The sequence below is a fragment of the Agrobacterium sp. 33MFTa1.1 genome (assembly GCF_004328495.1).
GTDB classification, from domain to species: domain Bacteria; phylum Pseudomonadota; class Alphaproteobacteria; order Rhizobiales; family Rhizobiaceae; genus Agrobacterium; species Agrobacterium pusense.
Window position 1 is genome coordinate 57,672 of record NZ_CP036360.1, and the last position, 113,721, is coordinate 171,392.

Sequence of the window (113,721 nt, forward strand, 5' to 3'; positions counted from 1 at the left end):
TGCGGACGGTACGACGCGGGAGGCCTACTGCCCGGCGGTTCCTGGCAGCGCCGGCAATCCGCTGGACGATGCGGCGCTTGCAGCCAAATTCGTTGCCTGCTCCGAGCCATGGCTTGGGCGAACACAGGCCGTCGCGCTGTTTGAAACCCTGCTCGCGACGCCGCGAGTGCCGGACTTTTCCGTCCTTGCGGATTCGTTCGTTCCGGTCAGGCGAAACGCGCTTCCTTTTGCCAAACAAAGGTAATCTCATGAAAAATGCCGTCAGTTCACGCCTTTCCGAACGTACAGCCGAAGAAGTGGCCAATGCCATTTACCGGCCGGGCATGGCGACCTTCGACGATGGTGCACTGGAAGCCATGTGCCAGCTCAACGAAGCCCATGCGGTCATGCTTGTCGAACAGAAGCTCATCGCGCCGGACATCGCCCGGTCGCTTCTGCACGCCATCGGCCGGATCCGCAGCGAGGGCGTGGCTGCCATCGACCTCGATCCGCAGTTCGAGGACGGCTATTTCGCCTTTGAAAACCGGCTTTCCGGAATTGCCGGCGCGCATGATACCGGCTTCATTCACACCGGCCGCAGTCGCAACGACATCGGCGCCACCCTCGACCGTATGAATGCGCGGGCGCTTTGCCTCGACATGCTGGAGGGGGTGAACCGTGCCCGCGCCGCCTGCGAGGCGGCCGCGGAACGACACGCCGAAACCATCATGCCCGGCTATACGCATCTCCAGCCCGCTCAGCCGATGACATTCGGTTACTTCCTGACGAATGTCGCTTCGGCCCTGTCGCGGGAATATGACAAGATCGCCGCCGTCTATGAGCGTATCAACCGCTCCAGCCTTGGGGCTGCGGCTTTTGCCGGCACGACTTTTGCCATCGACCGCAACCGCACGGCATCGCTTCTCGGTTTCGACGGTATCGTCGAACCGTGCCTCGAAGCCGTGGGCTCGCGTGATTTCGTCACCGAACTGCTGTGGACCGCGACCAGCATGCTTTCGATGCTGAGCCGAGTCGCGCAGGACATGTATGTGTTCTGCACGCACGAATTTTCCGCTCTCACGTTTCCGGATCGCGTGGCCGGCACGTCGAGCATCATGCCGCAGAAGAAGAACATGCTGGCGCTGGAATATTTCCGCGCCGCCGCAGGCCGCAGCATCGGAGCGCTGACCGGTTCGCTGGCCAGCGTCAAGGGCTCCAATTATTCCATCGGTCTAGACTCTGTTCGCGAGGGCATCGCCGATGCCTGGCCGTCGCTTTCGCTGTTCATCGACGGCATGGAACTGCTGCGTCTGGTGTTCGAGACGGCGACCCCGGATGCGGAGCGCCTGAAGAAGCGGTGCTACGAAAACTTCTCGACGGCCACCGATCTGGCCGACGGGCTAGTGCGCGAGCACGGCCTTTCCTTCCGTGAGGCGCACCATGTCGTCGGTGGCGCGGTGCAGCGCGCATTGAATGCCGGTCTCGATGCGCAGGGCATGACGGTCGAGATCATCAATGCATCGGCGGTGGACGAACTCGGTCGGCCGCTCGCCCTCACACCGGATTTCGTGCGCGATTGCCTCGACCCGGTCAAGTCCGTCGCGGCACGGACGACGCCCGGCGGAACCGCGCCGGTCGAAGTGCGCCGTATGCTGGCGGCTCTCGCCGTCAAGCGCGGCCATGATGCCGAACTCGTCTCCATGCGCCGCCGGGCGGTGGAAGACGCCGTCGGTCGCCTCAGTGATGCCGTTCAGGCACTTGCTGCCTGAACCCCCAAATTCCCCAACTATGAAAGAGAATGCCATGCTGAACTTTGACGAAGCTCGCTTCCTGCGTATCCAATCCGGTGCTGTTTCGCTTGCCGAACGCATCGACCTTACCATCGCGTCGGCGCTCAATGCCGGCGCAGAAAACCTGTTCTTCCTCGGCACCGGTGGCGTCGCCTATCTCATGCAGCCGGCCTACCAGCTTCTCCAGCACCGCTCGCGCTTCCCGGTGTTCATCGACTACCCGGCGGAACTGATCCTGACCGGTTCGGCCAATCTGACGAGCAAGTCCATTGTCGTCATGCCCTCGCTTTCCGGCACCACCAAGGAAAGCGTCGCCATGCTGGCCAAGCTGAAGGAAATCGGCGCGACGGTGCTGACCTTCGTCGGCCATGAGGAAACCCCCCTCGGCAAGGGTGGCGACCACGTCTTCGTCAACTTCGCCGAAGACGATACGTCCTGCGAATCCTTCTATCTGCAGTCGCTTTTCGTCGCGCTGTCCATCCTGAAAGCCCGCAAGGAAATCGACAATTACGACGCCATCCTTTCCGAACTGAAGCTGCTTCCGGCCCTGCTTCTTGAGGTGAAGCGCAGCTTCGAGCCAAAAGCCGAAGCCTTTGCCGCCCGCATCGCCGCGTCTGATTACCATATCTTCACCGGAGGTGGTAACGTCTGGCCCGCAGCACTTTATTACGGCACCTGCATTCTTGAGGAGATGCAGTGGATTCGCACGCGCCCGGTCCATGCGTCCGATTTCTTCCACGGTACGCTGGAACTGGTCGAAAAGGGTGTCAGCGTCGTGTTGTTCAAGGGCGAGGACGCATATCGTGCGATTTCTGACCGGGTGGAAAACTTCGCGCCGAACTACACCGACAAGCTGACCGTTCTCGACAGCAAGGAGTTTGCCCTGCCGGGAATTTCGGAAGAAGTGCGCGGCCTTGTTTCCCCGATCGTGCTGGCGACGGTCCTGGAGCGCGTGAGCTCGCATCTTGAAGTCATGCGCAATCATCCGCTCGTGACGCGTCGCTACTACAAGCGCGTCGCCTATTAAGTTAAACCCAGACTGTCCGTCGCTATGCCCAGCGGCGGACACGTATCGCAGGAAGTGCTCCCATGTACGGTTTCGAGGTCGCCACGGTTGGCGATAACTGTGTTGACAAGTTCCTGCCGCCCGTCGGTCTGGCCGCGATCGGCGGCAATGCCGTGAACGTCGCCGTTCACCTGCGCAAACAGGGTCTGGCGACGGCCTATTTCGGTGCCGTTGGTACGGATGAGGATGGTCGGCGTATGCTGGAATGCTTCCGCGAAAACGGGCTCGTGGTCGATCATGTCCAGATCCGCGACGGTGTCACGGCCTATACCGATCTAGATGTCGATGCGACCGGCGACCGTATCATTACATTCGAGGAGTTCGGTGTCTGCCGCGGGTATCGTCCGAGCGAGAAGGATGTCGCCCGTCTGCTGGCTATGCGTCACGTCCACATCGGTTGGTTCGACGATGGCGGCGCGCTGAAGGAACGCCTCCTTGCTGGAGGTGTCAGCGTTTCGCAGGATATTACCGTCAATCCCGGAGCGGCCGGCCTGACGATCGCCTTCGCGTCCGCGGGATCCGAGCCGAATGCGGCACAAATTCTAGCCACCCGACTTTTGGCCGAAGGCGCCAAGCTGGCGGTGGTGACCCGCGGCGCATTCGGTAGTATCGCAACGGATGGCAAGGAGGTTGCTGAGACAGGGATCATTCCGGTTGAGGTGTCGGATACGACGGGAGCCGGCGACACGTTCATCGCAGGTTTTATCGCTGCCCGCCTCGCAGGTGAGACTTTGCAGGTGAGCCTTGAGGCGGGCCGCGATGCTGCGGCGGTTACGTGCACCCATTTTGGCGGGTTTCCACAATCACCAATTGTTCTGGAGCGCTAAGGTGGACTCCCGACGGTAGTTGGTGCGTGGCCTTTGGAAGTTCCGATCGTCGCTCAGCGCGTTACCAAAGCGTCAAGCGTTGTTGGTAATACCAGAAAGAACGAGAGACAGTTGGAAGTCTCTGTTCGGAGCTGATTATCGGTGAGGCGGTGGGGTGTCGGGTGGCGACATTAGCCTCCGATTTCGGGAAAATTCGTGGTGCCATATCCCGATTTTGGAGCGGCCATCGTTTTTCGACGGCACGACGTCTGAAGGCCAGTCGGGCAGAAAAAAGAACTGTCCCCAGAGTCGTTCGAAGATCTACAGGTCGCGGGTTCGTACCTGTTCAAGAGCTTAGATCGATCGATTGGCCCTCAAAAAGTCCAGAAAAGCCCGCATCCCCGCTCCGATATGGCGGTGTCTGGGATAGTAAAGGCAGAGGCCAGGATAGGGCGGCGTCCACTCGGCTAACGCCTGCCGGAGTCTCCCGTCCGCAAGTGCTTCCTCGGCCATCCATCGAGTGACATAGGCGAGGCCGCAGTCGGCCAGAGCCGCGGCCAGAAGAAGTCGGGACTGGTCGACCACGAGGTTGCCGGTCGTCGCCACGACGACATCCTCGCCGCGGCGCTGAAACTCCCAGCGATAAATCGACCCGCCCGCCATGCGGAGCTGGATGCACTGGTGAAGCGAGAGATCCGACGGACTTTCGAGAAGCGGCGCATTGTCGAGATAGGTGGGCGATGCCACCACGATGTGCTGCTGGTCTGGACCGATCGGGATTGCGACCATCTCGCCGGGAACGAGTTCCGCCGCGCGGATGCCGCAGTCGAAACCTCCTTCGGCGATATCGACCAGTCGCCCTTCGGACCGGATTTCGAAGCGCATTGCCGGCTGCAGCTTCATGAAGCGCGTCAACAGCGGCATCAGCACTTGCTCGGCGGCGTTGGCGTCGCAGTTGATCCGAACAAGCTCGGACGGCGAGGCGGCCTGTTCGTGCAGTTCCTCAACGGCCCGTCCTATTTCCCCGATCGCGGGCAAAAGCCGCTCGGCAAGCCTTCGGCCCGGTTCAGTCAGCGATACGTTCCGCGTCGAACGGTGGAAGAGCTTTACCTTGAGACGCTTCTCCAGTCCGGCGACTGCGTGACTTAGTGCCGACGGCGTCTGGCCGAGCGTTCGGGATGCAGCACGAAAACCTCCGTGCTCGGCGACGGCAAGGAAGGCCGCTAGCTCGCCAGGAGGGAGCAAGCCCACTGTTCGAATTATCTCATCATTGCGTTTAACGGTGGTCATCTAGTTCATGAATGCCATGCGCTTATCTTTGGGACAAGTCGATTACTGAAGGAGTACACCATGACTTTACCGATACCGTTCGGCTTTTCATCTACGGCCGCCGACGTTCTGGAAGGCGTCGACCTCGCCGGCCGGACCGTCATCGTAACCGGTGGCGCCGCTGGCATCGGGCTGGAGACGAGCCGCGCTCTCGCGGCCGCGGGAGCTGCTGTGACGATTGCAGCCCGCCGCCCGGATGAGGCGGAGAAGGCAGTCGCTGAGCTGAAAAAGAGTATGCCCGAGGCTCAACTGCGCGTTCGGCGCCTCGACCTCGCGGATCTGTCTTCCGTGCAGGAATTCTCGGAGAACTGGAACGAGCCTTTACACGTTCTCGTCAACAATGCGGGCGTCATGGCCATTCCGGAAATCCAGCGGACTGCGGAAGGACGGGAGATGCAGTTCGCGACGAACTATCTGGGGCATTTCGCACTCACGCTAGCGCTGCGACGGCATCTAGCCAAGGCAAATGGTGCCCGTGTCGTTTCCGTCGCCTCGACTGGCAACTTGTTCGCGCCCGTGTTCTGGGACGATCCGGACTTCCGCTTCATTCCATACGATCCGCTGCTTGCTTATGGGCAATCGAAGACAGCCTGCATCCTGCTGTCCGTTGGGATCACCAAGAACTGGGCCAGCGACGGGATAACGTCCAACGCGCTCAATCCCGGAGCGATTGCCACGGGGCTTCAGAAGCACACCGGAGGCCTGCGAACCCCCGAGCATTTGCGCAAGACAATAGAGCAGGGGGCAGCCACGTCGGTGCTGCTGGCGGGTTCGCCGCTCGTCGAAGGCATTTCCGGTAGATATTTCGACGATTGCCAGGAGGCCTCGGTCGTTGACGAGCGGGGACCTGGGCCCTTCAAAGGCGTGGCGAGATACGCCGTTGATGAGGACAACGCGGTCCGCCTCTGGGAGATCGCGACGCGGTTGCTGGGATTGCCTCTGTGAGCGGAACACCCTGTCGACCTGTCCGGACCGGCAGGGTGCTCGTCGAGCGATGACCGGACGCTGATCAGGCCTTGGCCGCCACCGGAAGCCGGAACGGGGCGCCGAGCCGGTTGAAGGCGTTCATCGCGGCGATCGTAATCGTCAGATCGACGAGATCCTTCGGTTCGAAAGCGGCGGCGGCGGCGGCATAAGCCTCGTCGGAGGCATGGGTCTGGCTGACATTCGTGACTTCTTCAGCCCAGGCCAGTGCTGCTCGTTCCTGGTCGCTGAACAGGTGAGGCACCTCGTCCCACACCGGCACAAGCGTGATCTTATCGACGGACATTGTCTTGCGCAGATCGCGACTATGCATGTCGATGCAATGGGCGCAGCCGTTGATCTGCGACACGCGCAGGAAGACGAGATGAACCAGCTCTTCAGGCAGGTTCGTTTTCTTGGTGACGTAGTGATGGACGCCGAATAGCGCCTTTGCGCCGTCGGGGGCGACTTCGGACCAGTTCATGCGGGTCATATCGTTTTCCTTTCTCGTGGACACGGTTCTCCGTTCGCCGGGTACACCGTCGTTGCTTGTGCAGTAGTTGAGGGGTAGGTCTGGTAGGTAGCGCTACGGCTTGCGCGGCGTCGTCAAGGCGTCGTCATCGGTGTCGACGACGAAGACGGCGAGGAGCTTCGCCGGCTCGGTCTTGCTGGCGTTGGCGCTGACGTCGTGGTGGTCGCCCGGCAGCTCGGTAAAGTTCTGACCGGCGAAGAAGGTCTTCGTCTCGCCACCGTTCACGGCGCTCAGGATCGCGCCTTCGAGAACCGTCGCATAGATCAAGGCGGATTTTGCATGCGTATGAGCGGAACTGTAGCCGCCGGGGCCGTACTCGACGAGCACGCCCTTAACGCTCTTGCCTGGAACGTCCGGGAGGGGATGCTCGTAAACCAGCGTCACCTTTGCGTCCTTCGTGTCGTACACAAGTCCAGGCTTGACGACGTCATGAGCGGAAGCTGTGGCCAGAGAGACCGCAAGTGCCGTAACGGCATAGAAGATGGTCTTCATGATTCTTTCCCTCCTATGTTCTGAGCCACTCGGCGATCGTGATCGCGCCCTTGATGTAGTCTCCGCCGGGAACCAGTGAGCCGGCGACAACGGGAGCGCCGAAGTAGTCGACGGCCTCGTCGGCTTTGACCGGACGAGCGTCGCCCCTGGCATCGAGATAAGTCCCGATGAAAGATTCGAACGGTCCCCGTTCAGGTCCGGCAAGGTCGACGGTTCCGTTCTTCGGCTCGCCGAGCGCGGCTTCCACCAGAGCAGCGGCGACGTCGTCGGCCGCGATCGGCTGGAAGTCGATATCCGGCACTTTCACCGCGTCGTCCGCCGCATAAGCGCCGGCCAGGGTCTCGATGAACTCATAGAACTGCGTCGCGCGGACGATGGTGTACTCTTGGCCCGACGCCGCGACGGTCTCCTCCTGCGCCAGCTTGCCGGCCATGTAGGGATTGGCCGCGAGCTGATCGGCGTTGACAATGGAAAGGACGACGTGGTGGCGTACGCCCGCGGCCTTTTCTGCGCTCGTCAGGTTGCTGCTCGACGTTCCAAAGAAGTCGGTTATCACAGTCTTGTCGAACGACATCATGTTGGAAACGTCGATGACGGCGTCTGCGCCCGCAAGGGCTTCGGCCAGTCCTTCGCCTGTGTAGGTGTTGATGCCGTTGCGGGAGCTTGCGGCGACGGCTTCGTGGCCGGCGTCCCGCAGCAGTTTCACTGCCTTCGAGCCGATCAGGCCCGTGCCGCCGATGACGGCGACCTTCTTTAACGTACTCATTTCTGCTTTCTCCTATGACGAGGCGCGATTGCCCGTCTTGCGTTCATGGAGTTCCAGGAAGGCGCATCCGCGGGCGGCGATCCCGCCGTCGTCGTCTGCGCCGAGATCCGCCAGAAGGTCCGCAACGGACACCTTGGCGAGTTCTGCGCGATACGCTTTCTCGGCTTTCAGCATCGCGGCGTTGATCTGGCAGGGTTTTGTGAAATAGCGCTGCGGTAGAGGGTTCGGCCCTCGCTGGCGGATTTCGGCGCACCGGAAGGCGGGCGCCGGCCCCTCGACCGCGAGGACGATATCCAGGAGGCTGATTTCGCGTGGGGCCTTGGCCAGCCTGTAGCCGCCTTTCGGCCCTGGTGTTGTCGCGACGATGCCCGCGCCGGACAGCGCCTGAAGGTGCTTCAGCAGATAGCTTGTCGACACGCCGTGGAGTTCGGCCAGTGCTGCAGCCGACAGCACGCCGTCTTGCGACAGCCCCGCCAGGAATGCCGTGCAGTGGATCGCCTGTTCGACGCCTTCGCTCAGTTTCATGTTGCATCTCCTAATCGTGGATATAAAATGTCTATGATTTTGATCGGAGTCAACCCGTGATCACATCAAGTGCTCGAAATTGCGAATATGAGATCAGAAAACGGAGTTTCGACGGCTGGAAGTCCGCCCATTGTCACGATGCTCGCAAGAGCGGAAACAACAACGAAGGACATCGAATGACCATCAAGCTCGCACTCTCCTCGACGCCGAAAGGCATCGTACCAGCTCTACTCGCTCATCTGAACTCGCTCGACGTCGAGACCATGCTCGGCTTCTACGACCCGGAAGGCTTGATCGTAGACGCCGCAGGGGTCGCTCACGTCGGCAGGGAGGCGATCGGCAGGGAGCTCTCCAAGTACTTCAGCCTCGGCCTTCAGATGTCGATCACGCAGCGTCACCTGTTCGTGGCGGGCGACATCGCGTCCCTCATTCTCGATTGGTCGTATATCGGCACGGCGCGGGACGGCACGAAGATCAACATGGTGGCGACCGCAACGGACATCGCCCGTCGTGGCCCGGACGGCCTGTGGCGTTACCTCATCGACAACCCGTTTGGCTCGATGCAGAGGAGCGCCGGCTGATGACGGATGCCGCGGAAGTTCTGACCGAAGCGACAGCGCTCGCATTCCGCGGCGTCCTCACAACCGGCGTCTACTGCAGGGCGACCTGCATCTCCCGTCCTCCCCGGCCAGAGAACATGCGCTGGTTCGGGTGCGTCTCCGACGCACAAAGAGCAGGCTTTCGCCCGTGCCTGCGATGCCGTCCCAATGATGAGGAATTCGCAAGGAGGAATGCCGATCTGGTCGCCGAGGCGTGCAAGCTGATTGATGCCGGAGACAGCTCGCCGACCGTCGCGGCGCTCGCGCACGCCCTGGGGATCAGTGAAGGGCACTTCCACCGAACGTTCCGTGCACACACGGGAATGACCCCGCGAGCATACATGCTCGAGAGGAGGGCTCAACTCGTCCGGGAAGGACTAAAACCGGGCAGGACCATTACATCGACGTTCTATGACGCAGGATATGGTTCCAGCGGAAGGTTCTACGCGGTATGCAGCCGCGCGCTCGGAATGGCTCCGGCAGACTACAGGGCCGGCGGGCGCAGGGAAACGCTGCACTTTGCAGTCGGCCAGACATCGCTTGGTTCGATCCTGGTTGCATCGAGCGCCAAGGGCGTTGCGGCAATTCTCCTTGGAGATGATCCTGCTGCCCTCCTGACTGATCTTCAGGATCGATTTCCGAACGCGAACTTTGTCGGAGGGGACGAGCGATACGAGGATACCGTCGCCAAGGTTGTTGGAATGGTCGAGCGCCCGGAGGTCGGCCTCGACTTACCGCTCGACCTGCGTGGGACTACCTTCCAGCGTCGCGTCTGGCTGGCGTTGCGCAATATTTCTCCGGGCGAGATCATCAGCTATGAAGATCTCGCAGCTAGGGTTGGATATCCGAAGGCCGGTAAGGCTGTGGCTAGCGCCTGCGCGAGCAATCCACTCGCCATCGCTATTCCCTGTCACCGTGTTGTGAGAAAAGATGGAGCGTCATTCCGCTATACCTGGGGAATCGAGCGGAAGGCTGAGCTACTGCGAAGAGAGGGACGACATTAAATTGAAATCATGTTCTAGCACAACTGCGCCGCGGTGGTTGACCCGATTGTGGAGTGCTCCTGCCGAGCGAAACGGCTAATGGGTTACACCAGACCGTCTTGCTCCACCGGCTCGCCAGATTTAGATACGATCGATGACCCGAAAGGTTCACGTGACAGGATGATGAGCGCGGCCGCCGCGGCAGGTTCGAACCTGCTGCTCAATCGCCCGGCCTACGGATACGATGAGCGAACGGATCTGGTGCAGCGGCCATGGGCGGATGCGTATCTGCCGGCTTGGGACGAAAATCCGGCCAATGCCGGCCGCCGCCCAAGGATCGGCCTGTCGCGCCTGATCTATCCCGCAAAGGACAAGGAAACCGCAAAAGCCCAGCTCCGCGACGGGATTGAGAAGGTGGCGCGGGAAATGGTCGAGGGCGGGCGCTTCCCCGCCGGCCTCTCGCTCGACCAACATCTCGGTCGCTTCCACGCCTTCTACGGCTCCCCGGACGACATCATCGAGCAGCTGCGGAGCACCTCGTAACTACAGTTCCTGCGGTTCACATCTCTTTCAAGAGCGATGGGCTTTGTGTGAAACACAGAGGGTTGGATATCTCGGGCGATCTTCTTTACTAACTTAACGAACTTGACGAGATGACCGCAGCTAGCTATTTTGTTTTCAAAAGGTGGATTGTCATGCCTGTCACGAAAACGTCTACAAGCGAAACTCCCAACATCGCCCTATCGATGAAGCTGCCCCGCAAGGCTGATTTCGAAAAAGCGTTGCTCAATCAATATACCAAGGCGGTCCAACTGAGCCAGAAGGCTGGCCATCAGGTGAGTTTCCGCGTCGTCGTGGATCCGCGCGCCGGAGCGCAGACGATTTCGATCGTCGAGGAAGACCCACTGGTTGGCGACGGTGCATTTCCGGTCGAAGAGGCTGGCGAACCGGATGACGAACTGAGTGCAGCCCTATCCGCCGCACGAGAGCGCGGCCATCGCCGCGTTGCAGAGATCCTCAGCGAGGACGACATGCTGAGCGCCGACGCCTTTTCCGATCTTCTTGGCGTTTCGCGGGTCACGGTCAATACGAAGCGTCAAAACGGCCAGGTGCTCGGCCTGGATGGCGCCAAGCGAGGGTTCCGTTTCCCGGCCTGGCAGCTCGACCGGGACGGACGGCCCTATGCGGCGTTTCCAAAATTGCACGAGATCCTGACGGGTGCCTGGGCCGTTTACCGCTTTCTTGTTTCGCCCCACGGTGCGCTTGACGGTCGCACCGGGCTCGACGCCCTGAAGCGGGGCCAGGACAGCGATGTGATCGCCGCAGCCGAGGGTATTGCCCGCGGTGACTTCCGCTAAATGGCTGGTATCAAACCGCCAGCCGGTTTCGAGCGTCAGCCGCTCGATATCGAAACGATTCCTTCAGGGCGTCGCTTTGGCCGGATCTACGCGAGCGCCTTTCCGGATCCGCTAGGATTTGGAAAGACCGCCAGCCGTTTCAGCGATCCCCGCCGACGTGATGCGACGAAGCGCTTCGGCGTTCTTTATCTCGGCGAAACACTCAAGGTCTGCTTCCTCGAGGCGGTTCTGCGTGATCGCCGCGACGGCCTCATCGGCGATCTTCCGATTGAAGAAAAAGAGATCTATGTGCGGCGCTACGCTGAGGTCGAGACGATCTCAGACCTCAGCCTTGTTGACCTGCGCGACGATCACGCCATCAGGATGGGAGTTCCAACGGACGTGGCGAAATCATCGCGTCAAAGCCTTGCGCGTTCATGGGCACTCGCGTTCCACGAGCATGAGGTGCGTCCTGACGGGATCATCTATCCATCTCGCCTGAACGGCCACACGAATATCGCTGTCTTCGAGCGTGCCGTCTCTAAGCTGGCGACAATCCGGGTCGTGCCGCTGATCGGCGCACCAGGGCTAGCCGCGGTCATAAGTGACCTGCGTGTAAGTCTGGTCGACTTCCCCTGAAACATTGCCAGTTTAAGTGCTGCTCGTTCATTCCGGTTCGGGCGAGGAGCCTGCCCTCGTCCGGCACTGACGGACTCACTTTTGAGCTTGTCTATCGTCGGTGAAAGTCAAATTCAGGGTGCATGAGAGCCCAATTGCCCCGAGGTGGCTTTGGGACCTGCAGCTTGGTACAGAGTTTGCCGATCGCCACGTCCGAAAGGCCAAGTTCCTTGGCGATCTCGCTGGTCGGTTTCTCCCATACGAGAGCAAAGAGTTCTTCTCTGGATAGTTTCCGTCCTGGCATCTTCAAGCATCTTTTACATGCGAGCGCCTTTACCAAGGCGACACCTGTGGTTTGGAGCGGGTCATTTTGGATAGGCCGCCGCGATTCCATTGGCGGCCGAGCCTAACCGTTGGGCTTCGTCCTTACCTTCCCCTTCATGCGCACCGTGACAATCTTCGGGCTGTCGCCACTTCTCTCCACGTCGACGATGCCAGAAGCCTCGGCGAGGTCGGTGAGGCGAGCAAAGCCGTAGTTGCGTGCATCGAAGTCTGGCGATTGTTTCGCCAAATGGGCGCCAACACGTGCCAGATTGGCCCGGCCGTCTTCATCGGCCGACGCCGTCACAGCATTCTCGAGCATCTTCAATGCGGCAACGTCAAGCTTTGGTTTTGCCGGCGTCTTGGCGGGGGATGCCTTGGCCTCCTTCGCTTTCGATACAGCGGCCAGTTGTGGATCGGGGCGCGGCGCCTCCGGCTCGACCGAGTTGGCGTTGAGCACGTCGAAATAGACGAACTTGTCGCAAGCAGTTATGAAAGGGCGCGGGGTTTTGCGTTCGCCGAAGCCGTAGACGGTCACGCCCTGTTCGCGGATACGTGAGGCCAGTCTGGCGAAATCGCTATCGCTGGAAACGATGCAGAATGCAGAAAAGCGGCCAGTATAGAGTAGGTCCATCGCATCGATGATCATTGCGCCGTCCGTGGCATTTTTTCCCGTCGTGTAGGCAAACTGCTGAACCGGTTGGATGGAATGCTCCAGCAGGCACTCTTTCCAGCCGTTGAGGTTGGGCTTGGTCCAGTCCCCATAGATACGCTTGACGCTGGCGGTGCCGTAGGTTGCGATCTCGGCCAGGAGCCCACTGACAATTTTAGGGGAGGCATTGTCGCCGTCGATGAGGAGAGCCAACGTGTCGGATGTGCCGGTCATCTGTCGAGCCTTTTGTTGCAGGGATCCCTTTTTGCCTTAAACGAGCAGGTTTCGCCACCTGCGTCCTGAAGCTGTGCTTTGCACGGGGTAAAGGCTATTTGCGACACGCCGAAGACGACGGCAGTTGATCGTGCGGAACGGCTGCGCCGGTGGCAGTCGGTCCCGCCTTCCGCTTCGCGGCGCTACGCTAAGGCTCCTGCGGCTGCCTCTTTCCGGCGCAACCGTGTCGAGAATTCCCGCTTTCCCGTCCCTTGAGGGACGGCGCGATGCTGAAAGCTCCGATGCTCTTCTTCTTTCCTGGCAGGCGGGTGCGTCGTTGATTGGAATGGATTGTTCGGCCTCCGCCGGGGCGCGCACGCATTCATCAAATTAGGAGTCGAGCGTCATCATCCAGCGCGCTGCCAAGGTGCCTCAACTTCAGGCCGGAGCAGCATCGAGGCCGCGATGGACGCGGCCCGAACAACCGAAAAGGAACTCGACAATGGCAACCATCGGCTCTTTCACCGCCTCCGGCAACGGCTTCTCCGGCACCATCAAGACCCTCAACCTCAACGTCAAGGCAACCATCCGCGCCGTCGAGCGCACTTCCGAAAAGGGCCCAGACTACCGCATCCTCGCAGGAGCTACGGTCGAATTCGGCGCGGCCTGGAAGAAGACCTCGAACGAAGGCCGCGACTACCTCTCGGTCAAGCTCGACGACACGAGCTTCCCGGCCCCGATCTACGCAACACTGATTGAGGTCGAAGGCGAGGAAGGCCTCTCCCTCATCTGGTCCCGGTCGAACCGGGACTGATCCGGATGCCCCGCTGTGAGGCGGGGCTCTCCACGTCAAGGATCACTTGTTCAGTGCATCCTTGAGCGCCTTGGCAGGCGCAAAGGTCAGCTTCTTTGATGCCGCAACCGTCATCTTCTCTCCGGTCGCAGGATTGCGGCCCTCGCGCTCAGGCGATGCCTTCACCTTGAATTTTCCGAAGCCCGGGATCGAGGTTTCAGCATCGGAGCCTGCGGCATCGGCGATTGCCTGGAAGACGGCCTCGACAATGCCCTTGGCCTGAACCTTCGTCAGGCCATTGTCGGCTGCAATCTTGTCGGCAATTTCATTGGTGGTGGTCATGGAATTCCTCGCATCTTGTTGTCAAAGATAAAATCCGTGTCAGCTTATGACCAGCTTGTCATCGGCGACGATGGAGACGAGGATCAGATCCGTGGGATGTCCACAGGTCGTTTTGGCCGATAACCCCGTTTGCGCTTCTCGCGAAGCACGTCGAGGAACAGGTTGATGGCCTGGCTCTCGTTGTCAAACAGATGCACCATCTGCTGTCCGCGCGTTCCAATCCGCCCCCAGGCGCGCACCAACGACACCTCGCCGAACAATGTCGGCTGAACAGCAAGCGTGTAGAACCGCGCCATGTTCTTTTCCGGTGCGATACGCTCGACATAGAGGTGGTAAGGCTGTGTGATCATAAGAGCAGAATCGCGCGTTCGGATTCTGCCGTCCAATGACAGTTTTGAATCGGACGGGCATCATCGATTCACGATAGTGATGCGCCGGCGCCCGGATCATTCACACCAGCTCCGGCGCGATCCTTCCCACTTCCGAGCCAAGCCTTCGGCGACGAGAATATCGCCGACCGATCGTCGCTCCCGATAGACGGTCCTCAGGTTGCGACCGAAACGATCTTCGTCCCTAGCGGTCGTCTTAAACGAGAGCGGACCCGAATTGAGAGTGTCGAACAGCCGCTGTTTCGCCGCAAGACCTCGCTCGCGTTCGCGCTCACATCTCGGCGGCCTGAGCTCCGGCGTGTCGATGTCCGCTATCCGGATCTTCTCGCCTCGAAACCAGAACGTATCACCATCCGCCACGCACGTGATCCGTTGCCCGCTTCTGCAGACAGAGAAGGTTTCGCTCGCGCTACCTGGCGACCTTGAGGCAACAGATACGAGGATGCCAATGGCTAAAGGGGACAAGCTGGCAAATGCCGTACAAAGTCTCAATGTCATGTCTCCACAGTGTCAGTAGTCAGAGCGGCCTTATAGCTCTTCACCCCGTCCGTGATCGGCTTTTGAAAGCGGTTTTCTCCGACGGACGCACTCATATCCTTGCGTCGGAACCATATGGCGCGTCCGCATCGAAGCGGCGGATTGCCCGATGTGAACACGATCTGTTCGTCGGCGCGCATGCGCAGAATCTCGTGTGGAAGGATCAGTGGCCGGCGGCTGAGCTGCTTCGTCCGCGATCTCGACGATCCCTTCATTCCGGATGAGAGACTGGTCTGGTCGATCTCGACCGTGGTGTCGCCACATCGCTTCGAGATGTAGTCGGCAGTGTCGGGATCGTTGATTGCCGAGAACGAAATCCAGGACGCGGATTCGAACCATTTGCTCGTCGCATCACGCCCACCGTAAGCCTCGCGCATCTGACCCAACGACTGGAAGATCATCGTCAGCGTGATGCCGTATTTGCGGCCTGCGTCTCGAGCGGTTTCAAGGATGCGCAGATAGCCGAGACGCGCCACCTCATCGAGCAGGAAAAGGGTGCGGCCCTTCACATCACCGTTGCGGTTGTAGATTGCGTTCAGCAGCGAACCGATAACAACGCGCGCCATCCCAGGATGCGCTTCCAGCACTTTCAGATCGAGCGCGATGAAAATGTCGGTCTCGCCGTTGGCGAGATCGTCCGTCGAGAAACTGTCGCCGGAGACGAGAGCAGCATAGTTGGGGTAGGACAGCCAGTGGGTTTCCTTGACCGCATTGGCGTAGACACCGGAAAATGTCTCCGGCGTCATGTTGACGAAGACGGCGACGTTTTCCTTCACAAAGTCGGACTCCGACCCCTCGTAGATTTTCGTCAGGCGAGCTCGAAGCTGCGGCTCGGGCTCGGACAGATTGGCCCGCACACGACGCAAAGTCTGCTCCTTTTCATCGGTGTGCCCGGACAAACAAACGTCCGCGATCAGCGCCGTCAGAAGCTGCATGGCGGAGGCCCTGAAGAAGTCGTCACGGGCGGACGCGGTGCGCGCATTGTCGGTCATGATCCATGTGGCGACGGCGACGATATCCTCCTCCTTGGTATTGCCGTGACGGCCAATCCAGTCCAGCGCATTGAACCCGGCACCGCCTGCCGTCGGATCGAGCACGATCACCTTGCGGCCAGCCTTACGCCGATGGTCGGAAACCATCGGTGCGACCTCGCTCGACGGATCCAGCACAACAAGTCCGCCACCCCATTTAAGCGCGGTCGGGATCGTCACTGATGTCGTCTTGAAACCACCGGAACCGGCGAAGACGATGCCGTGCGACGAGCCGAAGGCGCCGTCGAAGCAGAGCAGCGGCGATCTGCCGCCGGCACCCCAGCTTTTTTGATCATCAGCACTGAACGGCATGGCGGCAACGCTGTCGCGATCAACGCGATAGCGCTCACCGATAACGATGCCGCCGGGCTCGGGAAACAGCTTTGCCGCCTCCTGGATCTTCATCCAGTCGGCTTCGCCATGCACGGCGCGTTTGCCGCCAATCCGGCGAGGGCCGCCGCTTGCAAAGGCCGCATTGCCCTTGATGGCGACGCGAAGCGCGAAGACGCCACCCAGGAAGGCGAGACCCGCGCCGACCACGGTCGCAGGATCGGCATAGGCGAGAACCGATTGTCCGGCCGGTACGTTCGCGGCGATGCCGGTCAGACGGATCGTTTCCCGCACGATCGCGATGATGGTGGTCACGCCGCTTCCGGCAAGCACGCTCACACCGGCGGTCTTGATATTTGTCGAACCGTTGGCAGCGAATAGCGCGACGACGCCGATCGCGGCGGCCGCGAGATAAGGCAGGGCGAGACCGGCCCTTCCGAGCAGCAGCTTCGCTTGCGCCGATGTTCCGAGCGCCGCCAGCCGATGTTCCATGCCTGACGACAGTATCATGGCGGCGAGCATGATTGCTGCCGGCAGGATTGCCAGAAGCAGCCTATTCGGCGTCATTGCCAAAGGCCTCCGCACCGATTGCCGCCAGTCGAGCCTTCTCCGTCTCGTCGCCCTTGATCCGCTTGCTCGCGTCGATCAGAAGGCCGAGCAACAGAGAACGCTTCTCGTACCGCAGTCCCGCCTTGACGATCAGGCCGCCGAGTTCGATCTTTTCGCGCGTGTCCCTTTTGCGCGCCTCTGTCGTCGTTGATTTCGCCATTCGCTCAAGCCTCAACAGTCCCGCCCGCATCCGCGCCAGACGGCTGTGCCGTGGCCGACCCGCTTGAGGCTCGGCCGTCCCCTGTGTCCTTCTTCCCGGTCGCTCGACCTTTGCCTCCGCGAAACCGCTTGGCGATTTCCTCGAAGGCAGCCTGAAGCTCTGCCTCGTCGATCTCAATCTCCCCAAGACCCGCCTTGAGTGCGATGCGCCCGATGCGTTCAGCTTCACGGGTCTCGGCCTGCTTGAGCTGATCCTGCAATCTGGCGATTTCTTCCCTGATCTTCGATGACGGCTTCTTCATTCCGGTTGCTCCTCTGAACTCTGGGCGTTGCATTTGCGACGCCCAGACTCTCCCGGATGTCCCTAAATTGAAATCTGCAGATCTGCAGATCGCCAAGGGCGATGCTTTTGTGAATGATCCCGCCGTTCCGAAGGAATGGCTCCAAGGGCGCAATTATACGTCGCGATGCGACGCGTTGCTTTTGGCCGTCTCTCCCGACGAACCTGGTTCTAACCGGGAGCGCTTTTCGCCGTGGCCATCGCCCATTTCTCAGCCAGCATCGTCAGCCGCGGCTCGGGCCGTAGCGTCGTGCTGTCTGCGGCCTACCGGCACTGCGCGAAGGTGGAGTACGAGCGCGAGGCCCGCACCATTGACTACACTCGCAAGCAGGGCTTGCTGCACGAGGAGTTTGTATTACCCGCCGGCGCCCCGAAATGGGCTCGCTCCCTGATCGCTGATCGTTCTGTCTCCGGAGCGTCGGAAGCCTTCTGGAACAACGTCGAAGCTTTCGAGAAGCGCGCCGATGCTCAGCTCGCCCGTGACCTGACCATCGCCTTGCCCCTGGAACTGTCCATGGAGCAGAACATCGCCCTGGTCCGGGATTTTGTTGACAAACACATCCTCGCCAAAGGCATGGTGGCCGACTGGGTTTATCACGACAATCCCGGCAATCCGCATATCCACCTGATGACCACGTTGCGGCCGCTGACGGAGGATGGCTTCGGCTCGAAGAAGGTCGCAATCATTAGCGACGACGGCCAGCCGGTCCGTACGAAGTCCGGAAAGATCCTCTACGAACTCTGGGCCGGTTCAACCGATGACTTCAATATGCTGCGAGACGGCTGGTTCGAACGGCTGAACCATCATCTGGCGCTCGGCGGCATCGATCTGAGGGTTGATGGTCGTTCCTACGAAAAGCAGGGTATCGATCTCGAGCCCACCATTCATCTCGGCGTGCGGGCAAAGGCGATCGAGCGCAAGGCCGAGCGACAGGGTGTCCGCCCAGAGTTGGAGCGGATCGAGCTGAACGAGCGGCGACGCACGGAAAACGCACGTCGCATCTTAAAGAATCCTGCCATCGTGCTCGACCTGATCACGCGGGAAAAGAGCGTCTTCAACGAGCGGGACGTGGCCAAGGTTCTGTATCGCTACATCGACGATCCGGCTGTCTTCCAGCAGTTGATGATCAGGATCATCCTGAACCCGGACGTTCTGCGGCTGGAGCGGGACACCATTGATTTCGCCACGGGCGAGAAACTGCCGGCGCGCTACTCCACGCGAGCGATGATCCGGCTGGAAGCGACGATGGCGCGGCAGGCCATGTGGCTGTCGGCTAAGAAGGCGCATGCCGTCTCCGAGGCTGTACTGGATGTGACGTTCCGGCGTCATGAGCGGCTATCCGACGAGCAGAAAGCAGCGATTGAGCGCATTGCAGGACCTGCCCGCATCGCTGCCGTCGTCGGCCGCGCCGGGGCCGGCAAGACCACGATGATGAAGGCGGCTAGTGAAGCCTGGGAACTGGCCGGATATCGCGTCGTTGGCGGCGCGCTTGCAGGCAAGGCAGCTGAGGGCCTGGAGAAGGAAGCCGGGATCCAGAGCCGCACGCTTGCGTCATGGGAGCTGCGCTGGGAACGCGGCCGTGACGTCCTGGACGACAAGACGACCTTCGTCATGGACGAGGCCGGCATGGTTGCCTCGAAACAAATGGCTGGGTTCGTCGATTCCGTCGTAAGGACGGGTGCGAAGATCGTGCTGGTTGGCGATCCCGAACAGCTCCAGCCGATCGAGGCGGGGGCAGCTTTCCGCGTCATTGTCGATCGCATTGGCTACGCCGAACTCGAAACCATCTATCGCCAGCGCGACGACTGGATGCGGAAGGCATCGCTCGATCTTGCGCGCGGCAATGTCGAAAAGGCTCTCGTTGCCTATGAAGGTCAGGGCAGGGTGCTCGGCTCTCGTCTGAAGTTCGAAGCCGTCGAGAGGCTGATCGCCGATTGGAACCGCGACTACGATCAGACGAAGACAACATTGATCCTCGCCCATCTGCGTCGCGACGTGCGCATGCTCAACGTCATGGCCCGCGAGAAGCTGGTCGAACGCGGTATTGTCGGTGGAGGTCATGTCTTCAAAACGGCCGATGGCGAGCGCCGTTTCGATGTCGGCGACCAGATCGTCTTTTTGAAGAACGAGGGGTCGCTCGGCGTTAAGAACGGCATGATCGGTCATGTCGTCGAGGCCCAACCGAACCGCATCGTGGCCTTGGTCGGCGAGAGGGATCATCGGCGCCAGGTGATCGTTGAACAGCGGTTCTACAACAATCTCGATCATGGATACGCGACGACGATCCACAAGTCTCAAGGAGCGACAGTCGACAGGGTCAAGGTGCTCGCCTCGCTGTCTATGGATCGCCATCTGACCTATGTGGCGATGACCCGACATCGCGAGGATCTGCAGCTCTACTACGGGACCAGGTCCTTCTCCTTCAATGGTGGCCTGGCCAAGGTTCTATCCCGAAGACAAGCCAAGGAGACGACGCTCGAGTACGAGCGCGGCCAGCTCTATCGCGAGGCGCTGCGTTTCGCCGAAACGCGCGGCCTGCACATTGTCCAGGTCGCTCGCACGCTGGTCCGCGACCGGCTTGACTGGACTCTGCGCCAGAAGGCCAAACTCGTCGATCTCGGCCAGCGCCTTAGCGCCTTCGCGGCGCGCCTCGGCTTCACCGAAAGCCCTGACACTCAAACGATGAAGGAGGCCGCGCCCATGGTTGCAGGCATCAAGACATTTTCCGGCACTGTTGCCGATACGGTCGGTGACAAGCTTGGCGAGGATCCCGGCCTGAAACGGCAATGGGAGGAAGTCTCGGCGCGTTTCCGTTATGTCTTCGCCGATCCTGAAACAGCCTTCCGGGCTATGAATTTCGATGTCGTGATCGCCGACAAGGACGCTGCCCGTCAAACGCTCGAAACGCTGGAGACGAACGCCGCATCGATCGGTCCGCTCAAGGGCAAGTCTGGTATTCTTGCCAGCAAGGCGGAGCGTGAGGCGCGTAGCGTCGCAGAGGTGAATGTTCCGGCCCTGAAGCGCGACCTCGACAAGTATCTGCGTATGCGCGAGGCGGCGGCGCAACATATAGCGGCTGATGAACAGGCTTTGCGCCACCAGGTCTCGATCGATATTCCGGCGCTGTCGCCGGCGGCGCGCGTGGTGCTGGAGCGGGTGCGTGATGCGATCGATCGCAACGATCTGCCAGCCGCGATGGCCTATGCGCTGAGCAATCGCGAGACCAAGCTCGAAATCGACGGCTTCAACCGGGCGGTGACCGAGCGGTTCGGGGAACGGACGCTGCTGAGCAACGCGGCGCAAGAGCCTTCGGGAGCGCTGTACGAAAAGCTTTCCGAGGGTATGAAGCCGGAGCAAAAGGAACAGTTGAAACAAGCCTGGCCAGTCATGCGGACAGCGCAACAGCTCGCCGCCCACGAGCGCACCGTCCAGTCGCTAAGACAAGCGGAGGAACATCGTCTTATGCAGCGCCAGACGCCGGTGCTGAAGCAATGAGGCGGAGGCGCGTTCTTATGTTTGTGGCGGGCGCCGCCGTCACCATGTCCGCACTGGCGGCGTCTGGGTTCATCGGCCGCTACCGGCTGAACCTGACCCCAAGCGAGCCGCTCGGCCTCTGGCGTATCGAGAAGCTTCAGCGTCCGGTCGCCATCGGCGATCTGGTGTTACTGTGCCCGCCCACGACAGCGATGTTCGCAGAGGCGTGGCGGCGCGGATATCTTCGGCGAGGGCTTTGCCCTGGCGGCGTCGCGCCATTGATCAAGAGGATCGCGGCGTTGCCCGGACAGCGTGTCGACATCACCGATCACGTGCTCATCGACGGCCGTTCGGTTCCCGGATCGTCTGTGTGGCGCACGGACGGCGAGGGCAGGGTGATCAACCCCGATCCAGGCGGTGTCGTGCCGCCGCACCATCTGTTTCTTCACTCACCCTTTGCGAGCTCCTATGACTCCCGATATTTTGGTCCGGTTCCGGATACTGGTCTTCTCGGCCTGGCGTGGCCGGTTTTCACCTTCGAGCCGTGAAAGCGGTGACAATCATCTGACTCTTCGCTGGAAACCCATCCTTCTGATCATCGCGTCCATTGCCTGTGGCTGGATCGGCTGGAGCGGTGAGGTGCTTCTTCTCTCGCTCGCGATGGTCTTTCCTCTCCTCTGGGCGAGAGCGCCGTCACGCACGATCGCGGCACTTTTGGCGGCCGGGTATTTCCTGGCGGCCTCCCGCGGTTTGCCGCAGGGCGTCGCCAACTTCTATGCCGCGGATCTCTGGCCCGGACTGGTGCTATGGGTAATAGCTTCCGCATCTTTCGTCATCATCCACGCAGTGTTCTGGACGAAACTTCGTGGTGGAGACGCTTCCGGGAAGAGAGGGACGGACGCGGCCAGAGCGTTACGCTATCTCGCGGCCATGGCGCTGACGGGACTACCGCCATTCGGCATCACCGGTTGGGCGCATCCGCTGACAGCCGCCGGAGTGCTGTTTCCTGGCTGGAGATGGTGGGGAGTAGGCGCGACCGCCATCCTGTTGGTCGTCATGACCGGTCGAAGATGGCAAATCGCGGTCGCAGTCTTTGGAGGACTGTACGTCTGGTCCGCCACGAACTGGACGCCCCCAAAACTAGCACCCGGATGGATAGCCGTCGATCTGGAACAAGGCCGAAACCTTGGGCGTGATGGCTCGCTTCAGTATCACCGTGACCTGATCGCGAGGGTGCGCAAGGCCACGGAGGCAGGCAAGGATGTTCGTGTCGTGGTACTGCCTGAAAGCGCGCTTGGGTTCTGGACGCCGACTACAGCGCGGGTCTGGCAGGAAGCTCTCCTTGGCCTAGAGCTCACCGTCATCGCGGGTGCTGCCGTCATCGACCCAAGGGGTTATGACACCGTGATGGTGGCGATCTCGGCCGATGCTGCAACGATCCTTTATCGCGAGCGCATGCCGGTTCCCGGCTCGATGTGGCAACCTTGGTTGCAATGGACCGGGCAGGGCGGTGGCGCGGGGGCCGACTTTTTCGCCAATCCGGTGGTCGAGGTTGATGGAATCAAGATCGCGCCGCTGATTTGCTACGAGCAACTCATCCTCTGGCCCGTCCTGCAATCACTGCTGCACTCGCCCCAGGTGATCATTGCGGTGGGGAATGGCTGGTGGACGGACAACACATCGATCGTCGCGATCCAGAAAGCGAGCGTCACAGCCTGGGCGAGGCTCTTCAGCCTGCCCGTCGTCATGGCCTTCAATACATAAGGAGTACCCGGGATGCTCGATGCCGCCCTGATTCAGAAATGCGCCGATCCTTACCTCAAGCCTGCGATCGTTGAGCAGTTCATCACGCAAGCCGGATCGCAGGATCCGCTGGCGGTCACCGTGCGCTCCGGCAGCCGGGTGGTGCTCGTGCCGAAGCCGACAACGCACGAAGAGGCACTCGCTCTGATCCGCGACAATCTCGGTCGCAACAGCGTTCGCGTGGGTATCACCCAGTATCCGGCCGGCATCGGCATCTTTGAGGCCGGGCAGTTGAAGCCGGAGATGGTCGAGCCATGTGAGAACATCCGCATGGGGACCGCGCTATTTGCAAAGGTTTGGCGCATCGTCCTGAAATGGTATGGCAATCCCTCAGCCAAAGACGTCCTGCCACAGGTTACGGAGGACGCGGTCATCGCCTGGCAGACGGGATATTTCGAAGGTGTGGCGGTGTTTCGGGCGGAGGATCCGGGTGAAGCGAAACCCGTGCAGCCACCGCAAGACACCCCCGCTGACGGCAACGAACCCGCCAACTCCGAGAGAAACAGTAGCGAATCCAAGATTTCAGCGGACGCCGCCGTGTCGGATCCGAACAAGGCGAGTATTAGGATTGACTTGACGGGAATAGGAGGAAGACCATGACGTTTCTGCAGATCTGCAAAATCTTTGTCTTTCCATCGCTCTAGCGAAAACAACATGAGCCCTTTATAAGGGCGAACAGGGCAGTACGCGCTGCCCCGAGGTGTGGAAACCTCTATCTGGCGGCTGGTGTCGGCCGAGGCGACACCGAAATCCTCTGGCCATTGGCCGGTGGGCCTGCGACGTATGTCCAGGTGCTCCGGTGCTAAAGGTCGCAGGACTGTCCAGATACAGTTTTCCAACCCCCGGCTTGGGATCAGAGTATGTGTTTGCGGGGGCGCACCGCAAACAGTATCTGAAGGGTTGGATCATCATGGAATTTAATGACGCCACAGTATCCAGGGCTTGCGAGCTTCGCCCGGTGATCGGACTGACGCGTGGGCTGCCAACCGGCGAACTTGAGCTGCTAACAGTGAACGCCATCCGGCTTCACAGGCAGCTCCTCGAGAAGGCGGATCAGCTGTTTCAGGCTCTCCCGCAGGAATATCAGGTCGGCAAGGCCGCGGGTGGCGCACAGCACCTGGAATACATTGAAGCCATGATCGAGATGCACGCACAGATGAGCGCGTTGAACACGCTTGTTGAGCTTCTCGGCTATATTCCGAAGGTGTCGACCAACTGATCTCGGCAGCTAAATCAGGCCGGCGCGGATAGCCAGCGCCACAAGATGCGGCATGGTATGGACTTGAAGCCGCTTGCGGGTTTCCTCAATCTTACTTTTCACTGAATTGTACTTGACCCCCTCTAGATCGGCGGCTTCGTCCATGGTCTTGCCGACAGCGATCCAGTTCAGATAGGCAGCCTCTTTTGGGTCGAGGTAGTCCGGGTATTGATCGGTCGGCGTCAGCGGGAGCAACGACATCCGGGTGTGGAGTTGGCCAACGGCCGCCGCCGCGGCGACCGGATTGATCTCGCGCTCAAGCTGGATTTCGGTCGTGTCTGAAGCCAGCGTGAACATGGAGGTCGAGCCGTTCGCAGCCCTGATGGGAATGGTAATTCCCGAGCGAATGCCGAAATCAGCGGCGCGATCGAAGAATTCGCGCTCTTCCTTTGAAAGGCGCTTTCGCTCCTGTTCTCCGCTCCACACAAAGGCCTGCTTCAGTGACTTGGCACGGTTGACTATCGGATCGACCGCCTCGAACTTCCTTTTGAAATAAAGAGCCCGCCATTCCGGGGGATAATTGGACGCGGCGACCGTGTGACCCGGTCGAATATAAAGATAAGCATAGCCGCCAAACCCCGCCTGCTCGGCGAGGTGGCTTAGGGCGTCCTTCAGGATGGTTTCGTCGCCGCGAAGTGCTGCAAGATCTGTCAGCTTGTCGAGCCAGTGCTGCATTTTCATACTCCGTACCAATGTCAGGTGGGACAGGTCACGCTAAACTCCTTGTAGTCAGAGTGATGTATAAATGCAACTATAAGTTGCATAAAACAACTTATGGAACGTTCAGTCCCCTGTAGCATGAATGGCAACTCCCTAGTTTAGCTGGAGCAGAAAGTAGCGCTCCCCTTGAACAAGAACGGCATAAACGGACCTCCCGAGCGAGATGCTAATCAGGAACCCTCGACTAACTTCGACCCGTTCGGCGAGCCAAGTCTCCACGTAGCCCGATATGAGTCGTGGGGCGCGCAAAGCGGCGCACCACAAACGTCACTTCAGGATGATGTGCCGATTGGAATACGTGCGATTACTTTGATCTCAAATGCGAACCCGGCAAGCCAGTTGACGCCGACAGCGGTCCAGTTCGGATAAGGTGGGCTCGTGAAGAATTCCTGCCGAACCGCCATGACAACCTCGAATTGATTTTCAGGATCAGTGTGGAAGGTCGTCACATCGATAAGATCATCCAGCGTACAGCCGGCTGCGGCGAGCGTCGCTTCGAGATTGCGAAACGCGAGCCTCACCTGCTTTTCAAAATCCGGCTCCGGCGACCCGTCGTCGCGGCTCCCCACCTGTCCGGAAACGAACAGCAAGTCCCCTGAGCTGACGGCAGCCGAGTAGCGGTGAACATCATAGAGGGAATGTCTGTTTTCCGGAAATATGGCTTGGGGCTTTGTCATCTTCATTTCCTTAAGTCGCTGGGCTCCGAGATGTTCTTTCCAAGAGCCTCTCGAGTTGATATACGAAGCGTATGTAATTAGATACGGGACGTATGTCAATATTCGGATACGCATCGTATTTGAAAGGATGGGCTTGATGGCGAAGCGCAGCGAAACCATGCAGCTGAACCGGACGCGCTTAGTCTCGACTGCGCGCAAGCATTTTGCGCGAGATGGCTACTCAGCCTCCTCCATGGACGAAATAACGGCTGATGCTGGCCTTACCAGAGGGGCGCTCTACTCCAATTTCGGCGATAAGCGTGGCCTACTCGCAGCGGTGGTGGATCAAATTGACACCGAAATGGCGGTACGTGCCCGAGAGAGGGCGGCTGAGATTGAGGATGGCTGGCAACGACTGCTCACCGAGGCTTCGGCGTATATCGAGATGGCACTGGAGCCTGAGGTGCAACGCATCGTCCTGCTTGACGGGCCGGCCGTGCTGGGCGATCCCTCGCAATGGCCCAGCCAGAACAGCTGTCTGCAGGTAACGAGGGTTACCATCGAACAACTGCTGAAGCAGCGCAAACTAAAGCCCCTTGATCCAGAAGCGGCTGCCCGGTTGCTGAGTGGTGCCGCGCTCAATGCCGCGCTTTGGGTTGCTGCCAGCAACGAGCCCGCGCAGACCCTTCTCAAGGCTATCGAAGCCTTCCGCGAACTCGCCACCGGACTGCTTTGCAACATGACGCCGTCAGATCCGGCTCGTAAGTAATTTCACGCCAGCCAATCCGTAGAAGGCCGCCATCGTGATTTCGATCCAACGACGGGCAGACAGGTAGGCGTTCAGAGCGTGACGCGTCGAAAAGATCAAGGCGTAGCCACTGAAGATCAGCAGGCTCGAAGAACAACAAATGCCGACGATCAACGCAACCGCCGGCCCAGGCGCGTTCGGGGGAAGCCCGAGTGAGATGATTGCAAGCCATGCGAACACGGCTTTGGGATTGGTAACGTGGATCGCGTAACCGCGAAGCCAGAGTAGCGTGCCGCTGTGTTGCGTGCCAGCTTCGGTTATCGTCAAGTCGCCGGAGCTTTTACGCGCCGCTTTAAGGGCCTTCCATGCGAGGAAGAGAAGATAGAGCCCACCTATGACCTTCACGACTTCGAGCGCGAATGCGTACGTACGAAGAAGGGTCGCCAATCCCAATGCTGCCGCACATGCCCATGTCAACGACCCGCAAAAGACGCCGAGCGCCATCATGAGACCAGCACGCCGTCCTTGAGAAATTGCGGCACCCATTATCGCGAAATTAGCGGGCCCAGGAGTTACAAGAGCTATGAGGTAAGCGATATAAGCCGGCCAAATGTAATTCAGGTAGGTCGGGAGATCGGACATTCGTTCCTCGCATTTGAACCTAAGACAATTGATCATATTTTTCGTCGCTAACCGCCCAACGCGGTCGTCCATCGGATCATCGACTGGCTCGACCGATCCATCAGGCATGCTACGCCGCACTTGCAGCCTCGGGTGTCACACCAGTGCATGAACGGGTGGTGGACAGAAACAGAATCAGCGGTGGTGGAGTAACCGCAGGCATCGATTTCAGGCTCTAAATACTCGCGGAACTCCGCGACGAGCGCACTGCAAAGGCCGCTCAATTGATCATCGAATATGACCCCAACCGCCCTTCTCCGCTGGCACGCCTGACAAAGCCTCCCCGGATGTCATCGCCAGCGCCTTCTTGGTGACACGGATCAGCAAATGATCTCAACTCTTAATTCACGATTTGAGGCAGTTTTCTGTCTGTAGGCAAGTCACATCGTTTACGCCGTCGCGGCCTTAATTCCGGGCGGCTTATTCCGGGAGTTGGCGCAAACCATTTACATAGGAAGCTGGAACGATTTGTGCGGCATTTGCGGGGCCGTTCTTTTTGGCGCAAACGTTCATAACCGCCGTGGCGTGCCGAAATATGAGGCTCATAGCCTGGGGCATGTTTCGTATACGTCAGTATCTCCTTGGTTACTGATCTCAATCAGCCTCTGGCGAAGTCGTGGCGCTGCAAAATCAAGAAAGCGTCGCATCTTGAGCGGCATCTGGCCGCGTCCGGCGTGAACGAGGCTGACCGGCACCGGCTCAATCTCGAATCGCTCGAGGACGATTTGCAGGCCATCAGCCTTAACGGCATCGATTGCCTGATAGTGCAGAAGCCGCGTCACACCGACATGTTGAACGGCCGCACGGACCGCCGCCTCGGTGGTTGTCACCGACAAACGTGCGGTCACTGGAATTTGCATGGACTTCTTCGTTTTCGGATCGACGAAGCCCCATTCGGTCAAGTGACCGGGGCCGTCGTAGGTGACACAAGGAATGTTCTTCAGGTCTTCAGGGGTTTCGGGCGTTCCATGCGTGTTGAGGAAGGTCGGGCTTGCGCAGACAACAATTCGCATGGTTCCGACACTGGTCGAAATCATAGCGCTGTCGGGAAGCTTGCCGATGCGCACGGCCATGTCCACCTGGCCTTCTACCAGCTGCATGTTGCGGTCAAACAGCAACAGCTTGATCGTGATTTCTGGAAAGGCCGCAAGAAAGTCGGTGACAATAGGCAGGATATGAAGCTGGCCAAACTGAACGGGCGCGGTGATGACGAGCTCCCCCTTGGCAATAATGAATTCTCCGGCGACATCACGCTCGATCTCCTCCAACTGATCGAGTATCCGCCGCACCCCAGCAAGGTAGGTCGCCCCAGCGTCTGTCAGGGTGAGTTGACGAGTGGTCCGAATGAGGAGCTCTGCCCCTAGGAGGGATTCAAGCTGTGCGGTTTTGCGCGCGACTGTTGTGACCGGGACACGAAGCTGCCGCGAGGCGGCGGAGAAGCTTCCGCTCTCGACGACAGCTGTCAGGATCTTCATGGCCTCAAATCTATCCATTTATCTTCCCATTTTCCGGAGAGATCATTCTCATATTTACCGAATTATCCCGAAACGAAAAAGGCGGCATATTCGTCGCCAACGAGAAATGTGGAGAGTGAAATGGCATATGGATTTCTTGACATTGCCATAACGCCAACCGTCAAGGCCGTTCAGACCGAGATGGGGGCCGACGCCCTATGGTCCGACTTCAAGGGCCATCGAGAGTTCGATCAGTTCACGGACGCCGAGCAGGCGTTTATTGCGACGCGCGACAGTTTCTACATGGCTTCTGTCTCGGAGACAGGCTGGCCCTATGTGCAGCACCGCGGCGGGCCGCGCGGCTTCCTTAAGGTCCTGGACGAGCGCACTCTGGCTTTTGCCGACTATCGTGGCAACAGGCAGTATATCAGCACGGGCAATTTCGTCGGCAACGACCGGGCATGCCTCATTCTGATGGACTATCCCAGCCGCAGTCGCCTGAAGATCTATGCCCATGTGAAGAAACTCGGACCCGACGAAGATTCCGACTTGGCCAGGATTGTCACCGACAGCATTTACAAGGGAAGGCTTGAGCGGGTCTTTCGATTGGAGCTCGCAAGTTTCGACTGGAACTGCCAGCAGCATATAACGCCCCGCTTTACTGAGGCAGAAATTGTCGCTGCGATCGATCCGTTGCGTAGACGGCTTGCCGAACTCGAAGCGGAAAACGCCGTGTTGAGAAGACGAACGGGCTGACTTCAGTTTTGCGAGTCCACGAACTCCTGCATTCACCAGATTGACCATCAAACTTGAAAACCGAAGAAAGGAACTCAATCATGTTGAAATCAGCTATTGGCCTTACCTTGCTCGCCGCATCCGTCAGCGCCGGCTCGGCATATGGTGCAGAAGGTTCGAAACCGACGATCGTCCTTGTTCACGGCGCATTCGCCGACGCTTCAAGCTGGAGCGGCGTTGTCGCCAGGCTCGAGAAAGACGGCTACCCGGTCGTTGCGGTTGCCAATCCTCTGCGCAGTGTCAAGGGTGACGGCGATTATGTGCGCCGCATCGTCGCCGGGTTGAAGGCCGAGGTTGTTCTTGTTGGCCACTCCTACGGTGGCTCCGTCATCACCGAAGCAGCCAAGGCCGGCGGAAACATAAAGTCTCTAGTCTACGTTGCGGCATTCGTTCCCGATGTCGGTGAGACAGCTTTGGCCCTTACCGCCAAGTTTCCTGGAAGTACACTTCCCCCAACGCTCGCCGTCCCCGTGGAACTGAAGGACGGCGTCAAGGATCTCTATATCCAGCAGGACAAATTCCACGATCAGTTTGCCGCCGACGTATCCGCAGATGAGGCGAAGATCATGGCTGCGACTCAGAGGCCCGTCACGGACTTCGCGCTCGGCGAGCCGACGTCCAATGCAGGTTGGAAGGATATTCCGTCTTGGGCAATCTACGGGGATGCCGACAAGAACATTCCTCCGGAAGCACTCGCCTGGATGGCCAAACGTGCCAATGCCAAGCAGACGACTGTTGTCAAAAGCGCCTCCCATGTTGTGATGGTCTCAAATCCCGACAAGGTGGCCGAGATTATTGAGGACGCTGCAAAGTGATCTTCGACGCAGCTGACGGCAGTGAGCCGTTGGCTGCTCGGCTACCGTCTCAGTAGTACCGGCCGACGTTTAAAAGAACAGGCGGGCGCTCACTGGGCGTGGCGTCGGCTCACGCACGGTCAATGGCTTGCCCCACCTGCATGAGGCACAAAAACAATGATCAGAAAAGACAAGACACCGATTGGCTTTATCGGCCTGGGTACAATGGGCCAACCTATGGCTTTAAACCTTTTGAGGTCCGGACGCCCACTTGTCGTCTGGAACCGTTCGCAAGAAAAGTCGCGAATCCTTGAGCGAAGTGGCGCGCAAGTTGCAGCCAATCCCACCGATGTGTTTGGCCGGGCGAGGACCGTTTTTCTCATGCTCTCGACCGAGAGTGCCATTGATGCGGTTCTCGGGCGCCACACGGCCCGCTTCGCCTCGATGGTCGCCGGCCATGTTGTCGTCAATACGGGAACGCCGTCTTCCGCCTATTCCGAGGAACTCAGCCACGATCTGCGCCTTGCTGGCGCTCGGTATGTCGAGGCGCCGGTCTTGGGCCAACGGGGACCTGCCGAGTCGGGTCAACTTGTGGCTATGCTTGCCGGCGATGATGAGGATCTCGAAGTTGTGAAGCCCTTGCTCAACACGATGTGCTGCGACATCATCTTGTGCGGGGCAGTGCCAAAAGCGGTCGCAACCAAGGCGGCATCCAATGTCTTTGTCGCGACCATGATCGCTGCCCTGGCGGAAGCTGTGAACTACGCCCGGCACGCCGATGTCGATCTCAAAGCCTTTCAACAGTTGATAATGACGGGACCTATGGCGAGTCCGCTAATCCGTATGAAACTACCCAATTTGATCAAACACGATTCTGCGGCTCAGGCTTTGCGGGAAACGGAAATCGCGACTGCTCAGCTGATTAAAGATTCCGCCATGGAGAAAGGTATTGCCGTCCCGCTCCTGGCTCGGTCAGTAGCGCTCCAAGACGAGGTCACATCACTCGGGACACGAGTGATATCGCGACCGAGATACTAGCTTTCGGTGGCCGCCCTATTTGTGGTCCGAAATATCCCACCTATCGCCCTATCACTCTTGCAAAAGGATAATGTTATGAGTGTGACCTACAAGACTCAGCAGGTTGGTAATGTCAGTGTGTTCTACCGCGAGGCGGGAGCAAAGGATGCACCGGTCCTCCTGCTTCTCCATGGCTTTCCGAGCTCCAGCCACATGTTTAGGGACTTGATCCCGCGACTGGCCGACAGATATCGCGTCATTGCACCGGATCTCCCGGGATTCGGATACACGTCGGCTCCGCCGCGGGGTGAGTTCGATTACACGTTCGACAATCTGGCTGATGTCATCGGCGGCTTTGTCGATGCCTTGGACCTCAAGAAATATGCGCTCTACATCTTCGACTACGGCGCCCCTGTTGGCCTGAGACTGGCGGTTGCCCACCCGGATCGAGTGACGGCGCTGATCAGTCAAAACGGCAATGCCTATCTAGACGGGTTCAGCGACGAGTGGGGCTCGTGGCAGGCTTATTGGCGCGATGACACGCCGGAAAATCGAGAGGCTTGTCGCTCATCGTTGTCGGCAGACGTCATCGAGAACTGGCAGTACCGGAAAGGCGCCGATCCACGTCTGCTTGCGCCTGACGGTTACATGCTGGACATCGCCTTGATGGCACGACCGGGAGCCGAGGAAATACAGTTGGACCTGATCCGGGACTATGCCAGCAACGTTGAACGTTACCCGCAATTCCAGGACTATTTCCGCACGCACCAGCCGCCGTTCCTCGCGGTTTGGGGACGGCATGATCCTGCCTTCATACCTGCGGGCGCAGAAGCCTATAAGCGCGACCTCCCCAATGGCCATGTTCACTTCCTAGATGCCGGTCATTTTGCGCTCGAGACGCACTCAACTGAGATTGCGGATTTTATTCGCGCATTCCTCGGACGTCACTTTTGATCTGAGCGCCAGCCAATCTACCAAGGGAATTGACAATGCCATTGCCTCCAACGGTGCCCGGTCTCCAGGCCACCCGAAGGGGCGTTTTGATCGGTAGTGGCGCAGCTATTTCATTGGCTCGTTCAACCTGCCGGCTCCAGCCCAGAGTTTCACCACCAACAAGACAGAGGGAAATTTTGATATGACTAGCAGCTTCGTTACCACCAAGGACGGCGTCGAAATCTTCTATAAGGACTGGGGTCCGAAGGACGCGCAGCCGATTGTCTTCCATCATGGTTGGCCGCTGTCGTCGGATGACTGGGACGCGCAGATGCTGTTTTTCCTGTCCAAGGGCTACCGTGTTGTCGCGCATGACCGTCGTGGTCATGGCCGATCCACCCAGGTCGCAGACGGTCATGACATGGACCACTACGCCTCCGATGCTTTTGCTGTCATCGAAGCGCTAGATCTCAAGAATGCCGTCCATATCGGCCATTCCACCGGTGGCGGGGAAGTCGCCCGCTATGTCGCCAAGCATGGCCAGCCGGCAGGTCGCGTAGCTAAAGCCGTTCTCGTTTCCGCCGTCCCGCCTCTGATGGTTAAGACGGACACAAATCCGGAGGGCTTGCCGCTGGACGTGTTCGACGGCTTCCGTTCCGCTCTTGCTGCTAACCGCGCGCAGTTCTTCCGCGATGTTCCTTCCGGCCCGTTCTATGGCTTCAACCGTGACGGTGCCACCGTCCATGAAGGTGTGATCCAGAACTGGTGGCGTCAGGGCATGATGGGTGGCGCAAAGGCCCATTACGATGGTATCAAGGCCTTCTCGGAAACGGACCAGACGGAAGACCTGAAGGCGATTACCGTGCAGACGCTGGTTCTGCATGGTGAAGACGACCAGATCGTTCCGATCGCCGATGCCGCGTTGAAGTCGATCAAGCTGCTGAAAACCGGCAAGCTCAAGACTTACCCAGGGTTCTCGCATGGCATGCTGACAATTAATGCTGAAACCTTGAACGAAGATATGCTGGCGTTCATCAGGAGCTAACCCGCATTACGCTCCAGTAGAGTTTCACGAAGCGCAGAGGATTGTCAGTAGCTCGGCCACTGTGCTCTGATCAACTCACATATCTCAGCCCGCGCCTTTTTTAAAACAAAACGGCGCGGCTTCTTATCCGCTACGGCGTGTCGGACGACGGCCAGCTCTTGGGCAAGAGTGACCGCGACACCGAACCCATCACATTGAGCTGACCCGATTAAGCATCGGGTCGACGCAAGCTCGCACCCTTTATCCACGATGGCAGCAGACCTCTCGGCTCTTGCGACCACTTCTTAGCAGAAAGCAAGGATTGCCTGCGCTCCGAGGGTTTCGGAGCTCCGTAAAAGATAGCGCTCGGGCGGTAAGGGTCTCGGGCATTCAATATTGTCTCATCATGCCTCAATGACGATGTCGCGATCGCAATCGCGAACGCTCCTTTTGGCTGAGTTTTTGGAGGTCGCTATTGCCAGCTTCAACTCTTGGGTTGCACGAACCAGGTTCAGCGAAGATCGACGTCGATAGTGCAGCTACTGCGACGGGGGAGGACAACGTGTCCGCGTTCAGGATGCAGATCAGATGCGGAGCCCAAGTGAAGGGCTACAGTAAGCAGAACCTGATTATGCTGAACAGACATAATGCGGTGCCTGTTGACTGCCGCGTCGGTCGCGAAACGCTTAATCACATTGCACATTGTGGGAATATAACTGTCATTCCCGAAGGAGTTGAATTCAACGGAAGCTTCGGGGGCCCCGCTCACCTGCTTGTCGTCTCTATCCCAACTCAGCGCTTGGCTGTTTCAGCGGCTTCGAGCGGTCTTTCCTTTAGATCGTTCGGGCCGCAACTCAGCGGATTCGATGCAGGGATTGGCATTGCCGTTGAAGATTTCTCGACTTGGCTGAATTCGGGCCTCACAGAGGGTGACGGCGAACTGATCGCGGATGACCTCGTAGAACTTGTCGCGAGCTCATACTGTGGTTCTATAGAGAAGCCAGTACCACGTGGGCAGATGCCCAACGAGGTGATGGAAGAAATCAACAGGTACGTGAACGAAAACATCGGCAGCACTTTTTTGATTAACGATCTGGCAGACTTGGCGAAGCAAAATCGCTTCAACTTCCCGCGACTGTTCCGGCGCACCGTTGGGATCAGTCCGCATCAGTATGTCCTACGAATGAGGCTAAGACACGCTCGGGCGCTCATCCTTGCGGAATGCTCACTCGCAGAGGCGGCTATTGCTGCGGGATTTGTTGATCAAAGCCACATGTCGAGCTGGATGCGCCGGATCTACGGAATAACGCCCGGTATGTTATCCAAGGTTCCGCGTAAGTTATGACGATTGACGCATCTTCGCGCAGAGTAAAGCCTCACGGGCTTAGCTTATGCAGGCGCAAGAACTACGGCTTGGGCACTTCGATAACATCTTGCTCAAAAATCAGAGGCAGTGCATCCGACGGCCGATGGCTAGACAACTTTCTCATAATGAAACTCGGATGTAAGCGGCAAGGAGACCCCATCTGGCGGGTCTGATGCTGAGTAAGGTATTTCGGGCATACGAGTTCTTTGAATGTGAGGATCTATGTCTAGACCTGCGGCTAGCCTTGGGTTGATGCGAATGATCGAGGCGGTGCCCGATCGCCTCGACGGGTCGCCGCGACAGTTGCGGCGGTTCTGGTCCGACGAATTCAAGGCCACAGCGGTTGAGCAGGCCTGTCAGCCCGGTGTGAACATGTCGGCAGTGGCGCGGCAGATCGGTATCTTGCCGTCTCAACTCTACCGCTGGCGTAGAGAGCTGTTGGGCAGTGATGAGTCTGGACTAGCAGCACCAGTTGATCCGCAGAGCGTCGCACCTGACCCCGACCCCGTCGTCGAAATCGACATTGACGGTATCGTCGTGCGGGTCGGCCGGCATGTTGAAGAAGCGCATCTGCAGCGTGTCATCCGAGCGGTTCGCTCAGCATGATCCCCGCAGGTGTAAAGGTCTTCCTGGCCAGCCATCCCATCGACTTCCGCAAAGGGCCGGACAGCCTGCTGTCGCTGGTGCGGGATGCTGGCAATGATCCGTTCAACGGCTCGCTTTATGTCTTCCGAGCCAAACGGGCCGACCGGATCAAGATCGTCTGGTGGGATGGATCCGGGGTTTGCCTTTACGCCAAGCGGCTGGAGAAGGCGCAGTTTTGCTGGCCGCGGGTCGGCCACAACCGAGTGCAGCTCAACCATGCCCAGCTCATGGCGCTCGTTGACGGCATGGACTGGAAACGGGTCCGCTCGGTGGCGGTGAGGCCGCCAGAGATTGTTGGGTAAATGCCTGCGGCGAAGTGAATCAACCCCCTGAAAGGGCAGGAAAACCGGAGCAAAATATGCTCAGGTCAGCCTTATGACGCCGCCCGATCTGCAGCTCCCGGATGATGTAGAGACCCTGAAAGCTATGGTCCTTGCCATGGCCGAGAAGGCAGCGCGCACCGATGCTCTTGAGAGCGAGGTCGCAGACCTGAAAGCCAGAAACGCCGATGCTGATGAACGCATCGAACGACTGACCCAGATCCTGAAAGCCTTTGATCGTGCCCGCTTTGGCCGGCGATCAGAAAAGCTCGGCTCTGCAGGCATCGATGATGAGCAGGAGGCCTTTGTCTTCGAGGAAATCGAGACCGGCATCGCTGCGATCCGAGCCCAGGTCAACAAGGGCGCAACCCATCCCGACAGCAAACGTCCGCCGCGGCCGCGCAAAGGCTTCGCACCGCATCTGGAACGGGTCGAAGTGGTGATCGAGCCGGATGAACTGCCCGAACACGTCGGCAAACAGAAGGTGCTGATCGGAGAAGACGTCTCGGAGCGACTTGACGTCGTGCCAGCGAAGTTCCGCGTCATCGTCACACGCCGACCGAAGTATGCCTTCAAAAATGAAGACGGCGTCATTCAGGCCGCCGCACCCGCGCACATTATCGAGGCGGGCATTCCGACGGAAGGGCTTCTTGCCCAAATCGCCGTCTCGAAGTATGCCGATGGCCTTCCGCTCTATCGCCAGGAGGCAATCTATGCCCGCGACAAGGTCGAGCTTGACCGGAAGCTGATGGCTCAATGGATGGGTAAGCTCGGCTTTGAACTTGATATCCTCGCCGACTACATTCTCGCCGAGATCAAGAAGGCTGAGCGTATCTTCGCTGACGAGACGACGTTGCCCACACTCGCGCCCGGATCCGGATCAGCCAAGACGGCCTGGCTTTGGGCTTATGCCCGCGATGACAGACCGTTCGGTGGCAGTAGCCCGCCGATGGTCGCCTATCGCTTCGAAGATAGCCGTGCTGGCGATCGGGTCGCCCGGCATCTGAGTGGCTATCGCGGTATTCTGCAGGTTGACGGACATGGTGCCTATAACAAGCTTGCCAGATCTGACGGAGGCAATGACGGCGTGATGCTGGCCTACTGCTGGTCCCATAGAAGGCGCAAGTTCTACGAACTCCACGCCTCAGACAGCTCCAGGATCGCCACCGAGACGGTGGAACTGATGGCGAAGCTCTGGCAGGTGGAAGAAACGGCTCGCGGGCAAAGCCCTGACGCCCGTGTCGCCGCGCGCCAGGCGACATCTGCGGCGGTTGTCACGGAGCTCTTCGCCCTCTGGCAGAAGACCCTATCGCGGATCTCTGGCAAGTCGAAGCTGGCGGAGGCGATCCGCTATGCCACCTCGCGTTGCTCCATCTTCGAGCGCTTTCTAACCGACGGCCGCATCGAGCTCGATAACAACATAGTCGAGCGTGCAATCCGGCCCCAGACAATTACCAGAAAGAATAGCCTCTTCGCCGGCAGCGATGGCGGTGGAGGGACTTGGGCAACAATCGCCACGCTCCTTCAAACAGCGAAAATGAACAATGTCGATCCGCAGGCCTGGCTCACCCAGACACTCGAGCGCATAGCCAATGATTGGCCCAGCAGCGATCTCGATGCACTCATGCCGTGGAACTACACGCGCTGAACGGTCTCAGCTTGCCGCTTACACTCGGATCGTGAAGCTTTCCAGCAAGAAAGACTATCATTGACGCGCTCGAGCGGCCAGCGGCATCTCGCTCTTGGATTAGGCCGCAAATGCGTTCCATTTCGAAAGCCGGGGAGGCAGCTCTTGCGACAGTCGGGATGCCTCGATTGCGTCAAATGAATTATCATCCGCAATCTGCGCTAAGTCTGGTTGCCGATGACTACTGCCCAACCGGTCGCTGCATTGCTGCACGCCTTCTACTGTTCCCGGTTATCTCGATCTCGCTATCGAACACTTCGCTTTCTTGGAAGATGCATATCTAGAGCGGATATGTCGGAGCTTCGGCCTTTACGGTAACCCATTGCCATTGAGTAAACTCCTCCCAGTTTGCCGGACCGCCGATGCTGGTGCCGTTGCCTGAAGCGCCGATGCCGCCGAATGGGTTGATCACCTCGTCGTTCACGGTTGAGTCATTCACGTGTAGGATGCCAACGTTAAGCTTCTCAGCCAATGCCATCGCTCTTCCGACCGATCGCGAGATTATTGCTGCTGAGAGTCCATAGTTCGTATCGTTGGCAAGATTGACTACGTCGTCGTCGGTTACAAACGTGGTCACGACAGCGACGGGTGCAAAAATCTCCTTCTTGAACGCAGGATTATCCGGATCAACACTTCTCAAGACTGTAGGTTCGAAAAACAGCCCGCTGGAGCCTCCGCCGATTGCGACCTGAGCTCCCTCGGCCACAGCTTCGTTGACGACCGCGAAGGCGTGAGCAACTTGTGCTTCGCTGATCAGGGGCCCAAGAGCAACTTGATCAGTCCTTGGATCACCTACAGTCAGTCTCGACGCATGTTCACAAAGCTTTCTTGTGAACTCATCAGCAATAGCGGCTTGCACCAATATACGACCCGCTGACATGCAGATTTGCCCCTGATGTAAGAAGGTACTCCATACGGCGTTATTCACCGCGAGTTCAACATCCGCGTCGTCAAGGACGATGAAAGCGTTCTTACCACCCAACTCAAGTGATACCTTTTTGAGGTTGCGGCCTGCACGCTCTCCCACCTTGCGGCCAGCTGATGTCGAGCCGGTGAACTGGATCATCCCCACTTCAGGCGCGTCGCATAATGCTTCGCCGCTCGCTGCATCCCCGGGGAGTACGCTTAGAATCCCAGGTGGCAGGCCCGCCTCTTCGAAAATGCGGGCCAGTAGAAGACCGCCGCTGATCGAGGTTCGAAGGTCTGGTTTTAGCAGGACTGAATTGCCAACAGCCAATGCAGGAGCAAGTGCTCTCATAGCGAGATAAAGCGGAAAATTGAATGGCGATATCACGCCGACCAAGCCAATCGGGCGACGCCGAGCGATATTCAGTCGACCAGGCTGAGTTGGAAGAACCTGTCCCAAAGCCTGAGATGGCATGGCCGATGCCTCATGTAGAGCTTTGAGTGAGAGCGCCACTTCAACCTCGGCCTTCGGCCGCGTGGACGCGGATTCTTTCACCAGCCACCCGACAATTTCATTTTTGTTCGATTCAAGAACATTAGCTGCAGATCTAAATACTTCGGCGCGCTTCTCATAATGCGCGCTAGCCCAATCCGCCTGTGCAGCTTTCGCAGCCTTCGAGGCGTGATCGATATCGCTCGGTGATGCGAGGCCGATAAAGCCCAATTTTTCTCCATTTGCTGGCTCAAAGATTTGTTTGCGTTGCTCGGCCTTCTTCCACGTACCATCAAAGAAAGATCCTTCCAGATGTACCGTATCGAGAAGCGTTTTAGTCGCTGTAAAAGTCATCGTGTCCTCATAAGGTCAGTAATAAAAAAACACAGGCGATGTCCTCAGTCTCCGCTGCTCCGAGGCTGGTTCCCACCTCCAATAAGAGCGTGTCCGTCTCCTGTTAGCTTGGGCCACAAAAAGACTCTTGGATATTTGTGCACTTTTGGAACCGACGGGTTCGCAGGCGATCGGCCCACACGCGCCTCGCTCTTAAGCTACCAGTGGTCCTGGATGCCGACTGCGCGGACAATAAAATGGAACGCACGGTCAACGCACTCTACCATTGCCGTCTGTAATCTTTGGCATGATAGGAGGAAATAATGAGCTGGGACTATATCGTACTAGGAAGCGGGTCTGCCGGGTCTGTTGTCGCAAGCAGGCTCTCGGAGGACGGACGAACCCGTGTACTACTTATTGAGGCAGGTCCACGAGACAATTCGCCGTTTATTCGAATCCCTGCTGGGGAAGTGAAGGCGATTGCCAATCCGCGCTTCAACTGGCAGTACATGGCTGAACCAGACCCATCTCTCAACGACAGAGCGGTTATATGGCCCGCAGGTAAGGTTCTGGGCGGCTCAAGCTCTATAAATGGTATGGTTTACGTACGGGGCCAACGCGAGGATTTCGACGACTGGGCAAGACTGCTCGGAAATACAGGCGATTGGAGCTATGAGGATGTCCTTGACTACTTCAAGAAGATGGAAACGAATCCGTTTGGTGCGGGTGAATTCCATGGTGCCGATGGTCCGCTGAAGGTATCCAACGTCGCATCGCCTCATCCGCTTCGGGACGTATTCATCCGCGGCACTCAGGAACTCGGCATACCATTTAACGCCGATATAAACGGCGCGACGCAGGAAGGCGTTGGGCCTAACCAGGGTACGATCGATTTCGGACGTCGAAACAGCTCCGCTCGTGCCTATCTGCGTAAAGCACGGTCACGGAGCAATTTAAAAATACTCACTGGAGCTGTCGCTGATCGCATTGTGTTCGACGGCAAAAAAGCCGTCGGTGTGCGCTATTTTGTCGGAGCGCAAGCATTCCAAGAACGAGCAAATGCCGAGATCATCGTCTGCTGCGGAGCCCTTGGGTCGCCCGGCGTCCTTATGCGTTCCGGCATCGGAAACAAGCATCATCTGGAAGCAAACGGTATCGAGGTGATCAACGACCTACCGGGCGTTGGGCAGAACCTGCAGGAACACCCGCAAGTATGGGTAAGTGGATACGTAAACGTCAGCACCTACAACATGGAAACCTCCCCGAGTCACGTCGTACGCCACGGCCTCAATTGGCTTATGCGTGGGAAGGGTCCGGCAGCCAGTCCGATCTCCCACGCCGTGGCCTTCATCCGCACGCGTCCCGAAACGGAAAGCAGGCCAGATGTACAGCTTCATTTCGTACCGGTTGGATATGAGGTTACGGAAACGGGGATAACGCTGCTTGACCGCCCCGCCGTCACGATCGCGGCCTGCGTGCTTCGTCCGAAAAGTCGCTCGGAAATCCTCTTGCGTTCAGATAGCCCGTTTGATCCTCCTCGCTTGCAATCGCGCATGCTCTCGGATCCGGATGACATTGCCCGCCTTTCAGATGCATTTCGCATTTCGCAAAACATCCTGGAGAGCAACGCTTTCAAGCCCTACTACGAGGGAGCGTTCAAGCCGGCCCGCAAGCTTCAAACCGATGAGGAAATACTCGACTTCTTCAAGCAGTCAGCTGAAGGCAGCTACCATCCTGCCGGCACCTGCAAGATGGGAATTGGCGAGGATGCCGTTGTCAGCAAAGAACTCAAGGTGATCGGTGTCGAAGGCCTGCGCGTTGCTGACGCATCAATCATGCCTGTGATCACAAGCGGCAACACTAATGCTCCAAGCATCATGATCGGAGAGAAGGCCGCGGCGATGATCCTTCTTGAACGGAGCTCAGCACGCCGGACAACTGGCCGGCACTCTGACCGCTTTGCTGACCAATCGCAACATAAATCCACAACCACCACGACGCAGTAACAGAAAAGGGGAACAATATGCAGACCACCAGACGTGCATTCATGGGAGGGGTGGCCTTAGCCGGTGCAACAATCACCAGTGGCATCGGCCTATCATTCGGCGCGGCAAGCGCACAAGACGTCAAACGAGTGATCTTTGCGTCGGCCGGTTCCATCACCGGAAACTGGGATACCACATCCCATACGACGGTTGGACAGTGGAACGCTGAACATTTCATCTTCAATCACCTCACCAAGGCGCCGATGACCACGGAAAAGCCGGACGAGTTGCTCCCAGATCTTGCGATGAGCTGGACGCTTATCGACAAGCATACGCTTGAGTTTAAACTGAGAGAGGGTGTGAAGTTCCATAACGGACAGGATTTTGGCGCAGAAGACGTCAAAGCCACGTTTGACTACGCCTCCGATCCGAAACGGCCGTCTGCCTCCCTTTATCCCGGGAAGGCCGATATCACGGTGGTCGACAAACTGACCGTCCGCATTAACACGGAAAAGTACGGATATCCGGCCGCGGCGTTCTATTACATAGTGAGCTTCCTTCCGATCATGTCGGCCGCCGACATCGCAAATCCCTCGACGCTTCAGGCAAAGCCGAATGGGACCGGACCATTCATGTTCGGATCCACCAATGGGGACAAAACAACCCTTAAAGCCAACCCGGACTATTACGACGGAAAACCGCAGATCGAAGAAGTGATTTATGCCTATGTGCCGGATGCGAACACCCGCGTCCTGGGCCTGCTCAACGGTGAGTACCACATCATCGAGCGGCTTGAACCTGAGCAATATGAAAGCCTTGAAAAGAACGAGAACGTAAAGGTCGATCGCGCCCTTTCCTTAGAAAACAAGTATTTACATTTCCGTTGCAACAAAAAACCTTTTGACGACATTCGCCTGCGTCAGGCGGTCTGCCATGCCATCGATCGCGACCAGATCATGGAAGTCGTCGGAATTGCCGGCCAGGCCTCCAGCAGCTACATCTCTCCGCTCAAATTTGGCTATGCCGACATTGCCGACTATCCCAAATACGATCCGGAGAAATGCCAGGCACTGCTTGCAGAGGCTGGCTTCCCGAATGGGCAAGGCCTGCCGGAGTTGGAATATATCACCTCTATCGGCTTTTATTCCAAAACGCGGGAATATGGTGAACTGATCACGGCAATGCTTCAGGAGCAAGGCTTCCCCGTAAAGCTGACGGTACTAGAGCCAGCAGCCTGGGAGGAGCAGGTTTACCGCAAAGCCGATGGCCAGGGCGCTGGCCACATGGTTGACGTTGGCTGGATGACTGGCTCGCCGGAACCCGATCTGGTTCTTTTCCCGAACTGGTCTTCAAAGAGCGCGCTTTTTACGGGCTTTGAAGATGCAGAGATCGACGCGGCGCTCGACAAAGAACGTAACGCTGCTAGTCCCGAAGAACGCAAGAAGGTCATCGCCGAGGAAACGCTTCCTGCAATTGCAAAGAAGCTTCCGAGCCTCTCGCTCTTCACCGCGGTCTACTTCCACGCGATGGCGAAGTCCCTGGATGGCGTCGTTTTCGCTCCTAATGGTCCCATCGATCTTTCCAAGGCGACGATGGCCTAGTCTATTGAGCAGCGATCCGGCAGCAGCTTGCCGCTGGATCGCTATCTCTGGGAAACAGCATATGCTTTTTGCGCTCAACTTCTTTATCCGCCGCGCGTCCCAAGGGTTGATTATCGTCATTCTTGTCGCGTTCGCAGTGTTCACTTTGCTGCGGGTTGTGCCTGGTGATCCGGTCCGAATGATGCTCGGGCCAATGACCCCCGTCGCAGTCCTCGAGCAAACCGCCACGGAACTCGGATTGCGGGATCCTATCCCAATCCAATTCGCCAGATACGTGAAGCAGGTTGCTTCCGGCGACTTCGGTACGTCTTTCATCAGGGGAACTCAGGGTGGCAGCACCGGTGGTTCTCGCGGAGATACAACTCATTCGGCAGCCAATAGAGCATCCGTCATCGAACTCATCGTCAGCACGGTTCCTTACACGTTGTTGCTCGGCGGAATGGGAATCGCATTTGCACTACTTCTAGCCGTACCGATCGGCATCTTCGCAGGTCTGAATTCGGGCCGGTGGCCGGACCGGGTCTCCGTGTATCTATCCTCGATTCTGGTGTCGTTGCCGAACATTTGGCTCGGGATCGTTTTCATTCTGATTTTTTCAGCGAAGACTGGCTGGTTGCCGGCAATTGGGTATCAAGGCCCTTCCTATGCAATTCTCCCTGCGATCGTCATCGCTTTTGAACTTGCGCCTGTTCTGATCCGGTCGATCTCGGTGTCGATCGCAAGTGGCTTGCATGAGAATTACGTGGATTTCGGTACGGTCAGGGGCCTTTCCCGTAAAACCATTGTTTTCAAACACGTCGTCAGAAACGCATCCATCCCCCTGCTTAACCTTTTTGGCGTTCAGGTAATCGGCATGTTGCTCGGCGGACTGTTCGTGGTCGAGTTCATCTTCAGCTACCCGGGTTTGGGCCTTTTGACGATCAACGCCGTCTTTCAACGTGATTTTCCGATCATTCAGGCTGTGGCAATTCTATTCGGAGGCGTTCTGGTCGCGGTCAACATGCTGGTGGACTTCATTGCAACGCACATCGACAGAAGGCTTCAGTACTAATGACAACTTTGGCAGCAACCAATATGACCGGAACAGTGCGTGAAGAGACAATCGGTGGCCGTATTTTTCGGCTCGCAAGGCAGTCTTTCGATTTCAAAATCGGCTTTACCATCGCGGCACTAATGATCGTCATGTCAGTCCTGGGACCTTATCTGATCGACATTTCGCCGACTGCGATGAATGTAAAAGCCAAGTTTCTCCCCCCTTTCCCGCTTGAAGGCTGGCAAGTGGACCACCTGGCGGGAACAGATCAACTTGGGCGCGACATACTGATGCGCTCGCTAGTCGGGCTGAAGAACGCCTTGGTTATCGGTGTCCTGAGCGTCATCGGCATGTTCTGCCTGGGATCGGCGATCGGAATGATCGCGGGCTACTACGGCAAATGGGTGGATCTGATCTTGATGCGCCTGACGGATGTTCAGATGGCCATCCCGGTGGTGATCCTGGCGATTGCTATTCTCGGTGTAACCCGGCCCAACGAAGGACTGGTCATCCTGGTTCTTGTGCTGGCGGGCTGGCCTGCATATGCGCGCGTTACACGAAGTGTCGTTCTCGCAGAGCGCAAGAGGGAATACGTGCGCGGTGCTGAAATCCTCGGAGCATCGAACTTCAGAATTATGTCGCGGTACATAGCGCCGAATATTCTTCCGACGATGGGCTTCGTGGCCGTTCTCGATGTCGCCAGAATGATGATTTTCGAAGCAATATTCGGCTTTATCGGGATCGGGATTCAGCCTCCCACACCGACGTTCGGAAACATCATTGCGGCGGGCACGCAATATCTTATCAACGCTTGGTGGATCACCGTCATTCCCGGTCTCATCCTCGCCCTCACCCTTGCAAGTATCAACCTGATGGGTAGCGCTCTTGAGCGCGCTCGTAACAAAGTCATTCGAGGTTTGGACTAATGAGCGATATCGTACTGTCTGTACAGGGCCTGACGGTAGATCTCGTCGGCCGCCGTGAAAATCGAACTATTATATCTGACGTATCGTTCGAACTTAAAGAACGGCAAGTTCTTGGGATCATTGGCGAAAGCGGCTCTGGAAAGACAGTGCTGTCGCGCGCCGTTGCAAACTGGATCGAGCCGCCGCTGTATATCCGACGAGGAGAGGTCGTCTTCCGCAACAGGGATATTCTGAAACTTTCCGCCAAGGAGATGCAGAAAATTCGTGGCAGGGAAGTCGGTTACGTTGGTGCCAATCCCGGAAGCGCTCTTGATCCAACCGTTTCCATCGGCGCGCAAATCGTCGAAAAACTTATGTCCGTGATACCGGGCATCGGAAAGAGCGATGCCGAAGAGCGGGTCGTGAGGCTGCTGGAAGCCGTCCGAATGCCTTCAGCGCGACAACGCTTCCACGATTATCCCTTCCAGTTCAGCGGCGGCATGATGCAACGGGTGCTCATCGTTGATGCGCTCATTTCTAATCCGGCGTTCCTGATCGCCGACAATATTACCCAACCGCTGGACGTCACGGTAAGCGCTCAAATTCTGCGGATCCTTAAGGACTTGCAGACCGAGTTCAAGACCGCGATCCTGTTTGTCTCATCTTCGCTCGGGGTGATCCAAGATATCGCTGACGATGTCCTCGTCCTCGCCGGTGGAAAGGTTGTCGAAAAGCGCGATATACGCTCAATGCTTCGGGCGCCTGAGGCGGACTATACGAGAAAGCTTATTGCGAAGGTGCCTCAGATATGGACGGGCGAAACGCTGCCCCCTCTCCAGCCGGCAGCCGATAGCGACACGATCCTGGATGTCAGGAACATATCGAAGTCCTATCCAGTAAAAGATCGCCAAAGTCTATTTCAGACAAAGTCGGTACATGCGGTCAGAGAAGTTTCATTCGCGGTAAAACGAGGTGAAAATTTCGGAATCGTCGGCGAATCCGGATGCGGCAAATCCACTCTGTCGCGGCTTTTAAGTCGTCTTGAGTCTCCGAACGCAGGCCAGATACTCTTCAAGGGTGAGGACATTGCTCATATGTCGTCACGCGCGCTGCTGCACCTGCGGCGAGGCTTTCAGCTTCTGCTGCAGGATCCCTATAATGCCATACCAGGACACTTTCCTGTTGGTCGGACGGTTATGGAACCACTCATGATCCACGGCGGGCTTTCACGAAAACAGATCGAAGCCCGCGCGCGGGAAGCAATTCGGGAAGTAGGTCTTCCCCCATCTGTCTTCGACAATCTTCCGATCGGGCTTAGCGCTGGTCAACGGCAACGTGTGAACATCGCACGCGCGCTGGTGCTTGATCCTGAATTGATGATCCTTGATGAAACCCTATCGGCCCTCGATCAGGTCGAGCAAGGAAAACTGATCGATCTCTTTGAGACGCTCCAGCTAAAGCGGGGGATCTCATATATCTACATCTCCCACGACCTGGCAATGGTCAGAAGAGTATGCTCGCGTGTTGCGGTTATGTACCTCGGACGTGTCGTGGAGCTCGCGGAAAATGAGACGCTGTTCTTCGATTCGGGCCATCCCTATTCTCGCGCGCTTCTGAGCGCTGCTCCCGTCATCGAGGAGCGGCGTTACGAACCCGAAACCTATCTTCTCGATGGTGAACCGCCGGATCCGATCGATATAGCGCCGGGGTGTACATTCCGCACACGCTGCCCCTTTGCTTTCGAACGATGTAAGACCGACGATCCACGGCTCTATCGCAGGGACGCAAACAACCTCAGCGCCTGTCATCTGATCGACGATACAGATCCGAGAGTGCCGCAAAATGCCATGTTCAAGCGCGTAATCTCAACGGATACGAAGCTGGACCGTCTGACGAACTCCGCAAAGACTTGAATTGAAAACGCCCCGCAAGAAATCTTGTGGGGCGTTTATCTTCTGCGTGTCAAGAGCTTTTGCAGCTCTTTGGCAGGACGCCAAATTTCCGGGTGAAGGCGCGCGTAAAAGATGAAACTTCCGAATATCCAACGCTGAATGCGACTTCGTTGACAGAAATTCCATCGCCTCGAAGAAGCTCGCTTGCTTTTTGAAGCCGCCAATCCCGCCAGTAGGCCTCAACGGAGGTCCCGTAAATCGCGCGGAAACCGAGCACCAATTTCGTTCTGTTGATCCCGACTCTGCGCGCGAGGCTAGCTAGGGAATCCATCTGTTCGAAACTGCCGGTGATAATACTGGCGACTTCGACAATTTTGGCGGCGTCACGTTCTGAAAGTCTGCTTGTCAGATGTTCTGGACGAGTAATCTGGTCTACTGCCGCTTGGTAAATCGTCGCGACAAGCTCGAGATACTTAGAATAGATAAAGGCACGCCTCACGCCGCCGGTAAACTGACAGGATAGCACCTCGTTTACCGCAAGCTGCATCCTGAGGCTCAGCGGCACCGCGAGATGAGTTGCTTCATCGCTTTTCTGAGCGGCCAGCCAAGAAAGTTCAGGTGGTATGCGCGACGATGAAATTTCGAGTAGCCGGAGAAAGGCAGCAGGCTTGAGCCACAGACATGCCACTCGCCAATTCTCGTCTGTACTGGACGTCCTCACGATCGTAGTCCCAGCCGGGTATCGGGTGATCATGCAAACCCGGCTCGGCTGCTCGACCGTCTTGTAGTCGGAGATGTCTTCATTCCCGTTGCTGCCGAGCCTGAGACAAAAGTGGATCCAGTCATCGTCACCGATAGCTTGCCGATGGTGACCGAGACGCGAAGTAGGTGTCGGAGCCCCGGCACTAGTGAATGCAAGTGCGTCTGGCGCAAACTGAATGACATCCTGAATAAATGGCGCAGATCCTATCCGCGCATTCATGAACAGTCCCCGTTCGTCGTCATAATAGCGACCGAGGGGCTCGGGCTCTGCGCCATAGTATGCCCGCGCCACCTGGGGATCGAAAAGCTGCTCGTAATCTATTGCAGCGGTCACGGTACGTCCTCCCCGATATAATTCAGCATCTATTACCCAACACTGCCGGCGTATTGCCCTTTTTGCGGCCAGATCAAGGTTCCATCAAAGCTTATAACGGTCAAGCATCGAGGCGCTATAAGGGTCCGAAAGAGCGGGCGGAAATGCAATATTGAAACTATGAGACAAAAACGGTGATCGGAATGTCAATTCCGGCCTCCTCCCCTGATGATAGATGTCAGCGTTCAGTGAACACACCCGCTTTCGCGGGCTCAAAAACAGGGCAAAGCTATTGGCATCCATAGATGAAATCATTTTATGGCGACATTACCTGCACCGTAATCCAGAACTAGCGTATGCCGAGTTCGAGACCAGCAACTTTATAGCGGCCAAACTTGAAGCTTTTGGCCTGCAAGTTCATCGAGGGCTAGCCGGAACGGGTGTAGTCGGGACCCTTACCAGAGGTACTGGAAAACGATCGATCGGCATTCGTGCCGACATGGACGCGCTGCCCATCTTTGAGAAAACGGGCGTGCCTTACGCGTCTGAAATTGATGGCAAGATGCACGCGTGCGGACACGATGGCCACATGGCTATCGTATTGGGAGCCGCGAGCGAGTGCGTTAATCTGGAAGGTTTAGACGGAACTATACATTTTATTTTTCAGCCCGCCGAGGAAAACGAGGGTGGCGGAAAGCGGATGGTGGAAGAGGGGCTGTTTGACCTTTTTCCCTGCGACGAGATTTTCAGCTTACACAATTGGCCATCAAGCCCCCTGGGAACATATGTAATCAGACCCGGCGCTATGATGGCGGCTTTTGCGGTATTCGAGATTAAGGTTGAAGGCAGGGGTGCGCATGGTGCAACTCCCCACCAAGGGAACGATGTCTTGCTGGCTTCCAGCTATATACATACGGCGTTGCAGTCGATCGTTAGTCGCTCGATGCCACCGCAAAAATCTGGGGTGGTTTCGGTCACCGCCATAAACGGAGGGTCAACGTGGAACGTTCTGCCGGAAAAATGCACTTTGCGCGGTACTACGCGATGGCTTGATGACGTGATCGGGGACCTGATCGAGTTGCGCATCATTGAAATCGCAAACTCTATCGCTGAGAGTTTCGGATGTTCAGCTGACATTCGTTACGATCGGCGTATTCCAGTCACATCAAACGACGAACGATGTGTCGAATTGGTGAAACGTGCCGCGGATCGTCTTGGTCCGGCGTTGATGCAGGTTGATGAAGAGCCGAGCATGATCTCGGAGGACTTCGCGTTTATGTTGAATGCCCGTCCGGGAGCATATCTTTTCCTTGGAACAGGCATGGGGTCGGACGATCCCGGACTTCATTCGCCGTTCTTCAACTTCAATGACGCGGCAATACCATTGGGCATCTCTTTCTGGACAAAACTTGTCCGCGAAAAACTTGGCGTGTCAAGATCGTGCGCACGTTCAGGCGCTACTGACCTTTGAGACAACTCTTACTGCCGCAAGGTCAACTGCAGCTAACCGCAGGTGAAGTAAGCTGATCGGCACATTGCGCGCTTAGCCAGCTCCTCCTCCCATTTACCATGGACAACCTTCAATGACCCACTTCACGGAAAACTTCATCGGCGGAAAGCGAATTGCCTCATCCGGATCGGATCTAATCAAAATCCATTCTCCGTATGATGGCGAGCTCGTTGGCTTCGCACCCATGGCAACCAAAGAGGATATCAATCTCGCTGTTGCGAGTGCCCATGGTGCCTTCATCAACGGGCCCTGGGCCAAAGCACGCCCTGAAGAGCGTCTAGCGACTATGAAGCGCTTCCTTGATCTCTATGAAGCGCGATCTGAGGAGTTCGCCTTTTTCCTGTCACGTGAAATGGGCGCCCCTTTGTGGTTTACCCGCTCCGTGCAGAACATGATCAAGGATCAAAGCCACGCCTACCTCTCCGCGGCCGAGTTGTATCCATGGACCGAGGAGCGTACAGCTTATCCGAGCGGAAGAGCTGTCTGGGTAAGGGAGCCAATCGGAGTGGTGGCCGCCATCATTCCATGGAACGCTCCACATCAAGTCGCCCTCGCCAAACTATACCCCGCACTTATCGCGGGCTGCTCGGTCGTTCTCAAGCTTGCGCCGGAAACGGCAGTCGACGGACATTTCCTTGGAGAGCTTTTCGTCGAAGCCGGCTTGCCTGATGGGGTGTTGAGCATTGTGGCTGCCGACCGTGAAGTCAGCGAACATCTTGTGCGGCACGAAGGCGTCGATAAAATTGGATTCACAGGCTCAACAGTCGCAGGCCGCAAGATTGCCGGCATCGCGGGAGAACAGCTGAAGCGATACAGCTTGGAATTGGGCGGCAAGTCAGCGGCGATTGTCCTACCGGATGCGGATATTACAGAGACGGTCTCTGCATTGCGCTACCGCTCCTTCCCGAATAACGGCCAGGTCTGTGTCGCGCAGACACGCATTCTCGTCCCCATCGAAAGCTATTCCGAGTTCGTTGACGCAATGGTGGATGACGTCGAACAAATGGCGATCGGGGATCCGACCAGTCCGGAAACCTTCCTTGGTCCCGTCATTTCCGAACGGCAGCGCCAACGCGTCTTGGAATACATCAGGATTGGCCGAAGCGAGGGAGCGAAGATTGCCACCGGAGGCGAAGGTATGCCGACAGGGGTAAACCATGGCTTTTTCATCAGGCCTACAATATTCACAGATGTTGACAACTCGATGCGGGTTGCCCAAGAGGAGATCTTCGGACCCGTAGTGTGCCTTATTCCATACGATGGAGTTAATGAGGCGATCAAAATCGCAAACGATTCCGACTACGGCCTATCTGGATCAGTCTGGACCAAGGACGCCGATCTTGCAATGATGATAGCGCGAAGCATTCGCACTGGCGGATTTTCGATTAACGGCGCGGCACCGGACCTCATGTCACCGTTTGGCGGTTTTAAGCAAAGCGGCATTGGCCGGGAGTTCGGTGTTGAGGGCTTGAATCACTATATCGAGCACAAATCGATAAGTCTCTAGCCACAGCTCCCGTGGGCGCTCAATAACCATCGCAACGGTGGTCATCATTCTTGCCGCGTGTCTATCGGATGTTGACGTTGACGTGATGAGCGCGATGTCGACGTCCGCTTCTCGAACGTCTGTCTTGCTCCGTCCCACTTCCTTATGAGCAAGCTACTAGACTAGAGGGACGTGTCCGTAGCGGCTACAATGTTATGTCAGCCTCTGCCGTAATGTTCGGTTTGATGGCGAACGGATCGTTGTATGGATCGTCGTTCCAGACATATTCTGCGACGGCCGCCACCTCCTCGGCCGCGCCTCGCCCGTAGAGGTTTGTTACAAGCGATAGCGCCATGTCGGTGCCAGCCGAAACCCCTGAAGACGTTATTAGCTTGCCGTCAACCACCCAACGCGCTCTGCCGAGCCATTGAACTTTCGCTGATTGACTTGCAACCCAGTCAAAGGCGACCTTGTTTGTCGTTGCGCGTCGGCCATCCAGCACCCCCGCCCGCGCGAGTATTGCGGCTCCAGTGCACACGGACGTGGTCCAGCTGGTGTGCTGGTGCTGCATTCTGACGAACGCTAGCGTAGCCGGGTCATTGACAAGTTTGCGGGTCCCCATTCCGCCAGGAATCATCAAGACGTCGGATTGCGGCGCATCCTCAAACGAGTAGCTCGCCTCAATGACGGCCCCTTGCGCTGAGTGGGCTGGCCTCCCATCTGGCGAAATAAAAACCACTCGATGACCAGATAGTCGACCCCACATCTGCACGGGGCCAAACACGTCCAACGTCTCGAAGTTGTTAAAGATGACGATTCCAATCAACTTGCGCTTCTCATTATCCCCTTGTTCCGGGTTATCTATCGCGGCTGATGTCATCACTGAGTCCTCCATTGAAGGTGTTCGGTCTTCTTTTGCGTTTCCCGCGCGTCGGTAATGCGCGGCTCGTTATAGCCAATGCGGGAACAGGCATTGAGGCAAATCATCAAAGAGCCGTCCACTAAATGTTCTGTCAAAATTTGAAATCACAAAACTCCGGCTAAACTCGGTAGATGCTACATCACGGCGGACGTTCAGGTGTCACCATTGCGATCATTTTGCATCGACAGCGCGTCACGCTTTGGCTGCACTCCGAAGAACTTCTTGTATTCGCGGCTAAATTGTGACGTGCTGGTGTAACCAACGGCTGTCGCAGTGCGCGAGACGTCGTTCGCCTTGGCGAGCATGCGGCGTGCAGCTTCGAGTTGAAGCGCCTTCTGATACTGAAGGGGACTGGTCGCGGTACATACCCTGAAACGACGATTGAACGCTGGCACGCTCATTCCAGCAAGGTCAGCAAGCCTTTTCACTGGTTGAGGTTTGTCAAATTCAACCCGCATGAGATCTATAACCCTGCGGACTTGCGCGAAAACGTCATCATCATCGGCCACCTGGCGGAGCAGTGGTCCATGCTCGCTCATGAGCAACCTGTATAACAGCTCTCGCTCCCGTGCAGCAGCCAACGCCGGAATGTCGTCTGGATTATCGAGTAGCTCTAACAAACGGTCCCAGGCTTCCAGGATACTGCGCGACGCCTCTGCGATGCTAAAGCATGGCACAACGTTGCGAATTGGCAAATGATTCAGATCGGAGAGAAGGGCTCGCAGAGTTCCTGAGTCAATTCTCAGTCCGGTCGCGAGATAAGGAGTGCCGCGGTTTCCGGCAATCAAATAACGCGTCATCGGAAGTTCCGTGACCGCTGCAAAGGTGTAGCCTGGGTCCTGTCGAATGGCTTCCCCGCCGATCACGACTTTCTTGTGTCCCTGAATTACGAGGCACACCCCTGGCCCCCTGAGCATGGATTCCGGCCCGACATCGTCCCTTGCCACCGCAATTGAAACGGACGGTATCACTGTTTCCATAGACCCGGGATTGGCGTGTCGTGCGACACGAGTGCGGATTCGTTCGATCGGTGAGTGCATTGCGGTTAACTCGTGGCGATAGCTAAGTTTGTCGATCGGATCATGCAAATATCTGACCCAGAATCTATGCCCGCGTTAACGGTTGATCGAATTGAGCAAATAATAGAGCGGATCCGGCTTTTAAGTCTCTGCCACGGATGTATAGCTTGCAATTGCTGTATCTCTAAGGTTGCCAGCAAGCGATATCGCTAGGCCGATCAAACTCATAGTCTGAGACAGCTTTCCCTCGCAAAACCAGGTCTCCTCCTGCTTAAGGAAAACCCGAATGTCGGAATTCGAACTGATCGTTTATCGTGCCAGCGGCTTTACCGGCGAACTCGTATGCTCGCACCTAGTTGAACGTTACGGTTCGCAACTCCGATGGGCGATGGCTGGGCGCGACTACGAGAAGCTTGTTAAAATACATTCGAAGATCGAAGCGCCCAGCAACGTGGGTCTGATCACCGTCAATTTAGAGAGCACGGCGGACGTCGCCGCATTGGTCAAGCGCACCGACGGATTGATCACCACTGCGGGTCCGTTCGCCACGATCGGTGAACCTCTCCTAGCAGCGTGCGTGCGACAAGGTATAGCCTACGTGGATCTAAGCGGCGATGCTGTGTGGATTCGATGGATGACCAACAGATATGAGGAGGTTGCAAAGTCAACTGGAGGAAGAATTATCTTCTCGGCAGGCTTTGATTCCGTACCTTCAGACCTCGGCGTGATGTTCCTTCAGACCATCGCCAAAGAGCGGACCGGCTCGTGCGCGCGCCGCGTCAAAGGCCGCGTCATGCATATAGCGGGAAGTCTGTCGGGGGGCTCCATCGCGAGTGCGCGCGCCAGCGCATCTAAGGCGGCTGAGGATCACTATAGTCGCACATTGCTAGCCAATCCTTTCGGGCTTGTGCCGGGTTTCTCGGGGCCTCCACAACCGAGCGGAACAGCTGCGGTGTTTGACGACGACGTTGGATATTGGGTAGTGCCCTTCATTCATAATGTCTGGTATCAACGTAAAAACAGTGCACCTCTCGAACGCATTGCAGGGCCATCCCTACGGTACCGACTTTATCTACGACGAGATGCTTGTGTACCCAGAAGCATCTGACGAACATGCTGCATCCCGGCAGGCCTCCGTTGATGAGTGGTCCAACCGAGGCCTCATAGCGGTGTCACCGCTGAGGCCCGGAGAGGGGCCGGACGCTGCGTTAAGACGCTCAGGCGGATACCAGCTTCTGTTCGTTGGTTTACTCGAGGACGGTCGGCGGATCGGCGTGACTGTGCAAGGTGTCGGGGATCCTGGCTACAGGTCAACCTCCCGCATCGTCGCCGAAACGATGCTCAGCTTGCTGAAGGATGGGGTGAACTTGCCTGGCGGGATGTGGACCGCCGGTGCTGCGCTCGGAACTGCGCTACAGCGCCAGTTGGAATTAAATGCGGGTCTTAGTTTCAAATATGCCGACTCATGATCGACCGTCAAACCACGAACTCGCAGACACAGGAGCGCCCTCCTCATTCTGAGTGGCTCGCGCCGAGGGCACATCTATCGCTCGTCTATCGTCGAGCTTCAGTGACTCTTAAATTCGCGGCAGCAGGTGCTGAAAATGTAGCTAGTTGGCGAGGGCGACGCATTCGCCGTAAAAGCTTCTCGTAGACACCTCCGCAATGAAGCGGGCTCGTGGTTCTCCCTATTGCATGTTGGCGCGGAATTTGGGCTGCAAAGGCCGTTTCGACCTTGAGGCGTGTCAGCGTGCGCCCCCAAAACATCTCGATCAAGCAGCGCCGATTGCACAGCGCACAAGCCGAGAGATCGGATCAGGCAAACATTGGATCGTATTTGACATTCATATCTCAATTTCTTGCGCTAACATTACCCGCAACTCTTCAGTAACCGCAACCGTTGGCGAGCCCCTTCAGATCAACGGAAGGATTAATCGTTACAGATCAAATAGATGGCGGTCGGGAGGAAACAGGCAACGCTATGCCATGAAGGATATGCTATGACCATTCTTCTGACAGGCGCGACAGGAACAAATGGCGTTGAGATTGCCCGCCAACTTGTTGCAGCCGGCGTAAAGTTCAAGGCACTGGTTCGATCAATAGATAAGCGAAATCGATTGCCGTTAGGCGCCGAAGTCGTTCAAGGTGACCTGAGCGATAGCCGTTCATTGGATCTGGCCCTAGAGGGCGTATCTCGTGTGCTCATTCTTTCGTCTGTCGCGCAAAATCAAGTAGACCTTCAAAATAACGTGGTTGCCGCAGCCAAGCGGGCCGGGCTCGAACGAATTATAAAGTTTTCGGCGATGGGTGCTGACCCAAGCGCGAAGACCGCCTTGAACAAATGGCACGGCCTAAGCGAGTGCGCGATCGAAGAGAGCGGCATTGCCTTTACGCATCTCCGGCCCAACTCGATGTTCCAGAACATCCGACGGTTCAAGGAGTCGGTCAAAGACAATGGTGTAATAGCCAGTTCCGTCGGAGACGGCCAGATTAGTATGGTGGATCTTCGCGACGTTGCAGCCGTAGCAGTTGCTGCATTGACCACCGATAACTATCGTAACGAGGTCCTAGAAATCACCGGCCCGCGAGCAATCACTTACTTCCAACTCGCCGAAGCCACAGCTCGGGCGCTTGGACGTGACATCTCCTACATTCCACTGAGCGATGAGGACGTCCGGCAGCGGATGATCGCAGCGGGTACTCCCGCATGGGCAGCCGATGTTATGGGCGAGTTGAGCGCCGAGCAACGTGCCGGTCGTTATGCCAGGTTAACGGCGACGGTGGAGTGCGTCACGGCAAGGACACCATACGATGTCGTCGAAGCCCTACAAGCCATCGCCCCAGAGTATCTCGCCTTATGATCTCGGCGCTTGCCGATCTCCACTTAATGTCTTCCGCTGATTGAGCGGTCTCTTTGCTACAGGAGTGTGCATGACACTTAGAACTAGCGCAGAAGAAAGTGCCCCCAAAAGGCCCGACAGCTCCCTACGATCGGCAAATGAGGCTGGTGCGGCGGGCACCCGGACCGACAGTGATCTGTCTCTAGGCAGGGCTATGCTTATCGTCAATGGTCAAGCACATCATCTCATCCTCAGCATGACGACGACGTTGGCAGACGCGCTGCGTGAGCAGGTTGGCCTGACCGGAACGAAGGTCGGGTGCAACCATGGCCAATGCGGCGCTTGTACAGTCCACGTGGAGGGACGGCGCGTACTTGCGTGTCTCACCCTTGCAGCAAACTGCCAGGGCAAGGAAATTAATACGATCGAGGGCCTTTCTGGTGATAACGGAAGTCTTCATCCCATGCAGCAAGCGTTCATAGATCAAGACGCATTCCAATGCGGGTACTGCACTCCAGGCCAAATCATGTCAGCTGTGGCTCTTGTCGAAGAAGGGAGGTTGGATTCCGTTGACCAGATACGAGAATACATGAGCGGCAATCTGTGTCGGTGTGGAGCATATCCCAAAATCCTAGCTGCGGTGCTCCAGGGTGCCAGCGCGATGAAAGGATAACAATGCGGCCTTTCACATTGCTCCACGCGGAAGATTTGAGCGACGCTGTCGAAATCGTGACCGGAGTCGAGAGTGCACGTTTTATTGCAGGCGGAACAACTCTTGTTGACCTGATGAAGCTGGGGGTCGAAGAGCCGGAGCACATCATAAATATAAATGACGTTCAGGGATTGAACCGCGTTCATGTTGAAGACGATGGAAGCCTACACATCGGTGCGCTTGCCCGGATGAGTGACGTTGCCGATGATCAGAAGGTGCAAAAAGATTGGCCGGCACTCTCCGAGTCCCTCTGGAAGGGTGCCTCGGCACAGTTACGCAACATGGCGTCGATTGGCGGCAACCTCCTACAAAGGACCCGCTGTCCGTACTTTCGCGACACCGCATTCCAACGCTGTAATAAGCGGGCGCCAGGGTCCGGCTGCGACGCGATGGAAGGCCATAATCGTGAGAACGCGCTGCTTGGCACCTCTCCGCATTGCATCGCGCTCCATCCCTCCGATTTATGCGTCTCTCTTGCCGCTTTTGACGCGCGGATCGAGACCCTGTCGGCTTCTGGTTCCCGAGTTATCGAGTTTGCGGATCTTCACCTTATACCTGGTGACACCCCGCAATTGGAAAACTGCCTGCGTCCGGGCGAGATGATTACGGCAGTGATAGTTCCAGCAAGCTCGGCGGCACGTCGATCACTCTACCTGAAGGTTCGAGATCGCCAATCCTATCAGTTTGCGGTGACGTCGGTCGCTGCGGCGGTTGAGCTGTGCGGCGACGGCCGAATTCGGGATGTCAGGTTGGCGTTGGGTGGTGTCGCCACAAAGCCTTGGCGGGCAAGAGAAGCTGAACGCTATCTGATTGGGCGCCGCATTGACGAGCCAACGGCCCTAGAGGCCGGAAGGCTTGCAATGTCGGGTGCCGAGCCGCGCCGAGATAACGCTTTTAAGATAGCGCTAATGCAGCGAACGATTGTCGATGCGCTGCTCCAGCTTTTGAGGCTAGAGGTTGCCTAATGTCCGAGATGGTTTCTGCATTTGGTCCATCCCTTCAACGGGTTGATGGGAGAAGCAAGGTTACGGGAAGTGCTCGGTATGCCGCCGAATATACCTTCGCAAATCTTGCCCATGCACGACTGGTAACATCTAGAATCGCTCGGGGTCACGTTACGTCCATCGACACGTCACTGGCAGAGGATGCCGGTGCCGTGCTTGTACTCACGCACAAAAACAACGATATGCTTGTACCAATAGAGAGCGCCTATCCCGCTGGACAAGCTCAGACGACTTTCTTGCCTATGCAATCGAACGAGATTCGCTACTCGGGTCAGCCAATTGCGCTTGTCGTGGCGGACAGAATTGAGATAGCCGAATACGCTGCCTCGCTCGTTAAAGTGGAATACGCATCAACTCTACATGAGACTGATCTCTCCAGCCAGCTTAAGCGAGCTCGACAGGCGGTTGGCGCTCAGGACATCACGAGAGGTGACTTCGAGAAAGTATTTGCGGACGCGGCAGTAAGGATCGACGCCGTATACAGCACTGCCACCGAGCACCATAACGCGATGGAGCGGTTTTCAACAACCGCCGCTTGGGAAGGCAGCCAGTTGATCATTCACGAGCCGAGCCAGTGGGTGATCGGTTTGCGCGCTTATCTTGCCGATCGTTTCGGTCTCGAGCCGGACCAGATTCGGGTGATCTCGCCTTTTGTCGGAGGAGGTTTCGGAAGCAAGGCACTGCCTATGCCGCACACTGCACTGGCCGCGATCGCGGCGAGACGAATTGGAAGACCAGTCAAGCTGATCGTTTCTCGAGATCAGATGTTCACTGTCGGAGGTTATCGACCTGCTTCCATAAGCCATGTGCGGCTCGGCGCATCCAGCGATGGCCAACTTTTGGCGTATAGCCACGACTATTTCACACAGTCGTCTAGATCCGACCTCGCAGGAATGCCTGGCATCGAAGCACCAAACGTTCTTTATCGCATCCCGGCGGTTCAAGCTCGTGACCGTTTTGTCGATTTGGATCTCAACCACCCTACGCCTATGCGGGCACCTCAGGAAGTCCCTAGCATCTTCGCGTTCGAGAGCGCGGTGGACGAGGTTGCGCACGAGCTTGGTGTGGACCCCTTAGCGTTTCGGCTGAAAAATGACGCGGGTGCACGGGATCCTGTCACCGGTCTTCCCTTCTCTAGTAGGTCCTTGGCGCAGTGCTTCACCCGCGGCGCAGAGTTGTTTGGTTGGGCGAAGCGGTCGCTCGCTCCTCGATCCATGCGCGAAGGCGAATGGCTGGTTGGATTGGGATGTGGAGCATCGATATACCCTGTTTTCATCGGTCCAGCATCGGCTCGTATTCGCCTTACAAGCGACGGACGCGCGTTCGTTCACACCGCAGGACAAGACCTAGGGACTGGGTTATACACGGTTGTTGCCGGTGTAGCGGCACAATTTATAGGCGTGCCAATCGACCGGGTACGCGTCGAGATGGGAAATAGTGATCTGCCTTTCGGATCTATGGCTGCAGGATCGCGCAGCACTGCAAGCCTTGTGCCAGCAGTTCGTGCCGCGTCTATTCGTACGCGTGATCGTTTGATCGCAGAAGCGATTAAGGACCAACACCCTCTTGCAGGGCGCGATCCCGCCAGGCTTTCTATAGTAGGCAACGCCGTTGTTTCCACAGTGCCTGGGGATACGGCATCCGAATTGGTGTCCGAGATCCTTAAGCGCATCCCGGGAGGTTTCATCGAGGAGACAGCTGATTTTACGCCAGAGGGACTGCCTGTCGCCATGCTGTCGAACGCATATTCCGGCGGCGAAGGAGCTTTGGGGCCTGTAGTTGAAAAGAAATGGGCAATGTACTCGTTTGGCGCTCAATTTGTTGAGGTAAGGGTTCATAGATTGACCGCCCAACTCCGAGTGTCAAGAGCGGTAGGCGTGTTCGGGGCGGGTCGGATAGCCAACCCTACGACTGCACATTCGCAGTTGATGGGCGGCATGATCTGGGGGATCTCGTCAGGCCTCTTCGAAGCGACAAAGATCGATAATCGATACGGGCGCTACGTGAACACAAACCTAGCCGAATACCCCTTGCCTGTCTGTGCGGACATCGGCTCGATCGAGGTCGAGATGGTAGAGGAAGAAGACTTGGCGAAGGAAATCAACCCGTCCGGGATGAAAGGCGTGGGAGAGCTCGCAGTAGTCGGAACGGGCGCCGCGATTGCGAACGCGGTGTTTCATGCTACGGGTCGACGTGTGCGCCACCTGCCGATCACGATCGAGGACGTGATAGATGCACTTTAGTAACTCCCGACATGACCAACTGGCCTCGTATTGGAGTTACTGCGCGCTTCGGCGAGTGTCAGCCCACTTCTAGGCCGTTTCGGCCGGCTAACTCGTGAAACTTTCAGACCGCTCGGAAGAACTAATACTTTTGTTGCACCAGACGAGTAAGGGCGGATGCAGTGGGTTGTCGGATGCTCAGACTTGCTAAGGGCAATGGCACCCGGTCCTGTGCACCAAATTGTTTCCCTCAATGGCACGGAGGTTAAGCATGCAAATACTTGCAATCATGACGGGCGCTGATAACCGCACCGAGGCGGACTTCTTATCCTATCAACTGGAGGAGGAGCGAACTGTCTGGCGCCACTGGAAGGCCGGTCTGCTTCGTCAAATGTGGTTTCGCACCGACCGACTTGGCGCAATCTTCTTACTTGAAGCTGAAAATCTTGAAGCCGTCGAACGAATTCTTCCTGAATTTCCTATGATACGGGACCGTCTCCTTGTAGCCGACCTTATCCCGCTCAGGAACTTCGACGGAATAGAAGCGCTATTTTCGGATTCTGGGGTAGAGCGATGAGCGACAAAAACCCCTCCGCCGATGAGACCATGCGCGCCGTCGTCTGCAATCGCTTTGGCCATGCCAACGGCTTGACGTTCGAAGCAATTCGGCGCCCATCCCCAGGTCCGGGCGATGTACGGATCGCCGTACGAGCAGCGGGCGTCAATTTTGCCGACGTTATGGCAGTAGGAGGGACCCACCAGAACTCGCCGCAACCACCCTTTACGCCTGGCTTTGAGGTTGCGGGGGTTATCGAGGCTGTCGGAGCAAAGACGGCCAGCTTTAAAATTGGTGACCGCGTCATGGCCGCAGTGGGCCATGGGGCGTTTGCGGAATCTCTTGTTTGTCCAGTTTCGCACGTAGCCCTAATTCCGGATTCGCTCGATTTTGTTGACGCGGCAACGGTCCCGATCGCCTTTGGTACAGCCTATGTTTCTCTCGTACATCGGGCAGGTTTACGGGCTGGCGAATGGCTTTTTGTTCAAGGAGCGGGCGGCAACATAGGCAGGGGAGCGCTACAGATAGGCAAACTGCTGGGAGCCAAAACGATCGCTACTGGTAGCGGACCTCTAGGTTGTGACCTCGTACGCTCCCTAGGTGGAGATTTTGCGATCGATTATAAGTCCGAGGATGTTGCGGCTCGCGTTCGAGAACTAACAAACGGCGTCGGTGCATCTATTATCTTTGACGCCGTAACCGGGCCGACGTTTATGGATACGCTCGGGGCGCTCGCCCGCGAGGGGCGGCATATAATTGCTGGCGCTGGAGGTGGATCGGTGCCAGAGATCTCGCTCATGGAGTTGATTACTCGCCACGTTACGATGATAGGCGTCGATATCGACGATTATCTACACCGATCTCCGGACGTGACTTCAGAATTTATTAATGCTTTGGCCGGGTGGCTCAGGCAAGGATGGCTCACTCCGCGCAAACCAATCACAATGTCGCTCGCCAATGCATCGCGGGCTCTGACCCTCGTCGCAACGGGCAAAGCCGGCGGCAAAATCGTCCTCACAAACGGGATCTGAAGTCGCCAGGAACCGAAGGCGATTACCAAGCGGACGCTGGTTCTGCATGGTGAAGACGACCAGGTCGTTCCGGTCGCCGATGCCGCGTTGAAGTCGATCAAGCTGCTGAAAACCGGCAAGCTCAAGACCTACCCAGGGTTCACGCATGGCATGCTGCCAAATTTATGCTAAAACCCTGAACGAAGATATGCTGGCGCTCATCAGGGGCTAACCCGCATGACGCCTCGGCCGTTCTCGGTGGCTCAGCCAACGTGTGCAAACCCACTTATCCTGTGAGGAGGTGGTGATCATGTCGCCACCCCCCCCCCGGTGAAAATCAGAGTTGTGCCCAATCAAGAACGACCTTACCGCTGTTCCCGCTGGCCATGGTGTTGAACCCTGTCTTGTAGTCACTCACCGGCAGCCGGTGGGTGATGACCTTGCGGATATCAAGCCCACTTTCCAGCATCGCCAGCATCTTGTGCCAGGTCTCAAACATTTCGCGACCGTAGATACCCTTGAGGGTCAGCATCTTGAAGACAACCTTTGTCCAGTCGACTAAAGCCGGCCTTGCAGGAATTCCAAGCATGGCGATTTTTCCGCCCATTACGAGCTGCTCTACCATCTGATCGAAAGCGGCAGGTGCTCCGCTCATTTCAAGACCGACATCGAAACCTTCCTTCATGCCAAGGCGAGCCTTGACCGAATTCAGATCCTCGCTGCTGACGTCGACGGGAACGATATCTGCAACTTCGGCGGCCAGAGCGAGCCGCTGAGGGTTGATATCGGTGATAACGACATGGCGCGCACCCACATGTCGGGCAACCGCAGCGGCCATGATACCGATCGGGCCGGCGCCGGTCACGAGAACGTCTTCACCAACCAAGTCGAACGAGAGGGCTGTATGAACTGCATTGCCGAGGGGATCGAGAATCGCGCCCAGATCGTCATCGATCGAATCTGGCAGCGGCACGACGTTGAAGGCGGGCAGGCGAAGATATTCTGCAAATGCGCCCGGCACGTTGACGCCCACGCCTTTGGTTTCGGGGTCGAGATGGAAACGCCCGCCCCGCGCTGCGCGGCTGTTCATGCCGATGACATGGCCTTCGCCCGATACACGCTGTCCGATGGCAAGATGACGGACATTCGCGCCGACTTCCGCGATCTCACCCGCATATTCGTGGCCGACCACCATGGGAACTGGGACTGTGCGCTGTGCCCAGTCGTCCCAGGAGTATATGTGGATGTCAGTTCCGCATATCCCGGTCTTGTTGATTTTGATCAGAACATCGTCCGGACCGATTTGCGGAATGGGACGTTCGTCCATCCAGAGTCCAGGCTTCGCTTCCGCCTTTATGAGCGCTTTCATCAGAGCACCTCTTTGGAGCATCAAACCACACCGAGCGCCTTGCCGGCGTCGGTAAAGGCTGCAATCGCGAAATCGATGTTACCATCATCGAGGGCGGCAGACATCTGGGTTCTGATTCGCGCCTTGCCTTTGGGAACGACCGGATAGAAAAAACCGGCGACGTAAACGCCCCGCTCGTTGAGCGCGCGTGCCATGTCCTGCGCCAGCCGCGCGTCATGCAGCATGACCGGAATGATCGGGGTCTGCCCCGGCAGCAATTCGAAACCGGCATTTTGCAGCCCGGAACGAAAACGCTCGGTATGCCGAGCCAGAACGCGGCGACGGTCGTCGGCTTTCTCGGCAATCTCGATGGCCTTGATCGACCCCGCGGCCACTGCCGGCGCGAGACTGTTGGAGAAGAGATAGGGCCGCGCACGCTGACGCAGGAGATCGATGATCGGCTTCGAAGCCGCCACGAAACCGCCCATAGCGCCGCCAAGGCTCTTGCCCAGCGTGCCGGTGACGATATCGACGCGCTGGTTGACACCTGTCAGTGCCGGCGTCCCGCGTCCGGCATCGCCGATATGCCCAGTAGCATGGCAGTCATCGACCATGACAAGAGCGCCGTACCGCTCCGCGAGATCACAGATGGCGGACAGGTTTGCGACATAACCGTCCATGGAGAACACGCCATCGGTGGCGATCAACTTGAACCGCGCGCCATCGCGTTCCGCTTCTTTCAATCGATCTTCCAGCTCATCCATTTCACCATTGGCGAACCGATAGCGTTTTGCCTTGCAAAGCCGCACGCCATCGATAATCGATGCGTGATTGAGGCTATCGGAAATGATGGCGTCGTCGGCCCCCAGCAAAGGCTCAAAAACACCGCCATTTGCGTCGAAGCAGGCAGCGAACAGGATTGCATCGTCCTTCCCCAGATATCGGGCTATCGTATGTTCAAGCTCCCGGTGGAGTGTCTGCGTGCCGCAGATAAAACGGACGGACGCCATTCCGAATCCGAACTCGTCTAGCCCACGCTTGGCAGCGGAAATGATCTCGTGATTGTTGGCAAGTCCGAGATAGTTATTTGCGCAGAGGTTGACGACCCGGCGGTTCTGCTTGCTGTCACAGATCAATATTTCGCCGTCTTGCTGGCTGGCGATCACCCGCTCGCTCTTGTAGAGACCGTCGGTCTCGATCTCTGTTAGAACGGTCCTAAGATGCTCGTCGAAACTGTTTTTCATGGGGATGTCCTATCCGTTATAAGGAAATTGTCCGGCATACTGGAAAATGGAAACGCGCCAAGTCGTGAAGGCGCGTTTCTTAAACGTCACGATCAGGAGGATTAGTCGGAAGTTAAGACAAGCTCCGTCACAATTTCAGCGGTCACCGCAGACAGCGTCCATCCGAGATGCCCATGACCTGTGTTGTAAAATACGCCAGGCTTTCGCCCTGCGCAAAAGCGCGGCATCATATCCGGCATCATCGGACGCAGGCCCGCCCATGGAACGCATTGCCGTGTGCTCATTGATGGAAAATGCCTGCGGCACCAAGCGACCAGCGGCTCGATACGGGCGTCGCGAATATCACGTCCGGCACCGTTGAACTCGGCGGTTCCCGCCACGCGAAACCGGTTTTCGCCCAGCCGGCTAGTGACGATTTTCGCATCGTCGTCGAGGAGACTGACCCAGGGCGCCGCGGCCTGATCCTGCTGCTCGGTCAGATTGACCGTGATCGAATATCCTTTGACCGGATAGATATTGATCCTGTCACCTAACTGCGCGGCCAGCCGCCTGGAATGAACCCCGGCGCAGATAACGATCTTGTCGAAGCTTTCGACAGCGCCTTCGGGCCTCTCCTGCCCTGTCCGTAACTGGTTGAAGCCAATTCTGATTTCACTGGCCAGCACGTCGATATTGGTAACGTCGCACCCGAACATCTCTCGGACACCCAGCCGTGCGCAGGCTGCGGCCAATCCGTTAGTAAACTTGTGAATGTCTCCGGTAAAATCGCTTTCGGTAAAAAAGCCGCCGTAGAAATCGCCCTCCAGGGTTGGCTCGATGGATCGGATTTCATTCAGTGTGACAGCCCGCCTTGCCAAGCCCGCTCGATCAAGGATTTGCGTCACCTTGGCCGCATGTTTGAAGCTCTCTTTCGACTTGTAGAAATGCAAGATCCCTCTGGTTTCGCAGTCGAACGAAATATCTTCGTCGGCCGCTATCTGCTTCAGATGGCGGCGCGCTTCGATGGCCAGTCTTGCCGTCGCTTCTGTATTTGAACGATATTTTGGAATGGCGGTTAGGAACTCGGCCATCCAGGAAATTTTGTGCCAAGTAGGTCGAGGATTGATAAGCAGAGGAGCCCCGGGCGTGAACATCCATTTTATCCCCTTGAGGATCGTGCTCCAACTGTTCCACACTTCCGCATTTGATGCGGAGAGCTGTCCGCCATTGGCAAAGCTTGTTTCCATCGCTGGATAAGGGTGCTTGTCAAAGAGCGTGACTTCAAGCCCACACTTTGCCAGCTTGTAAGCAGTCGTAACGCCGGTAACACCCGCGCCGACCACGGCGACGCGATCTTTACGTGAAGACATTGAATTACAACCGCTTTCGCGGCGCTCCTATGCCCCCTCTGTCATAGACCTGAGAGCTTCACAGTCGGATCGGAATTGATCAGACTGCTTACACCGTCGGTGGAAGCGATTGCTTCACTTTCCAGAGTTTCAACGTCGTTTCGCGGTCCATTTGCCTGAGAGTTTCCGGGGCGGTTGCTCCTTCGGCGAGGCTCATTTTGGCTACCTCTCTCCCGCGTTCTGCACTATTAACAAACACACGACCAAGCGCAACGAAAAAATCTAATAAAATGGATAAATCCGGTATAGCGGAATTATGGAGGGCAACTCGAGAATGGTCGAGAACCGAATGGCTCAACGCACCCCGAAACTCGGACCAGTCGTCCAAAGGGAACGGAAACGTCGAAAATTGACACTTGAGCAACTCGCCACCCGCTCTGGCGTTTCAAAATCCATGCTCAGCCAGATCGAACGCGGCGAAGCCAATCCGACCTTCGCTGTAGTCTGGAGCCTCACCCAGGCACTCGAGATAGATTTCTCTGCACTGATCGGTGGTAGCGTCGCGGCGAGCACTGGAGATATTGAGGTGACGTCCGCAGGACATACGCCCGAAATACGCAGCGCGGACGGTCTCTGTAGATTAAAGATACTCAGCCCGCCGCGTTTGGCGGGTCAGTCCGAATGGTACAGGGTAGAAATCGCCCCTGGCGGCAAGCTCGACAGTGAACCACATGCACCAGGCACATCCGAGCATTTCACCGCTGTCACTGATGGATTGGAGGTTAAAAGCGGGGAAAGCAACGTTCGCTTGAATGCTGGTGAGACTGCGCGTTATCCCGGCGATGTCCATCACCATATACGCAACATCGGCGAGGGTGTCGCAACCGGCTTTCTTGTCGTCCTCTATCGATGAATTGCCCGAACCCGTCTCAAAAGAGACTCACCTAGTTTGTCCATGATCGTCGGCATGTATGGTTCCGGAGCTCTGGCAGCACTCCCCTAATAGGTGAGGCCACTGCCGCCATCGCATGCACTTAGGTAGACAGGGTACGCTTGCCGCCCCGCGTCGCGCAGTACCCGTATCTCCAGACACGACCAAACAACCTCGGCCTACCTCTCACGAGTTCGAGTGTTCGGCAATCCGGGGCGCATTATTCCTTTCATCCGTGCGGCGTTCCGGATTGCTTGTGGCGGAACACCGTATAAGCGAATGAACGCTCGCCTCATCGTCTCCGGGTCTCGGAAACCAACAGCGGCGCCTATCGCCTCGATCGACTGATCACAGCCTATCAGACGGGTCCGGGCCGCTTCCACCCTGAGTCGCTCGACCGCCCGTGCCGGCGTCTCGCCTGTCTCAGCTCGAAAGGCTCGCGAGAACTGGCGCTCCGACAGTGACGCCGCGCGAGCGAGAACTTCTATATTCAGCTTTTCTCCCAGATGCTTGGAAGCATATGCTAAGGCTCGGGCAATACGTTTGGACGGTGGCTCCATCTCAAGCATCTCGGAGAACTGAGATTGCGCTCCAATCCGCCGGCTATACACCACGAGATCACGGGCGACAGCCTTTGAAATCTCCGAACCAAGGTCCTCTTCGATGAGCGCCAAGGCAAGATCGATACCTGCAGTGACACCTGCAGAAGACCATACTGATCCATCCCTTACGTAGACATGATCCAGTTCGACACGGGTTTCCGGAAACTCGCGTTGTAGCTTAGCCGCATATCGCCAATGAGTTGTTCCTCGCCGCCCATCGAGCAAACCAGCACCTGCTAACACAAACGCGCCAGTACAGACGCTGGTAACGCGCCGAGCACACTCGGAAAGCTGCCTCACCATACTCCGATGACTACATTGTCTGGCTGTCGCGGACGCTCCTTCCCCGCCTGTAACGACAAGCGTATCGTATCTAAATTCGGCTGCCTTTTCGGTAATTACGGGTAAGCCTGCTGAGCTTGAGACCCGCCCCCCGTGTTCGGAAATAGTGTGCATGGAATACACGCTGCTTCCGCTAACACCGTTCGCTAACTCGAACGCGGCTAGAGGTCCGGAAAGGTCCAAGATCTGAAAGTTGGGAAAAACTAGGAAGCCGATGCAACGGACCGGTAGGTCGCACGAGGCCGGAGCAGAGAACTGGGAGCTACTCGCGTCCATCGTCACCACCTGGAAGCTTAACGGCGTCAGTCCGCAATCCCTTATCAGTCAAACCCTCTAAGCCACACTCAACGGTCATCCGCAGTCCCGCATCCGGCTTCCAATCGGCTGGCGCCAGCTCAAAATTCGAAAAATTGAATCCCGGAGCCACCGTGCAGCCAGCAAGAGTAAACTCTCCAAGCGGAGTGGCGGACTGCCACATTCCTCTGGGAATTATGACCTGCGGTCGCTGCAGGCGGTGCAAGTCCGGCCCTAGTATCACGTGGGAGATTGCCCCACCTTCCTGCCACAGGCTTATCTCAAGCGGAGACCCCATGTAAAAGTGCCACACCTCAGAAGCGTTTGTCAGGCGGTGCCAATGCGACCGCTGACCTTCTTCCAGCAGGAAATAGATGGCCGTTGAGTGGACCCTCTGCTCAACGTCATCGTTGTCGCGAAAGGTCTCGGCATACCAGCCACCTTCGGGGTGAGGCTGCATCGAAAGAGAGTTGATGATTATCTCTATGCAGGAACTCTGTTCATCTCGTGCGGACAAGGTCGTGTACCATTCTCATCGTTGGTGATTTCAAGCTGATCCTTGGAAAGGGTTGCCTCCAAGTGTCAGCCCAAGCGATTCGATTTTCAGGTCACGATCCGCCCTGTTGCTGACCGGAACAGATCATTAGGATCGACCCTGTTTTTGATCGCCTTCAAGCGGTCAGCCGAGCCTCCGAAGAATTGCTGTGCACGTTCATTTTCATGCGGAGAAAGAAGATTGGTATAGCCTCCCGGAAGCGAAACCGTTCCCAAAGACGCAGACACGGCTTCTGACCAAGCGACATGACCGGACGCCTCTCCGTTTGCCGCTCCGTCCCAGGCGGAAATAATCTCGATGACAAAATGGGGCGAGCGAAGAGGAAACGCTGTTGCCGCTGGATCGATTTTGGTAGGCGCACCGTGAAAGTCATGAATGACGAGTGCCGAAAATGGCGAAGTAAAATCAAGAGCAGCCTGGATCAGGATGTCGACCACCTCTCGATCAAGCCGCTCGACCGTTTGCGTGGGCAGGCTGTAATTGCGACCCTTGGGCCAGGCTTTCTCGGCCTCCTTGTCGAAAGTCATCTTGTACGGCATCCAACCGCTTTGGACGGTGAAGGCTGATTTGTCTGCTTGCAGATCGCCCACCAATGCCTCCCCGATATTTCGATCCCCGGTCCATGTTGGTGAAACGAAAAGAGCGGGTTGACTGTTTGGACCGGTCATGAATCCCATGAACAGGTTCAGATCGGTGGGATGGAGGTCGATGAGGTCCTGGCACAACAGCAATACGCGTTGTGCGTCTTCCATCGGGTAGATGTGCATGGAGACTAGGACTTCAGGCATGTGGTGCAATCTGAGGCGGCATGATGTGACAACGCCGAAGCCGCTTCCGCCACCCCTCAGTGCCCATAGGAGATCCCGGTCGTCCTTTTCGCTTGCGATTGCAGTAGTTCCGTCCGGCAGAACGACTTCAGCACACTCTAATGTGTCGGACGTCAAACCCAGAGTGCTTGTCAGTCGGCCATAACCGCCACCGAGAGCCAACCCCGTTACACCCACGGTCGAAACAGTTCCCAAGGGGCTTACAAAATGGGGTGGGAGCTGCTCGACGAGGTCAGCCGACAGCGTTCCACCGCCAATCGTTACCGTCATGCTACCATTGTCGACTGTGACAGAGGACAGCGATCGCAAGTCCAGGATCAAATTGTCTTTAATGAAGCCGCGGCCCGAAAGGTCGTGGCCACCTCCCAGGACGGCCATTGGCGTGTCGTGTTCTGAAGCGACTCGGACAACCGACGACAGGTGCTCCTTGTCTCGAATTTTAACGATAGCCATCGCTTGTGCATCGACGGCGGCGTTAAACAGGAGCCCTTTTGCATCGTAACTCAATTCTTCGCCGCGCGCTGAGAGTTTCCGCAACAGCGGATTCTGGTTGGTAAGCATCCTATCCTCGTTGTTTTAAGACGACCCGATGGCCTCCAGCGCGCGAAGTCATAAGCGGGGAATTGGAAATAGGATTGTAGATTTATGCATGTTCAACGGAGATCGTACCGCTCGAAGCGAGTGTGCACGCGGACAACGGAGCGTTTTTGCTTGGCTCAGGAGCAATGTTTGGCGCAGAGGCGAGCTGCGTGCTTCGTCAGTGCCTCATCGGCGCTGCGGCGCGACAGGCTGATTCTGAGTTCGCTAAGAAATCGAGCCTACATCGTGGAGATCTTCGCAAGCTTGGATAACATACCGGGCGTCAGTCCGTAGGCCCGACGCATCCAGCTCGACATGTGACTTTGATCGACAAATCCCGCAGCAATAGCCGCCTCTGCGATTGAGCATCCCGCAAGGATGAGCGCCCGAGCATGTCTTAGTCTCGTTCGTACGACGTACTGATGCGGACTGATCCCAACGGTGCGCCGGAACAGTCGCGGGAAGTTGTATCTATTCTGCTTTGCCAAGTCGGCCAGATCGTTAATCGAGAAATTGCTGCCGACGTTTTCACGTACGTACCTGTTGATGTCCGCGATCACATCGTTTGATAGTTGCCCGCGCAGGGGGGACGTATTAATCGAACCGCAGTATCTGCTCGCGACAAGTTCGACGAGGTCATCCGCAACCAGTTCGCTGTCGCCCTCTCTAGCCCCTGTATTCAGCCAACTTGAAAATTCTTCAACGGCAGTGCCAATCGTGGCGTCGAAACCACTGAGCCGCGGGCCGAAGGACCGAACAGAAAGACCGCTCGAAGCCGCTGACATCGCCAAGCGCTGCTTCGGGATAGAGACGACAATCAGTTCGGTCGGAGCGCTAAATCGCCCGGTGAATTCGACGCCTTCGGGAATGACAGTTATATTTCCACGATGTGCAACGTGATCAAGCGTCTCTCGGCCGACCCGGCAGTCGACAGGCACTGCATTGTGCCTGTTCAGCATAACCAGGTTCTGTTCACTATAGCCCTTCACGTGGGCTCCGCATCTGACCTGCATTCTGAACGCGGAGACGTTGTCCTTGCCCAACGCGACAGCCGCACTGTCAACGTCGATCAGCGCCCTATCTGGTTCGCACAACCCAAGAGCTGAAGCTTGCAATAGCGGCCTCCAGTGCTCGCATAGCGAGCGTTGGTGATTAAGTGTGAACCGGGCCTCAAATTAGCGAGGCCTCGTGGCGTCGGGTTGAATGCCGGCCCCCACCGCCGCATCGTCCAGCGAAAACGGCGGGCCGCCCAGCGCCGTCAATAGCTCTGGAACAGGGAGCGCATGACCTTCTCCTCCTGCCTGATGCGGATGACCAGCGGAATGAGATAAAGCGGCAATCCGATGGTCAAGGTGTACCAGGAATGCAGCGCGAGGCCGAAACCCACCAGTTCCGGCACGATATTGAGATAATAGTTGGGGTGACGAAACCGGCGGAACAGTGGGTGGTCGACAAGGACATGATTGGAGGCGATGAGCAGCTTGACCGTCCACACGCGGCCGAGAATACGAATGACGGCAATCAGCATCGACGCTCCGAAAAGATATAGCGCAAGCCCGACCCATGTGATCGCATCGAATGGCGGCAGCCCTCGATAAGCTGTCTCACCAGCGGCCGCGAGGTAGAAGACAGTATGCGCGAGAGCGAGCGTTAAGCTGTTCGCTTGGCCGAATTCCGTGGCGCCTTCAGCCTTCAGTTGACGCTCGTTGCGCACTGAAACGGCGAGCGTTGCGAGCCTGAAAAGTATTGCCGCGACGATGAAAATCCAAAGCAAGATGTCCTCCGGGGATAAGGTTGGTCGACAGCGGAACGGCAATTCTTACCGTTCTAAAAGGGTATTAATTGTAGTGTGGGCGTGACTTCGACTTTCTTGGCGGGCCCTCCGGTCGGCGAACGCTTTCACGCGATCCGCGTTATCAGGCGAGAGGCCTTACGCGCGCGTCCTGCCCGCCATCTCCTCCAATCTCACGCCATAATCGTTGAATTCTCACCAATGACCTGTGAATGCATGGTGGGATGCTTTGGGAATGCCGATGAGCATGTCAATGGCGCAGATCGCAGTTACTCAGTGTTGGTGTCGCGGAGTATCTCGAAGAGGAACCACACCCGACGCTCGCCCTCGTCGATCCAGTTTTCCAAAAGGCTGGCGGTGGCGACGTCGTTGTGCTCGTCGCAGGTGACGTGCAGAGCGCGCAAGTTGGCGACGAGTGTACCATTGTCGTCGCGAAGTTCCGCGAGCATCTCATGCGGACGGACGAAATCGGCATCATTGTCCGATATCCGCTGGCGGCGCGCGATATCGCCGATCGAACGAAGCGTCCCGCCGCCGAGCTTGCGGACACGCTCCGCAAGCGGGTCCGTCATCGCGAAAAGCTGTTCCCCGTGCTCATCGAGCATCAGGTGATAATCCCGGAAGTTCGGCCCCGACATGTGCCAGTGAAAATTCTTGGTCTTCAGATACAGGGCAAAGACGTCGGCAAGCAGAGTGGTGGCGCCGGCGGATATGTCGGTGACTGCCTCATGGCCGAGCCCAGTCGGGGTTTTCAACGGCGCTGAGCGGCGCGATTTCGAAAATTCGTCCATCTTTCCAACCTTTCGGGAAAGTTTCAGGGTAGATTTTGATGTTATCCAAAGTGGCCGGTGGCCGGCGCATCGCTCACCGAAGAAGTTTCCAGCAATTCCTCGACGAGGTATTCATCCTTCGCCGATTTGACCGTGGGCGGAAGCACGAGACGGATATCTTCCGGTTCCGGAAGGGTGTCTTTTCCATCGCGAATATCGGCGCCGGTTCCATCTGGTTTCGTCATCTATCCGGTTGAAGCTAAGGAGAAGAGGAACCGAAACGGCTTTCATTGGCGGAGCATCCTGAAGGTCTGGGTGGCCGTCTGCCGCCAGCATTGAGCTGGCGGCAGGCCGGATCGTGCGCGTCAGGCCCTGATAAAGGCGAGCAGGTCCGGATTGATGACGTCGGCGTGGGTGGTCAGCATGCCGTGCGAGTAGCCCTTGTAAACCTTCAGCGTACCATTCTTCAGCAGCTTCACGGACAGCTCGGCGGAGTTGGCGATCGGAACGATCTGATCGTCATCACCATGCACGACGAGGGTCGGAACAGTGATCTTCTTGAGATCTTCGGTCTGGTCGGTTTCGGAGAACGCCTTGATACCCTCATAATGGGCTTTGGCGCTGCCCATCATGCCCTGGCGCCACCAATTCTGAATCACGCCCTGATAAACGGTCGCGCCCTCCCGGTTGAAGCCGTAGAACGGGCCGGTGGGCAAGTCGAGGAAGAACTGAGCACGGTTTTCGGCGACGCCTTTGCGGATACCGTCGAACGCTTCCATCGGCAGTCCGCCCGGATTGGACGCGGTCTTCAGCATCAGCGGGGGAATGGCGCTGACGAGTACGGCCTTGGCGACACGACCCTGTGGCTCACCGAACTTGGCGACATAGCGAGCGACTTCCCCGCCCCCGGTCGAGTGGCCGATATGAACGGCGTTCCTGAGATTCAGATGCTCGGCGACAGCGGAGGCGTCGGCGGCGTAATGATCCATATCGTGGCCCTCGCTGACCTGCGAGGAGCGGCCATGACCGCGGCGATCGTGGGCCACGACACGATAGCCATGCTGGACGAAGAACAGCATCTGAGCGTCCCAATCGTCCGAAGACAGCGGCCAGCCATGATGGAAAACGATCGGCTGCGCGTCCTTCGGACCCCAATCCTTGTAAAAGATCTGTACGCCATCCTTGGTTTCGACGAAGGCGGTGGTCATTGGCGGCATTCCTTTCTTGTGTGCGGGAGTGGAGGCGGAAAAGGTAAGGGATGGCATGGCCATTGCAGCGGAGAGTGTTGCACCGGCCAGCAGTGTTTCCCTGCGGGAAAACATCATATCGAAGGGGTTGTCAGACATCTGGGGAACCTCTTGGGGAACCTCTGGTTTGGCATTGAAATCATAGCGCGCATGGCGTCGGCACTCTTGTCCGATACTCGTACTACCGGACAAAGCGCCCCCCGCGGTGACCCACCGCGATAGTCCGCACGTTCACGCCGCCGCGATATGCAGCGCGCGGCAGCACAAAGCTCTATTCAGTTTCGCGGTTAGGAACGCGCCTCAACGCGCGATTTAAGAGTTGAAATCATTTTCTGATCCATGTCCCCGAGGATCTCCATAGCGCTAGCGATAACTTCCGGCGAAGCTTTGTCAGGAGTGCCTGAGGAGAAAGGCGGTTTGGGATCATATTCGATGATCAATTGAGCGGCCTTTGCAGTGCGCTCGTCGCGGAGTTCCGCGAGTAGCTGAAGCCCGAAATCGATGCCTGCGGTTACTCCGCCACCGCTGATTCTGTTTCTGTCTATCACAACACGTTCGTGCACTGGCGTCGCACCGGATGCTGCGAGCGCGCCGTAGCATGCCCAATGTGTTGCAGCTTTATAGCCGTCAAGCAATCCGGCCATTCCAAGCAAGAGGGAGCCGGAGCAAACAGAGGTGATATAGCGTGCCGTCTTACCGCTGCGTTTCAGGAAATTCACTATATCTTTATCTTGCATGGCATCGTTGGTGCCATAGCCCCCTGGAACAAACAGCACATCGAGATCAGGGCACTCGTCAAAAGTTGTTGTGGGGTTGACAGTATTTCCAGTTTCGGTTTCAACGGGGTCAAGCGACTTCCACAGCAACAGAGTCTTTCCGTAAAGTCCAAGTACCGTTTGAGGGCCAACAAGATCAAGAAAAGTCATCCCCGGATACAGTACCATGCCAACGGTGTAAGAATCAGTCGGATTGGTAGAATCATTTTCAGCCATTTAGCGCTCCCTATTTAACAAATGATTGGAGTTCCACGAAAAGTCTCGAAAGACCGCCGGCGCGATTTCAACCTTCAAAGAAGTTGCCGATTGGTCCTCGACGTCCCGCTGCACGAATTGATAGCGCTGGAGTGGAGCATGTAAACGACAAAGGTCCCTCGGATTCTGCCATGTTCATGCGCTGCTCTTGTGGCTGAAACCGTAACAAGTTTATCGTCCGATATCGGAGTGCGCAGACGGAACGATCTTGTCTTTTGAGCAATCCGACTGTCTCAGTACATCAACCCCTGTTGCAGGCCGCGCCGGGTTTGAAGGTGCTGTCCAAGGACAAGCAAATGCACGGCGCTAGCAACCTCCGCTTTTCACTTGTTTTTCTGACTATGGGATGGCCCGCCTCCTCTTCGGAGGAGATCCGTCAGGATGCTCCGCTTTGGAACGACAGAGGCCGCGGGTCCATGTCGATTTTTGTTTTCGGAACTGATCTTGGCAAGAACGTCTGCAGATTTGTCGGTCTTGATGAGACCGTGGTTCTGCGCCGTCGCCTTCGTCGTGATGCCGTTATAGACTTTGTCGGCAAGTTGAAGCCCTGCCTTGTGGCGATGGAAGCCTGCTGCGGCGCGGATCACCTTGGGCGGGTATTGAATTCCAGAGGTCACACGGTCTGACTGATGTCGCCGGAATATGTGCGCGCCCCTATGTGAAAACGAACAAGAACGACGACCACGATGCCGAGGCGATTGCGGAGGCCGCGACCCACCCGACGATGCGGTTCGTGCCGGTGAAGAGCGAGGCGCAATCCGACATCCAGGCACTGCATCGGGCGCGCTCGCGCCTGGCGGCGGAGCGGAGGGCGCTGATCAATCACCTGCGCGCCGAGTGGCGCAGCCTCGACGAACGAACTGCCGCCTTCGATGCCGGATGCGTGCGAATGGTGCGTGACGACGGAATGTCCCGTCGCCTTTCAACGATCCTCAGCATCGGGGTCGTCAACGCCACTGCGCTTGTTGCCGCGGTCGGAGATGCGGCGAGCTTCGGACGCGGTGGCGATCTTGCCGCCTGGCTGGGCCTAACACCCCGGCAGGCGACCACCGGAGGTAAAACCCAGGCTGCTGGGCATATCCAAGCGCGGCAACCGCTACCTGCGCGCAAACCTGATCCATGGTACTCGCGCAGTCCTGCCGCCCATCATGGTTCCAGATACGCCGTTAGGTCGCTGGGCCCGGGGTCTGTCGAGCGGGCGCACAAGAGCATCATCGTCGTCTCGCTGGCCACCAAACTCGCACGCATCGTCTGGGCGGTGCTGCGCAAGGAGTGCAGCTTCGATCCGGCAATCGCGGCGGCGTAGGAATTGAGATCATCGGATGCTGATCTGATGGTCGCGACGATCTCCGGATGGTGAGAAGAAGATGGCCTGACAGTCGAACAGCGGCGTGGAAACCTGGGCTCTTGAACGGTCGGTCGAGACCGCTCTGATTATGAGGACGAGGCGGTTGGTGATACAGGCCAACCGGATAAGCGCAACTCGGTGGATCACGCGGGGATAGGGTGTATTCGGGAAGATGGATCGATCTAAGCGACTACGAATTTTTTTGATTTTGGTCGAAAGTAAGTCGTGAAGTTTCAATCTCTTGCCATGTGTCCCTAATCCAGCCGGTGAAAGCCGCCAATGGCTGCAGCATTGATCGGCCACGGTCGGTCAATTCGTACTCAACGCGCGGCGGTACTTCGCTAAAATAGCGGCGCAAGACGAGACCATCGCGTTCGAGGTTGCGGAGAGTCAATGTTAGCATTCTCTGCGATATGTCCGGAATCCCGCGCCGGATCGCGCCGAAGCGCATTGGCGCTTCAGGCGAAAGTGCTAGAATGGATATCACTAGAATTGTCCACTTGTCGCCGAGTCGGGCCAACACGCTGCCAGGCGCACAAGGCGTCAGAACCGGTCCCTGTGGCGTCTCGATGACTGGCCGGCCATTAATTTCTCGTGGCACTACGCTCATCCTTCATAGTTACTCGTATGTTCCTGACGACCAAAAATGTGCCGTCTTGACCGTGATTTCAATCAGTTCCAGATGATAACCGGTAATAATTACGAAAGGTGACTATTGTGAATTCAGGTTCCGAATATCTGGTCTTCGGCGCAACCGGACAGCAAGGCGGCGCCGTTGCACGTGCACTCAAGGAGAAGGGTCAGAAGGTTCGCGCCTTTGTCCGAGACGCGCACAGCGAAAAGTCAAAGGCGTTAGCTGCGCAAGATATCTCGTTGGTTGTCGGTGATCTCTTTGATCCTGCGTCGATTGACCGGGCGATGACCGGTATCACTGGGGTATTCAGCGTTCAGACGAGTTCTCCAGGTGGCGAAGTTACCGATGTCCAAGAGGTGGAGCAAGGTATGGCGATTGCCGATACTGCGCTTCGCCATCGCGTTCGGCATCTCGTCTATTCTTCCAGCGGAGCGTCTGGAAAGGGGACAACGGGGATGGGCCACTTTGATAGCAAGTCGCAAATAGAATCCTATGTCCGGAGCCTTCCCATCTCAACCACTATCACTCGGCCAGCAACCTTTATGGAGATGCTGATGCTGCCGGGCATGGGTTTGCCGAATGGTGAAATCACCTTTTTCATGCAACCGGATCAAGCCATGCAGATGATCGCCGTAAGGGACTTGGGAAGAGTCAACGCCGAGATTCTCCTCGACCCCGAGCGCTACGCAGGACGGGATATCGAACTCTCTGGAGCGTCGGTGACGGGAAGGGATCTGGAACAGGCATTCACGAGGGTAGCCGGTCGCCCAATCGTCTATAGCCGTTTTGCCGAGAGCCTTCTTGCCAGCAACCAGTTCCTTGCTAGCCTGGTGGCACTCGTAGACAACGGTGTGGTCGCCGGCGCCGCCGACATTCCTGCGCTGGAACGCGAGTTCGGGCCGTTCATGTCTCTAGAAGACTGGTTGGAGTCGGATGGCAAGCCGCTCTTTCAAGCAGCCTTGAATGAGAAGACCATGGCGGTGAATTTGCGATGAAGGAGTAGGCATCAGACGGCGCTCGCGCTGCAGCTCAGCTCCGTCTCTGCATTTGTGGGTCGGAACAAGAGCAGTCCGAAATCGTACGCTAAGGTCGAACGAAACCGGAACGATACCGTAGATCGGATGTGCAACATCCGATCTCTGTGGATTGCCATCGACATGCGCCAATTTTGATTTCTCTGTCCGGCCCGACTCGACAACGCTTCGAGCAGATTGCTCATCAATGGAGTCGGGCGATGGCAAAGCGCAAGCTTCTTAAAGATCAAGATCGCCGGAAGCTTGTCGACATACCAGTCGACGAGGATAACCTAATCCGACACTATTCGTTGTCATTGGCGGATCGCCTGGAGATTGAACTGCGGAGACGCAATCACAATCGGCTCGGCTTTGCCATCCAGCTATGTCTAATGCGATACCCGGGTCGAGTGCTTGGAGCAGAAGAAACTCCGCCTCGCGCCATGCTGAAGTATGTTGCTGATCAGATCGGCGCCGCTCCAGACGAATTTGCCCTCTATGCACGCCGCGAAGAAACCCGTCGGGATCATATGGCGCGGCTAATGGTGTATCTGGATACGAGAAGCGCGACGCTGCAAGATCGCCGCGCCGCGCTATTGGCGGCAATTCAAGCGGCGACCATGTCCGACGACGGTGCTGCGATAGCCAGTTCGACTGTCGCCGCGTTTCGCGAACGCGGCGCTCTTCTGCCGGCGATCGACACGATCGAACGCATCGGCCTTGCCGGCCGTGCCATAGCCCGGCGGCGAGCAGAAAGAACCCTGATTGAAGACATCCCACTCGATAGGCTTCAATCACTGGATAGGCTGTTAGAGGTTGACCCGTCGATCGGCCAGACCCGCTTTCATTGGCTGCGTTCGGCACCAGAAGCGCCGGCCGCGTCGAACCTCGTCGGGCTGACCGAGCGGATAGCCTTTCTGCGGCGGCTGGAGATCGATCCGGAACTGCAGGCGCGCGTGTCATCCGGACGGTGGGACCAGATGATCCGGGAGGGCAACGCAACGCCGGCGTGGCTTGCCAACGACTTCAACGCCAGCCGTCGCCACGCTCTGATCGTGGCCCAAGTCATCAAGCTTTGCCAGAAGCTCACGGACGATGCGGTGACGATGTTCATCAAGCTGATGGGTAAATTGTTCTCGCAAGCCAACAATCGAAAGAAGCAGCGACAGATGGACTGCAGAGCGAATACCGCCAAAGCGCTGCGCATGTTTCTAGATACGATCACCGCACTGCAGTCCGCCAACGACTATGGTCGGAACGCATTGGATGTTCTCGACCAGAAAGTCGGTTGGGACCGGCTGCTTCGGATGAAGCCTGAGCTTGAGTCGATGGTCGACGACAACGAGGCACCGCCGTTGACCGTGGCAGCCGAACAATACGCGACCGTCCACAAATACATTGGTGCATTTCTTCAGGCCTTCACGTTTCGCTCGGCGCATCGCCACGACCCGCTTCTGGCGGCAATTGCGCTGCTGAAACGGCTCTATGCCGAGAAGCGGCGGACACTCCCTGATCGCGTGCCGCTCACCCATCTCAGCCAAACTGATCGACGGCTTATCTTCGAACAAGGGAAACCTGATCGCCGTCTCTACGAGATTGCCACGCTAGCGGCTTTGCGAGACCGGCTTAGATCTGCGGACATTTGGGTCGACGGCAGCCGATCTTTCCGGCCGATTGACGAGGATCTGATGCCGCGGTCGACATTCATCACGATGAAGGAAGAAGATCGTCTCGGTTTGGGGGTCCAGGGCGACGGCGCGCAGTGGCTTGCTGAAGCGTGCCAGATGCTCGAGTTCAACCTGCAGCGTCTTGCGCACAGAGCACGATCCGGAAAGCTCGAAGGAGTTCGTCTTGAGGCCGGAACGTTGATCGTCACACCAACCGTCGGCGAAGTCCCCGTGGCAGCAGAGGAACTGAATGCCGAGATCAGCGATATGTATCCGTTGGTCGAGGTTCCCGACTTGTTAAGGGAAGTGCATGAATGGACCGGCTTTGCGGATCACTTCACGCATGTTCGCACCGGCGACATCCCGAAAAATGTCTCTGCCATGCTCGCTGGTGTACTGGCCGATGCGACGAACCTCGGCCCAAAGCGAATGGCGGGCGCATCCAAGGGGATCAGCGCTCACCAGATTGGGTGGATGCGCACATTCCATGCCCGATCGGAGACCTACCGCGCGGCGCAAGCGTGCATCACCGATGTCCACACCCAGCATCCGCATTCCCGCCTTTGGGGCAATGGCACAACGTCATCGTCAGATGGCCAATTCTTTCGTGCGAGCGACCGAGCCGCAAAGCGCGGCGACATCAATTTGCACTACGGCAGCGAACCCGGGACGATATTCTATAGCCATCTATCAGATCAGTACGGCTACTTCGGCATTTTGCCCATCAGTCCGACCGAAAGCGAGGCGGCCTATGTGCTCGATGGGCTCTTCGACCAGGACACGGTGCTCGACATTCAGGAACACTTTACCGACACGGGCGGTGCCAGTGATCATATCTTCGGGCTGTTCGCCTTGATCGGAAAGCGGTTCTCACCGCGACTGCGCAATCTCAAAGACCGGAAGTTCCACACGTTCGAGAAGAGCGATGCATATCCAACCCTGTCGAACCATATCGGGGCGCCGATCAACACCGCCCCGATTCTCGACCATTGGGACGATCTGCTCCATCTCGCGGCGTCGATCACGACGCGGTCCGTGGTACCGTCTACGATCCTGAAGAAGCTGTCCGCATCTCCGAAGCAAAGCCATCTCGCGAGGGCGCTCCGCGAACTCGGTCGTATCGAAAGGTCGCTCTTCATGATCGAATGGTACTCAAGCCCGGCATTGCGGCGGAGAAGCCAAGCCGGTCTCAACAAGGGAGAGGCCGCCCATAAGCTGAAACGCGCTGTGTTCTTCCACGAGCGAGGCGAGATCCGTGACCGGTCGTTCGAAAGCCAGGCATTCCGCGCCTCGGGGCTCAATCTCGTCGTCAGTGCGATCGTGCACTGGAATACGGTTTATCTTGATCGCGCGGTCACACAGCTGAAACGAGCGGGGCGAGACATTCCTGATACTCTATTGAAACACATCTCGCCGCTCAGTTGGGAACATATCAACCTTACCGGCATCTACACATGGGATGCCGAACATCAGATGCCGAACGGATTTCGATCGCTCCGCCTTCCGGCTAGGCTAAGGAACGCCGCGTAAGTTCTCATTCCGTTCGTCCTTAGCGTACGATTTCGGACTGCTCTTGTTCTGACCCCAATGTCGGTGAACCTCACGTCCAGGCTTCCCGGTTGTGAGAAACTCTAATGCAGTCTCCATGGAGAAACTCCCGTTCTTCATCCATGGACAGGCGATCACAGATCAGACGGCGGAGGACAATGTGGGAGTGGGACAGCGGTTACGGTCCATGTTGCCTGGCATTGGGTACAGCCGGTTTCCATCGTGAGTCCGTGTCTCACCTAAGGGGTCAACCACTCATGTCAGATATTGCTTAGGCAAGTCATTGGGAAGCGCCCGCGATTACATCATGGTCAAGGCGGACATGCCGGCTGTGATACCCCACGTCCAAGGGAAGCTCGATCTATCTGTCTTGACGAAGACGGACCCGCATTAACGCCAATGGTTTGTCGTCCGTTCCGAGTAAAGCGACATCATGCCCCCAGGCTAGCTTCCGGAAACTGACTTTAATCCATTCTCCCGGCTCCACATTGCCAAGATAAACGATGTGCCGCGACGCCAGCATTCCGAATTGCTTACCTTCCGCTTCAAACAGCGCTCGGTCCGCTAAAGCGCTGTAGCTGGGAAAGTATAGAAGACCGGCGGCATTGAAGTCTATCCCCGGGCACGGCAGGACCTTCTGGATTTGTGACATCCGGAGGAGTTTAGAATTGTTGTTGCGAATGTCGCGCGTGGCGGCCGAGGCCACCTCGGCAACACGACGAACCACAAGGGGAGCCTCAGGCGGCATCGCCAACGCCCGCGGGCTCCGCCGGACGACCGACCGGTTGATCCCCGGTTCGGAGCGTCCCACAAAGGTCGAGACCAAAATCATGCGGCCCACAATATCGCCGCCTGCGGTAAGGCGGATAAGTGACGCAAGACGCCCGTGGCCGACACGGTAGAGATCCGCGGCCAGTGTCATCTCCCCGCCCAGGCGGGGAAGGTGGGGTCTTACGAGTTGCAAGCTCGTCGTGCAAAAAGCCGCATAGAGTGGCTCGCCCTCTGAGCACGTGAAGACAGCATCCCGCTGTCCCATGGCGCGCGCAATCAGCCGCCAGTGCAAATCACCGGCGCGTCGCTTGAGCCATTGCTCCGAAATGCCGCTGTAGCCCATTTCTGCCATTCCAAGAACGTGTCGTTCGATTAGCTCCGTTTCTTCATGCCTGGCGAGCTGGAGAGTGCTCATGCAGCCAGCCTGTCTTTTTGGAGTGCAACTATGTGTTCGGCGAGATAACGGCTATCCTCGTCGATACCGAGAAAGCGTCCAGAGCCCCAGGTGTTCAACCAGCCCAGGCCAATAAAATACAGACCCGGTGCATCCGTTACGCCGCGACGGAACACAGGCTTGCCTCGCTGATCCAGGCAGTCGACCTTCAGCCACGAATAATCCGGACGGAAACCGATTGCCCAAATGATCGACGTTATGCCTGCCTCCGCCAGATCAACTTCGGTGATTTCTTGAGCTGGGCGCCAGACCTTTTCGAAAGTGGGTTCCTCCGGAGCATCGATTGCCTGCGCGGCGATCCAGGCATCGATCTGCTTACGTATACCCAGGTAGCTCCGGTCAGCATCATCGAGGTTCTTCTCAAGGTCGGGCAGGAACGTCATCGTTGTGCCGGAGCCGCCCGCGACAGATCCGTATAGCCGCACGCCCTCCAGGGCGTATTTGCGCAGATCGATCTCCTTGCCGCCGTCGCGCCCGGACATGTAATGGTTCGTCTGGGTGAGCGCTTTTACAGGATCGGGATGGCTATCGATCGTGACGGCATAGGTGCCGGCATCGTAAAGCCAATCTGTCGCGTCGCGCCCACGATATTTGCGCGGGCTGCGCGGGGCCGGCCCTACGGCAAGATGCACCGGACGACCTTCCAGATGGAAGTCGTCCATGATCTGCACGCCAGATTGGCCCGTACCCACAATCAAGGTTCCGCCATCGGGCAGCTGCGAGGGCCGCCGGTAGTCGCGCGAGTGCATCTGGAAAATCGAAGTGTCCAGATCGGACGCGTAGGGAGGCACGATTGGGTTGTCATAACCGCCTGTCGCGATAACGACCTGGTCCGCAGTCGTGGCGCCGATGCTCGTCTCGATCCGGTATCCGCCCCCTTCGCGAGGGGTGACCTCGATGACATCTACCCCCTCCCGGAGTGGCGGGTTGAAGCTTTCGAAGAAGCCATCCAGATAGTCCACGATCTCTTGCCTGACCATGAAGCCATCCGGATCCTTGCCCTTATAGGGCCAGCCGGGCAGCCGGCACTGCCAGTTCGGCGTAACCAGACAGAAACTGTCCCACCGATTGTTGCGCCAGCTTTCGAACTTCCGGTGGCGCTCGAGGACGACATGTTCGATCCCCTCCTGCATCAGATACCAACTGACAGAAAGACCGGCCTGGCCGCCTCCGATGATGAGAACCGGTACGTTTGGTACAGTATCGTTCGTCATAACAAACCCTTTCATGACATCGAGAGGCAGGTGACCTTGGCGTCAGCCGGCTGAGCGGCAGCTGTCGTTTCGATCTTTGCCAGTTGGTCGAGTGCGGAGGAGCAGGCGAAGCCGAATTTAGCCGTGACGCGGTCCGATGCTTCGTTTAGACCGGTGCGCGCACGTTCGACAAATTCAGTCAGCGGATACGTGCATCCGGCTTCGAGATGGCGCGTTATGGCGGTCGAGGGCGAGTAGCAGCTCTCCTCCATGCCATCAGGCCATCGAATGGTAAAGCGTACTTCAGGCATGGGCGATCTCCTTTGCGAGCGCGATATAGGGGGCTGCCGCGTAGTCCCAGAAAGTTGCCCGGGCGCCACCGCTCGTTAGATCGATCCGGGAGCTGTCCGTTGCATGACCGATGGCAGCTGCGCTGATGCCCCGAGCAGCAAACACGTCGCAGACCTCTTCTGCCCGTTCCGGGCGGACCGAAAGGAGAAAGCCGAAGCTCGGGAAGCTGCGCAGCCAGCGTTCGAGTTGAACGCCTTGCGGAAGCGGGATGTCGGCCAGCGCGATATCGAAGCCGCAGCGTGACGATTCCGCTAGCATCAGCGCTGTGCCGACAATACCGCCCTGACTGATGTCCTTTCCGGCATCCACCAGACCGGCCTCGGCAAGCTCCGGAAGGATCTCGTAGTCGCGGCGCAGCCGTTCATGGGGCGCATCAAGGGCGGCGCACCAGTTGTCGAAACTTGGCCGATACTGCCCGCGATGATCGATGGCTGCGATAAGCAGATCCCCAGGGGCGGCTGCAAAGCTGGAAATCAGCCTCTTTGCACGTCCCATCACCGAAACGGCGAGATTAAGATCTTTGCTTCGGAGGTTCGTGTGACCACCGACAATCGGCACGCCGTAGGTCATCGCTGCATCCCGTAGCCCGGTAAGTAGGGGCTCGGCAGACGCCGCGTCCGGTGCCCACACGGCATCGAGCAGCGCGGTCGCACGCCCTCCCATGGCAGCGATGTCCGAGAGGTTCACCATCACGCCGCACCACCCGGCGAACCACGGATCGTCTTGCACGAACTGGGGCATGAAACCTTCCCCCGCCAGCAGATCCCAAGTGCCGTTCGGAGCTGGAATTGCGGCGGCATCGTCGCCCGGCATTCCCGCGGTTCCGGCTGATATCGAGAGCGCTCGCGTCGTGCCTGCTATGTCCAGTTTGCTGCGGATCGATGGGTGGGCTGCGAGTGCTGCCGCCAAGGCATGGACGTCCATCATGGCCTCCGTGCTCTGGCGGACCAGCCGATGGTCGGGTCGCATATGGGGGGATAGTGATCGAGTGAGGCCAGCATGTGCATGTGGCGCACGCCATGTAGGTCGATCTCTCCTTGCGGCTCCCAATGCAGCCGGCGAAAAAGAGGTACGTTCTGAAGCTGGACATGGGCGTGAAACTCACTGCACCCGAGGCCATTCGCGGTACTCACCGCCAACCGGATCAGCTCCGCACCCAATCTTCCGACTTTGCGATATGCGGGAGCGACCGCAAGGCGCGAACCCCACCAGATACGGGGTGCTGGCTCATGAATCCTGACGGTGCCCACGACGTCCGCAGGCTCGGCCGCCAACGTGGAAATTGCCACAAGCGGGATTGCCGTAGCGTCGATTTCGTCACGGTCGTTGCCGAAGAAGATGCGCTGTTCTTCCACAAAGACCTGATGCCTGAGACGAGATACACCTAGAAATTCCCAAAGCTCAGAGGCGGCGCGGATCAGGAATTCCGGGCTGATAAACGCTGAATGATCCATGTGGCTCATGCCGGGATCCTCAGCTTTTCATAGGTCGAAAGGGCCGAGCAAGCGCCGCATTTGCCACAACCGGCCTTGATATCCGAGGCCTTCAGTCCGCCGTCGATGATGATCTGCGACAGGGGAGCCAGGATGGAGGCCATGAAGTCGGACTTCGGTGCCGGGTGACTTTCGAGTGGTGTTCCGGAGATCGGCACGAACGGGACGACGAATGGGTAGACGCCCATTGCGACCAGTCGAGTAGACATATCGAGGATGGCTTGACGCGTATCGCCCAGCCCCGCGAGAATATACGTCGAGACCTGTCCTCGCCCGAAGACTTTCACTGCAGCCTCGAAGCTCGAAAAGTACTTTTCAAGCGGGACGCTGGCTTTGCCCGGCATGATCCGTTCCCGGACTTCGGGTGTCACCGCTTCAAGATGCATTCCCAGCGCGTCCGCGCCCGCGCTCTTCATCCGCTCGTGCCAGATATCGTCTTCCGGCGGCTCGCATTGCACCTGGATCGGCAGGTCGACGACGGCCTTAACCGCGCGCGCGCTCTCTGCCAAAATAGCGGCGCCACGGTCCTTGCCGGCAGGCGTGCCGGTGGTCATCACCATGTGCTTCACGCCGTCGAGTTCGACAGCCGCCTTGGCGACCTCCGCTAGTTGCGCAGGGGTTTTGTGCGCGACAGTCCGGCCGGCCGCCAGGCTTTGGCCGATCGAACAGAACTGACAGGTCTTCTTGCGGCTTTCATAACGAATGCAGGTCTGGAGGATCGTCGTCGCGAGCACGTCGCGCGAATGAAGAACCGCGATCTTGTTGTACGGAATGCCGTCTGAGGTGGTCAGGTCGTAAAATCGCGGACGATTGGGAAATCGAATTCGTGCGACCTCGGATCCTTCCCTGGTGATGCGCGCACGGCCGTCGGCATCTGGCGCTTCCACCAGATAGGGGCTGTCGAATGCGGGTGCGGTATGTACCGGCACCATTACGGTTGTGTCGCCGAAATTGACTGCCTTATGGTCCGAAGGGCCTGCACCGCCGCGCCTGCTCTCGTGGCCGGCACGCGGATCGACGAGACGCATTCCTCGCGTCTGGAGATCGTTGATAAGTTCTGGATCTATCGATTGTAGATCACGCATCCTGAGCCTCCTCAACTGGCTTGTCTTGATCTGCGCTCGAAAAATCGCGTGAATGGCCAACCTGCTCGAGCGCGTGTGCGGGCCGTATGTCTTGCACGAGGTGCAGCAGTTCGGGTCGCGCATAGTGTCCAACGGAATCCATCATCCGCTTGCGCTTCGTGATGAGCCGCATGTCCAGGTCGCCAATCAGGATCCCTTCGCCCGAGGTCAGGGGCGGAGCGACGTGGCGGCCTTCCGGTGTGATGATGCAGGTCATGCAGCCATCGCGCAGCCCCTTCTGCAAGGTGGGATCAGGGTGAATGGACGCGATCTGCTCTTCGCTCAACCAGCCGGTGGCATTGACTACGAAACAGCCCGATTCCAGCGCGTGGTGCCGCATCGTGACTTCGATCTGTTCGCCAAAGATCGGGCCGACCAGAGAGCCTGGAAAATGAGAAGCGTGAATTTCCTCGTGCTGCGCCATTAGCGCGTATCGGGCAAGGGGGTTGTAGTGCTCCCAACATGCCAAGGCACCCATGCGGCCGACGGCGGTCTCGACCACTTTCAGACCGGCGCCATCGCCCTGTCCCCAGATCATCCGCTCATGATAGGTCGGCGTGATCTTGCGGCGCTTGAGTTTCAGGCTGCCATCCGCGTCGAAGATCAGCTGGGTGTTGTAGAGCGAGCCGTGGTCGCGCTCATTGACGCCAAGGACGATGACCGCATTGCGTTTGCGCGCGGCGTCGGCGACGGCCCGTGTCTCTGCTGACGGTACCGTCACTGCTTCTTCATAAAGCCGCAGGTGCTCGGGTCCCTGCTGGACAGGCGGCAGAACGAAGCTGAAATACGGATACCAAGGCACAAAGGTTTCTGGAAATACAATCAGCTCCGCGCCTTTGTCAGAGGCTTCGGCAATCGCATTCAGGACCCGCTCGACGGTGCCAGCGCGTGATGTCAGGTCGGGCGCGATCTGGACTGCGGCTGCGCGTACTATTTTGGGCATGACTGGCTCCTTCGCATTGCCTGGAACGAAGCACCCCGTTCGCTGCGGAACGGGTGCCGAGGTCAAATCAGACGGTCCATGTATCGATGATCAGGGCGTTGGCCTTCTTGTGCAAAAGCACGCAGTCCAGCACGTCCTGTGGCAGGATCGGGATGATGCCGGGGATCAGAGCCGGTTCGCCGTGCCCATAGAGGGCTTGGAGTGCGAAGCGACATGCGTAGACTTTGCCGCCTTCCTTCATGAAGCGCTCAAGGTTCTTGTTGAAATTCAGATGGCCGGGGAAAGCTTCATCGCCGAGCTTGGGGAAACCGCGTTGGATCCCGAGTGTCACACCGGGGCCGTAAAGAAGGATCGAGGTCTCATAGCCTTTCCGCTGCAGGCGGATGGCATTGAGAATGTTCACGAGACCGATTGAGCCTTCGAACGCCACTGTGTGGAAGGTAACAAGCGCCTTTTCACCGGGATCGGCTTTGACGTCCTCAAAAACCTTGGACTCGTAGTCGACAAAGAAGTCACCATCCTTGTGCGGCGGCTGCGTTACTTCAGGCATGTCTGCATCTCCTTAAGCGGGGTTGATGCAGAAACGATACGAAGGAAATTGAATGAATCAATAAGCAGTTCAATATCCATACAATAATTTATTGTCGAAAGACAAAATTGCAAATATTCTATGCAGTCTGCTCATTAAACATTCGCATTTGAGGCCGTTGTGAACGATTTATAAGCTAACAAACTTTGTCAATTTGCTGCTTGAACAGCCAGACTTATATCCATACAATTCGAAACAATGATCAACAGGGCATATTAATATGTTAAACTGGCTCCCGGAGCTTCGCCCGGACAGCAAGCCTCGATACCTTCAGATTGCGGACGCAATCGAGCTGGCAATCAAACGGGGCGATATCGCTGCCGGGGATCGACTGCCGCCGCAGCGCAGGCTCGCCGAGCGTCTAGGCATTGACTTCACGACAGTCAGTCGCGCCTATGCCGAAGCGCATTCACGTCGCCTCGTTGAGAGCCACGTTGGAAGAGGTACCTTTGCCCTTGGTCGACCGAAGGAGGAACATCAGATCGATCCACGCCGGGCCGGCGATGAGGATTTGTCAATGAACATGCCTCCCGAACCTCAAGATCCGGACCTTGTGGCGCGGATGCAGGATGGGCTGCAGACTGTCTCAGCCAACCTGATCTCTCTTCTCCGCTACCAGTCTACAACCGGCGGTGAACAGGATAAAGCGGCAGCATCTTCATGGCTCTCAAAAAGGGGAATGGTGCCGAGCCTCGAGCGGATCGCGATCACTCCAGGAGCCCATGCAACCATGACGGCGATTCTGTCGACAATGACGAGACCCGGAGATGTGGTGCTTTGCGAGGCGGTCACCTACCCTGGCTTGCGGGCGATCGCGGCTCGCATGGGATTGCAACTCGTGGGAATTCCGATGGACGCTTCCGGCATTCTGCCGGACGCGCTTGACGCCGCCATCCACTTGCATCAACCGAAAGCGTTGTATCTCAATCCTACGGTTCACAACCCCACGACATTGACAATACCCCGGGGCCGGCGGATGGAAATTGCTGAGGTGATCCTTCGGCACAGACTGCCCCTGATCGAAGATGACGCATATGGTTTCATCCCTGCAGCCGCGCCTGTCCCATTCGCAACGCTCGCGCCTGACCTTACTTGGCACATAGGGGGATTGGCAAAATGTCTCGGCGCAGGATTGCGTTTAGCCTATACGGTTTCCCCCAATACCAGGGCTGCATATTCACTTTCCCAGGCAATGCGCGCGAGCGCAGTGATGCCTTCACCGATCTGCATGGCGCTCGCGACGCGATGGATTGAGGATGGGACTGCGGATGCCGTCCGACACTTCGTCCGGACGGAAAGCTCAGCCCGACATAAGATCGCGATCGAAGCGCTTCCAGACTTAGATGTCAGAGGCGAACCGGAAGCTTTCAGCATATGGCTAAAGCTGCCCAAGGGTTTCAGCAGAGCGGAACTTATGGGACGGATGGCCGGTCGTCATGTCGGGTTGATGCCGTCAGACGCATTTACTGTTCTTGGCGCACCTGACGAGCATGTCAGAGTGTGTCTTGGGGGCATCGTCAACCGCGAGCAACTGCGCGCCGGATTGCTATTCATGGCGAACTCGCTTTCCGACGGTGGCTGGATGGGCTGACAACGTACCCGTTAAACTACCTGATGAATTCGTCATTATCGACGGTGAGGTTGTCGCCATGGTTGGGCAAGGGCGGGCCCTTTCGGGGTCCTGACAAAGCTGAGACCCTAAGTCGTTGTGGATAGACCTCTTTATAACCCACCCTTTTGCGCTCCGGCCTGATGTTGGCGACAGGAGGGAAGTAGCATGCACTCGTGATGATCTCGGCTTTTCCGCTCGTTATGGAAAGAGGCGAGGTGCAGCGTCAAGTAGGAGCCAGTATCATCCACTACGCCGCCTTCCCTGGCACTTTCAGAAGAAGCAGGTTCAATCCTTCCGAAATCAGTGGGTGCGCAATGATCGAATCGCGAACCGCAGTGTAAGGAAGCCTTGCAATCATGGCCATTTGCACTGCGGTGACAACTTCTCCTGCGTTCGTACCCAGCATGGTAAACCCGAGAATCTGGTCGGAATGAGCGTCGACCAGAACCTTCATGAAGCCTCGCATAGCGCCATTGGTGCGAGCGCGTGGCACTGCGGTCATGGGAAGCTTCGCCACGCGGACTGCTATGCCGCGCTCGCGTGCGTTTTTTTCATTCAGGCCGATGCGTCCTAATTCCGGTTCAATGAACATGGCATAGGGAATGAGGCGATCACGCGTGGTGCGGCCTCCGCCTGATAGCTGAGATTTTAACACCCTGTAGTCGTCGTAAGACGCATGGGTAAACATCGGTGTCCCGGCCACTTCGCCGATCGCCCAGGTATTCGCAGCTGAAGTCGCTAACCGCTCATCGACCTCGATGATGCCGCGTTCGCCTACATTTACGCCAGCCAGATCCAGTCCCAGATCCGAGGTGAGAGGTGTTCTCCCCGCCGCGACGAGAATGTGGGTTCCGGTGACGTTTGTTTCGTCGCTAAGTGAGACCGAGACGTAACTACCCCGACCGCCCTTGAACTTCAACCGCCTTTACGCCCGTCCTGATGGTGATGCCATCCTCTCGAAACGCTGTTTCGATTGCTTCGGAGACATCTACGTCTTCGCGGTTGGCAACGTGGGGCGTCTCCTGAAGAACGGTCACTTTGCTACCAAGCCGGTGAAACGCCTGAGCCATTTCGAGGCCAATGTAGCCGCCACCGATCACGATCAATTCTTCGGGCGTTTCTGTCGTCTCGAGAGCCTCTACATGGGTCAAGGGTTCACTGGCGCGAAGCCCTGGAATACCCGGAATGGACGCTCGGGTACCTGTATTGATAAAGACATGCGTGCCCTCCACAGTCCGCGTCCCGCCGTCATTCAGTTCGACTGTGATTGTTCTCGGAGCTGTGAAGCGGCCTGTCCCAAGAATGAGGTCGAAACCCGAGGCGATAAAACTCTTCATGTTGATATCGACCATTTCGGATACAACTGTGCGAATACGATCATATGCGGCGCGCATATCCGGTTTGAATGAAGCCGGTGCGGCGGACTTTGCCGCGTGGGCAGTGCGGGCACTTTGGATCAAAGTCTTGCTAGGAATGCAGGCGACATTGATGCAAGACCCGCCAATCATTCCTTTTTCGATGAGCGCGACACTCTTGCCTGCCGTTGCGAGCTCTATCGCAAGTGTCTTCCCGCCTTTTCCGCCACCCAGGAAAACGTATTCAAAATGTTCGATGTCAGACATTGTCATTCCTTCCTCGTGTTGATGTATCCGATGTGGCCGCGTGTCGCGGCTGCGATCTGCCGCGTGGATGCGATAGGGTTGTCAGGGCGCCGCCACTGGATAAGCGGTGCCCCCAAACGGCTCTTGAGCCAGAAATCTGTAGGTGTAGGTCCGGCGCAGGAACCGCCAGCCGTCGGCCTGCCGGATGACGTCGTCGTTATAAACGGCGAGGTTATCGTAGAATGTGTTTGCTCCGCGACCGTGCTCGCGTATCACAAAGCGCGCGGTTGCGTGGTCGCCGTTGAGACTGAGCACGCCGGAATGGGTCATCTGCATGAAGTAGTGCTCTATTGTGAACAACTGATTCAGCATCTTTCGTATGCCGTCCCGTCCTTCACCGCGCAAAGGAAGGGGCTGACCAATCTCCCAAACGGCTCCATCTTCCGCCCAGGTCGAAATAAACGCGTCAACGTCTCGCTCATTGACTGCATCGGAGAAGCGTGCAGCGAGTTGCTGAATGGCCAGTTGATCTTCCAGGCGCTGCAAGCGCATCAAGGACTGATCAGACATTCCTTTGCTCCTCATATTCGAGACGGCGAGCGACGAGAGCGACGAGCATTAGACCGCCAACCAGTCCAACGTGCTCCAGGAAGGAGGCGAGAGCATCAAAGTGGGCAGCCCCTTGTATCGCCCAGAACGGGTGAGCGAACACCGCACCAAGCGCCGTAAAGACACCCAGTATTCCGGCTCCAAGCCAAACCAACTGGCCAGTAAGAATGAGAAGTGATCCTGCAATCTCAACGGCCACGGTGAGGGCAGCCATAAATTCCGGCGCGGGCAAGCCATAGCTAACCTGTTCCGCAACCGCCGCACCGAAATCAAACAAGTGTCCGAATGCCGAAACGAGGAAAACCAAGACGATCGCAAGACGGGCAGCGAGCCACGTGCCGCGCCAATCGAGTATCTTGGCGATCAATGATGGAGCCTTGAGTTTGATCATCTCTCTCTACCTCTTGGATTTGTCAGGAAGGGGCCACTGAAGTCGGCCTCACGTTTTGTCTGGTGTTTGACGGCTGCCCCCGGCCCTAGCGCGCGAGCTATCGCTCAACGTACGGCTTGAGATTTTCCCTGAACGACGGTTACCTGACGTTTCCACTGAACATTCCCCCTTTGAACACGGGTGCCTTGGGATCGGTGGTGAAGAGGACGATGTCTGAATCGGTCAACGCCTCGATGGCTTGTGACTCCGTACCCAGATAGTAAAATTCGCCGGCGCTGATCGTGATTTCGCCTAGACGTATCTCGCCCTCGAAGACGAAGAGCAGGTTCACTGAAGACGGCGTAGGCAGGGTGGGGATCTGCAAGCGCCGTCCGGCATGAAGACGAGCATCTCGTACCCAAGCTTGAGCGCGAACTTCGAATATGGCACCACTCGGTGCTACGAGCAGTCGCCACTCGTCCTCACTGTACGCGCTGTCGAGACCTTCGAACTGTACCTTGGGCTCAAGATCGCCTTTGCGAGGACGCAAGAAAATCTGCAGGGCCTTGGTCGGCTCGTCACCAATGACACGCTCTTCATGCTGAAAGGTATGACCCGCGTTCATCATCATGAGGCGCTGAGCGTTTACCTCCTCACGATTGCCAACCGTGTCCAGATGCAACATCCGCCCACCTCGCTTGTAGGTGAATATCTCGTCATCCTTGTGGGGATGCATGGCTATGACGTGACCCGGCTGGATCAGCGCGCGATCAATGCGGCCGATCGCTCCAATACCGCTGTCGCCTCCGTCAAGCGCCGTCCCAGGATAGAAGATCTCGACACCAAATCCGTGTTTCCAGTCGCCGTGTTTTACAGAGGGATCGATTTTAATCGGTTTCATTGCAATTCTCCTTTTGTCTGCCTTTGCGAGCGCCTGAAGCTGAGCCGACGTTCTCATTTTGATTTTATTGATCTCAGTGCAGTTGCCGACTGCGACGAGCGCCCCGCCTGAGCGCCGACTTTCTACCCATTTTGAAGGATCGGCATTCTGAGCGGCACTCGTCGCCGCAGGCCATGGATTAGGCTCTCTGGTCATGCCGCTAAGGGACCTCTCGGTGCTTTCGCGACGAAAGCGAGCAGGATGAGCCCCGCCATCGCACAGTAGAATGTCAGCCAGAACGCATCGATATAGGCGAGAGTGTTCGCTTGCTTCTGAACTTGCTGAGCAACCAATGCGGTGGCCCGGCTCGTGGCGAGGCTTTGCCCCGAGCTCGCCACTGCCCGTCCGATCGCCGAGATCGCATCCGCCGAGATTTCCGATCCGCGTTGCAAGTTCAGGCCGACGGCATAGGAATGGAACTGCTCGCCCTTGCGAATGAACGTCGTCATCAAGGCCTGCGCAGTCTGTGTTCCCAGCACGCGGATGACCTGGATATAGGCAGCCACTGCAACTGCACGTTTGGGATCGCCATGGGCGATGGCGACAGCGATGACAGGCAGGAACGTGAGAATATGACCTGCCCCCTGTAGCACCAGCATGGTCCTGAAGTTTTCGCCACTCCAGTCGGAAGTGAGACCCGTGCCGATCAAAGCTGCACCCGCAAAGCAGCACAGGCCAGCAAACAGGACCAGACGGCCGTCTATGCGATGCATTGCCCAGACAGCCACCGGGGTCATGACGATCAAAGGCACACAGGCCCAAATCACGAGCGTGGAGCCCACCTGCTCAGGCCGAAGCTGCATGACATTAATGAGGAAGTTCGGAACCAACGCGGTATTGGAACTGGCGCTCATCAGGTAGAAGAGCGATACCACCAGCAGCAAGATGACGTTTTGCGCGCTGATCGCGCTTATGCTCGCCCATGGATGCGCGACCAGCACTTCGTTCAGGAAAAATGCTATCATCAAGGCGAAGCCGCCGAGAAGCGTTGATACGACGACTCCATTCTCAAACCAGTCCAACCGGTTACCCTGGTCAACCGCGACGAAAAGCATGGCCAATCCACTGCCAAAGAGGATCATGCCTCCCCAGTCGGCGTTGCGAATGAGTTCGCGGTTGGGCTCCCGGCGCGCTGTTCCCTTAAGGATGAGCAGTGCCATCAAAGGGGCAAGCACGACATCCTGCCAGTACAGTAGTTGCCACCCCAGATGCTGAACATAAAGATCAAGAAGACCGGTACCCGCATTCGTCGTGAACGCTGCACGGAAGGCATAAAGACCGATCGCCGACATCCACCACTTCGATGGCAGGGTCTGAAAGATGATCATCAGGGTTGCAGGGATAAACAGGCCAAGCAACGCGCCGTGAACTATGTGAAGTCCAATGAGGACGTGATAGTCCCGGGCGAACGGTATAATTGCTGATACGAGAGCGTAGATAACTGCAGGTCCGACAATGACGCGGCGTATTCCATAGGCAGCGGCAAACCAAGCGACCGCAGGCGCCAGGATAATCTGAGGCGCTGTGGCCAATGTGCTCAGCCATGCGCCTTCGTCGTAACTGAGGCCGAATGCGCCTTTCAGATCGACGAGACCTATCCCGAACATGCGGCTATGAAAGCCAACCATGAATGGCCCAAGCAGCACCGCGAACACTGCCAGCAATGGACGATGCATGGCGACGGAATTCGGATGAGCCGGCATTGTTACGATGTTGGCCATAGTTGCCCACCTCTACTCAGGCTTGACCGCTACCGAGACGACCGCAGACATGCCCGATCTCAGTTTGGCAAGTGCCGGCGATGGCTCGAAATCGATGCGGACCGGAATGCGCTGGACAACCTTGGTGAAATTGCCCGTGGCATTGTCTGCCGGCAGAAGCGCGAACTGAGAGCCAGACGCGGGTGAAAGGCGGCTGACCTTTGCCACAAAGATTTCGCCAGGCAGCGTATCGACACTCACCGTGGCGACCTGACCCTCCTTCATCAACCCGAGCTGTGTTTCCTTGAAATTGGCGATCAGATAGACCGATGGTAGCGGTACGATGGATATTGTGTTCGACCCTGGGGTTACGTAATCGCCGACATGAACCTGCCGCTCGCCGACAACGCCGTCAAAGGGCGCCGTGATCTTCGTGTAGGACAGCAAAAGTTCAGCAGATTGCAGAACCGCCTTGGCTGAATCTATATTCCCAGTAAGTTGCCCTTTTTGACCCTCGATGAATGAGAGCTGGGCCTGCGCCGACGCGATGGCAGCTGTTGCTGCGGATACGGAAGCTGATGAAACCTGTACCTGCGCCAGTGCCTGTTCTTTTTTCTGCTGAACACCAGCGCCACTTTGGGAGAGCGCGATCTGTCGATTGGCCTCTGTCTGAGCAAGGTCGGCATTTGCTTGTGTCACCGCTAATTGGGCGCTCGCTTGCGTGATAGCAGCACGCTGGAGCTCTTCCTGATTTGCAAGGTTGTTCAACTGCGCAAATGCTGCCTCCAGGGCCGCTTTGGCTTGATCGCGCTTTGCCTCATAATCGGAAGGATCGATCTGAAAGATCACATCACCGGCCTTGACGGAAGCGAAGTCAGACACGTTCACTGCGCTGACATTGCCGCTTACCCGCGCGCTCAACCTACTCATTTCTGCGCGAACATAGGCGTTGTCCGTTGTCTGCGTCGCAGCGCCCGCGGTCCAGACGTCCCATTGTTGTGAACTCAAAGCCACCATCGCCGTTACTGCAGCCACGACAGCGAGTGGTACCAGAATCTTCGTGTAGTCACGCGCCGTACTGCTTGCCGGCGTCTGCGTTTCAGCCTTCTCGGGGACAAGAACCGGGCCTGTCGTTGTGCTGCGAGACATTTTTTCTAACCTTTGCGACGCTGATAGTTTGCGCGGATTCAATGGCTCCAAGCTATTTGCAAGCATGCAGGCGAGGTAGCCCGACAATGCGACATGGAGTCTTTCGAGAAGTGGAACGATGACTTGAAGTACGGGTGTGAAAGCTTTGATTTGGTCAGGAAGCGCGCGCTTGGGATGGCCGCCGCTGATTTCCACTAAACATGCCACCGCGATAGAACTCAGCCTTGGGATCGAACGCAAAGAGGACGACATCAGCCTTTGACAACGCACGCATCCGGCCGTCGCTGTTTGTCAGGAACACGCTTTCACCTTCCGTGAAAACCTCATCCTCAAAGGCGATCTCTCCGCTGTAGACGTAAAGCAGCATGTCCCGGCCTCTATCAGAAACCGGGAGAGGTAGCTGAACATGGCCGCTCAGCCGCGCGTCAAAAACCCGGACGTCCGATCGCACGATCAGTGGCGCGGTCCGTGGTCCGGCAATCAGCCGCCAGCTGTCGATGCTCTCTTCCTCCGCAAACTCATGAAATTGAACCTTCGGCTCAAGATCGGAAACGCTTGGTCGCAGAAATATCTGCAGCGCCTTGATCGGGCGGTCGCCGAGCATCAGTTCCTCATGTTGGAACGTATGGCCGGCATTCATCATCATGAACTGCGTGGTGCCGAGCTTCTTCTCGTTTCCCACCGTGTCGCGATGAAGCATCTCGCCGCCCCGGATATAGGTGAGGATCTCGTCGTCCTTGTGCGGGTGCATGCCGATCAGATGACCGGGCTGCACCTGCGCGCGGTCAATTCTCCCGATCGGGCCGATCCCGCTATCGTCCGAGGTCAGCGTCAGTCCGGGGTACAGGATCTCGACGCCGAAGCCATGGGCGAAGTCGCCGCGTGTTTGCCCCGCAGGCACTTTGGTCATGGTCGTGGTCATGGAAATGCTCCTTTCATTAGGACGCGGGCTCTTTTGCCCGCGCCAAGACGACCAATGCGCGCTCAGTGGTAGTTGAGGATGCCGACCAGCTTCTGACCGAGCGGGCTGGTCCAGTCGACGGCAAGCTCGGAGATGATCTGGTCGACGGTGGTGATAATTGCGCCAGCCTTTTCCATGCGGCGCAGGGCGATGTCGTCACCGTACTTGGTGTAGGAGGCTGAGGCGTCTGCCGAAACCTGCACCTCATAACCTTCGTCGAGCATCTGCAGGACCGGGAAGGTGACACAGATCTCGGTCGTCACGCCTGCGACGAACAGCTTCTTTCGGCCGGTCGCCTTGACCGCCTGGTTGAATCCGTCGTGATGCATGGCGTTCACGATGCCAGGACGCTTAACGCGTGCTTCGAAGGCTTCAGGCAAAATGGCTTCGAGTTCCGGCAGAAGCGGTCCCTGAACCTGGTCTTCCATGCTGGACGTCAGGATCGTCGGAATGTTAGCGGCTTTGGCGATGCGGGCAAGCTTCAGCGCGTTCTGCTTAACCAGATTGATGTCGTGCGAGTGGGTCCATGCCATCGTGCCGATCTGATGGTCGATGAGCAGCATCGCGGAGTTTTCGGGGGTAAATACGGCCTTATGCATTGTCGTGTTCCTTTTCCTTGTCGGCGGCGGTTAGTAAGTTGGGTTTCGATCCGTCCGATGAGTTGAATTTAGCGTTGCAGACTTCGGCGCGGTAGCTCTATGATTGGCCACTCTGTGGAACGAAAAATGGAACGCTAGAAATGATCAGCTTCGAGGACATGCAGACATTCGTGGAGGTGGCGGACGGTGGTGGCATCACAGTTGCCGCTAAGCGCCTCGGCCTGCCAAAGTCGATCGTCAGCCGGCGGCTTGTGCGCCTCGAGAGTGAGCTCGGCGTCCAGCTTCTCGCGCGCACGACAAGAGGTGCGTCTTTGACTGAAGCAGGCGCCTCTTTCCGGGAACATGCGGCCCGCATGTGCCTGGAGATGGATGTCGCCCGCGAAGAAATGCTGCCGACGGGAGAGCTACGGGGACGCCTTCGCGTGGCTGTTCCATCGTCCTTCGGTCCTGGACACTTCGCGCCTGCGCTCGCGGAACTCGCCCGGCGGCATCCGCTGCTGCAGCTGCACGCACATTACAGCGACAGATACGTCGACCTTGTCGCTGACGGCTTTGATTGTGGAATACGCGTCGGCTATCTGCAGGACTCGAGTTTGACTGCGCGCAAGATTGGAGTATTTCCGGTCGGTCTGTTCGCAAATCCGGAATATCTGCGCGTCCACGGCGTTCCGCAAAAACCGTCAGATCTGCTTGAGCATCAAGCCATCCTCCAGGGGACGGAAAGCTGGAAGGTCTCAGACGGCAGCCGGACCGTGATCATCAGCGGTCAAGGAAGGTTTAAGGCTGACAGCGCCGCGGGTATCGCGGAAGGAACCGCAGCTGGGCTGGGCATTGCGGCACTACCTGTCGTGATCGCGCAAAGCTATCTCGAGGCTGGCACGCTTACTCCGATCATGGAGCAATATAGCTTGCCTGAGGTCGGAATTTATATCGTGCGGCCGCCAGGATCACACGTGTCGCGAAAAGTGAGAGTACTGATCGACTTTTTTGTAGAGCGTTTCGCGACGGTCTCTGGGGAAGCGCCACGCGGGAGAGCGTAAGTCTATGTCGAATGATGACGCTTCTGAAACGCCGCGCCCCAGTCGCGCATCGCCATTAACACTGGCGTAAGCGTCTTCCCGAAGGGAGTGAGCGAGTATTCAACACGTGGTGGGACTTCGGCAAACACTTCGCGAGCCACAATCCCGTCGGCTTCTAGCTCGCGGAGCTGCATCGTGAGCGAGCGCTGGCTCGGGTCGCCGACCAAGCGTCGTAGCTCACCAAAGCGTCGTGGACCGGCGAGAAGCCGATAAATGATCATCGGCTTCCATTTTCCGCCGGTAACATCAACGGTCGTTTCGACGGGGCACTTCTGGCCAGCAGTCATTATGCGCTCCAATAGTGTACTTTCTATACCTATAGGCAAAACTGTTGCCTACTTGCAAGTGCGCTTGTCTTGGACCTAGTTGAGGGTAGTTACTCGAAGGTGAGTTATGCGAGCTGCTTTTTACGACCGGCAGGGATCGGCTAAAGATGTGCTAACCGTGGGCGGACTTCCTGATCCGCAGCCTGGCGCGGGAGAGGTTCGCGTGAGGATTGTCGTCTCCGGTATCAATCCGTCCGATATCAAGACGAGAACCGGATTTGGCGGCAAGGCCATGCCATTTCCCAGGATCGTGCCGCACCAGGACGGGGCGGGGATCATCGACGCCGTCGGTACCGGCGTGCCTCCGTCGCGCCTCGGCGAGCGCGTCTGGATCTACATGGCGCAGTGGGGTAGGGCGTTCGGTACTGCGGCGGAATTTGTCGTCGTGCCGACCGTTCAAGCCGTAAAGCTTTCCAACAACGTGTCGTTTGAGATCGGGGCCTCGCTCGGCGTTCCAGCAATGACCGCGCATCGATGCCTTTTTGCCGACGGCGACCTGCGCGGCAAACGGGTACTTGTCCAAGGTGGAGCAGGGGCCGTTGGTAATGCGGCAATCCTGCTTGCAAAATGGGCGGGTGCGTGGGTGGCTGCGACGGTGAGCCGAGAAGACCAAGCGGAGGTCGCGTGGCGGGCTGGGGCAAATCTCGTCATCAACAGGCACGAAGAGGATGTCCCAGAGCGAGTACGGTCGGCAACCGGCGACCATGGTGTCGATCGTATTGTCGATGTCGATCTCTCTGCAAACATCGACGCGGCGATCTCCTGCCTCGCCCGCGACGGGGTCGTCTCGGCCTACTCGACGGAGTCGCCGCAAGCTAAGTTAGCCATCCCATTCTTTCCCGCATTGCTCGGCGGATTCTCGTTTCGTTTCGTCTACGTTTATACGATGCCGGAAGCCGCTATGCGGCAGGCGGCCGAAGAGGTTTCGGCCTGCGCTGCCTCTGCGGCATACACTCCGCAAATCGCGAAAACATATCCTCTTGACGCCGTGACCGAAGCACACGAATTGCAGGAGAGCGGCAAAGCTGTCGGAAAGGTACTAGTGCGACTTTGAACGGGTTGACGCGCGAGGCCAAGCTCCGCGCGTCGTGGCTAAGATCATGAAATGATGGCCTTCGGCTCCAGAAATGCCTCAAGGCCGAACACTCCATACTCGCGGCCGATGCCCGACTGCTTGAAGCCTCCGAAAGGAGCAAGCGGTTCGTGGGGTGCCCCGTTGATGACGACGCGTCCGCTGTCGAGCCTATCCGCAAACGCCTGCATGCGTGCCACGTCGGTGCCATGCAGGTAGGCTTGAAGTCCATAAGGAGTGTCGTTGGCGATCGAAACGGCTTCGTCATCGTCGCGGTACGAAATCAAGGACAGGACTGGTCCGAATATTTCCTCTCGCGCGATGCGCATCTGGTTGTTGACGCCGGTGAAAATCGTCGGCTTCGTAAACCATCCGCGAGGCAGCCCTTCAGGCCGACCCGGCCCCCCCACCAGCAGGCTGGCGCCCTCTTGCAATCCCAGTTCAATGTAGGACTGGACGCGGTCATACTGTTTCTGGCTGACCATCGGGCCGATCATCGCATCCGGATCATCTGGCGCGCCGACCTTGAATGCGTTTATCTCCTGCTTCAGCTTTGATACAACGTCGTCGAGGCGATGGCTTGGAACCAGAATGCGGGTGCCTGCAACGCAGGCCTGGCCACTGTTGACAAAGCCCATCCTCAAAACGGCAGGGATGACCACCTCAAGATCGGCGTCGTCGAGAATGATGTTCGGTCCCTTGCCGCCAAGCTCAAGCGTGACACGCTTGAAGCTATCGGCAGCACTTCGCAGAATTTCCCTGCCAACCGCGGTCGAGCCGGTGAAGGTTATCTTGGAAATTTCAGGATGCCGGCTGAGTTCGGCGCCGACGACGTTCCCGAGCCCGTTGACGATATTGAAGACACCTTCCGGCAGTCCCGCTTCGTGAAGGCACTCGAGGAGGATATGCGTCTGGATAGCGCTCATCTCGCTCGGCTTGATGACGATGGTCGTGCCGGCGGCGATTGCGGTTGCCAGCTTCGAGGTAATAAAACCGATATTGCTGTTCCAGGGCGTGATGGCAGCGGCGACGCCGGAGGGTTGCATAACGACACGAGCGCGGCCGATCTTCCGCTCGAACTGATAGTCTTCTAGAACGGTTGCCATAGTGGCAAAGCTTGATGCGGCATGCGGGACAGAAAACCGTGTGAAGACTTGCGGCGCCCCATACTCAAGTGCCATAGCTTCGGTTAAGTCTGGCACGCGCGCAAGAACAGCCGCGTTCAACTTCTTAAGCATGTCGATGCGCTCAGCTTTCGCCGTACGCGAAAAGGCGCGAAATGCACGCTTTGCCGCGGCCACAGCTTCTTGAGCGTCTTCGGCGTCGCCGAGGCGAACCGTGCCAATTTTTTCCTCCGTCGAGGGATTGTGGAGATCGATGGTCTCCGTTCCATTTGGCGTGACGAACCGTCCGTCGATGTAAATCGTGTCGATGTTGCGCATCTTAAACTCCTATTCGCAGTAGAGACATATTTGGCATCTGCAAACTGTCCTGATAAGATGGCCAAAAACGCTCAGGCTGATAGGAGATTACGGACAATGATGCGCGGCTCACTCGCGGAACTGGAGGCTGTCCTTGCCGTTTCCTCTCGGGGTGGTTTCAGGGCAGCAGCGCGTGAACTCGGGATCTCGTCTTCGTCGCTCAGCCAGCAGATCGCGACCTTAGAGACGCGCATGGGTGTGAGGCTATTCAACCGTTCGACCCGAAGTGTTGTTCTTTCGGCGGCGGGCGAGCAATTTGTCGCCAGCGTCGGTCCGGCGCTTGAGGCGATCCGGAGCGCGGTCGAGCACGTCAATGAACACCGGGCGGAAGCGACCGGCACTCTGCGGATCAACACGTCGGTGGGCGCAACGCGGATGATCCTGACGCCGCTGATCCTGGAGTACATGCGCCTGAACCCGCAGATGGCGGTGGAGATCGTTACGGAGGGCGCCCTGGTCGACGTCAATGCCAAAGGCTTCGACGCTGGGATCAGGATCCGAGAGGCCGTTCCTCCCGACATGGTGGTCGTCCCGATCGGTGATAGTATCCGACCCGCTATCGTTGGGTCGTCTGATTACTTCCGCCGTCATGAAAAGCCTCAGGTCCCGGCGGATCTCCAAAATCACCTGTGCATCCGTGCCCGAATGGCAAGCGGAACCATCTATCGCTGGGAGTTCGAGCGGCGAGGGGAAAGTTTCGCGCTTGACGTTCCCGGGAAGCTCGTGCTCGACGACAGCGACCTTATGCTTCAGGCCGCGCGTGAAGGGGCAGGGCTCGCCTACCTAAGTGAGTGGCAGGTCAAAGATGATCTTGCTGCCGGCAAGCTAGAGCAGGTGCTTGGTGACTGGACCCCGCCTTATCCGGGCTTATGTCTCTACTATCCCGGCCGACGAAATACCCCGGCGAAGCTCCGCCGGCTCGTGGACTTGATCCACGAGATTCGGCAGACTCTGGATATCGAAAGATCGTCATGAATTCGATGTTTCGTTGCGCTCTCGCTGAATACGAGCCAAACCCCGGAGTTTTCGAAAAGAGAGAAGCGCTGGCGGCCACCTCTCCCCTCCCGGCAAGACTTATTTCTGGATGAATGCCAGCATGTCCGCGTTCAGGACATCAGAGTTGGTAGCAAGCATACCGTGTGGGTAACCGGGATAGACCTTCAGGGTACTATTCTTGAGCAACTTCACGGCAAGTTCTGCAGACGCCTTGACGGGGACGATCTGGTCGTCGTCGCCATGCAGGACGAGCGTCGGCACTGAAATCTTCTTCAGGTCCTCAGTCTGGTCGGTTTCCGAGAATACCTTGATTCCCTCATAGTGGGCCTTGGCGCTCCCAATCATGCCCTGCCGCCACCAATTCTGGATCAGGCCCTGCGAGATCTTGGCGCCTGGTCGGTTAAAGCCGAAGAAGGGCCCTGACGGAAGATCGAGATAAAACTGGGCCCGATTGTCGGCCAATGCCTTTCGTAGGCCATCAAAGGCTTCAATAGGTGTACCATCGGGGTTAGATGGTGTTCTCAGCATCAGCGGTGGAATTGCACTAACGAGAATAGCCTTCGCCACACGGCCTTGCGGCTCACCGAAGTCGGCGACATAGCGAGCTGTCTCGCCGCCGCCCGTCGAGTGGCCGATGTGGACAGCATTCTTGATGTCTAGATGCTCGTAGACTGCCGAGGCGTCGGCGGCATAGTGGTCCATGTCATGACCATCGCTTACCTGCTGTGAACGACCGTGCCCACGTCTATCATGAGCGATCACCCGATAGCCCTTCGAGAGGAAGAACAGCATCTGGTTGTCCCAGTCGTCGGACGACAGCGGCCAGCCATGATGGAACACGATCGGTTGGGCGTCTTTCGGACCCCAATCTTTGTAAAAGAGGTTTACCCCGTCTTTGGTGGTGATGAATGCTTCTGTCATTGCCGTTTCTCCTTCTGGGGTGACTGGTACGTTGCCTGTTGCAGCGAAGGCTGGGATTCCAGAGGCCAGCAGCAGTGCTGAGCCTCCGAGCAAGATGTCTCGCCGCGAGACGTCAAATGGGTGATCTTTACTCATGTTAGTCCTCATGCTGATGGCGTGGCGTTCACTTGCTTCGAAGATCAGAAAATAATCGAAGCGTGCTCGGTTTTAGACGCCCTTGTAGACGAGGCGTGTGAAGAAGGCGGGGCTGATGATCGCCTTGCCCCATTGCTCGTCAAAAGCCTCGGTCGGGTTGGCTGCGACCGCCTCCTCGACAGAGCGGCCGGCTGATTTCAGCCTTGCGACGTTGTCCCGGATGGTAGCTAGCATCTCGTGATAATGCTTCAGCTCGTCCAGCGACCCAAGCGGCTTGCCGTGGCCTGGAATGATGACGGTATCCGCATCCACTGCAGCGATGACCTTTGCTGAAGCTGCGATCGTTCCGTCTATGCTCCCGCCAGTCGAATAATCGATGAATGGGTAAAGGCCGTTCCAGAAGATATCCCCGACGTGAATGACATTTGCTTCCTCAAAATAAACGGAGATGTCGCTGTCCGTGTGGGCGGGCTGATAGGCTGTGATGGCAATCTTTGTGCCTTCGAGCTCCAGGACCTTGTCACTCGTGATCAGGGTCGCTGGGATTGCGCCGGAGGGAGAAGGCGGAAAATCGAAGTTCCAATCATCAACGCGCTGGGCCTCAAGCAGGTGACGGCGGGTGTTCTCATGGGCAATGATTGCGGCGCCTACCGAGTGCAGCCACTCGTTTCCATCTGTATGATCGAAGTGCCAATGCGTGTTGATGAGATGCGTAACGGGCTGGTCGCCCAGCTTGGAAAGGGCCTGCTCGATCCGAGCACGCGTTGCGGTGATACCGGCGTCTACGAGAACCTTACGTTGTTTGCCGGTCAAGACGGCAATATTGCCGCCGGAGCCTTCCAGCACGGCAATATTTCCACGGGTCGTATATGTGGTGATGTCGGCATGGGCTGCCGCTTCCCTGAGCGAATCCACGATCGTTCCGGATTTCGCCAGCGAATTGGATGTCAGAAAAGGCGCAACGGCGAAGGTCGCGAGCGCGCCCGTGAGGAGAGATCGGCGATTAACGGGTTGTGAATTGGCTACGGGGTTCACGGCGAGGTCCTCCTTGGTTCAAACGATGTCCAAACCATACCTCCCGGAGCGCATTCGATAATTGGCAAAGCGCGTAAGTCTTTATTCCGCTTTGCGTAACAATTTCCTGCTCGGCCACGCGTCGGTAATCAGTGCTTCGGTGGCAGGAGGAGACTGGCCGCTACAATCAACGAGGCCCTTCTCAAGAGCCTCTACGCCATTGGCCAGGGGTCACACCCGTCGACTTTGTGAAGACGCGGGTGAAATGGCTTTGATCGGAAAATCCGCAGGAGTAAGCTATCTCGGCGAGCGAAAGCGCCGTTTCTTTTAAAAGACGCTTGGCTGCTTCGACCCTGTAGGCTCGTAGCCACCTAAAGGGCGGGTTTCCGGTTGTCGTTTTAAACGCGTTGCCAAAGACAGAGACAGGCATGTCCAGACTTGCTGCTATATCAGCTAGAGAAGGCTCGACAGTCAGATCTGCTGTCAGCAAATCCTTTGCGAGACGCTCCTGTCTCATACTCAGGCGACGGAACTTCACGTCAGACCGTGGAGCAGCGGAGTAGCGCTCTACAAGGTGACTATGGAGCGCTAGAATCAGATGGTCAAACAACAGACTTTCGACGCCTTCATTATTTGCAAGGGCCGACAGAAGAGCTTGGCCAAGAAGTTCCACAAATGGGTCGACGTGTGAATTCTTTTCGAGAAGGTATGAAAATTCCGGGACGCGGTCATCGTTAGATAGCTCACGAAGGGCCATCTCGGGTAAATGAATCTGTATAGAGGAAAATGGGTTAGTGAAGAGGCCTTGCGTCTCTTCTTCGAGGTGGACCAGGTTCATCGCCCCCGCAGGATAGTCATCCGAATTGACGAAACGACCCCATTTCCATTGCTCGTGGCCGGTCATCGGTGTCAGCCACAACGAAAGAAGAAGCGCTTTTTCACTTGGCAGCGGTGTGGTTAGTTCGCGCATCGCGTGAACCACCTCAAGATGTGTGAGTGTGATGGCGGACGATTTTATCGTGACGGTGTGGCGTGTCGGTGCAGCAACTAAGCCAAAGACGTTTCCGATAACCAGCCCGATCGGCGATCTGGAAGAAGCAATGAGCTCGCGTATCTCCTCGGGGCTATCTTGCTGATCCATATTTTTCTCGATTTAGCCGCCAATAGGAAATTCGCACCTTACCTTAGCCAGAAGAGAGATTTGGTCTTGAAGATAAACAACCGATTTTGGAGAATTTTGTCCACCCCCCGATGTTAGACGTCCGACGAGAGCAATGTGTCCAAGAGATTTTTAGAGCAGCTTCTTTTGTGTTATGTGGTCGGCTGTTAGGGTTTGATCAGGGGACCGGGGGAGGTAATTGGAGGATGTAGCACCACAGGTTGGTTTCGCTATCGTCCACCCCCCTTGTTCTCCTGCAAGTCAATTCGGAGGTTCTTCACAGGATGATCGTTGAACGCCAGTGTGGGATCGGGTTGGGGTGTTCTAATCAATGAAGCGAAATTCGCTTAAAGCTAATGGCATGGATGTCGTGCACGTGGTGGGCAACCAGGACGCCAGTGACAACGAAACGAAACCGGTTACGAACTTCGACGGGTTTAGCGTTGTTGTTCAAAGGACTAATTACGTCAGGCACAGTGTTTGGCGCTCAGGACGGCTGGTCTTCCATGGTGGGCACGCATCCGGAAGCATGGCGATAATGGACGTGGAAGAAAATTGGTCGTGTAGACCGGAGTCTGCCTTTGACAATGTGAGGTTCAACATCTCGAGCGCTGGATTGAGGGATTTTGCGCTCGAACAAGGTCGGGTTCCATTTGCACTGTTGCGAATAGAAGACGGGCCTGTCGATCCTGTTCTCAAAGGCTTAGCGGAAACCTTCGTTCCGCTGGTGTCCAATAATTCACCACACAGGAAGTTTCTGATAGACCATCTTGCCGAAGCAGTGAAAGCCCATGTGGCGTGTCGATACGGAGGCATTCCTCTGACTGAACGCAAAGGTGGATTGTCTGCCAAACACCTGGATCTTGCGACGCAGTATTTCGTCAGCTGCGTAGACAAGGAGGTCGTGATAGACGAGATCGCATCCCTTTGCGGCCTTTCTGTCGGGTATTTTATTCGAGCTTTCAAGCGCTCTACGGGATTAACACCTTACCAATGGCTCCTTGATTATCGCGTCCGCAAAGCTCAGGACATGTTGCGTCAAGGAATCCCGCTCGCTCAGATAGCCTTGGAATGCAGCTTCGCGGACCAAGGCCATTTTTCGCGTATATTCAAGGCGAAGTTTGGTGTGTCTCCAGCGGCTTGGAGAGACCGCATCCGTTAAGCACCGAGTGACGTCGAAAGCGCTGCGGCTCGCGATCTTTAGCCCTTTTGCAAGGTAAATGTTCCGAATGCAAATGCAAGGCTGTCAAGCACGTGGTTCCGCTGCTGCGCTATTGTTGCGACCGCCCGACCTGAGTCTCTCAGCGGCGCGACCGTTTCACAATTTGAAATAAATCCTTCCACATTCTGCCGATTATCGCCGCGGCATGAACCGTTATGTTCTTCACCAGGTCAGCACATCGCTGCCACTCAACCTGAGGAGAACTCAAATGAAGCGCATATTGGCAGTCATGATGTTGGCAAGCGTGAGCTTTGCCTCGCTTTCTCATGCCGCGTCATCTCAACCGGCCAAGGCCGTCACAGCTACGCAACACGCGCCTGTCACGGTTCACTACCGGACGGTGGAAGTGGACGGAGTAAATGTCTTTTACCGGGAGGCAGGTCCAAAAGACGGGCCGGTTGTGCTTCTCCTTCACGGCTTCCCTACATCTTCACACATGTTTAGAAATCTAATCCCGCAACTTGCGGACCGCTATCGTGTAATCGCTCCCGATTACCCGGGCTTCGGCCAAAGCGACGCTCCAGATCATACAAAGTTCGCTTACACGTTCGGACATTACGCGGACCTCATTGACGGGCTTCTTGGTAAAATCGACGCCAAGCAATATACGATGTATGTCATGGACTACGGAGCACCCGTCGGATATCGGCTCGCACTTAAGCATCCGGAACGGGTGACCGGCCTTATCGTACAAAATGGGAATGCATACGCGGAAGGTCTGCGCGAATTCTGGGACCCGATTAAAAAGTACTGGGCCGATGGCTCAAACGAAAGCCGCGAGGCACTTGCTGGATTGGTCACACTGGAAACCACCAAATTCCAGTATACGGATGGTGTACGAGACTTGACCCGGATCAGTCCTGATAACTGGGTGCACGACCAGGCTCTCCTCGACCGTCCAGGCAATAAAGACATTCAGCTCGATTTGTTCCATGACTATGGAACGAATGTGCCGCTTTATCCGAAGTTCCAGCAGTTTTTCCGCGATCGCAAGCCGCCGACCCTGATCGTTTGGGGTAAAAACGATAAGATCTTTCCGGAGGAGGGCGCACATCCATATCTTCGTGATCTGCCTGATGCTGAAATCCACATCCTCGATACGGGCCACTTTGCTCTTGAGGACAAGCTGGATGAGATGGCCCCGCTCATCCATAGCTTTCTGGACCGTAAGTTGTCTGGGAAAAAGTAAAGTAAGCACAGCGGTGCGGTCGATGGCCGCGCCGCTGAATTTGATCGTCCCTCGTTGAAGCGTCGGTCCCCACAAAGTCAGGCAAGGGATTTGAAGCTGATCCCATCTGCCTGGAATTCGAGAACTACGATATGTTTGAGAGCAATAGACGCCATCCCGCTTCTGACCGGCTGGCGAGGGTGCCAGCGTCATTCTTCGGTATTGTGCTAGGCTTGGTCGGGTTCGGGAGTTCATGGCGGACAGCGTCGGAAGCATGGATGTTGCCCTCCTTGCCGGGCGAACTCCTCAGTCTGTCTGGCGTGGCGGTGTGGTTGATCATCACCGTGCTCTATGGGCTCAAATGGGTTCTAGCACCCGCGGCGGCGCTCGCCGAGGCGGAGCATGCCGTTCAATGTTGCTACGTGGGATTGGCGGGAGTTGCAACGATGCTCGCTGGTCTGGCCCTGCTTCCTTATTCTCTGCTCTTGACGGAGGTGCTGTTCGTTGCTGGCTTCGTGTTCACCTTTTTCTTCGCGCTGTGGCGAACCGGTCGACTATGGCAAGGTGCCAGAGACCCCTCCTCATCTACTGCTGTCTTGTATTTGCCAACGGTCGCCGGCTCATTTGTCACTGCGATCGTTTTGGGCGCGCTAGGTTCACGTGAAGCAGGGCAACTGGCGTTTGGGGCAGGTTTCTTTTCTTGGCTCGCTATCGAATCCGTTCTTCTGCATCGTTTCTATACCCTGCCCGAAATGACCGCAGCATTGCGACCAACCCTCGGCATCCAACTTGCACCGCCTGCAGTGGGGAGCGTCGCCTACTTGAGCGTCATCGGCAGCGTACCAGATGTGTTCGTGCACGCGCTTCTGGGTTACGCCATATTGCAACTTGCGATCATATTGCGCCTCCTGCCTTGGATTCTCAGGCAACCATTCTCGGCGTCATATTGGGCTTTCACGTTTGGTTTGACATCGATTTCGACGGCCGGGATCAGGATCGCGAGCGCAGGCAAGGACGTAATCTTCGAGAGCTTATCGGTCGTGTTGTTCGTTATAACAAATGCAGGTCTTATCGCCATTTGCGTTGGATCGATCTTGCTGCTGGCGCAGGGACGCTTCTTACCGGCCACTCCTATCGCATCCGTCACCTCGAATGGTCGAGTGTAAAGGTAAACGCATCGCCAGCAAGCGTGATCTTGACTTGAGCGTGCTCTATGCCTGCGCAGACGAGGGCGTAGTGTCGAAGAACTTCACCGGTTTCCGGTAAACACCAACCCAGGCGATGCCAGGTCGAAGTTCCCGGTTAGCTTCTTACGAAGCAGCTTCAAAGCCTTTTCTATATTCTTCACTATATCGAGGCGCCTGTTAGCTTGAGCGAGGCTCAATGCCCGCAGGCAATGCCAGAAGGCCGGCCCGGCCGAAAGATCATCATGCCAACCTAGATACATAACGCCAGCGTAGACCGACGGGGTGCCTGAAGCATCTCGGAAACACTGCCCGATAGTCGTTACTTCTACATGATCTCCGTCATAAGTCAGGACTTTGTACTTATGGGAGTAACGGTCACCAGACAGTATGGCGTCGTCGATCGCATCTTTGAGACCGGATTTTTCCGCAGGAACAATTTTGTGAAGATACTCGATGATCGGCTGTCCCCTCTTTGCCTTTTCAGGATCCATGCCGAAGAGAACTGCCATGATCTCATCGGCATAGACAGCGTCTGCTTTCAGATCCCAAGTAAAGAGGCCCGTGTAGCGTGCATCAGGTTCAGTCTCATTGAGTGCGAGTGACAATGGTTGCCCCCTTGGTAAGCAGTTGTTTATCAACCTGCGACGTAGAACGGTCAGAATCACTCGTCGGTTGCATTGGATTCGAACAGATACTGTCTAATTCTCGCCGCACAACAAGGAAACGAACTAGCCCCACACAGCGATTGTGTCGTCGGCTGAATTCAACATATACTCCACCTGCCAGACTGTTAATTCCTCATATCGGAACAGTCGATGCCGTTGATGGACGGTCGCCGGTGCATTCCGCAGAGTTCTGCCTCATGAAGAGCGTAAGACACGAGAGTGAGAACTAGCGACGGAATCCTTCAGCCCTGGAAATATATCAAGCGCTGATTCTCGTCTTCCAGCTACGGTAACGCACAAAACGCGTCGATCCTTAGGGACCGGCGCGTTCAAGGCAGGTGCGGAGCTATTTCGGCTTCAGAAACCAAAGTCACTCAAACCGGGGTGATCATCAGGTCTACGGCCCAGCGGCCAACGAAACTTCCGATCAGCTTCACTGATGGGGTGCTCGTTGATGCTCGCATGTCTTTCCCGCATGAGCCCATCTTCAGCGAATTCCCAATTTTCATTTCCATAAGCGCGGAACCATTGGCCACTGTCGTCGTGGTATTCGTAGGCGTAGCGGACGGCAATCCGATTGTCAGTAAACGCCCAAAGCTCTTTTATAAGACGGTAATCGAGTTCTTTATTCCACTTACGTGTCAAGAACGCTTCGGCTTCAGCCCGATTCTTGGCGAATTCGGCGCGATTTCGCCAGCGCGTATCCAAGGTATAGGCTAAGGCCACCTTGGCAGCATCGCGGCTATTCCAGCCATCCTCTGCGAGGCGTACTTTCTCAATAGCAGTTTCTCTGGTGAACGGTGGAAGCGGTGGTCGTGACATTGGATAGCTCCTCAAATGGGTACTAAGCAGCAGGGTAACGATTTGGGTCGTCCCCCTATATTTTAAGCCGCAGCCTTATCGATGCGCGGGAAGTCGATCTCAGTCTCTAACGCCTCGTTGACGTAATTTGTGAAGGTGTTGAGAGCGACGTGAGCGATGATTTCTACGATCTCGGCGTCAGCGTAGCCGGCTGATCGGACCTTGGCGATTTCCTGCGGGCCGATGGCGCCTCTGGTGGTCGTTAGAACACGCGCGAATTCTACAGCAGCAGCGGCCTTCGGATCATTCGATGTGCCCCGGCGGTTCGCAAAGATCTCGTCGGCGTCGAGCTTGGCGAACTTGGTGCCAGTAAACGTATGAGCGGATAGGCAGTAGTCGCAGCCGTTTGCTTCCGCCATCGCGAGCGCAATACGTTCGCGGGTGGCTGGAGCGAGTTTTCCTTTTGCCAGTGCACCTTGTAGAGACGTTAGTCCGTTGAGCGCGGCAGGACTATTCGAGACCAGCCGAAAAATGTTCGGCACCGATCCAATCTGCTTCTTAATGGTCTCGAGGATCGGCCGGGATTCTTCTGGTGCATCGTCGATTGTAGCCGGTGTGGGGATGCGGGACATTCTTGTTCTCCTTTTCAAATGCGAAAGACCTTCCTTTCGTCGCATTGAAAATGAGCTTGCAGGGGCTCCACTTGAAGACCGAAAACGAGAAACGCAGCATTCCACAAATCGAGGGCATTTGGCGGCTCCTGCTGCTGTGGGCATACGGCGAGCCCTCCACGCGATCTTGGTCAGTGGCCGACATGCCGGCGGCCGAGACTAGATTTCTGGGTCAATCATCAATCAGATTTCGGCATCCGGTTGCTTTGATGGGTGTGCGAGCGCGAAGGCGTCATGGGTCTCACAAAGTTCACGGATCGCCTTGAGCTGGCGAAACGCCGTCGTTTCTTCGCAAATTGCTAATTGCCAGGTTGATGCGTTGTCGATTGCCCCCGGCCAGAGGAGCCAGCCGCCACCCATGCAACGGCTGCGCGTTCTTGATACCTTATGCAAACGATTTGCCGAGGTGCCGAGGTGCCGGACAGGCATAACCACGTCAATTGCTTGTCAAATGTGGAATACTGACTTCCGTGAAAACAGTCTTCATTGATTGGGCCGACCTGCGCAAATTGGGGCTCAGAAGTGGCTCATAAGGAGTTGCTCGAACTGGAGAAATCGTCATGAAGTTGTATTTTCATCCCTTGTCCGGCCATGCACACCGAGCTCGCCTCTTTCTTTCCCTTGTTGATCAGCCATTTGAGTTGATCGACGTCGATCTGGCGAGGGGAGAGCACAAAAGCCCAGAATTCCTCAAAATGAACGCTTTCGGTCAGGTTCCAGTCCTTGTAGACGGCGACACGGTAATTTCGGACTCTAACGCCATCCTCACTTACCTAGCAAAGAAACTTGGAAAGTCGGACTGGCTGCCTGAGGATCCGACCGGCGCTGCTCAGATCCAACGCTGGCTTTCCGTTGCCGCAGGACAGATTGCATTTGGTCCCGCCGCCGCCCGCTTGATTACCGTCTTCGGTGCGAAGTACAATGCAGACGAAGTCATTGCACGTGCTCACGCGCTCTACTCGGTCTTGGATCAGGAACTTGCTACCCGTCGGTGGCTTGTGTCTGACCGTCCCACAATTGCTGATGTCGCGATCTATAGCTACACCGCACGTGCTCCTGAGGGCAACGTAGACCTTTCCGCTTATCCCAATGTTCGCGCCTGGCTCGAACGTGTCGAGTCTCTTCCGGGCTTCGTCGAATTCGGGAAGACGCCGGTTGGTCTTGCAGCGTAACGCACCTTTGGGAGACTGCCATGGCGGCTGATGCAAAGATTGTTTACGAACTGGCGGAAGCGCCATGGCACAAGGGCGAGATTGAAATCCAGTCATCCGTCGGGGTCATGGAAAAGATGCACGACGTAGGGCGCCGCTTCATCAGAAGTCGTCTGATAGAACAGCATCAAAAGTTTTATCCTCAACTTCCCTTCCTGGTTGTTGGTGCCGTTGACCGTCACGGCCATCCGTGGGCAACGTTTTTGACCGGGCATCCAGGATTTCTCAGGGCGAGCGATGAGCATACGCTCAGCATTGGTACCCAATTTGATCAGTCCGATCCCGCATTTGGGGGTGCCCACGAAGGTGCGCCAATAGGCGTTCTTGGCATCGAGCTTCACACGCGCAGGCGAAACCGGCTCAACGGAAATATCCGTCGGCACAACAAAGCCGGTTTTGATCTGCAAGTGATCCATAGCTACGGAAATTGCCCGAGGTATATCCAGTATCGTGACCACCACTTTGAGCGTGATCCGGCAGCCGCTTTCGAACCGGTTGTGGAGGCTCTAGATGGTCTCGACGATGAGGCTCGAGCTCTAATAGGCCTGGCCGATACATTTTTCGTTGCCTCTTATGCGGACGTTGGCGGAGACCGCCAGGTCGACGTGTCTCATCGCGGAGGAAAGCCGGGTTTCGTCCGGGTAGGCGCTGACGGGCTCTTCACGATCCCTGACTTCAACGGGAATTTTTTCTTCAACACTCTTGGAAATATCGCCCTGAATGGCCGCGCCGGCCTGACCTTTCTCGACGCCCATACAGGTGACGTCCTCCAGTTGAGCGGACGGGCGGAGGTTCTTCTGAACTCACCTGAAATCGCCGCATTTCAGGGCGCAGAGAGGCTTTGGACGTTTCGCCCAGAGCGTATTGTAAGACGCCGCGGAGCACTGCCCATCCGCTGGAGTACGAGAGATGGAGGCGAGAGCCCGTTCTCAACGATGACAGGTGACTGGAGCCAAGCAAGTGAACGATTGAAAGCCGCGGAACTCGCTAAGACATGGCGGCCGTTCAAAGTTGATCGGGTTGTCGATGAAAGTTCAGTCATCAGGTCAATTTACCTCTCGGCAAGTGATGGAGCGGGACTGATCCCCCATAAGGCAGGACAACATCTTCCAATCCGTGTCCTACTTGGGGGTGATGAGGATCCCGTCATCAAAACCTACACGCTCTCGGCTGCGCCGTCAGACGCTGGCTACCGAATAAGCGTAAAAAGAGAGGGGCGGGTTTCCCAACATTTGCACGAATTGCATGTCGGTTCACTCATTGAGGTGCGCGCGCCTGCCGGCGGATTCACAATTGATCCCCTAGAAGAGCGTCCCGCCGTTCTATTGGCAGCCGGAGTGGGAATCACTCCCATGTTGGCGATGCTACGACACATTGTTTATGAAGGTCGGCGGAAACAGAAGATGCGCAAGACGTGGATGATCTACTCCGCGCGAAGCAAGGCGGAACAGGGCTTTTCAAATGAACTCGCCGATCTGGTCTCGCAGGGTGATGGCGCTGTTTCGTTAACGCGAGTGCTGTCCTCTCAAGAAGAAGCCGTCAAAGACGTTGATTACGATGAAATCGGCCGCATAAACATCGCTCTTTTGAAAAAGGTCCTGCCATTCGGGGACTTCGACTTTTATCTTTGCGGTCCACCCGCTTTCATGCAAGACACTTACGACGGGCTGCGGTCCCTTAGCGTAGCAGACAAACGGATCTTCGCCGAAAGCTTTGGCCCGGCTTCGGTCAAGCGTCGCCCAGATATCGGCTCAGTGACCGCTGTAGGCGCTCTTCCCTCGACAAATGACGTCCCCGTCGTCTTCACGGAATCTGGAAAGCAGGCACTGTGGCGTCCCGGAAGTGGCACGTTGTTGGACCTTGCCGAGGCTGAAGGATTGTCCCCGGATTACAGCTGCCGAGGAGGAACCTGCGGGACCTGCGCTACCCGGATGGTGAAGGGAAAAGTGGCCTATAAAACGCCGCCTCAGGCTGCAGTGGGCGATGAGGAGGTCCTTATTTGCAGTGCATACCCCGCACAGACGGATCTTGGAGATGCCGGTGTGATGGAACTTGCACTCTGACCGCTGCCACCATGCACGTCGGTTTTCTCACGTGGTAACCGACTAGCGGCCTAAATTGAAAAAATGCCAACTCTCTAAGAAGGAGATCGATATGCTGACAATCAAGAGGGTACTGTCCGCGGCACTTATCGCGGGCGTTGTTGCAGCGCCGGCCAGTGCACAATCGCCTAAGCCGACCGTCGTTCTAGTCCATGGAGCCTTCGCTGACGCTTCGAGCTGGAATGGGGTGATTTCGCGACTGCACGAGGACGGCTTCGAAGTAGTGGCCGTTGCAAATCCCCTTAGAGGCGTAAAAACCGATGGCGATTACGTCGCGAGGATCGTTTCAAGCATCAAGATGCCAGTGGTTCTCGTGGGCCACTCCTATGGCGGATCTGTCATCAGTGCGTCCGCCGTAGGCATGAAGAACGTCAAATCGTTGGTGTTTGTTGGAGCCTTCGCACCCGATATCGGCGAGTCAGCTGCGGATCTGAGTGCCAAGTTTCCCGGTAGTACGCTGGAGCCGACACTCGACGAACCCGTCATCTTGGCTGACGGTGGCAAGGATATGTATATTGCTAAAGCAAAATTCCATGGCCAATTCGCCGCCGATGTGCCAGCCGCCGTCGC

The 113,721-nt window shown here is 57.1% G+C and carries 109 protein-coding genes, 5 pseudogenes and 2 riboswitches (2 of these 116 running past the window's edge); of the genes and pseudogenes, 55 read left to right on the plus strand and 59 right to left on the minus strand.

Going from position 1 to position 113,721, the window contains the following annotated elements:
• The 4 genes from EYD00_RS23575 to EYD00_RS23590 form a co-directional block, all read left to right on the plus strand.
• Nucleotides 1–244, plus strand: the end of a protein-coding gene (locus EYD00_RS23575) for an MmgE/PrpD family protein (RefSeq protein WP_051674251.1). It extends 1,160 nt beyond the left edge of the window; only the last 244 of its 1,404 coding nucleotides appear in the window; the start codon falls outside the window, past its left edge; it ends in the stop codon at nt 242–244.
• 4 nt (nt 245–248) lie between these two features.
• A complete protein-coding gene (gene argH / locus EYD00_RS23580) occupies nt 249–1,748 on the plus strand; it encodes an argininosuccinate lyase (RefSeq protein ID WP_034499300.1) in 1,500 nt (499 codons plus the stop codon).
• A gap of 34 nt (nt 1,749–1,782) precedes the next feature.
• On the plus strand, nt 1,783–2,796 hold the full coding sequence (locus EYD00_RS23585) for an SIS domain-containing protein (protein ID WP_034499302.1): 1,014 nt from the start codon (nt 1,783–1,785) through the stop codon (nt 2,794–2,796).
• 62 nt (nt 2,797–2,858) lie between these two features.
• Nucleotides 2,859–3,662 (plus strand): PfkB family carbohydrate kinase, encoded by an 804-nt coding sequence (locus EYD00_RS23590; protein ID WP_034499303.1) that lies wholly within the window; start codon nt 2,859–2,861, stop codon nt 3,660–3,662.
• A 333-nt stretch (nt 3,663–3,995) separates the two neighbouring features.
• Here the strand turns inward: EYD00_RS23590 and EYD00_RS23595 are convergent, their stop codons facing one another.
• On the minus strand, nt 3,996–4,892 hold the full coding sequence (locus EYD00_RS23595) for a LysR family transcriptional regulator (protein ID WP_051674252.1): 897 nt from the start codon (nt 4,890–4,892) through the stop codon (nt 3,996–3,998).
• A gap of 99 nt (nt 4,893–4,991) precedes the next feature.
• Between EYD00_RS23595 and EYD00_RS23600 the strand changes: the two genes are divergently transcribed.
• Nucleotides 4,992–5,915: an SDR family NAD(P)-dependent oxidoreductase gene (locus EYD00_RS23600; RefSeq protein ID WP_034499306.1), complete on the plus strand. Its 924-nt coding sequence runs from the start codon at nt 4,992–4,994 to the stop codon at nt 5,913–5,915.
• A 64-nt stretch (nt 5,916–5,979) separates the two neighbouring features.
• Here EYD00_RS23600 and EYD00_RS23605 read toward each other — a convergent pair whose 3' ends face one another.
• From EYD00_RS23605 to EYD00_RS23620, 4 genes are all read right to left on the minus strand, one after another.
• Nucleotides 5,980–6,426 carry a carboxymuconolactone decarboxylase family protein gene (locus EYD00_RS23605; protein WP_034499307.1) on the minus strand — a complete coding sequence of 149 codons (447 nt, stop codon included), beginning with the start codon at nt 6,424–6,426 and terminating at the stop codon, nt 5,980–5,982.
• 93 nt (nt 6,427–6,519) lie between these two features.
• Complete coding sequence (locus tag EYD00_RS23610; protein ID WP_034499310.1) at nt 6,520–6,957, minus strand: cupin domain-containing protein; 438 nt, start codon at nt 6,955–6,957, stop codon at nt 6,520–6,522.
• A 13-nt stretch (nt 6,958–6,970) separates the two neighbouring features.
• A complete protein-coding gene (locus EYD00_RS23615; RefSeq protein ID WP_034499312.1) occupies nt 6,971–7,723 on the minus strand; it encodes an SDR family oxidoreductase in 753 nt (250 codons plus the stop codon).
• Between the two features lie 12 nt (nt 7,724–7,735).
• The gene (locus EYD00_RS23620) at nt 7,736–8,248 is read right to left on the minus strand and encodes an RrF2 family transcriptional regulator (RefSeq protein WP_034499314.1); all 513 of its coding nucleotides are present in this window, start codon (nt 8,246–8,248) and stop codon (nt 7,736–7,738) included.
• 176 nt (nt 8,249–8,424) lie between these two features.
• Here EYD00_RS23620 and EYD00_RS23625 point away from each other — a divergent pair, with 176 nt between their 5' ends.
• Entirely contained in the window at nt 8,425–8,829 is a 405-nt protein-coding gene (locus EYD00_RS23625; RefSeq protein WP_034499316.1) for a YybH family protein, read from the plus strand.
• A complete protein-coding gene (gene ada / locus EYD00_RS23630; RefSeq protein WP_051674254.1) occupies nt 8,829–9,851 on the plus strand; it encodes a bifunctional DNA-binding transcriptional regulator/O6-methylguanine-DNA methyltransferase Ada in 1,023 nt (340 codons plus the stop codon). Before EYD00_RS23625 ends, ada begins: the two co-directional genes overlap by 1 nt.
• Nucleotides 9,852–9,934: 83 nt before the next feature.
• Here the strand turns inward: ada and EYD00_RS26250 are convergent.
• Nucleotides 9,935–10,027, minus strand: a pseudogene (locus EYD00_RS26250) (SOS response-associated peptidase); the annotation flags it as partial.
• Here EYD00_RS26250 and EYD00_RS23640 point away from each other — a divergent pair.
• The 3 genes from EYD00_RS23640 to EYD00_RS23650 all read left to right on the plus strand — a co-directional run bounded on the left by EYD00_RS23640 (nt 10,014) and on the right by EYD00_RS23650 (nt 11,806).
• Nucleotides 10,014–10,373, plus strand: coding sequence for a hypothetical protein (locus EYD00_RS23640; RefSeq protein ID WP_193604434.1), 360 nt, complete (start codon nt 10,014–10,016; stop codon nt 10,371–10,373). The pseudogene EYD00_RS26250 and the gene EYD00_RS23640 sit on opposite strands and share 14 nt — an antisense overlap.
• Before the next feature lie 152 nt (nt 10,374–10,525).
• Nucleotides 10,526–11,188: a hypothetical protein gene (locus EYD00_RS23645; RefSeq protein ID WP_034499320.1), complete on the plus strand. Its 663-nt coding sequence runs from the start codon at nt 10,526–10,528 to the stop codon at nt 11,186–11,188.
• Nucleotides 11,189–11,806 (plus strand): RES family NAD+ phosphorylase, encoded by a 618-nt coding sequence (locus EYD00_RS23650; RefSeq protein WP_034499322.1) that lies wholly within the window; start codon nt 11,189–11,191, stop codon nt 11,804–11,806. It begins immediately after the preceding gene.
• A 385-nt stretch (nt 11,807–12,191) separates the two neighbouring features.
• Here the strand turns inward: EYD00_RS23650 and EYD00_RS23660 are convergent, their stop codons facing one another.
• Nucleotides 12,192–12,992: an NYN domain-containing protein gene (locus tag EYD00_RS23660; RefSeq protein WP_034499324.1), complete on the minus strand. Its 801-nt coding sequence runs from the start codon at nt 12,990–12,992 to the stop codon at nt 12,192–12,194.
• A 481-nt stretch (nt 12,993–13,473) separates the two neighbouring features.
• Here EYD00_RS23660 and EYD00_RS23665 point away from each other — a divergent pair, with 481 nt between their 5' ends.
• Entirely contained in the window at nt 13,474–13,785 is a 312-nt protein-coding gene (locus EYD00_RS23665) for a DUF736 domain-containing protein (protein ID WP_034499327.1), read from the plus strand.
• 42 nt (nt 13,786–13,827) lie between these two features.
• Here EYD00_RS23665 and EYD00_RS23670 read toward each other — a convergent pair whose 3' ends face one another.
• From EYD00_RS23670 to traC, 6 genes are all read right to left on the minus strand, one after another.
• Nucleotides 13,828–14,106: an HU family DNA-binding protein gene (locus tag EYD00_RS23670; RefSeq protein WP_012648969.1), complete on the minus strand. Its 279-nt coding sequence runs from the start codon at nt 14,104–14,106 to the stop codon at nt 13,828–13,830.
• 83 nt (nt 14,107–14,189) lie between these two features.
• A complete protein-coding gene (locus EYD00_RS23675) occupies nt 14,190–14,456 on the minus strand; it encodes a WGR domain-containing protein (RefSeq protein WP_034499331.1) in 267 nt (88 codons plus the stop codon).
• A 96-nt stretch (nt 14,457–14,552) separates the two neighbouring features.
• Complete coding sequence (locus EYD00_RS23680) at nt 14,553–14,993, minus strand: thermonuclease family protein (protein WP_051674256.1); 441 nt, start codon at nt 14,991–14,993, stop codon at nt 14,553–14,555.
• Nucleotides 14,990–16,960, minus strand: a complete 1,971-nt coding sequence (gene traG / locus EYD00_RS23685) for a Ti-type conjugative transfer system protein TraG (RefSeq protein WP_034499333.1) — start codon at nt 16,958–16,960, stop codon at nt 14,990–14,992. The genes EYD00_RS23680 and traG overlap by 4 nt, the downstream gene beginning before the upstream one ends.
• On the minus strand, nt 16,947–17,162 hold the full coding sequence (gene traD, locus EYD00_RS23690) for a type IV conjugative transfer system coupling protein TraD (protein WP_034499335.1): 216 nt from the start codon (nt 17,160–17,162) through the stop codon (nt 16,947–16,949). The genes traG and traD overlap by 14 nt, the downstream gene beginning before the upstream one ends.
• 4 nt (nt 17,163–17,166) lie before the next feature.
• Nucleotides 17,167–17,463, minus strand: coding sequence for a conjugal transfer protein TraC (traC, locus tag EYD00_RS23695; protein WP_034499337.1), 297 nt, complete (start codon nt 17,461–17,463; stop codon nt 17,167–17,169).
• A 231-nt stretch (nt 17,464–17,694) separates the two neighbouring features.
• On the opposite strand from traC, the gene traA reads away from it, so the two are divergent.
• The 5 genes from traA to EYD00_RS23720 all read left to right on the plus strand — a co-directional run bounded on the left by traA (nt 17,695) and on the right by EYD00_RS23720 (nt 23,998).
• Complete coding sequence (traA, locus tag EYD00_RS23700) at nt 17,695–20,997, plus strand: Ti-type conjugative transfer relaxase TraA (RefSeq protein WP_034499339.1); 3,303 nt, start codon at nt 17,695–17,697, stop codon at nt 20,995–20,997.
• Nucleotides 20,998–21,014: 17 nt separating this feature from the next.
• Nucleotides 21,015–21,524, plus strand: coding sequence for a conjugative transfer signal peptidase TraF (gene traF / locus EYD00_RS23705; protein ID WP_502685802.1), 510 nt, complete (start codon nt 21,015–21,017; stop codon nt 21,522–21,524).
• Nucleotides 21,445–22,740: a conjugal transfer protein TraB gene (locus tag EYD00_RS23710; protein ID WP_081859560.1), complete on the plus strand. Its 1,296-nt coding sequence runs from the start codon at nt 21,445–21,447 to the stop codon at nt 22,738–22,740. Before traF ends, EYD00_RS23710 begins: the two co-directional genes overlap by 80 nt.
• A gap of 12 nt (nt 22,741–22,752) precedes the next feature.
• Nucleotides 22,753–23,379, plus strand: coding sequence for a TraH family protein (locus EYD00_RS23715; protein WP_034499343.1), 627 nt, complete (start codon nt 22,753–22,755; stop codon nt 23,377–23,379).
• 310 nt (nt 23,380–23,689) lie between these two features.
• Nucleotides 23,690–23,998, plus strand: a complete 309-nt coding sequence (locus tag EYD00_RS23720) for a transcriptional repressor TraM (RefSeq protein ID WP_034499794.1) — start codon at nt 23,690–23,692, stop codon at nt 23,996–23,998.
• 9 nt (nt 23,999–24,007) lie between these two features.
• Here EYD00_RS23720 and traR read toward each other — a convergent pair whose 3' ends face one another.
• Both traR and EYD00_RS23730 read right to left on the minus strand, forming a co-directional pair.
• Nucleotides 24,008–24,712: an autoinducer-binding transcriptional regulator TraR gene (gene traR, locus EYD00_RS23725; protein ID WP_034499345.1), complete on the minus strand. Its 705-nt coding sequence runs from the start codon at nt 24,710–24,712 to the stop codon at nt 24,008–24,010.
• A 317-nt stretch (nt 24,713–25,029) separates the two neighbouring features.
• A complete protein-coding gene (locus EYD00_RS23730; RefSeq protein ID WP_034499346.1) occupies nt 25,030–25,434 on the minus strand; it encodes a RidA family protein in 405 nt (134 codons plus the stop codon).
• A 136-nt stretch (nt 25,435–25,570) separates the two neighbouring features.
• On the opposite strand from EYD00_RS23730, the gene EYD00_RS23735 reads away from it, so the two are divergent.
• Nucleotides 25,571–26,182, plus strand: coding sequence for a TetR/AcrR family transcriptional regulator (locus tag EYD00_RS23735; protein WP_051674335.1), 612 nt, complete (start codon nt 25,571–25,573; stop codon nt 26,180–26,182).
• Here the strand turns inward: EYD00_RS23735 and EYD00_RS23740 are convergent.
• The gene (locus tag EYD00_RS23740; RefSeq protein ID WP_034499797.1) at nt 26,162–26,803 is read right to left on the minus strand and encodes a LysE family translocator; all 642 of its coding nucleotides are present in this window, start codon (nt 26,801–26,803) and stop codon (nt 26,162–26,164) included. The two genes, EYD00_RS23735 and EYD00_RS23740, sit on opposite strands and share 21 nt — an antisense overlap.
• 581 nt (nt 26,804–27,384) lie before the next feature.
• Entirely contained in the window at nt 27,385–28,335 is a 951-nt protein-coding gene (locus tag EYD00_RS23745; protein WP_051674258.1) for a LysR family transcriptional regulator, read from the minus strand.
• Nucleotides 28,336–28,437: 102 nt separating this feature from the next.
• Here EYD00_RS23745 and EYD00_RS23750 point away from each other — a divergent pair, with 102 nt between their 5' ends.
• The 9 genes from EYD00_RS23750 (at nt 28,438) to tnpC (ending at nt 36,838) form a co-directional block, all read left to right on the plus strand.
• Nucleotides 28,438–29,052, plus strand: coding sequence for a pyridoxamine 5'-phosphate oxidase family protein (locus EYD00_RS23750; protein WP_034499347.1), 615 nt, complete (start codon nt 28,438–28,440; stop codon nt 29,050–29,052).
• Between the two features lie 80 nt (nt 29,053–29,132).
• A complete protein-coding gene (locus EYD00_RS23755) occupies nt 29,133–29,906 on the plus strand; it encodes an alpha/beta fold hydrolase (protein ID WP_034499348.1) in 774 nt (257 codons plus the stop codon).
• 156 nt (nt 29,907–30,062) lie between these two features.
• A complete protein-coding gene (locus EYD00_RS23760; RefSeq protein ID WP_051674260.1) occupies nt 30,063–30,923 on the plus strand; it encodes an NAD(P)-dependent oxidoreductase in 861 nt (286 codons plus the stop codon).
• Nucleotides 30,924–30,998: 75 nt separating this feature from the next.
• Nucleotides 30,999–31,856, plus strand: coding sequence for an alpha/beta fold hydrolase (locus EYD00_RS23765; protein WP_034499350.1), 858 nt, complete (start codon nt 30,999–31,001; stop codon nt 31,854–31,856).
• A gap of 181 nt (nt 31,857–32,037) precedes the next feature.
• Nucleotides 32,038–32,880, plus strand: coding sequence for an alpha/beta fold hydrolase (locus tag EYD00_RS23770; protein ID WP_034499353.1), 843 nt, complete (start codon nt 32,038–32,040; stop codon nt 32,878–32,880).
• 580 nt (nt 32,881–33,460) lie between these two features.
• Nucleotides 33,461–34,204, plus strand: a complete 744-nt coding sequence (locus EYD00_RS23775) for an AraC family transcriptional regulator (RefSeq protein ID WP_193604435.1) — start codon at nt 33,461–33,463, stop codon at nt 34,202–34,204.
• A gap of 279 nt (nt 34,205–34,483) precedes the next feature.
• A complete protein-coding gene (locus EYD00_RS23780) occupies nt 34,484–34,831 on the plus strand; it encodes a transposase (RefSeq protein WP_157951695.1) in 348 nt (115 codons plus the stop codon).
• Nucleotides 34,828–35,172 carry an IS66 family insertion sequence element accessory protein TnpB gene (gene tnpB / locus EYD00_RS23785; RefSeq protein WP_034499357.1) on the plus strand — a complete coding sequence of 115 codons (345 nt, stop codon included), beginning with the start codon at nt 34,828–34,830 and terminating at the stop codon, nt 35,170–35,172. Before EYD00_RS23780 ends, tnpB begins: the two co-directional genes overlap by 4 nt.
• 73 nt (nt 35,173–35,245) lie before the next feature.
• Nucleotides 35,246–36,838, plus strand: a complete 1,593-nt coding sequence (gene tnpC / locus EYD00_RS23790) for an IS66 family transposase (protein WP_034499359.1) — start codon at nt 35,246–35,248, stop codon at nt 36,836–36,838.
• A 319-nt stretch (nt 36,839–37,157) separates the two neighbouring features.
• Here the strand turns inward: tnpC and EYD00_RS23795 are convergent, their stop codons facing one another.
• Nucleotides 37,158–38,630 (minus strand): benzaldehyde dehydrogenase, encoded by a 1,473-nt coding sequence (locus EYD00_RS23795; RefSeq protein ID WP_034499360.1) that lies wholly within the window; start codon nt 38,628–38,630, stop codon nt 37,158–37,160.
• 302 nt (nt 38,631–38,932) lie between these two features.
• Here EYD00_RS23795 and EYD00_RS23800 point away from each other — a divergent pair, with 302 nt between their 5' ends.
• The 5 genes from EYD00_RS23800 to EYD00_RS23820 all read left to right on the plus strand — a co-directional run bounded on the left by EYD00_RS23800 (nt 38,933) and on the right by EYD00_RS23820 (nt 46,046).
• Nucleotides 38,933–40,615 (plus strand): GMC family oxidoreductase, encoded by a 1,683-nt coding sequence (locus tag EYD00_RS23800; protein WP_081859561.1) that lies wholly within the window; start codon nt 38,933–38,935, stop codon nt 40,613–40,615.
• 17 nt (nt 40,616–40,632) lie between these two features.
• Nucleotides 40,633–42,195 carry an ABC transporter substrate-binding protein gene (locus tag EYD00_RS23805; RefSeq protein WP_034499362.1) on the plus strand — a complete coding sequence of 521 codons (1,563 nt, stop codon included), beginning with the start codon at nt 40,633–40,635 and terminating at the stop codon, nt 42,193–42,195.
• A 61-nt stretch (nt 42,196–42,256) separates the two neighbouring features.
• Nucleotides 42,257–43,246, plus strand: coding sequence for an ABC transporter permease (locus EYD00_RS23810; RefSeq protein ID WP_034499363.1), 990 nt, complete (start codon nt 42,257–42,259; stop codon nt 43,244–43,246).
• A complete protein-coding gene (locus EYD00_RS23815) occupies nt 43,246–44,154 on the plus strand; it encodes an ABC transporter permease (RefSeq protein ID WP_131258958.1) in 909 nt (302 codons plus the stop codon). Before EYD00_RS23810 ends, EYD00_RS23815 begins: the two co-directional genes overlap by 1 nt.
• The gene (locus EYD00_RS23820) at nt 44,154–46,046 is read left to right on the plus strand and encodes an ABC transporter ATP-binding protein (RefSeq protein WP_081859562.1); all 1,893 of its coding nucleotides are present in this window, start codon (nt 44,154–44,156) and stop codon (nt 46,044–46,046) included. Before EYD00_RS23815 ends, EYD00_RS23820 begins: the two co-directional genes overlap by 1 nt.
• Nucleotides 46,047–46,095: 49 nt before the next feature.
• Here EYD00_RS23820 and EYD00_RS23825 read toward each other — a convergent pair whose 3' ends face one another.
• Nucleotides 46,096–47,121 (minus strand): helix-turn-helix transcriptional regulator, encoded by a 1,026-nt coding sequence (locus EYD00_RS23825; RefSeq protein ID WP_051674263.1) that lies wholly within the window; start codon nt 47,119–47,121, stop codon nt 46,096–46,098.
• A 271-nt stretch (nt 47,122–47,392) separates the two neighbouring features.
• On the opposite strand from EYD00_RS23825, the gene EYD00_RS23830 reads away from it, so the two are divergent.
• Nucleotides 47,393–48,571, plus strand: coding sequence for a M20 aminoacylase family protein (locus EYD00_RS23830; RefSeq protein WP_034499813.1), 1,179 nt, complete (start codon nt 47,393–47,395; stop codon nt 48,569–48,571).
• A gap of 112 nt (nt 48,572–48,683) precedes the next feature.
• Nucleotides 48,684–50,117 (plus strand): aldehyde dehydrogenase, encoded by a 1,434-nt coding sequence (locus tag EYD00_RS23835; protein ID WP_034499367.1) that lies wholly within the window; start codon nt 48,684–48,686, stop codon nt 50,115–50,117.
• A 184-nt stretch (nt 50,118–50,301) separates the two neighbouring features.
• Here EYD00_RS23835 and EYD00_RS23840 read toward each other — a convergent pair whose 3' ends face one another.
• Together EYD00_RS23840 and EYD00_RS23845 are read right to left on the minus strand one after the other, a co-directional pair.
• Nucleotides 50,302–50,976 carry a DJ-1/PfpI family protein gene (locus tag EYD00_RS23840; protein ID WP_131258960.1) on the minus strand — a complete coding sequence of 225 codons (675 nt, stop codon included), beginning with the start codon at nt 50,974–50,976 and terminating at the stop codon, nt 50,302–50,304.
• Between the two features lie 194 nt (nt 50,977–51,170).
• On the minus strand, nt 51,171–52,058 hold the full coding sequence (locus EYD00_RS23845; protein ID WP_034499817.1) for an AraC family transcriptional regulator: 888 nt from the start codon (nt 52,056–52,058) through the stop codon (nt 51,171–51,173).
• Nucleotides 52,059–52,323: 265 nt separating this feature from the next.
• Between EYD00_RS23845 and EYD00_RS23850 the strand changes: the two genes are divergently transcribed.
• The 8 genes and pseudogenes from EYD00_RS23850 to EYD00_RS26255 form a co-directional block, all read left to right on the plus strand.
• Nucleotides 52,324–53,145, plus strand: a complete 822-nt coding sequence (locus tag EYD00_RS23850; RefSeq protein WP_051674267.1) for a saccharopine dehydrogenase NADP-binding domain-containing protein — start codon at nt 52,324–52,326, stop codon at nt 53,143–53,145.
• Between the two features lie 892 nt (nt 53,146–54,037).
• Complete coding sequence (locus EYD00_RS23855; RefSeq protein WP_034499368.1) at nt 54,038–54,898, plus strand: SDR family oxidoreductase; 861 nt, start codon at nt 54,038–54,040, stop codon at nt 54,896–54,898.
• 193 nt (nt 54,899–55,091) lie between these two features.
• Nucleotides 55,092–55,550, plus strand: coding sequence for a (2Fe-2S)-binding protein (locus EYD00_RS23860; RefSeq protein WP_034499371.1), 459 nt, complete (start codon nt 55,092–55,094; stop codon nt 55,548–55,550).
• A 2-nt stretch (nt 55,551–55,552) separates the two neighbouring features.
• Complete coding sequence (locus EYD00_RS23865; protein WP_034499373.1) at nt 55,553–56,554, plus strand: FAD binding domain-containing protein; 1,002 nt, start codon at nt 55,553–55,555, stop codon at nt 56,552–56,554.
• 8 nt (nt 56,555–56,562) lie between these two features.
• Entirely contained in the window at nt 56,563–58,836 is a 2,274-nt protein-coding gene (locus EYD00_RS23870) for a xanthine dehydrogenase family protein molybdopterin-binding subunit (RefSeq protein WP_286084918.1), read from the plus strand.
• A 250-nt stretch (nt 58,837–59,086) separates the two neighbouring features.
• Nucleotides 59,087–59,392, plus strand: coding sequence for a hypothetical protein (locus EYD00_RS23875; RefSeq protein ID WP_051674269.1), 306 nt, complete (start codon nt 59,087–59,089; stop codon nt 59,390–59,392).
• On the plus strand, nt 59,389–60,402 hold the full coding sequence (locus EYD00_RS23880) for an NADPH:quinone oxidoreductase family protein (protein ID WP_051674271.1): 1,014 nt from the start codon (nt 59,389–59,391) through the stop codon (nt 60,400–60,402). Before EYD00_RS23875 ends, EYD00_RS23880 begins: the two co-directional genes overlap by 4 nt.
• A gap of 6 nt (nt 60,403–60,408) precedes the next feature.
• Nucleotides 60,409–60,613, plus strand: a pseudogene (locus EYD00_RS26255) (alpha/beta fold hydrolase); the annotation flags it as partial.
• Between the two features lie 105 nt (nt 60,614–60,718).
• On the opposite strand, the gene tdh reads toward EYD00_RS26255, so the two are convergent.
• The 3 genes from tdh to EYD00_RS23900 form a co-directional block, all read right to left on the minus strand.
• Complete coding sequence (tdh, locus tag EYD00_RS23890; RefSeq protein ID WP_034499826.1) at nt 60,719–61,750, minus strand: L-threonine 3-dehydrogenase; 1,032 nt, start codon at nt 61,748–61,750, stop codon at nt 60,719–60,721.
• A 20-nt stretch (nt 61,751–61,770) separates the two neighbouring features.
• Nucleotides 61,771–62,973 carry a glycine C-acetyltransferase gene (locus tag EYD00_RS23895; protein WP_034499377.1) on the minus strand — a complete coding sequence of 401 codons (1,203 nt, stop codon included), beginning with the start codon at nt 62,971–62,973 and terminating at the stop codon, nt 61,771–61,773.
• A gap of 101 nt (nt 62,974–63,074) precedes the next feature.
• On the minus strand, nt 63,075–64,322 hold the full coding sequence (locus EYD00_RS23900; protein ID WP_034499378.1) for a D-amino acid dehydrogenase: 1,248 nt from the start codon (nt 64,320–64,322) through the stop codon (nt 63,075–63,077).
• A 28-nt stretch (nt 64,323–64,350) separates the two neighbouring features.
• Nucleotides 64,351–64,455, minus strand: a riboswitch (glycine riboswitch).
• Nucleotides 64,456–64,547: riboswitch (glycine riboswitch) on the minus strand. It lies immediately after the preceding riboswitch.
• A gap of 163 nt (nt 64,548–64,710) precedes the next feature.
• Between EYD00_RS23900 and EYD00_RS23905 the strand changes: the two genes are divergently transcribed.
• A complete protein-coding gene (locus tag EYD00_RS23905) occupies nt 64,711–65,214 on the plus strand; it encodes a helix-turn-helix domain-containing protein (protein WP_286084911.1) in 504 nt (167 codons plus the stop codon).
• 197 nt (nt 65,215–65,411) lie between these two features.
• Here EYD00_RS23905 and EYD00_RS23910 read toward each other — a convergent pair whose 3' ends face one another.
• The 9 genes and pseudogenes from EYD00_RS23910 to EYD00_RS23950 form a co-directional block, all read right to left on the minus strand.
• Nucleotides 65,412–66,452 (minus strand): GlxA family transcriptional regulator, encoded by a 1,041-nt coding sequence (locus EYD00_RS23910; RefSeq protein ID WP_051674272.1) that lies wholly within the window; start codon nt 66,450–66,452, stop codon nt 65,412–65,414.
• A gap of 88 nt (nt 66,453–66,540) precedes the next feature.
• Nucleotides 66,541–66,930, minus strand: a pseudogene (locus tag EYD00_RS23915) (cupin domain-containing protein); the annotation flags it as partial.
• Nucleotides 66,931–67,073: 143 nt separating this feature from the next.
• Nucleotides 67,074–68,414 carry an FAD-binding oxidoreductase gene (locus tag EYD00_RS23920; protein WP_034499380.1) on the minus strand — a complete coding sequence of 447 codons (1,341 nt, stop codon included), beginning with the start codon at nt 68,412–68,414 and terminating at the stop codon, nt 67,074–67,076.
• Between the two features lie 257 nt (nt 68,415–68,671).
• On the minus strand, nt 68,672–69,547 hold the full coding sequence (locus EYD00_RS23925; RefSeq protein ID WP_051674276.1) for a helix-turn-helix transcriptional regulator: 876 nt from the start codon (nt 69,545–69,547) through the stop codon (nt 68,672–68,674).
• Nucleotides 69,548–69,690: 143 nt separating this feature from the next.
• Entirely contained in the window at nt 69,691–70,206 is a 516-nt protein-coding gene (locus tag EYD00_RS23930) for an isoprenylcysteine carboxyl methyltransferase family protein (RefSeq protein WP_034499382.1), read from the minus strand.
• A gap of 287 nt (nt 70,207–70,493) precedes the next feature.
• Complete coding sequence (locus EYD00_RS23935) at nt 70,494–71,015, minus strand: Dps family protein (protein WP_034499384.1); 522 nt, start codon at nt 71,013–71,015, stop codon at nt 70,494–70,496.
• Nucleotides 71,016–71,056: 41 nt separating this feature from the next.
• Nucleotides 71,057–71,239 (minus strand): hypothetical protein, encoded by a 183-nt coding sequence (locus EYD00_RS23940; RefSeq protein ID WP_034499386.1) that lies wholly within the window; start codon nt 71,237–71,239, stop codon nt 71,057–71,059.
• 120 nt (nt 71,240–71,359) lie between these two features.
• On the minus strand, nt 71,360–72,340 hold the full coding sequence (locus EYD00_RS23945) for an alpha/beta fold hydrolase (protein ID WP_034499388.1): 981 nt from the start codon (nt 72,338–72,340) through the stop codon (nt 71,360–71,362).
• 188 nt (nt 72,341–72,528) lie between these two features.
• Complete coding sequence (locus EYD00_RS23950; RefSeq protein ID WP_051674278.1) at nt 72,529–73,233, minus strand: DJ-1/PfpI family protein; 705 nt, start codon at nt 73,231–73,233, stop codon at nt 72,529–72,531.
• Nucleotides 73,234–73,688: 455 nt separating this feature from the next.
• Here EYD00_RS23950 and EYD00_RS23955 point away from each other — a divergent pair.
• Nucleotides 73,689–74,578, plus strand: a pseudogene (locus EYD00_RS23955) (IS110 family transposase).
• A gap of 232 nt (nt 74,579–74,810) precedes the next feature.
• Here the strand turns inward: EYD00_RS23955 and EYD00_RS23960 are convergent.
• A complete protein-coding gene (locus EYD00_RS23960; RefSeq protein ID WP_034499843.1) occupies nt 74,811–75,221 on the minus strand; it encodes a winged helix-turn-helix transcriptional regulator in 411 nt (136 codons plus the stop codon).
• Nucleotides 75,222–75,337: 116 nt separating this feature from the next.
• Between EYD00_RS23960 and EYD00_RS23965 the strand changes: the two genes are divergently transcribed.
• A complete protein-coding gene (locus EYD00_RS23965) occupies nt 75,338–76,249 on the plus strand; it encodes an NmrA/HSCARG family protein (RefSeq protein WP_034499845.1) in 912 nt (303 codons plus the stop codon).
• Nucleotides 76,250–76,488: 239 nt separating this feature from the next.
• On the plus strand, nt 76,489–79,464 hold the full coding sequence (locus EYD00_RS23975; RefSeq protein ID WP_034499390.1) for a Tn3 family transposase: 2,976 nt from the start codon (nt 76,489–76,491) through the stop codon (nt 79,462–79,464).
• Nucleotides 79,465–79,843: 379 nt separating this feature from the next.
• On the opposite strand, the gene EYD00_RS23980 is transcribed toward EYD00_RS23975, so the two are convergent.
• The 8 genes from EYD00_RS23980 to EYD00_RS24015 all read right to left on the minus strand — a co-directional run bounded on the left by EYD00_RS23980 (nt 79,844) and on the right by EYD00_RS24015 (nt 86,361).
• Nucleotides 79,844–80,668, minus strand: coding sequence for a Pnap_2097 family protein (locus EYD00_RS23980; protein ID WP_286084912.1), 825 nt, complete (start codon nt 80,666–80,668; stop codon nt 79,844–79,846).
• Nucleotides 80,665–81,921: an MSMEG_0569 family flavin-dependent oxidoreductase gene (locus EYD00_RS23985; protein WP_034499392.1), complete on the minus strand. Its 1,257-nt coding sequence runs from the start codon at nt 81,919–81,921 to the stop codon at nt 80,665–80,667. The genes EYD00_RS23980 and EYD00_RS23985 overlap by 4 nt, the downstream gene beginning before the upstream one ends.
• A gap of 11 nt (nt 81,922–81,932) precedes the next feature.
• Nucleotides 81,933–82,211 carry an MSMEG_0570 family nitrogen starvation response protein gene (locus EYD00_RS23990; RefSeq protein ID WP_034499393.1) on the minus strand — a complete coding sequence of 93 codons (279 nt, stop codon included), beginning with the start codon at nt 82,209–82,211 and terminating at the stop codon, nt 81,933–81,935.
• Nucleotides 82,204–83,175: a sll0787 family AIR synthase-like protein gene (locus tag EYD00_RS23995; protein WP_081859567.1), complete on the minus strand. Its 972-nt coding sequence runs from the start codon at nt 83,173–83,175 to the stop codon at nt 82,204–82,206. Before EYD00_RS23995 ends, EYD00_RS23990 begins: the two co-directional genes overlap by 8 nt.
• Entirely contained in the window at nt 83,175–83,714 is a 540-nt protein-coding gene (locus EYD00_RS24000) for an MSMEG_0567/Sll0786 family nitrogen starvation N-acetyltransferase (protein WP_034499396.1), read from the minus strand. The genes EYD00_RS23995 and EYD00_RS24000 overlap by 1 nt, the downstream gene beginning before the upstream one ends.
• Nucleotides 83,711–84,829 carry an MSMEG_0568 family radical SAM protein gene (locus EYD00_RS24005; protein ID WP_034499398.1) on the minus strand — a complete coding sequence of 373 codons (1,119 nt, stop codon included), beginning with the start codon at nt 84,827–84,829 and terminating at the stop codon, nt 83,711–83,713. The genes EYD00_RS24000 and EYD00_RS24005 overlap by 4 nt, the downstream gene beginning before the upstream one ends.
• Nucleotides 84,822–85,811 carry a Nit6803 family nitrilase gene (locus tag EYD00_RS24010; RefSeq protein ID WP_034499400.1) on the minus strand — a complete coding sequence of 330 codons (990 nt, stop codon included), beginning with the start codon at nt 85,809–85,811 and terminating at the stop codon, nt 84,822–84,824. The genes EYD00_RS24005 and EYD00_RS24010 overlap by 8 nt, the downstream gene beginning before the upstream one ends.
• Before the next feature lie 67 nt (nt 85,812–85,878).
• The gene (locus EYD00_RS24015) at nt 85,879–86,361 is read right to left on the minus strand and encodes an MSMEG_0572/Sll0783 family nitrogen starvation response protein (RefSeq protein ID WP_013637302.1); all 483 of its coding nucleotides are present in this window, start codon (nt 86,359–86,361) and stop codon (nt 85,879–85,881) included.
• A gap of 259 nt (nt 86,362–86,620) precedes the next feature.
• Here EYD00_RS24015 and EYD00_RS24020 point away from each other — a divergent pair, with 259 nt between their 5' ends.
• Nucleotides 86,621–87,991, plus strand: a complete 1,371-nt coding sequence (locus EYD00_RS24020) for an aminotransferase-like domain-containing protein (RefSeq protein ID WP_034499403.1) — start codon at nt 86,621–86,623, stop codon at nt 87,989–87,991.
• A 268-nt stretch (nt 87,992–88,259) separates the two neighbouring features.
• Here the strand turns inward: EYD00_RS24020 and EYD00_RS24025 are convergent.
• The 8 genes and pseudogenes from EYD00_RS24025 to EYD00_RS24060 form a co-directional block, all read right to left on the minus strand.
• Nucleotides 88,260–89,634, minus strand: a pseudogene (locus EYD00_RS24025) (FAD-dependent oxidoreductase).
• 81 nt (nt 89,635–89,715) lie between these two features.
• Nucleotides 89,716–90,183, minus strand: coding sequence for a nuclear transport factor 2 family protein (locus tag EYD00_RS24030; RefSeq protein WP_034499405.1), 468 nt, complete (start codon nt 90,181–90,183; stop codon nt 89,716–89,718).
• Entirely contained in the window at nt 90,176–90,613 is a 438-nt protein-coding gene (locus tag EYD00_RS24035) for a DoxX family protein (protein WP_051674280.1), read from the minus strand. Before EYD00_RS24035 ends, EYD00_RS24030 begins: the two co-directional genes overlap by 8 nt.
• A gap of 139 nt (nt 90,614–90,752) precedes the next feature.
• The gene (locus EYD00_RS24040) at nt 90,753–91,493 is read right to left on the minus strand and encodes a pirin family protein (RefSeq protein ID WP_051674282.1); all 741 of its coding nucleotides are present in this window, start codon (nt 91,491–91,493) and stop codon (nt 90,753–90,755) included.
• A 191-nt stretch (nt 91,494–91,684) separates the two neighbouring features.
• A complete protein-coding gene (locus EYD00_RS24045) occupies nt 91,685–93,253 on the minus strand; it encodes an MFS transporter (RefSeq protein ID WP_034499407.1) in 1,569 nt (522 codons plus the stop codon).
• Nucleotides 93,254–93,265: 12 nt separating this feature from the next.
• Nucleotides 93,266–94,576: an HlyD family secretion protein gene (locus EYD00_RS24050; protein ID WP_286084913.1), complete on the minus strand. Its 1,311-nt coding sequence runs from the start codon at nt 94,574–94,576 to the stop codon at nt 93,266–93,268.
• The gene (locus EYD00_RS24055) at nt 94,536–95,303 is read right to left on the minus strand and encodes a pirin family protein (protein ID WP_034499409.1); all 768 of its coding nucleotides are present in this window, start codon (nt 95,301–95,303) and stop codon (nt 94,536–94,538) included. The genes EYD00_RS24050 and EYD00_RS24055 overlap by 41 nt, the downstream gene beginning before the upstream one ends.
• Before the next feature lie 62 nt (nt 95,304–95,365).
• Nucleotides 95,366–95,941, minus strand: a complete 576-nt coding sequence (locus EYD00_RS24060) for an isochorismatase family protein (RefSeq protein ID WP_034499411.1) — start codon at nt 95,939–95,941, stop codon at nt 95,366–95,368.
• 140 nt (nt 95,942–96,081) lie between these two features.
• On the opposite strand from EYD00_RS24060, the gene EYD00_RS24065 reads away from it, so the two are divergent.
• Nucleotides 96,082–96,981 carry a LysR family transcriptional regulator gene (locus tag EYD00_RS24065; RefSeq protein WP_034499413.1) on the plus strand — a complete coding sequence of 300 codons (900 nt, stop codon included), beginning with the start codon at nt 96,082–96,084 and terminating at the stop codon, nt 96,979–96,981.
• Between the two features lie 2 nt (nt 96,982–96,983).
• On the opposite strand, the gene EYD00_RS24070 is transcribed toward EYD00_RS24065, so the two are convergent.
• Nucleotides 96,984–97,307: a winged helix-turn-helix transcriptional regulator gene (locus tag EYD00_RS24070; RefSeq protein WP_034499415.1), complete on the minus strand. Its 324-nt coding sequence runs from the start codon at nt 97,305–97,307 to the stop codon at nt 96,984–96,986.
• A 106-nt stretch (nt 97,308–97,413) separates the two neighbouring features.
• Here EYD00_RS24070 and EYD00_RS24075 point away from each other — a divergent pair, with 106 nt between their 5' ends.
• Complete coding sequence (locus EYD00_RS24075) at nt 97,414–98,400, plus strand: NADPH:quinone reductase (protein WP_034499417.1); 987 nt, start codon at nt 97,414–97,416, stop codon at nt 98,398–98,400.
• 44 nt (nt 98,401–98,444) lie between these two features.
• Here the strand turns inward: EYD00_RS24075 and EYD00_RS24080 are convergent, their stop codons facing one another.
• Nucleotides 98,445–99,860 (minus strand): aldehyde dehydrogenase family protein, encoded by a 1,416-nt coding sequence (locus EYD00_RS24080; RefSeq protein WP_034499419.1) that lies wholly within the window; start codon nt 99,858–99,860, stop codon nt 98,445–98,447.
• A gap of 96 nt (nt 99,861–99,956) precedes the next feature.
• Between EYD00_RS24080 and EYD00_RS24085 the strand changes: the two genes are divergently transcribed.
• Nucleotides 99,957–100,874, plus strand: coding sequence for a LysR family transcriptional regulator (locus EYD00_RS24085; RefSeq protein ID WP_034499421.1), 918 nt, complete (start codon nt 99,957–99,959; stop codon nt 100,872–100,874).
• Nucleotides 100,875–100,973: 99 nt separating this feature from the next.
• On the opposite strand, the gene EYD00_RS24090 is transcribed toward EYD00_RS24085, so the two are convergent.
• The 3 genes from EYD00_RS24090 to EYD00_RS24100 all read right to left on the minus strand — a co-directional run bounded on the left by EYD00_RS24090 (nt 100,974) and on the right by EYD00_RS24100 (nt 104,106).
• The gene (locus EYD00_RS24090) at nt 100,974–101,951 is read right to left on the minus strand and encodes an alpha/beta fold hydrolase (protein WP_034499424.1); all 978 of its coding nucleotides are present in this window, start codon (nt 101,949–101,951) and stop codon (nt 100,974–100,976) included.
• 72 nt (nt 101,952–102,023) lie between these two features.
• The gene (locus EYD00_RS24095) at nt 102,024–102,986 is read right to left on the minus strand and encodes an MBL fold metallo-hydrolase (RefSeq protein WP_034499426.1); all 963 of its coding nucleotides are present in this window, start codon (nt 102,984–102,986) and stop codon (nt 102,024–102,026) included.
• Nucleotides 102,987–103,167: 181 nt separating this feature from the next.
• Nucleotides 103,168–104,106 carry a helix-turn-helix domain-containing protein gene (locus tag EYD00_RS24100; protein ID WP_051674289.1) on the minus strand — a complete coding sequence of 313 codons (939 nt, stop codon included), beginning with the start codon at nt 104,104–104,106 and terminating at the stop codon, nt 103,168–103,170.
• Between the two features lie 349 nt (nt 104,107–104,455).
• Here EYD00_RS24100 and EYD00_RS24105 point away from each other — a divergent pair, with 349 nt between their 5' ends.
• The 3 genes from EYD00_RS24105 to tehA all read left to right on the plus strand — a co-directional run bounded on the left by EYD00_RS24105 (nt 104,456) and on the right by tehA (nt 107,680).
• The gene (locus EYD00_RS24105) at nt 104,456–105,286 is read left to right on the plus strand and encodes a helix-turn-helix domain-containing protein (protein ID WP_081859570.1); all 831 of its coding nucleotides are present in this window, start codon (nt 104,456–104,458) and stop codon (nt 105,284–105,286) included.
• Nucleotides 105,287–105,554: 268 nt separating this feature from the next.
• A complete protein-coding gene (locus EYD00_RS24110; protein ID WP_034499428.1) occupies nt 105,555–106,535 on the plus strand; it encodes an alpha/beta fold hydrolase in 981 nt (326 codons plus the stop codon).
• A gap of 131 nt (nt 106,536–106,666) precedes the next feature.
• Nucleotides 106,667–107,680 (plus strand): dicarboxylate transporter/tellurite-resistance protein TehA, encoded by a 1,014-nt coding sequence (gene tehA / locus EYD00_RS24115; RefSeq protein WP_051674292.1) that lies wholly within the window; start codon nt 106,667–106,669, stop codon nt 107,678–107,680.
• A gap of 83 nt (nt 107,681–107,763) precedes the next feature.
• On the opposite strand, the gene EYD00_RS24120 is transcribed toward tehA, so the two are convergent.
• The 4 genes from EYD00_RS24120 to EYD00_RS26025 all read right to left on the minus strand — a co-directional run bounded on the left by EYD00_RS24120 (nt 107,764) and on the right by EYD00_RS26025 (nt 110,198).
• A complete protein-coding gene (locus EYD00_RS24120; RefSeq protein WP_051674294.1) occupies nt 107,764–108,306 on the minus strand; it encodes a PAS domain-containing protein in 543 nt (180 codons plus the stop codon).
• Between the two features lie 417 nt (nt 108,307–108,723).
• Complete coding sequence (locus EYD00_RS24125; RefSeq protein WP_034499430.1) at nt 108,724–109,188, minus strand: nuclear transport factor 2 family protein; 465 nt, start codon at nt 109,186–109,188, stop codon at nt 108,724–108,726.
• 62 nt (nt 109,189–109,250) lie between these two features.
• Complete coding sequence (locus EYD00_RS24130; protein ID WP_034499432.1) at nt 109,251–109,799, minus strand: carboxymuconolactone decarboxylase family protein; 549 nt, start codon at nt 109,797–109,799, stop codon at nt 109,251–109,253.
• Nucleotides 109,800–110,021: 222 nt separating this feature from the next.
• A complete protein-coding gene (locus EYD00_RS26025; RefSeq protein WP_193604436.1) occupies nt 110,022–110,198 on the minus strand; it encodes a hypothetical protein in 177 nt (58 codons plus the stop codon).
• A 200-nt stretch (nt 110,199–110,398) separates the two neighbouring features.
• On the opposite strand from EYD00_RS26025, the gene EYD00_RS24135 reads away from it, so the two are divergent.
• The 3 genes from EYD00_RS24135 to EYD00_RS24145 all read left to right on the plus strand — a co-directional run.
• Entirely contained in the window at nt 110,399–111,010 is a 612-nt protein-coding gene (locus tag EYD00_RS24135; RefSeq protein WP_034499434.1) for a glutathione S-transferase family protein, read from the plus strand.
• Nucleotides 111,011–111,030: 20 nt separating this feature from the next.
• Entirely contained in the window at nt 111,031–113,112 is a 2,082-nt protein-coding gene (locus tag EYD00_RS24140) for a 2Fe-2S iron-sulfur cluster-binding protein (RefSeq protein ID WP_051674296.1), read from the plus strand.
• A 91-nt stretch (nt 113,113–113,203) separates the two neighbouring features.
• Nucleotides 113,204–113,721, plus strand: the 5' portion of a protein-coding gene (locus EYD00_RS24145) for an alpha/beta fold hydrolase (RefSeq protein ID WP_034499436.1). The gene runs 256 nt beyond the window's last position; only the first 518 of its 774 coding nucleotides appear in the window; its start codon is at nt 113,204–113,206; the stop codon falls past the right edge of the window.

Bases quoted from the DNA above. Each gene is read 5' to 3' on its own strand.
- argH (WP_034499300.1), top strand. From the start codon at position 249: ATGAAAAATGCCGTCAGTTCACGCCTTTCCGAACGTACAGCCGAAGAA.
- EYD00_RS23585 (WP_034499302.1), top strand. From the start codon at position 1,783: ATGCTGAACTTTGACGAAGCTCGCTTCCTGCGTATCCAATCCGGTGCT.
- EYD00_RS23590 (WP_034499303.1), top strand. From the start codon at position 2,859: ATGTACGGTTTCGAGGTCGCCACGGTTGGCGATAACTGTGTTGACAAG.
- EYD00_RS23600 (WP_034499306.1), top strand. From the start codon at position 4,992: ATGACTTTACCGATACCGTTCGGCTTTTCATCTACGGCCGCCGACGTT.
- EYD00_RS23605 (WP_034499307.1), bottom strand. From the start codon at position 6,426: ATGACCCGCATGAACTGGTCCGAAGTCGCCCCCGACGGCGCAAAGGCG.
- EYD00_RS23610 (WP_034499310.1), bottom strand. From the start codon at position 6,957: ATGAAGACCATCTTCTATGCCGTTACGGCACTTGCGGTCTCTCTGGCC.
- EYD00_RS23615 (WP_034499312.1), bottom strand. From the start codon at position 7,723: ATGAGTACGTTAAAGAAGGTCGCCGTCATCGGCGGCACGGGCCTGATC.
- EYD00_RS23620 (WP_034499314.1), bottom strand. From the start codon at position 8,248: ATGAAACTGAGCGAAGGCGTCGAACAGGCGATCCACTGCACGGCATTC.
- EYD00_RS23625 (WP_034499316.1), top strand. From the start codon at position 8,425: ATGACCATCAAGCTCGCACTCTCCTCGACGCCGAAAGGCATCGTACCA.
- ada (WP_051674254.1), top strand. From the start codon at position 8,829: ATGACGGATGCCGCGGAAGTTCTGACCGAAGCGACAGCGCTCGCATTC.
- EYD00_RS23640 (WP_193604434.1), top strand. From the start codon at position 10,014: ATGAGCGCGGCCGCCGCGGCAGGTTCGAACCTGCTGCTCAATCGCCCG.
- EYD00_RS23645 (WP_034499320.1), top strand. From the start codon at position 10,526: ATGCCTGTCACGAAAACGTCTACAAGCGAAACTCCCAACATCGCCCTA.
- EYD00_RS23650 (WP_034499322.1), top strand. From the start codon at position 11,189: ATGGCTGGTATCAAACCGCCAGCCGGTTTCGAGCGTCAGCCGCTCGAT.
- EYD00_RS23660 (WP_034499324.1), bottom strand. From the start codon at position 12,992: ATGACCGGCACATCCGACACGTTGGCTCTCCTCATCGACGGCGACAAT.
- EYD00_RS23665 (WP_034499327.1), top strand. From the start codon at position 13,474: ATGGCAACCATCGGCTCTTTCACCGCCTCCGGCAACGGCTTCTCCGGC.
- EYD00_RS23670 (WP_012648969.1), bottom strand. From the start codon at position 14,106: ATGACCACCACCAATGAAATTGCCGACAAGATTGCAGCCGACAATGGC.
- EYD00_RS23675 (WP_034499331.1), bottom strand. From the start codon at position 14,456: ATGATCACACAGCCTTACCACCTCTATGTCGAGCGTATCGCACCGGAA.
- EYD00_RS23680 (WP_051674256.1), bottom strand. From the start codon at position 14,993: ATGACATTGAGACTTTGTACGGCATTTGCCAGCTTGTCCCCTTTAGCC.
- traG (WP_034499333.1), bottom strand. From the start codon at position 16,960: ATGACGCCGAATAGGCTGCTTCTGGCAATCCTGCCGGCAGCAATCATG.
- traD (WP_034499335.1), bottom strand. From the start codon at position 17,162: ATGGCGAAATCAACGACGACAGAGGCGCGCAAAAGGGACACGCGCGAA.
- traC (WP_034499337.1), bottom strand. From the start codon at position 17,463: ATGAAGAAGCCGTCATCGAAGATCAGGGAAGAAATCGCCAGATTGCAG.
- traF (WP_502685802.1), top strand. From the start codon at position 21,015: ATGTTTGTGGCGGGCGCCGCCGTCACCATGTCCGCACTGGCGGCGTCT.
- EYD00_RS23710 (WP_081859560.1), top strand. From the start codon at position 21,445: ATGACTCCCGATATTTTGGTCCGGTTCCGGATACTGGTCTTCTCGGCC.
- EYD00_RS23715 (WP_034499343.1), top strand. From the start codon at position 22,753: ATGCTCGATGCCGCCCTGATTCAGAAATGCGCCGATCCTTACCTCAAG.
- EYD00_RS23720 (WP_034499794.1), top strand. From the start codon at position 23,690: ATGGAATTTAATGACGCCACAGTATCCAGGGCTTGCGAGCTTCGCCCG.
- traR (WP_034499345.1), bottom strand. From the start codon at position 24,712: ATGCAGCACTGGCTCGACAAGCTGACAGATCTTGCAGCACTTCGCGGC.
- EYD00_RS23730 (WP_034499346.1), bottom strand. From the start codon at position 25,434: ATGACAAAGCCCCAAGCCATATTTCCGGAAAACAGACATTCCCTCTAT.
- EYD00_RS23735 (WP_051674335.1), top strand. From the start codon at position 25,571: ATGGCGAAGCGCAGCGAAACCATGCAGCTGAACCGGACGCGCTTAGTC.
- EYD00_RS23740 (WP_034499797.1), bottom strand. From the start codon at position 26,803: ATGTCCGATCTCCCGACCTACCTGAATTACATTTGGCCGGCTTATATC.
- EYD00_RS23745 (WP_051674258.1), bottom strand. From the start codon at position 28,335: ATGGATAGATTTGAGGCCATGAAGATCCTGACAGCTGTCGTCGAGAGC.
- EYD00_RS23750 (WP_034499347.1), top strand. From the start codon at position 28,438: ATGGCATATGGATTTCTTGACATTGCCATAACGCCAACCGTCAAGGCC.
- EYD00_RS23755 (WP_034499348.1), top strand. From the start codon at position 29,133: ATGTTGAAATCAGCTATTGGCCTTACCTTGCTCGCCGCATCCGTCAGC.
- EYD00_RS23760 (WP_051674260.1), top strand. From the start codon at position 30,063: ATGATCAGAAAAGACAAGACACCGATTGGCTTTATCGGCCTGGGTACA.
- EYD00_RS23765 (WP_034499350.1), top strand. From the start codon at position 30,999: ATGAGTGTGACCTACAAGACTCAGCAGGTTGGTAATGTCAGTGTGTTC.
- EYD00_RS23770 (WP_034499353.1), top strand. From the start codon at position 32,038: ATGACTAGCAGCTTCGTTACCACCAAGGACGGCGTCGAAATCTTCTAT.
- EYD00_RS23780 (WP_157951695.1), top strand. From the start codon at position 34,484: ATGATCGAGGCGGTGCCCGATCGCCTCGACGGGTCGCCGCGACAGTTG.
- tnpB (WP_034499357.1), top strand. From the start codon at position 34,828: ATGATCCCCGCAGGTGTAAAGGTCTTCCTGGCCAGCCATCCCATCGAC.
- tnpC (WP_034499359.1), top strand. From the start codon at position 35,246: ATGACGCCGCCCGATCTGCAGCTCCCGGATGATGTAGAGACCCTGAAA.
- EYD00_RS23795 (WP_034499360.1), bottom strand. From the start codon at position 38,630: ATGACTTTTACAGCGACTAAAACGCTTCTCGATACGGTACATCTGGAA.
- EYD00_RS23800 (WP_081859561.1), top strand. From the start codon at position 38,933: ATGAGCTGGGACTATATCGTACTAGGAAGCGGGTCTGCCGGGTCTGTT.
- EYD00_RS23805 (WP_034499362.1), top strand. From the start codon at position 40,633: ATGCAGACCACCAGACGTGCATTCATGGGAGGGGTGGCCTTAGCCGGT.
- EYD00_RS23810 (WP_034499363.1), top strand. From the start codon at position 42,257: ATGCTTTTTGCGCTCAACTTCTTTATCCGCCGCGCGTCCCAAGGGTTG.
- EYD00_RS23815 (WP_131258958.1), top strand. From the start codon at position 43,246: ATGACAACTTTGGCAGCAACCAATATGACCGGAACAGTGCGTGAAGAG.
- EYD00_RS23820 (WP_081859562.1), top strand. From the start codon at position 44,154: ATGAGCGATATCGTACTGTCTGTACAGGGCCTGACGGTAGATCTCGTC.
- EYD00_RS23835 (WP_034499367.1), top strand. From the start codon at position 48,684: ATGACCCACTTCACGGAAAACTTCATCGGCGGAAAGCGAATTGCCTCA.
- EYD00_RS23840 (WP_131258960.1), bottom strand. From the start codon at position 50,976: ATGACATCAGCCGCGATAGATAACCCGGAACAAGGGGATAATGAGAAG.
- EYD00_RS23845 (WP_034499817.1), bottom strand. From the start codon at position 52,058: ATGCACTCACCGATCGAACGAATCCGCACTCGTGTCGCACGACACGCC.
- EYD00_RS23850 (WP_051674267.1), top strand. From the start codon at position 52,324: ATGTCGGAATTCGAACTGATCGTTTATCGTGCCAGCGGCTTTACCGGC.
- EYD00_RS23855 (WP_034499368.1), top strand. From the start codon at position 54,038: ATGACCATTCTTCTGACAGGCGCGACAGGAACAAATGGCGTTGAGATT.
- EYD00_RS23860 (WP_034499371.1), top strand. From the start codon at position 55,092: ATGCTTATCGTCAATGGTCAAGCACATCATCTCATCCTCAGCATGACG.
- EYD00_RS23865 (WP_034499373.1), top strand. From the start codon at position 55,553: ATGCGGCCTTTCACATTGCTCCACGCGGAAGATTTGAGCGACGCTGTC.
- EYD00_RS23870 (WP_286084918.1), top strand. From the start codon at position 56,563: ATGGTTTCTGCATTTGGTCCATCCCTTCAACGGGTTGATGGGAGAAGC.
- EYD00_RS23875 (WP_051674269.1), top strand. From the start codon at position 59,087: ATGCAAATACTTGCAATCATGACGGGCGCTGATAACCGCACCGAGGCG.
- EYD00_RS23880 (WP_051674271.1), top strand. From the start codon at position 59,389: ATGAGCGACAAAAACCCCTCCGCCGATGAGACCATGCGCGCCGTCGTC.
- tdh (WP_034499826.1), bottom strand. From the start codon at position 61,750: ATGAAAGCGCTCATAAAGGCGGAAGCGAAGCCTGGACTCTGGATGGAC.
- EYD00_RS23895 (WP_034499377.1), bottom strand. From the start codon at position 62,973: ATGAAAAACAGTTTCGACGAGCATCTTAGGACCGTTCTAACAGAGATC.
- EYD00_RS23900 (WP_034499378.1), bottom strand. From the start codon at position 64,322: ATGTCTTCACGTAAAGATCGCGTCGCCGTGGTCGGCGCGGGTGTTACC.
- EYD00_RS23910 (WP_051674272.1), bottom strand. From the start codon at position 66,452: ATGGACGCGAGTAGCTCCCAGTTCTCTGCTCCGGCCTCGTGCGACCTA.
- EYD00_RS23920 (WP_034499380.1), bottom strand. From the start codon at position 68,414: ATGCTTACCAACCAGAATCCGCTGTTGCGGAAACTCTCAGCGCGCGGC.
- EYD00_RS23935 (WP_034499384.1), bottom strand. From the start codon at position 71,015: ATGGACGAATTTTCGAAATCGCGCCGCTCAGCGCCGTTGAAAACCCCG.
- EYD00_RS23940 (WP_034499386.1), bottom strand. From the start codon at position 71,239: ATGACGAAACCAGATGGAACCGGCGCCGATATTCGCGATGGAAAAGAC.
- EYD00_RS23945 (WP_034499388.1), bottom strand. From the start codon at position 72,340: ATGTCTGACAACCCCTTCGATATGATGTTTTCCCGCAGGGAAACACTG.
- EYD00_RS23950 (WP_051674278.1), bottom strand. From the start codon at position 73,233: ATGGCTGAAAATGATTCTACCAATCCGACTGATTCTTACACCGTTGGC.
- EYD00_RS23975 (WP_034499390.1), top strand. From the start codon at position 76,489: ATGGCAAAGCGCAAGCTTCTTAAAGATCAAGATCGCCGGAAGCTTGTC.
- EYD00_RS23980 (WP_286084912.1), bottom strand. From the start codon at position 80,668: ATGAGCACTCTCCAGCTCGCCAGGCATGAAGAAACGGAGCTAATCGAA.
- EYD00_RS23985 (WP_034499392.1), bottom strand. From the start codon at position 81,921: ATGACGAACGATACTGTACCAAACGTACCGGTTCTCATCATCGGAGGC.
- EYD00_RS23990 (WP_034499393.1), bottom strand. From the start codon at position 82,211: ATGCCTGAAGTACGCTTTACCATTCGATGGCCTGATGGCATGGAGGAG.
- EYD00_RS23995 (WP_081859567.1), bottom strand. From the start codon at position 83,175: ATGGACGTCCATGCCTTGGCGGCAGCACTCGCAGCCCACCCATCGATC.
- EYD00_RS24000 (WP_034499396.1), bottom strand. From the start codon at position 83,714: ATGAGCCACATGGATCATTCAGCGTTTATCAGCCCGGAATTCCTGATC.
- EYD00_RS24005 (WP_034499398.1), bottom strand. From the start codon at position 84,829: ATGCGTGATCTACAATCGATAGATCCAGAACTTATCAACGATCTCCAG.
- EYD00_RS24010 (WP_034499400.1), bottom strand. From the start codon at position 85,811: ATGCCCAAAATAGTACGCGCAGCCGCAGTCCAGATCGCGCCCGACCTG.
- EYD00_RS24015 (WP_013637302.1), bottom strand. From the start codon at position 86,361: ATGCCTGAAGTAACGCAGCCGCCGCACAAGGATGGTGACTTCTTTGTC.
- EYD00_RS24020 (WP_034499403.1), top strand. From the start codon at position 86,621: ATGTTAAACTGGCTCCCGGAGCTTCGCCCGGACAGCAAGCCTCGATAC.
- EYD00_RS24030 (WP_034499405.1), bottom strand. From the start codon at position 90,183: ATGTCTGATCAGTCCTTGATGCGCTTGCAGCGCCTGGAAGATCAACTG.
- EYD00_RS24035 (WP_051674280.1), bottom strand. From the start codon at position 90,613: ATGATCAAACTCAAGGCTCCATCATTGATCGCCAAGATACTCGATTGG.
- EYD00_RS24040 (WP_051674282.1), bottom strand. From the start codon at position 91,493: ATGAAACCGATTAAAATCGATCCCTCTGTAAAACACGGCGACTGGAAA.
- EYD00_RS24045 (WP_034499407.1), bottom strand. From the start codon at position 93,253: ATGGCCAACATCGTAACAATGCCGGCTCATCCGAATTCCGTCGCCATG.
- EYD00_RS24055 (WP_034499409.1), bottom strand. From the start codon at position 95,303: ATGACCACGACCATGACCAAAGTGCCTGCGGGGCAAACACGCGGCGAC.
- EYD00_RS24060 (WP_034499411.1), bottom strand. From the start codon at position 95,941: ATGCATAAGGCCGTATTTACCCCCGAAAACTCCGCGATGCTGCTCATC.
- EYD00_RS24065 (WP_034499413.1), top strand. From the start codon at position 96,082: ATGATCAGCTTCGAGGACATGCAGACATTCGTGGAGGTGGCGGACGGT.
- EYD00_RS24070 (WP_034499415.1), bottom strand. From the start codon at position 97,307: ATGACTGCTGGCCAGAAGTGCCCCGTCGAAACGACCGTTGATGTTACC.
- EYD00_RS24075 (WP_034499417.1), top strand. From the start codon at position 97,414: ATGCGAGCTGCTTTTTACGACCGGCAGGGATCGGCTAAAGATGTGCTA.
- EYD00_RS24080 (WP_034499419.1), bottom strand. From the start codon at position 99,860: ATGCGCAACATCGACACGATTTACATCGACGGACGGTTCGTCACGCCA.
- EYD00_RS24085 (WP_034499421.1), top strand. From the start codon at position 99,957: ATGATGCGCGGCTCACTCGCGGAACTGGAGGCTGTCCTTGCCGTTTCC.
- EYD00_RS24090 (WP_034499424.1), bottom strand. From the start codon at position 101,951: ATGAGTAAAGATCACCCATTTGACGTCTCGCGGCGAGACATCTTGCTC.
- EYD00_RS24100 (WP_051674289.1), bottom strand. From the start codon at position 104,106: ATGGATCAGCAAGATAGCCCCGAGGAGATACGCGAGCTCATTGCTTCT.
- EYD00_RS24105 (WP_081859570.1), top strand. From the start codon at position 104,456: ATGAAGCGAAATTCGCTTAAAGCTAATGGCATGGATGTCGTGCACGTG.
- EYD00_RS24110 (WP_034499428.1), top strand. From the start codon at position 105,555: ATGAAGCGCATATTGGCAGTCATGATGTTGGCAAGCGTGAGCTTTGCC.
- tehA (WP_051674292.1), top strand. From the start codon at position 106,667: ATGTTTGAGAGCAATAGACGCCATCCCGCTTCTGACCGGCTGGCGAGG.
- EYD00_RS24125 (WP_034499430.1), bottom strand. From the start codon at position 109,188: ATGTCACGACCACCGCTTCCACCGTTCACCAGAGAAACTGCTATTGAG.
- EYD00_RS24130 (WP_034499432.1), bottom strand. From the start codon at position 109,799: ATGTCCCGCATCCCCACACCGGCTACAATCGACGATGCACCAGAAGAA.
- EYD00_RS26025 (WP_193604436.1), bottom strand. From the start codon at position 110,198: ATGGGTGGCGGCTGGCTCCTCTGGCCGGGGGCAATCGACAACGCATCA.
- EYD00_RS24135 (WP_034499434.1), top strand. From the start codon at position 110,399: ATGAAGTTGTATTTTCATCCCTTGTCCGGCCATGCACACCGAGCTCGC.
- EYD00_RS24140 (WP_051674296.1), top strand. From the start codon at position 111,031: ATGGCGGCTGATGCAAAGATTGTTTACGAACTGGCGGAAGCGCCATGG.